Here is a 95,705-nt window from a genome sequence, read left to right as displayed (position 1 = left end):
CGCCGGACCTGAAACCGGCGACGCCCCTCGGCCGTGTCATCTCGGCCGCACGCGGCTCACGCCCCGCGCAGCACCGCCCCCGTGCGCTCGGCCGCCAGCGCGACCGCGGCGTCGCGCGCGGCGGACGCCTCGTCCACGGTCAGCGTCCGGTCGGCGGCGCGGAACCGCAGGGCGTACGCCAGGGACTTCCGCCCCTCGCCCAGCTGCTCGCCGGTGAACACGTCGAACAGCCGCACCGATTCGAGCAGTTCACCCGCGCCCTCGCCGAGCGCCCGCTCCACATCGGCGGCCGGTACGTCCTCGGCCACCACCAGCGCCACGTCCTGTGTGGCGACGGGGAAGGTCGAGATCCGCGGCGCCCGCAGCGCGCCCGTGCCCGCCCGCTCCACGAGATCCAGTTCCAGCTCCATGGCGCAGGTGCGCTCCGGCAGGCCGTACGCCTTGATGACGCGCGGGTGCACCTCACCGGCGTGGCCGACGAGAGTGCGCCCACCGTCCACCGTGGCGTACAGCGCCGCGCAGCGGCCCGGGTGCCACGGCGCGTGCTGATCGGCCTCGACCGTCAACTCGACGCCCGCCTCGGCGGCGACCGTACGGGCCGCCTCGACCGCGTCCGCCCAGTCGGTGGGACGGCCCGCGCCCCACCAGCCGGCCTGCTCACGCGCACCGGCGAGGACGACGGCCACGCGGCGCGGCTGCCGGGGCAGCGCGGCGTCGAGCGTCGCCAGTTCCTCGTCCGTGGGCCGCCGGTCGACGGGCAGCCGGGGCGGCACCTTCTCCTCGCCCGTGGGCCGGAAGACCAGGCCCGTCTCGTACAGCGCCAGATCGTGCGAGCCACGGCCGTCGTTACGGCGCAGCGCGCCGAAGAGACCCGGCAGCAGTGTCGTGCGCATCTCGGGCTCGGTGTCCGCGAGCGGGTTGACGAGCGTGACCGTACGGCGGCGGTCGTCGTCGGCGGGCAGCTGGAGCTGGTCGAGCTGCGCCGTACCGACGAACGGGTAGTTCAGCACCTCGACATAGCCCGCGCCCGCCAGCGCGCGGCCGACCCTGCGGCGCAGCCGCTGCCGCTCCGTGAGCCCGCGCCCGGCCGGCGGCCGGGGCAGCGTGGAGGGCAGATTCTCGTACCCCTCCAGCCGGATGACCTCTTCGGCGAGATCGTTGATCTCGCGCAGGTCGGAGCGCCAGCTCGGGACGGTGACGATCAGCTCGTCCTGTCCCTGGACGTCGCAGCCGACCTGCTGGAGCCTGCGGACGACGGTCTCCCTGCCGTACGCGAGACCGGCCACCCGGTCGGGGTGGTCGGCGGCCATCGTGATGGTGTGCGGCCCGGACGGGGCGACGACCTCGGTGACTCCGGCCTCCGCCGAGCCGCCCGCGAGCAGCACCAGCAGATCGACGGTCCGCTGCGCCGCGGCGGACGCGGCGTGCGGGTCGACACCGCGCTCGAAGCGCCTGGACGCCTCGGACGGCAGCTTGTGCCGGCGCGCGGTGCGGGCGATCGAGATCGGGTCGAAGTGCGCCGCCTCGATGACGACCTCGGTGGTGCCGCGCGCCGCGCGCTCGGCGGCGGACGAGGACAGCGGGCTCGCCGCGATCTCGCCGTCGGCGATCTCGGTGTCGGCGCCGCCCATCACTCCGGCGAGACCGATCGGCCCGCGGTCGTCGGTGATGACGAGGTCGGCCGCGTCCAGGACGCGCTTGACGCCGTCGAGCGTGGTCAGCTCCTCGCCCTGCTCGGCACGCCGGACACCGATCGCGCCGTCCACCCGGTTGCGGTCGTACGCGTGCAGCGGCTGGCCGATCTCCAGCATCACGTAGTTGGTGATGTCGACGGCCAGCGAGATCGGCCGCATCCCGGCCTTCTGCAGCCTGCGCTTGAGCCAGATCGGCGAGCGCGCCTCGGGGTCGAGCCCGGTGACCGTACGCGCGGTGAAGTGGTCGCAGCCGACGGGGTCGGCGATCTCCACGCGGTGGCCGTACGAGTTCGGCGCGGGCACGTCGAGCAGCGCCGGGTCGCGCAGCGGGAGCCCGTACGCGGTGGCGGTCTCACGGGCGACGCCGCGCATCGACAGGGCGTAGCCCCGGTCGGGCGTGACGGCGATGTCGAGGACCTCGTCGACGAGCTGGAGCAGCTCGATCGCGTCGGTGCCGACCTCGTACTCCGGCGGCAGGACGATGATGCCGCCGCTGCCGTCGTCACCCATGCCCAGCTCGCCGCTGGAGCAGATCATGCCGTGCGAGGTCCGGCCGTACGTCTTGCGGGCGGAGATCTCGAACCCGCCGGCCAGCACGGCGCCGGGCAGGACCACGACGACCTTGTCGCCGACGGCGAAGTTCCGCGCGCCGCAGATGACTTCCTGCGGCTCACCGGTGCCGTTGGCGTCGCCGACGTCGAGCGTGCAGAAGCGGATGGGCTTCTTGAACTCGGTCAGCTCCTCCACCGTGAGGACCTTGCCGACGACGAGGGGGCCCTTGAGGCCCGCGCCGAGTTGTTCGACCGTCTCGACCTCAAGACCGGCGGGGACGAGCTTGGCCTGCACGTCGCGGCCGGTCTCGGTGGCCGGCAGGTCGACGTACTCACGCAGCCAGGAAAGCGGGACGCGCATCAGATCTCCATCCCGAACGGCCGGGTGAACCGGACGTCACCCTCGACCATGTCTCGCATGTCCTCGACGTTGTGGCGGAACATCAGCATCCGCTCGATGCCGAACCCGAAGGCGAATCCGCTGTACTTCTCCGGGTCCACACCGCAGGCGACGAGCACCTTCGGGTTGACCATGCCGCAGCCGCCCAGCTCGATCCAGCCCTCGCTGCCGCAGGTGCGGCAGGGCCGGTCCGGGTTGCCGACGGACTCGCCGCGGCACACGTAACAGACCATGTCCATCTCGGCGGACGGCTCGGTGAAGGGGAAGAAGTTCGGCCGCAGCCGGGTCTTCATGCCCGCGCCGCCGAACAGCTCCTGGACCATGTGGTCGAGGGTGCCCTTGAGGTCGGCCATGGTGAGGCCCTCGTCCACGGCGAGCAGTTCGACCTGGTGGAAGACCGGGGTGTGGGTGGCGTCCAGCTCGTCCGTGCGGTAGACGCGTCCCGGACAGATGACATAGACGGGCGGCTCCCGGTCGAGCAGGGCGCGCGCCTGGACCGGTGAGGTGTGCGTACGCAGCACCACACCGGACTCGTCGCCCGACGTGCCGTCCGGGCCCTGGACGAAGAAGGTGTCCTGCATCTGGCGCGCCGGGTGGTCGGGCACGAAGTTCAGTGCGTCGAAGTTGAACCACTCCGCCTCGACCTCGGGGCCGTCCGCGACCGCGTAGCCCATGGCCGTGAAGATGTCCTCGATGCGCTCCGAGAGCGTGGTGAGCGGGTGCCGGGCGCCGGCGGGGGTGCGGTCGTAGGGCAGCGTGACGTCCACCGCCTCCTCGACCAGCACGCGCGTGTCACGCTCGGCCTCCAGCTCCACCTGCCGGGCGGCGAACGCCTTGTTCACGGCGCCGCGGGCCTGGCCGACGCGCTTGCCCGCCTCGGCCTTGGCCTGCGGCGGCAGCGCGCCGATCTCACGGTTGGCGAGCGAGAGCGGCGAGGTGCCACCGGCGTGCGCCGTCTTCGCGTGAGCGAGCGCGTCGAGGTCACCTGCGGCGGCGAAGGCGGCGAGCGCCTCGTCCCGCATGCGCTCGATCTCTGCCGGTTTCAGCGCCTCGACCTCGACTGGGTCGTACGACTTGTTGGGTGCGGACATCTCTTCCCGTACTTCCGGTTGACCGGGCAGGACCCGGGCGAAAACGACCCCGCTCGATGGCCGAGGACGCAAAGGTGCCAAGGGTCGAGTCTAAAGGCCGTGTGGAGTGAAGAAGCCCGTGGGCGGTCTCAGGCCAGATAGGCCGGGGCGCCGACGGGCAGGATAAATCGGAACTGGGCCCCGCCACCGGGTCCGCGGCCGACGGTGATCGTCCCGCCGTGCGCCTCGACGATGCCCTTGACGATATACAGGCCCAGGCCCGTGCCACCGCGCTTGCTCCCCCGCCAGAAGCGGGTGAAGACACGGCCCATCGACTCCTCGGGGATGCCGGGACCTTCGTCGCTCACGGTGACCGCCGTTCCTTTCGCACCGCCGTCCGCGTGCGTGTGCTCCGCGTGCCCGTGGTCGACATGCTTGACCTGGGCGGGTGCCACCTCGATGGTGACGGTTCCCTCGCCGTGGCGCACCGCGTTTTCCAGAAGGTTGCCGAGTATCTGGTCGATCTTGTCGGGGTCGGCCCACAGCGCGGGCAGCGGCTGCTGGATCCGTACGAGGAAACGGTCCGGGGACTGGCCGGACGCGGTGATGGACTGGATGTGGCGGCCGACGGCCGTGCCGATGTCGACCGGCTGGCGGCGCACTTCGAGACGGCCGGAGTCGATCCGGGAGATGTCGAGCAGTTCGGCGATCAGCCGGGTCACGCGGTTGGCGTCGGCGTCGACGGTCTCCAGCATGAGCTTCTTCTGGTCGTCGGTGAACCGTTCCCACTTGGCGAGCAGCGTCGCGGTGAAGCCCTTCACGGAGGTGAGCGGGGAGCGCAGTTCGTGCGCGACGGTCGCGATCAGCTCGGCGTGGCTGCGTTCGGTACGGCGGCGGGCCTCGGTGCCGCGGATGCTGATGACGAGCCTGCGTACGGGCCCCTGGGGGTACTCCCGCACATAGCGGGCGGAGACCAGGACCTCACGGCCGCCGGGCAGCAGCAGATTGCGCTCGGGCTGGCCGAAGCGGGTGAGGAGACCGCCGTACGGATCGGTGAGCGCCCACCAGCGGCGGCCTTCGAGGTCTTCGAGGGGCAGCGCACGCTCCAGCGGGCTGCCGACGGCCTCGGCGGCGGCGACGGCGGTGATCCGGGCGGCGGCGGCGTTGAAGCAGATCACGCGGCCCGTCTCGTCGGCGACGACGAGACCGTCGGGGAGGTCGTCGGGATCGATCCCGAAGTCCTGTCCAAGGTTCTGCCCGACACCCTGTCCGAGGTCCGGTGGTGTCTCTCCCACCGGGTCCCGGCCGAGGTCCGGTGCGCCGGTGTCGCCGGGATCAGGCCTGACGGGTCCCCGTCTGATGGCCGACCCGCTCGCCCCGACCGTCATGCCCGCATCCCACCTCTTCCGAAGAGCACAGTGGGCCCCCGACTTGCCCGTCACCCTACTAGCTCTCATCGCTCAAGGTGACTGCGCGGACCCCCTCAGCTCGCGGTGCGGACCCGCTGCGCCCGAGCCGAGGCGTAGAGACATACGGCCGCGGCGGTCGCCAGGTTCAGACTCTCCGCCCTGCCGTGGATCGGCACGCGTACGACGGCGTCCGCCAAGGCCCGGGTCTCGGCGGGCAGTCCCCATGCCTCGTTGCCGAAGATCCAGGCGGTCGGACCGCCCATGGTGCCCGCGTCCAGCTCGTCGTCGAGGTCGTCGTCGCCCGCGCCGTCGGCGGCCAGGATCCGGACGCCCGCCCCCCGCAGGCCCGCCACGGCCTCTTCGACGGGGACGCCGACGGCGACCGGCAGATGGAAGAGCGAACCGACCGACGCCCGGACCGACTTGGGGTTGTAGAGGTCGACGGACCCGTCGGTGAGGACGACGGCGTCGGCGCCCGCCGCGTCGGCGCAGCGCAGCACGGTGCCCGCGTTGCCGGGGTCGCGTACGTGCGCGAGGACGGCGACGAGGCGGGGGCGCGCCCGCAGGACGGACTCGAACGGCGAGTCCAGGAAGCGGCAGACGCCGAGCAGGCCCTGCGGGGTGACGGTCTGGGAGACGTCGGCGACGACGGCGGCGTCCGCGTAGTGCACCTGCGCGCCGGCGGCGCGGGCGGCGTCGACGATGTCGGCGTACCGCTCGGCGGCCTCGACGGTGGTGAACAACTCGATCAGCGTCGGGACACCGTCATCGCCCCAGTGCGCGACCGCTTCGCGTACGGCCTGCGGGCCCTCGGCGATGAACCGGCGTTCCTTGCCGCGGAAGGCCCGTCTGACGAGTCGCCGGGCGGCGGTGACACGCGGGGAACGCGGAGAGATCAGCTCGGGGGTGCCCATGGGCGGCGGCTCGCTTCTCGTGCGGACGTACGCGCGTACGCGCGCGTGGCGGGAGGTGGCGTACGTGCTCCGTGTACGGGGTGGAACGCGCCGGACCCGCAGGCGAGATGCCTGCGGGTCCGGCGGGAAGTGCTGCGGTCCGGGACCGGCGATCGACGACCGGTGATCCGTGACCGTGATCCGGCAGGGGATCAGGCAGCGGCCTTCGGGGCGTTGACGTCGCTCGGGAGCGCCTTCTGGGCGACCTCGACCAGCGCGGCGAACGCGTTGGCGTCGTTGACCGCGAGCTCGGCCAGGATCTTGCGGTCCACCTCGATGTTGGCGGCGTTGAGACCCTGGATGAGGCGGTTGTACGTCATGCCGTTCTGGCGGGCGGCGGCGTTGATCCGCTGGATCCACAGCCGGCGGAAGTCGCCCTTGCGCTTCTTGCGGTCGTTGTAGTTGTAGACCAGGGAGTGAGTGACCTGCTCCTTGGCCTTGCGGTACAGGCGTGAACGCTGGCCGCGGTAACCCTTGGCCTGCTCGAGAATCGCCCGGCGCTTCTTGTGGGCATTGACTGCCCGCTTGACGCGTGCCACTTGTTAACTCCTTGTAGCGGGGCTGGGTTCAGCGGGAGTAAGTCACCGCTCACCCGGCCCGGAAACGAATTGGGTCCCGGTCCTGGCGTCGCGCCCCCGTCACCGGGGGCCGCGACGTCACTTGCCGAGAAGCTTCTTGATCTTCTTGGCGTCGCCCGGGGCCAGCTCGACGACGCCGGACAGGCGTCGGGTCACTCGCGACGACTTGTGCTCGAGCAGGTGGCGCTTGCCGGCACGCTCACGCATCACCTTGCCGGAGCCGGTGATCTTGAAGCGCTTGCTGGCACCGCTGTGCGTCTTGTTCTTCGGCATAGCGCCGTTCTCTCCTCGTCAGTGGCGCTCCCGGCCGGTCGGACCGGCTCCTGGGAGCGTCAGTTCTCTATCTGGACTTTCCGGGCGGAACCCGGGGGAGCCTGGATGGCCACCCCGTGGGTCACGCGTCGGAGGACGATTCGGCCGGAGCCTCGGCTTCGGCTTCGGCGTGCGCACGAGCCTGCGTGGCGTCCGGGGACTCGTCCACGTGGTCGTCGGGCGCGTAACCCTGGCGCTCCGCCTTGCGGGCCGCCTGGGCCTCGCGGGCCTCTGCCATGGCTTCGGTCTTCTTCTTGTGCGGGCCCAGAACCATGATCATGTTCCGGCCGTCCTGCTTCGGGTTCGACTCGATGAAGCCGAGCTCCTCGACGTCCGAAGCGAGACGCTGGAGCAGCCTGAAGCCCAGTTCCGGGCGGGACTGCTCACGACCACGGAACATGATCGTGATCTTGACCTTGTCACCCTGCTTGAGGAACCGGACGACGTGACCCTTTTTGGTGTCGTAGTCATGCGGGTCGATCTTCGGCCGGAGCTTCATCTCCTTGATGACCGTGTGCGCCTGGTTCTTGCGCGCCTCACGGGCCTTCATGGCCGACTCGTACTTGAACTTCCCGTAATCCATGAGCTTGCACACGGGCGGACGGGCGGTCGCCGCGACCTCGACCAGGTCCAGGTCGTACTCCTGCGCGAGCTCCAGGGCCTTCGCAAGCGGCACGATGCCGACCTGCTCGCCGCTGGGGCCGACAAGGCGGACCTCGGGAACACGAATCCGGTCGTTAATGCGGGGCTCAGCGCTGATGGATCCTCCTCGGTAGCACCACACGACTGTCTGGCAGACAGCCGCGTAACGTCTGTTTCGGACCAACCGCGGGGAAGAGAAAAGCCCCGAACGGGACACAGGCAGGAGCTCCATAAATACCGGAACACCGCCGCGTCGAACCGCGGGGCGCGCATCGGGCGGCTCCATCGTCCGTACGGAACGATGGGCGCCACCTGACCGGTGACCCGCCACCCCGAGGGGCAGCCAGGTGGGAGAACGGAGCCTCCACTTGTGGGTCGGCCACACACGTGTCCGACCGGTCGTAACACAAGGTTAGCAGTACGGCGGGCATGGTGCTAACCGCCGGGCACACACCGGGTGCCCGTCAGGCGCACGCCCTGGTGCCCGTCACTCAGCGGTGACCGCGGCGGCGGCGGCCCGTACCCCGGGGCCTATCGTGTGCGGCATGAGCGACACGCCCTCCCCCCAGGACTCTTCCCCCGACTTCGACGCCATGACCCGCGACATCGCGGAGGTCCCGGCCGTCGAGGTGATCGTGACGGTCGCCGTGAACCTGATGAGCGCCGCCGCGGTGAAGCTCGGTCTCACGGAGGACGGCGACGCGCACAAGGACCTGGACGAGGCCCGCAAGCTCGTGCACGCGCTGGCCGGGCTGATGGACGCGAGCGCGACGGAGATCAGCTCCTTCCACGCGGCGCCGCTGCGCGACGGGCTGAAGTCGCTCCAACTGGCCTTCCGCGAGGCGTCGCTGGTCCCGGACGAGCCGGGCCAGGGCCCCGGCGAGAAGTACACGGGTCCGGTCTACGGCTGACCGTGTACGGGCCGGTCTACGGCTGATCGCGTACGGGCCGGTCCACGGGCCGGTCGCGTACGAACAGGGGCTCGCCCGGGAGTGAGGCACCGGCCGGCAGCAGTGCCAGGTCGAGACCGCGCACCAGGCGGGCCCTCAGCACGTCGTCCGCCGCCAGCGCGCCCGCGATCCGCCGGACCGCGTCCGCCGGGGCGGCGTCCGGGAGCAGCACGAGCGCGAGAGTGCCGTCGGCGTCACCCGGGCCGAGATGCGCCCTCAGTACAGAGGTCTCGGCGGCGACCACCTCTTTCACCGCCGCGACGACGGCGGGGTCGTCGAGCGGGTCGGTGCTGATGCGGCCCTCGGCGAGCGCGAACAGGGCCGGCCCGGTGAGTTCGTACGGCACGGGCCCCGCCAGATCGATGACCACCGTGTCCGCCTTCTCGTGCGCCGCCGCGCTCAGCGCCTGGTGCAGCGGTACGGCGACGGGACGCGCGGCCGGGTCCCAGCGGGCCAGCGAGGCGGTCGAGGTGAAGGCGGGCAGGGCACGCCGGCCGCCGGCCTGGAGCGTGGGGACGGCCATGTCGCTGTTCTTCTCGCGCCGCAGCCCGCGCTCGTCCTCCTCGGTCTCGCCGAGGACGGCGACGACGGGGACCAGTAGCCGGGCGCCCTTGAGGGCGGCGAGTACGCGCGGCTCGGCGGTCCGATCGCCGGACCAGGCGGCGAGGGCCTCCATGAGGACGGGGTCGGCGGTGCCGTCGTCGGTGGAGAAACCGGAATCGGGAATGTTCTTGAGAGCCACGGGTCGAGGGTAGTCGCGTGGTGTCGCCGCCCGGCGACGGAGGGCAGAATCGGCGGCGGACCGAGGGGGACACATCATGCGCGCTCCTGATGAGGCGCTCGTCGGGACGGTCGACGAGAACGTCACGTACGACGTCGCCGTACGCGACACGGCCACCGGCCGCACCACGGCGTACCGCCATGGACCGGAGCCCACCCACCCGACCGCCAGCGTCGTCAAGCTCGGCATCCTCGCCGCGCTGCTGCTGCGCACCCAGGACACGGGTCGCGAGCCGACCTCTCAAGAGCGTGTGTCGGCCGCCGACATGATCGAGCGCAGTGACAACGACGCCGCGACCGCGCTGCTGAAGGTGATCGGCGGCGCCGGGGAACTGGACGCGGCCCACCGGCGGCTCGGTCTGCGCGAGTCGGCGGCGGCGGAGAGCTGGGGCCTCACACGTACGACGGCGACGGATCAACTGACGCTGCTGGACGCCGTGTTCAGCGGCGGAGAGCGTGGAGAGACGCCTCTCGGCGAGCGGTCACGCGCCTTCATGGTGGACCTGATGACCCACGTGGTGCCGGACCAGGCGTGGGGCGTCTCGGCGGCGGGGAGCGCGCCCGCGCTCAAGAACGGCTGGATGCCGTTGAGCGCCACGGGGCTCTGGGTCGTCAACTCGGTCGGCCGCGTCACCGCGGCAGACCGCGACTACCTCGTGGCCGTCCTCTCGGGCGGGCATCCTACGAAGGACGCCGGAATCGCCCTGGTCGAGGCGGCGGCACGGGCCGCCGTCAGCGCCGCCGGCCGCGTCCGCTGAGCGGTCCGCCGCGCCAGAGCACCACCGCACCGGCCAGCAGCAGCGCGCCGAGGCCGCCCGCGAGCGGGGCGATCCAGGCGGCCGGCTCGGACTCCCCCGAGGCGTTGTCGGGGCCGCGGCCGAAGTACTGCTTCGTATAGCCGGTCGCCTTGTTCTTCTTGCTCTTCGGGTCGGCGGTGGCGGGGGCCGGCTTCCCGCCCGCCTCGATCGCGGCGGCCGGATCGACGATGCCGTAGCCGGTGGAGTCGTCGCGGCCGCTGTCCGGGGCGTCGCGCGTGGTGTCGGCCAGCAGCTTCTTGATCTGGACCGGGCCGAGGTCGGGGTGAGCGGCACGTACGAGGGCGACGGCGCCGGAGACGAAGGCGGCGGCGGCGCTGGTGCCCCAGCCTTCGTAGTAGCGGCGGTCGGGGTCCGCTATGACGACGTCGACACCGGGCGCGCTGACAGTGGCGTACCAGCGGCGGGTGGAGAACGCGGCGTGGGTGCCGTAGCGGTCGACGGCCGTCACGGCGATCACGCCGGGGTACGCGGCCGGATACGAGATGCGGTCGCCCTTCTCGCCGCCGTTGCCGGCCGACGCGACGACGGAGGCGCCCTTGGCCAGCGCGTACTGGACGGCCGCGTCCTCGCCGGGCTCCGGGTGGGCCGACTCGCTGTCGTCACCGAGGGAGAGGTTGATGACGTCGGCGCCGTTGTCGGCGGCCCAGCGGATGCCGTCGGCGAGTGAACCACCACGGGATTTACGGGCCTTGGACCGGTCCGGGTCGGTGCCTTCGAGGATCACGCGGACCGGCAGGATCTTCGCCTCGGGGGCGATCCCGAGGACACCGTCCTCGCGGCCGGGGCCGTGCCCACGGCCCGCGATGATGCCCGCCATGGCGGTGCCGTGCCGGGCCCAGGCCCGGTCGCCGCTCTTGGCGCCGAATCCGATGAGGTCCTTGCCGGTCAGGACCTGCCCGGCGAGGTCGGGGTGCGTGGGGTCGACGCCGGTGTCGAGCACGGCGACGGTGATGCCGTCGCCCTTGGTGGTGCGCCAGGCGTCGTCGGTGTGCATCGCTTCGAGGGCCCACTGCTGGGCGCGGATGACGTCCGCGTGGGCGGGCGTCGCGGGGACGGCGAGCAGGAAGGAGGCGGCGGCGAGGGTGGCGACGAAAGGGTGGCGACAGGACTGGAACAGTCGCGTCGTTCGTCCTGCCGGAGTCGATCGTGCTGCCGGTGTGGGTGTCGGAGGTGTCGTCATCCGGGGGGCTCCGTTGCCGTACTGACTGCTGTGCGCAGACCGCGCTCGACCTGGTCGGCGACGCCCTTGGCCTCATGACCGAGCCCGGACTGGGCGGCGGCCGTCTTCGCGCCGTCGGCGGTGGCCTTGTCGACCGGCTGGGGGTCGGGGACCCGGCGTCCGTCGGCGAAGCCGGAGACGGCGTAGACGACGACGGGCGCCTCGGTAAGGACGTTCACCGTCCAGCTCGCGCGCTGCCCGTCGCCGAAGTCGGCCGCGACGGTGCCCTTCACCGGGAAGGTGCGGGGCATCAGGTCGGTGCGCTCCGTGAGCTTCTCGTCGGTGAACCGGGCGCCCAGCGCCTTCATGGCCGCCGGTTCGGCCTCCGTGAAGACCATGCCGACGGTGATGACGCTGGTGTTGGTGGCATCCGTGTAGGTCGCCCGCAGGACCCGTTCGCAGCCGACCGTGCGCAGCGTCTTGAGGAGGAGCGGATCGAGGGCTCCGGCGCAGCCGCTGTCCGGCGCCACGGCGACCCTGGTCCAGGTCCGGTCTGCGCCGCCGGGACCCGCGCCGTCGCCCTTGAGGGTGGGCGGGAAGAAGGTGTCGACGGGGGTGCTGTGCCAGAGCGTACGGAGCGGTGCGTAGCCCGCGCCCGAGGCCGGGTCGGCGGACGAGTCGCCGGTCAGCCAAGTGCCGGTGACGGCGCCGCCGATCAGGCCGAGGCCCAGGACCACGCAGCCGATCGCGGCGGCTGTCCTGCCGGGGTGGCGGGCGGGTACGGGACGTAGCCGGGTGGTCGTCTCGGCGGGGGTCAGGGGAGGCTCGACCGGCCAGCGGTAGGGCGGCGGCGGGAGAGTCGGCCGGCCGCTGCCCGGGGGGCGGGTGAGGTCGACGGAGCCGACCGGCCTGCGCTGGGTCCGGGCCGGCGGCCCGTCCGGAAGCTGTGGGGTCTCGCGCGCGACCTTGTAGGCGGGGGGCGGCGGCGGGAGCGGGGTGGAGGTGCCCGTGGAGGCGGAGGCGGGCGCCGACGGCGGTGGTGTCGCGGGGGGCCGGGTGGGCCGGGGCGGGACCGCGCCGGCGGGCGGGGCCGGGGGTACGGGGCGCAGCCGCGCCGTGTCCTCGTCGGGGGGCACGGTGGATCGCGGGGCCGTTCGCCGTGCGGCGGGCGCACGCTGGGCGGGCGGTCGCTGTGGCGGCGGCCCGACGGGGCGCGGAGGTATGCCGGGCTTCCCGCCCGAGGTCCGGCCCGATATCCCGGTGGGCGCCGCGCCCGGCTGCGGGGCCGGGCGCCGGCCCGCGTTCGTACCGGGGGTGCTTCCGTTCGACGCCGGGCCCGGGTTTCGCGAGCCGTCGGCGGCGGATTCGGGCCGGGGCGCTTCGCCTGGGTCGGCGGGATCGGCGGCGGGCCGGGCGAGCGGGGGTCCCGACGGTGGCGGTGGGCCGGCGGGGCGGGGCGGTACGGGCGCGCGCCGCGCTTCGGTACTCATCCGCCCCCCTGTGATCACGGCCTTGTCCACGGCGGATCGCCGCCCGGGGCAGGCCCGTTCGTCGCCGCGTGGGCGTCACTCTACGGGCTGGAGAGCACCCCGCGGGGACAGCTCCGCAGGTCCGGGCGGATCTGACCAGAACATCCCCCTACCGTCGGGTAAGCCCGTCTGGCAAGCTCGGACGATGACTCCCCGCGCCGCCGACAGGGCCCGGTACGACCGGGCCACCGCTCATCTGGACGCCCCGCTCGCCGTGGTCGATCTCGACGCCTTCGACGCCAACGCGGACGATCTCGTCCGCCGTGCGGCGGGCAAACCGATCAGGGTCGCCAGCAAATCGGTGCGCTGCCGCGCGCTGTTGGAGCGGGTCCTGGCGCGCGACGGCTTCGCGGGCATCATGTCGTTCACCCTGGCCGAGTCGCTGTGGCTGGCGCGTGCGGGTTTCGACGACGTACTGCTCGCCTATCCGTCGGTGGACCGGGGCGCGTTCGCCGAACTCGCCGCCGATCCGAAGCTGGCCGCGGCCGTGACGGTGATGGTCGACGATCCGGCGCAGCTGGATCTCGTGGACCTCGCGCGGGCGGGCGGCACGGAGGAGATCCGGGTCTGTCTGGAGCTGGACACGGCGTTCCAGCTGTTCGGCGGGCGGGTGCGGATCGGGGCCCGGCGCTCGCCGCTGCGTGAGCCGGCCCAACTGGCCGAGCTGGCCAGGTCGATCGCCCGCCGGCCCGGTTTCCGGCTGGTGGGGCTGATGGCGTACGAGGGGCATGTCGCGGGTGTGGGCGACTCGGTCGCGGGCCGGCCGCTGCGCTCGCGCGCGGTGCGGCTGATGCAGTCCGCCGCGCGCAAGGAGCTGGTGGAGCGGCGCAGGGCCGTGGTGCGCGCGGTGCGGCTGGTGGCGCCGGAGCTGGAGTTCGTCAACGGCGGCGGCACGGGCAGTGTGCAGCACACGGCGGCCGAGGACTCGGTGACGGAGATCGCCGCCGGGTCGGGGCTGTATGTGCCACGGCTGTTCGACAACTACACGTCGTTCACGGGCCGTCCGGCCGCGCTGTTCGCGCAGCCGGTGGTGCGCAGGCCGGGTGTCGGCGTGGTGACCGTGCTCGGCGGCGGCTACCCGGCGTCGGGCGCGGCGGGCCGGGACCGGCTGCCGGAGCCGTATCTGCCGGAGGGGCTGCGGTACGACGCCCAGGAGGGCGCGGGCGAGGTGCAGACGCCGCTGCTGGGCTCCGCCGCCGACGATCTGCTGATCGGCGACCGGGTGTGGTTCCGGCACGCGAAGGCCGGGGAGCTGTGCGAGCGCTTCGACGAGTTGCTGCTGATCGAGGGCGACCGGGTGACGGCGACGGTGCCGACGTACCGGGGCGAGGGCCGTACGTACCTCTGAGGCGCCCTCTCAAGGCCAGGAGCGAACTCAGGAGGGGCCGATGGAGCTCCCGACGCCGCCGCCCGTCGTGTCGCCGATTCTGCGGATGCCCTGGGTGATCGTGTCCATGCCGCTGAGGGGCGGGCCCTTGGGCCCGGCGTCGAATCCGAACCGCACGATGATCAGTGATTCGGCGCCGATGGTCGAGGGGAAGGCCAGCGACTGGACGTAACCGCCGGGCCCGGAACCTGTCTTGACCTTCCAGCGCACCAGGTATCCGGTGCGTCCGGCGACGGTGGTGGCCGCGGACTTGACGACGGTGTGCGAGGTGACGCCTCCGTAGAGGTTGGTGCCGATGGAGTCCTCGTCGTACAGGGCGTCGGACGCGTCCTGGATGTCCTCCTTGGCGAGGGCTTCGGGGGTGGCCGCGTCGGTCTGCGTGGCGGTGAAGGACATGACCCGGCCCTGGTGGCAGAACCGGCTGGAGTGCCCGGGGCACTCGTAGTCCTCCACGGTCGTCATGGTGATCGACCGGTCGACGACGCTGTCCGACTTCTCCCAGCCGTCCGGGATGGGCAGGGTGATGCCGTTGAGCTGGTCGACGAGCACGGTGGGGTCGGCGCTCGGCTCGGCGCTGTCGTCCGACGGACCGGGAGCGGGCTCGCTGATGGTCGGGGCGGACCGGGGCACGGTCTTCGGCCCGTCGTCGCCGAGCAGGGTGACGCCGCCGGCGATCGCGACGACGAGGACGAGCCCTGCGACGGTGGCGGCGATCACCCGGCCACGACGGCCACTCGGGCCGCCGGGCGCCGACTGCGGCTGCTGGTACGGCTGTTGGTACCCCTGCTGGTACGACGGCGACTGCTGGTACGGGCCGGGCGGAACGGCCCCGCCGAGCGGCCGGGTGTGCGCGGTCCAGGCGTTCCCGTCCCACCAGCGCTCGGTGCCGGGGACGCCTTGGTCCGCGTACCAGCCGGGCGGGGTCGACATGCTCATCCCGCCACCCTATGGGCCGGGACGCGGACCTACAGCGGCGTCACGTACTCCCGGCACCGGCCTCAGCGGTACCGGATCACGTGCAGCGCGTGGACCCCTGTCGGGTCGAAGGACACGGGCTCCTCGGACGAGCCGTCGAACAACAGCACACCCGTCGCCGTGGTGAGCCCGTTGACCAGCCATCCCACGGCCTCGCGGCCCCGGCCGTCCGTGCGGCGGATCCAGATCAGGGCGCGCGCCCCGGTCGGGAACGACGACAGTTCGTCCACCGCCGACGACCAGACCTCATGGTCCGACGTCGACAGGACGGCCCCGAGTTCGGCGAGTGTCGGTTCGAACCACAGGGCGCGGCCGGGCGAGGGGGGCGGTGGGAACTTTCCGGTGCCGGGAAGCCCGCCGGTGTCCCAGTGGGCCAGCCAGTTCCAGGGGTCCGAGTTCGGGAGGCCGAACGGCTCGGCCGTGTCCTTGGGGACGACCAGCGTCGCGTCGAGCATGGTGTCCTGCCAGCGCCCCTCGCTCAGATGACGCCGTGTGTCGCAGGAGAAGACCCAACCCCGCCGGGTCTCGTCCCCCGCGGTCGGAGCGACCAGCTCGGCCTGACCTCCGTACGCGTTCTCCAGCCACAGCCGGGCCTTCGCGAGCGCCGAGTCGAAGTCGTGCGCCTCCCGCTCCCAGGGGTGACGCGGGGCCCTCAGCGCCTCGGGCAGGGCCCGAACGAAGACCAATTCGCGCACGTGGTCGGTGTCCAACTGCGCGAGGGACGACGTCAGGCTGTCGAGGAAGACGACCCGTCCTTTGTTGTTGTGCGCGTAGATGAGATTGCCGGTCGCTTCCAGCCCGCCGATCTCACGGCGCACCCACACCAGGCCCCGAGTGTCGGGCCCGGTCTCGGCGACCGCCTTGACGATCTCGTCCCAACTGTCCGAGCGCACCCGCTCGAACTCCGGGAAGTAGCGCCGGGTCAGCCTGCTCCACCAGCCCGGGGCCTCGTCCGACGCCTGCCAGGGCAGCGGGGCGGAAGGGCTTCCGTTGATCGCCGAGTGCAGGGCCACGACAGAGCCGCGCGCGTTGATCCTGCGCCCCTGGTCCTGGACCCGGGCGACCGCTGCCTCGTACGACGGGGCCGGCTCCAGGTCGACGAGCGGCGCGCTCGGCGCCGGATGGAAGGGTGAACTGCCGTCCTTGGGCACGACGGCCGAGGCGGCGAGCATCGGCGTGTGCGGGTATCCGGGCTGCTCCACGGTCCGGCAGGCCATGAGCCAGGCTGTGGCCGACTCGTGCACCGGGTGGGGTGCGGCCAGTTCGACAAGACCGCGGTAGGCCCGATCGAGCCAGGGCGCGGCCTGGTGTGCGGGGGAAATCATGCTGTCAGTGCCTCGCTGGGGGCCAGTCGCCTGCCGCGCGGAGAGCCATGTACTCGCTCACGGGGAGATGCGACGGAGGGAAATGGGCGGCGGATCCATCGTGGGGGACCACGACCACGGAGGTGAACGGGGCGTCTATGAAGGCCCCTGTTTCGATGTGTTCCTTGAAATCGAAGCGAACACTCCAGCCATCGGTGAATTCAATGGCCGTTTCCGGGAGCATCACCACGGAATCCGGCCTGTCCGGGTAAGCGGTATTCCTCAGAAATCTGGCAGCTGCCGCCACCGCTTCAGCCTTGGTTATCATCTATGAAGCTCCATTACGATACGGGATGTGCCCGATGGACGAGACATTTCTCTCCAGCATGCCCAGGGTCCCGCTCTGGCCGTCGAGGAAAGTTACACCGTGCGGAGTGTTCACGGCGTTGAATATGTGGGCCGAGCCGTCGGGGCGACTGACGTAGACAGCGCTTCTTGAGCCTTCCCCGCGTGCTTGGAGGTCACGGATTATGTCATCGTAGCTATCCACGAAGTCGTACTGGCCCGTGGCCCTGTCCTTAAGACCGAGCTGCTCCGGCGGAATGTGGGCGCCCGCCTGCTTCGGGGCCGCGCTGACCTCGATGCCGTCCAATCGGCGGTCCACGGTGACCGTGTTGTGGCTGCAGTTGTCCACGTAACCGGGATGCCCTGTCTTGTTGACGTCCCGCATCCACGGATACTCGGCATCCAGGAATTCCTGCGCCTTCTTCGGATCCACCGAGTCATAGTGAATTGCGTTCTCTTTCACCATGTCCGTGCTGCGCGCCAGGTCGCTCCAGTCCTTCGGTGCGGAACCGGCGGCTTCGTCCGCGTACTTCAGCCCGTTCGGCGGCGCCTTCGTCGCGGCGGACTCCAGGCCCTCCTTGATCCCGAGGCGCAGCCCACCGCGGGCAAGGCCGGCGCCCTTGGTGCCGACGAGTTCGGGGAGAAGACGGCCGACGAACTCGGAGGGGTCCTTCTTGAATCCGTCCACCGCGGCCTGGGCGGCCCGCTCAGGATGTGCCGCGGTGGACACCAGCCCGGCAAGAGTCATGTTGACGTTCTGGACGTACTCGGCGGGGTGGGTGAGGTTGTAGGCATCGAGGGGGTTGAGGCCGCGGGCGAAGTTGAGGAGCCCTGCGGTGCCTTTGAGAGCGCCGCCGACGACGTGGGTGAGTTCGGTGTTGAGCGCCTGGTAGCCGTCGAGGAGATTGTCGCCGAGCCGGTCCAGTGGCGGGGGCTCGGCGGGGGCGTGCGCCAGCGCCGCCTTGACCTTGCCACGTGCCGTGGCGGCAGCCTCGTTCCGCTGTTTGCGGGCTTCGGCGAGTTTCTCCCGCGCCGCCTTGATGTCGGCCTTGCCGGGGTCGCTGAAGGGCTCGGGCACCGGGCCGGGGTCCTGGTCGGCCTTGACCTTCGCGTTGTACGTGTCGATGCGCTGGTTGTACGTCTTCAGCGCCTCCTCGGAGGCAGCCTTGCCCTTCTTGTAGAGCGTGATCGCCTCCTTCGCCTGTCCCTGCGCCCACTTGACGGTGTCGGCGTACGCGTCCAGGGCACCCCCCGCGGTCTCGCAGGCGTCTGACGCCCGGAGCCACTTGGTGGGGTGCATCTCGAACTTCTTACGGAAGGCGTCACCGCCCTCGCCCCGCCAATGCGTGGAGTCAAGGCCGCGCATGCCCTGGCCCACCTTGTCGAAGGCGGCTTGGAAGTCCTTGAGGTGTTTCGCACTCGCGGAGATCTTGCCGGGGTTGCCGTGGATGAGTTCGTTGGCGTCCTCGGTCCGGCCGAGTTGCTGTTCGCCGGGGGTGGCGCCAAGATCGGAGGCGAGGATGTCGCCGACGTCCGTGACAACGTCGGCGGCGCCGTGATAGCCGAGGCCGTCGAGGCCGTCACCGATCTTGTTCGTGCCGTAGTCGACGCCCTCGCCGAGGATCTTCTTGCCCTCGTCGATACCGTCCTCGATAACGCCGAGACCGTCGTTGAGGCCGTCTTTGACATCGCCACCGAGGTCCTTGAGACCGTCGCCGATATCGCCGAGGACGCCCATCAGCCCTCACCTCCACCCTGCGGCTGTTGGGCGGCGGCGCGTGCCTCGGGGGACGGGCCGAAGGTGTCGTCCAGCATCCGGTTGTACTCGGCGTCCGTGACGCCGAAGTTGTCGCGCAGGTTCTCCGGGTTGAGACCCGCCGGCCCGACCATCCGGGAGGTCAGCACATCGCGGCCGGTGTCCTTCCAGCCCTGCTCGATGTTCTCCCCGGCCCGGTCCCACGATTCCTGGCTGTAGTCGACACCACCGAAGGCACCGGACTTGGTGATGTCGCCCCAGCCCTGCTGGGTGACTTCGTCCTCGGAGGCGTACGGATTGCCGATCGCGGCGTTCGTGACGACCTTGAAGGTGCCCTCGACGTACTGCTCGGTCTCATGGTACGTACCGGCCGACAGGCCCGTACGTACGGCGAACCCGTTGCCCTCCTGGACCAGCGAGCGCACGCCCCACTCCCAGCGCTCGCAGAACGACTTGAACTCCTCGGTGAGCCCTTCGTCGCCCAACTCCAGGCCGGACAGCTCGATTTCCCCGAAGCCACGTCCCATGCCGGCCTGGCCGACCATGCCCAGCTCTTTCAACTCGCTGAGCGCGTCGGTCAGGCCCTTGGCGATCAGATCCAGGCCCTGAGCCTTGAGATCCTGGCCGTCTCCGCTCATCGCACGTCCCACTCGTACTCGTACATGTCACCGTCGACCGCGGCCTCTTCGGGCACGATCCCCTTCACGGGCGGGAAGATCGCACCGTCCGATCCGTCCGCGCAGTCGAGCGCCACCCCGCACGGCACCCCAGCCGCAGGAACCGCCACGTCGAGCAGTCGGGCGCCGAGGATGGTCTGGTAGGTCCACTTGCGGCGGAACTCCCCGCGGGCCTGCGCGTATCGGGCGAGGGCCTGCTGGTCGGAGAAAGCGAGGATGAAGCGGATGCCGTTGAGGTCGGCGGTCATCAGTCCGCGCTCGTCGTCAGGTCCTGGCGCCTCGCCCAGCGGCACCAGGACCGGGGTTGCCCGGAACTCCTCCAGCAACGCCTCGAACTCCCGCCGCCGCTCGGCGACCAGAGGGTCCTCGGTCGACGCGGTGTCGTCCATTGGCGTCGGCGCCCGCGTCGGCTCTGCCGGAGGCACACCCGTCAAGTCCCCCGGATGTTCGTTCTTCCCCGCCGGTTCGACCATTTCCGCGTAGTCCGCGAGCCGCGACCTCGGGATGCCGGCCCGTGACTGTGCGTCTGCCCAGCCCCCGTCTTCAGTCATGATTCACATCATCACATCTGCAACCTGAGCCTCGCAACGCCCCTCAGCCACAGCTCAGTCATGGTCCCCAAGGCCCCAAAGCCCGATGGCAATGGGGCAGGTCCCCAACCGCCCTACAGCGGCGTCACGTACGCCCCGCCGATGCCGCCGTCCACCATGAAGTCCGTCGCGTTGACGAACGACGCGTCGTCGCTGGCGAGGAACGCGACCGCCGCGGCGATCTCCTCCGCCTCGGCGAACCGTCCGCCCGGGATGTGTACGAGCCGCCGCGCGGCACGCTCGGGGTCGCTCGCGAACAGTTCGCGCAGCAGGGGGGTGTTGACCGGGCCCGGGCAGAGGGCGTTGACCCGGATGCCCTCGCGGGCGAACTGCACGCCCAGCTCGCGGGACATGGCGAGCACGCCTCCTTTGGAGGCGGTGTACGAGATCTGGCTGGTGGCCGCGCCCATCGTCGCGACGAACGACGCCGTGTTGATGATCGAGCCGCGCCGCTGCTGCCGCATGTAGGGGATGACGGCCTTGCAACAGAGGTACACGGAGGTGAGGTTGACCTCCTGGACCCGGCGCCACGCGTCGAGGCCGGTGGTGAGGATCGAGTCGTCGTCCGGCGGCGAGATGCCCGCGTTGTTGAACGCGATGTCGACGCTGCCGTAGGTGTCGAACGCCTTCTTGAAGAGGGCGTCGACCTGTTCCGCGTCGGTGACGTCGACCCGGACGAAGATGCCGCCCACCTCGTCGGCCACCGCCTTGCCCGACGTCTCGTCGATGTCGCCGCAGACGACGTGCGCGCCTTCGGAGGCGAGGCGGCGCGCGGTGGCGAGACCGATGCCGCTGCCCGCGCCGGTGATGACGGCGGTGCGGCCGACCAGCCGGCGGCAGACGGGGGTCTCGGCGCTCTGGTTGATCTCGTCGGGCATGGGTCAGGCCTCCGTACTGATGAAGATGTTCTTGGTCTCGGTGAACGCGGTGAGTGCGTCGGGTCCCAGTTCACGCCCGATGCCGGACTGCTTGTAACCGCCGAACGGGGTCGAGTAGCGCACGCTGCTGTGGGAGTTGACGGACAGGTTGCCGGCGGCGACCGCGCGCGAGACGCGCAGCGCGCGGCCGAGGTCGCGGGTCCAGAGGGAGCCGGAGAGCCCGTACTCGGTGTCGTTGGCGAGGCGGATCGCGTCCTGTTCGTCGTCGAACGGGATCACGACGGCCACCGGGCCGAAGATCTCCTCGGTCACCGCGGGGTCGTCGGCGGCCACATCGGTGAGGACGGTCGGCGGGAACCAGAAGCCCGGCCCGTCGGGCGCGCTGCCCCGTACGGCCGCCCGGTCCTCGGGGACGTACCCGCGTACGCGCTCCAGTTGGGCGCGCGAGATCAGCGGACCCATCTGGGTCTTGTCGTCCGACGGGTCACCGACGACCACCGACCGGACGGCCGGGGCGAGGAGTTCGAGGAACCGGTCGTAGGCGGTGCGCTGGACGAGGATGCGGGTACGGGCGCAGCAGTCCTGTCCGGCGTTGTCGAGGAAGGCCATCGGGGCCTCGGCCGCCGCGCGCTCGATGTCGGCGTCGGCGAAGACGATGTTGGGGCTCTTGCCGCCGAGTTCGAGGGTCACGCGCTTCACGAGGCGCGCGCTCCTCGCCATGATCTCCTTGCCGACGCGGGTCGAGCCGGTGAAGACGATCTTCGCGACGCCCGGGTGCTCGACCAGTGCCTGACCGGCGATGTCCCCGGCGCCCGGCAGGACTTGGAACAGATGCTCGGGAAGGCCTGCTTCCAGGGCGAGTTCGGCCAGGCGCAGGGCGGTCAGCGGGGTGGTCTCGGCGGGCTTGAGGAGTACGGCGTTGCCTGCCGCCAGCGCCGGCGCGGTGCCCCAGGCGGCGATGGGCATGGGGAAGTTCCACGGGGCGATGACGCCGACGACGCCGAGCGGTTCGAGGAGGGTGATGTCGAGCCCGCCGGCGACCGGGATCTGACGGCCCGTCAGGCGCTCCACTCCCCCGGCGGCGTAGTCGAGGAGGTCGCGGACGTTGCCCGCCTCCCAGCGGGCGTTCCCGAGGGTGTGGCCTGCCTCCTTGACCTCCAGCCGGGCGAGTTCTTCCAGGTGGTCGTCGACCACGGCGGCGAAGCGGCGCAGCAGGCGCGCGCGGTCGGCGGGGGCGGCGGCGGCCCACCGGCGCTGGGCGCCGGCGGCCCGTACGACCGCCGTGTCGACCTCGGCGGCGCCGGTCGCCGGGACGGTGGCGACGACCTCCTCGGTCGCCGGGTTGAGGATCTGATGGGCGTGGGGCTGGTCGGGCACGTCTTTCTTCCTCACATGCGTTCGAAGGAGCGGCGCAGCTCCCAGTCGGTCACAGCGGCGTCGAAGGCGGCCAGTTCGACACGCGCCAGATTGAGGTAGTGGGCGACGACCTCGTCCCCGAAGGCGGCCTTGGCGATGGGGCTGTGCTCCCACAGGTCGGCGGCCTCGCGGAGGGTGGTGGGGACCTGCTCGTACGCGGAGGTGTAGGCGTTCCCGGTGCAGGCCTCGGGGAGTTCGAGCTGGTGCTCGATGCCGTACAGGCCCGCCGCGACCAGGCCCGCGACGGCCAGGTGGGGGTTGACGTCGCCGCCGGGCAGCCGGTTCTCGAAGCGCATGGAGCGGCCGTGGCCGACGACCCGCAGGGAACAGGTGCGGTTGTCGTTGCCCCACGCGACGGCGGTCGGGGCGAAGGAGCCGGGCGCGAAGCGCTTGTACGAGTTGATGTTGGGCGCGTACAGCACGGAGAAGTCCCGCAGCGCGGCGAGCTGACCGGCCAGGAAGTGACGCATCACCGGGGACATGCCGTTGGCGTCGTCGCCCGCCATGACGTTCGTGCCGGGCTCGTCGGCGGACTGGAGCGAGAGGTGGATGTGGCAGGAGTTGCCCTCGCGCTCGTTGTACTTCGCCATGAAGGTGAGCGAGACACCTTCTTGGGAGGCGATCTCCTTGGCGCCGGTCTTGTAGATGGCGTGCTGGTCACAGGTGAGCAGCGCCTCGTCGTAACGGAAGACGATCTCGTGCTGGCCCGGATTGCACTCGCCCTTGGCGGACTCGACGGTCAGACCGGCGGCGGTCATGTCGTTGCGGATCCGGCGCAGCAGGGGCTCGATACGACCGGTGCCGAGGATGGAGTAGTCGATGTTGTACTGGTTGGCGGGGGTGAGGCCGCGGTAGCCGCTGTCCCAGGCCTGCTCGAAGGTGTCCTTGAAGACGATGAACTCGAGTTCGGTGCCGACGTGCGCGGTGTAGCCGTGCTCGGCCAGGCGCTCCAGCTGGCGGCGCAGGATCTGGCGGGGCGCGGCGACGACCGGTGAGCCGTCGTTCCAGGCGAGGTCGGCGATGAGCATCGCCGTCCCCTCGTTCCAGGGGACACGGCGCAGAGTGGAGAAGTCGGGGTGCATGGCGAAGTCGCCGTAACCGCGGTCCCAGGAGGACATCGCGTAGCCATCGACGGTGTTCAGCTCGACATCGACGGCGAGGAGGTAGTTGCAGCCCTCGGTGCCGTGTTCGAGTACGTCCTCCAGGAAGAACTGCGCGGCGAAGCGCTTGCCCTGGAGTCTGCCCTGCATGTCGGGGAAGGCCAGGACCACGGTGTCGATCTCGCCGCTCGCCACCAGGGCGCGCAGCTCCTCGACGGAGAGCGGGGGTGTGCGGTCTGCCACGGGACAACTCCTCCATCGGCCAGCCGGGGACCTTAAGGTATTCCGGGAGACCATTGCTTGGGAAGGGGAAACGGCGACGTGGCGAAGAAGGATGTGGCGAAGAAGATCGAGCCCGCCGACCGGCTGACGCCCGTCCTGCGCCCCGTGCGGGCGGGCAACGGCTTCGAGGAGGCGCTGGAGCAGATCATGCAGGTGCTGCGCCTCGGTCTGGTGGCGGGCGGCGAACGGCTGCCCGCGGAGCGTGAGTTGGCGGAGCGGCTGCGGATCAGCCGGGTCACGCTGCGCGAAGTGCTGAAGGTCCTCACCGACCAGGGGCTGGTGGAGAGCCGGCGCGGGCGCTACGGCGGCACGTTCGTACGGCCCCGGCCCGACACCCCGCCACAGGGGGTCGAGGAGGAGCTGCGGCGCCGGGTCGCCGGGGTCGACATCGAGGACGTGCTGCGCTTCCGCGAGGTGCTGGAGGTCGGCGCGGCGGGCCTGTGCGCGGCGCACGGCCTGACCGAGGAGGGGACGGCCCGTCTGCGTACGGCGCTGGCGGCCACGCACGACGCCCCGCTGGGCGACTACCGCCGTCTCGACACGCTGCTGCATCTGACGCTGGCGGAGCTGTCGGGCTCGGCGCGGCTCACCGAGAGTTACGCGTCGGTGCGCGCGACGGTGAACGACCTGCTGGACTGCATTCCGCTGCTGGTACGGAACTTGGAGCACTCCCAGCAGCAGCACACAGCGCTGGTGGAGGCGGTCCTGGCGGGCGACGCGGACGCGGCGCGCGAGGTGATGCGCGAGCACTGCGGCGGGACGGCGGCGCTGTTGCGGGGATTTCTGGCCTGAGAGCGGGGTAGCGGGGGTGGTGGGGTTCCGTGAAGGGTGACGTGCGGGATTACGCGCGGAGTTACGTGCGGAGTTACGTGAGCCCGGACCGTCCCGGCCCTCCCGACCCTGAGGTCCGTAACAGTCGCTTAACGCACAGGGCTTGCGCGCGAGCGATTCCGGCCGCAATGGTGTGGCCTCACACCTTTACCCGTGGCAGGAAACCGAGGCAGGAGCGGCTCATGGCCGAAGGCACGGACTCCCGTATTCCACCAGCCGGCCCGTCGGACTCCGCCGACGACGCGGCCTATCTGAAGCGCCGTACGCTGAAGCGCGGCAGCGCCGGCTGGCTGCTGCTGACCGGTCTCGGCGTCGCGTACGTCGTCTCGGGGGACTTCTCCGGCTGGAACTTCGGGCTCGCCGAAGGCGGCTTCGGCGGGCTCGCCATCGCGACCCTCCTGATGGGCGCGATGTACGCCTGTCTCGTCTTCTCGCTCGCCGAACTGTCCGCGATCCTGCCCACGGCGGGCGGCGGTTACGGCTTCGCCCGCCGCGCGCTCGGCACCTGGGGCGGCTTCCTGACCGGCACGGCCATCCTCATCGAGTACATCCTGGCGCCGGCCGCGATCTCCATCTTCATCGGTGACTACGTCGAGTCGCTGAACCTCTTCGGCCTGGACGCGGGCTGGCCGGTCTATCTCGCCTGCTTCGCCATCTTCATCGGCATCCACCTCTGGGGCGTCGGCGAGGCGCTGCGCTTCAGCCTGGTCGTGACGGCCATCGCCGTCGCCGCGCTGCTGATCTTCGCGGTGGGCGCGTTCACCGAGTTCGACAGCAGCGGCCTGAACGACATCCCTGTCCAGGAGGACGCCTTCGGGTCCAACTCCTGGCTGCCGTACGGTCTGTTGGGTATCTGGGCCGCGTTCCCGTTCGGTATGTGGTTCTTCCTCGGCGTCGAGGGTGTGCCGCTGGCGGCCGAGGAGGCGAAGGACCCGGTGCGCTCGATGCCGCGGGCCCTGTCGATCTCCATGGGCATCCTCGCCCTGCTGGCGTTGATCACGTTCTTCGCCGCGACGGGGGCGCGCGGCTCCGCCGCCGTCATGGACGCCGGGAATCCGCTGGTCGTCGCGCTGCAGGGGGACGGCGAGCCCACGGCGCTCAGCCGGTTCGTCAACTACGCGGGGCTCGCCGGTCTGGTCGCGTCCTTCTTCTCCCTCATCTACGCCGGTTCCCGGCAGCTGTTCGCGCTCTCCCGCGCCGGTTATCTGCCCCGCTTCCTCTCGCTGACCAGCAGCCGCAAGGCGCCGTACCTCGGCCTGCTGATACCCGGCGCGATCGGCTTCGCCCTCGCCGCGGGCAGCGGCAACGGCAGCCGGATGCTGAACGTCGCGGTCTTCGGCGCCACCATCTCCTACGCCCTGATGGCCCTCTCGCACCTGGTGCTGCGGCGCCGCGAGCCCGGCCTGCACCGTCCGTACCGGACACCGGGCGGCATGCTGACCTCCGGCGTGGCGTTCGTGCTGGCCCTGTCGGCGCTGGTGGCGACGTTCCTGGTGGACAAGGACGCCGCGTTCATCGCGCTCGGCGTCTATGTCGTGGCTCTCGCCTACTTCGCCTTCTACAGTCGGCACCGGCTGGTGGCCGCCGCACCCGAGGAGGAGTTCGCCGCGCTCGCGGCGGCCGAGGCCGACCTGCAACGGGACTGAGACCCCGCACGACCGCACGACGGCGCCACCGCACCACCGCACAGCACAAGCACGGCACCAACGGAGGAACGTTCAGTGAAGCCGCTCATCGGCGTCAGCACGTATCTGGAGACGTCGGCCAAGTGGGGCGTCTGGGATCTGCCCGCCGCTCTGCTGCCCATGGGCTATCCCCGGCTCGTCCAGCGCGCGGGCGGCGTCGCCGCCATGCTCCCGCCGGACGAGTCGGCCACGGCCGCCTCGGTGGTCGCCCGGCTCGACGGACTGGTGATCGCCGGTGGTCCGGATGTGGAGCCCGTACGGTACGGGGCCGAGCCCGACCCCCGTACCGGCCCACCGGCCCGGGAGCGGGACGACTGGGAACTGGCCCTGATCGAGGCGGCATTGGCGTCCGGAACGCCACTGCTGGCGATCTGCCGGGGCATGCAGCTGCTGAACGTCGCCCTCGGGGGCACGCTCGTCCAGCATCTGGAGGGCCACACGGCCGCGACTCTCGGCGTCTTCGGCGAGCATCCGGTGAAGCCGGTCCCGGGCACACGCTACGGAACGGTCGTCCCGGAGGAATCGGACGTCCCGTCCTCCCACCACCAGGCGGTGGACCGCCTGGGCGAGGGCCTGATCGCCTCGGCGTACGCGACCGACGGAACGGTCGAGGCGGTGGAGCTGGTGGACGACCGGTGGGTGCTGGGGGTGCAGTGGCACCCGGAGATGGGGCAGGACGTGCGGGTGATGGCGGCACTGGTGCGGGAGGCGTCGCGGGTGCCCTCGGGCGCGGGCCCGGCCTGATCGGCAGGCCCTAGGGGGTGTCTTGCCGATCAGGCCGGGTCGGGGAGCGCCCGCCGCGACAGCGGCTGGTGTCGCGTTGGTGCGTACGCTCGCAAGGCGGAAGAGGGAGGCATGGCGGAGCCATGCCGGCCACGACAACGGAGGGGGCACCTCCCGTACTCCCCCTCGGGGGCTACGGGGGAGAGCGTGCGCGCCAGGGACCGCGAGCCCCGCAAGATCGACAAGACACCCCCTAGGCCGGTCCGGCGGATCTTCGGGGATCAGCTCGGCCCGCTGCGGAGCGGCTGGTGTCTCGTTGGTGCGGTGCATCGCAAGGCGGAGGATCGGCGTTGTGGATGGTCCGGCCCTGCGTGGCCGACTCCGACAACGACGCAAGGTGCCACCCGCCGCGGCAGCGGCTGGTGTCGCTGCGGCGTCCCGGGCCGCCCCCGAAGATCCGCCGGACAGGGCCTAGGCCGGGTCCTCCGGGCCGGAAGTGCGCGTCAGGGACAGCAGTTCGCGGGCCGGGCCGGTCGGGCGGTGGCCCGTCGGCCAGACCGCGCGGAGTTCGCGGCGCAGTTCGATTCCCGGCACCTCCACCTCCAGAAGGCGGCGGGCCGCCAGCTCCTCCCCCACGGCCAGTTCGCTGAGCACCGACGGGCCCGCGCCGCTCAGCACCGCCGCCTTGACCGCCGTCGTCGAGGACAGTTCGAGCAGCGGTTCGGCGAGACCTCCGTAGGAGGCGAGTGCCGCGTCGAGCACCTGGCGGGTGCCCGAGCCCTCCTCACGGAGGATCAGCGGGGTGGCCGCCAGTTCGGCGGGCGTCAGCGCCGTACGCCGTCCGCTCCACGCGTGGGCCGGCGCCACCACGACCACCAGTCGGTCGCGGCCGATCACCGTGCCGTCCAGCCCGCCGGGCACAGCCAGGCCCTCCACGAACCCGAGGTCCGCCTCGCCGCCGAGCAGCCGCGCGGCCACGGCGCCCGAGTTGCCGGCCAGGAGCGAGACGGCCGTGTCCGGTCGGGCCGTGCGCAGCGCGATGAGCCAGCCGGGCAGCAGATACTCCGCGATGGTCATGCTCGCGGCGACCCGCAGCCGCGAGTCGCGCCGGTCGCGCAGCGCCTGCGCGCCCGCGTCGAACGCCTCCGCCGACTCCATGATCCGCCGCGCCCAGTCGGTGACGAGCGCGCCCGCCTCGGTAAGCCGGGAGCCGCTCGGCGACCGGTCGAAGAGGCTCACGCCGAGCTGCCGTTCGACGGACCGTATCCGGCTGCTCGCCGCCGGCTGGCTGATACCCAGCTCACGGGCGGCCCCGCCCATGCTGCCGTGCCGGGCGACGGCGATGAGCAGCTCCAGCGCGCCCAGCTCGGGCACCCGGTGGGCGAGGGTCACAAGAGGCTCATCAGTCATACATGCAGGTTATGGCCTCATAGCATCAAGGGGCCTGGTGGGGAGCCCGCGGAGCGAGGAGGGTGCGAGCATGCCCACCCTCGCCCCGGACACCCCGGCCGCCCCGACGTTCCCGATGAAGCCGCTCGCGCCGGCCCGCCCCAGGCGCTACCCGGCCCTGCGCCACGTCGGGCCCAACTGGTACGCGAGCGTGATGGGCACCGCGATCGTCGCGAGCGCGGGCGCCGCACTCCCCTGGGGCCCGGCTCTCGCCCCCGTATCACGCGCCTTCTCCGTCGCCGTCTGGGCACTGTCGGCGGTGATGCTCCTGATCGTGCTGGTCGCCCGCGCCGGGCACTGGATCCACCACCGCGACCAGGCGCGCGCCCACATACTCGACCCCGCCGTGGCGCCCTTCTACGGATGTCCGGCGATGGCGCTGCTCGCGGTCGGCGGCGCCACGCTCACCGTGGGCCGGCAGGTGATCGGCGAGAGCGCGGCCGTGGCCGTGGACGCCGTGCTCTTCACCGTCGGCACGCTCGTCGGCCTGGCCGCAGCCGTGGGCATCCCGTATCTGATGGTGGTACGGCACCGAGTGCGGGCCGCCGACGCGTCCCCGGTGTGGCTGCTGCCGGTCGTGGCGCCCATGGTGTCGGCGGCCCTCGGCCCGGCGCTGATCCCGTATCTGCCCGCCGGGCAGTGGCGCGAGGCGCTGCTGTTCGCCTGTATCGCCCTGTTCGGACTGAGCCTGCTCGCCACCCTCACCCTGCTGCCGCTGATCTTCGGCAGGCTCATGCTGGTCGGTCCGCTGCCCGTCACCCTGACGCCCGCGCTCTTCCTCGTACTCGGCCCGCTCGGGCAGTCCACGACGGCCGCCGGCCACTTCGCAGAGGCCGCGCCCTCCAGCATCACCGGCCTCTCCGGCCTGGACACGTTCGCCGTCCTGTACGGCGTCCCGGTGCTGGGCTTCGCCCTGCTGTGGCTGGCCCTGGCGGTCGCGACGGCGGTGCGCGCGATACGGCGCGGAATGCCGTTCTCGATGACGTGGTGGGCCTTCACCTTCCCCATCGGCACCTGCGTGACCGGCGCCGCCGGGCTGGCCCGCGCCACGGACCTGGTCGCCTTCTCGTGGCTCGCGTTCGGTCTGTTCGCCCTGCTGACAGCCGCCTGGGCGGTCGCCTGGACCCGTACCGTCCATGGCCTGGTCAGCGGAGCGCTGCCCGCAGCGCCGCCGGCGCCTCGGCCAGTGACGGCCCGTACCAGGTGAGCAGGCGCCCGTCGACCAGCGCGGCCGGCAGTCCGGGAAAGGCCTCCGGGCCGTCGTCGGCGGTGAAGCGGTACGGCTCGTCGGGCAGGACGACCAGGTCGGCGCCCGAGGCCCGCAGTTCGTCGAGCGGGATGCGCGGGTAGCGCTCCGCGCGGTCGCCGTAGACGTTGTGCACGCCGAGCCTGGCGAGCAGATCGCCGGCGAAGGTGTCCCGGCCGAGCACCATCCACGGCCTGCGCCAGATCGGTACGACCGCCCGGCGCCCGTCTCCGTACGGAGGCGGGGCGGGCACCGCCGCCCAGGCGTCACGCGCCTCGTCGAGCCAGCGCGGCACCGCGAGCCCGCAGCCCGTCACGAGCATCCGCTCCAGTTCGGCGAACGCCTGGTCGAGGTCGCGCACCTCGGTGACCAGGACCTCGATGCCCGCCGCGCGCAGCGCGGCCAGATCCGGCTCGCGGTTCTCCTCCTCGTTGGCAACGACGAGGTCGGGGCGCAGCGCGGTGATCGCGGCGATGTCGGGATTCTTGGTGCCGCCCACGCGTACGACGTCGAGGCCCGCGGGGTGGCTGCACCAGTCGGTGGCGCCCACCAGCAGTCCGGGCGCGGTGACCGCGACGGCCTCGGTGAGCGAGGGGACGAGCGAGACGATCCGCACGGCGCGGCCCGCCGCTCAGCGCCGGGTGTCGAACGTCGCGTCGATGTGTTCCGCGACGGCGACGACGAGGATGCGGGTACCGGGGTCGGTGGCGCGCCAGCGGTGCCTGACCCCGCCGGACAGATACAGGGTGTCGCCGCGCTCCAGGCGGTACGCGCGGCCTTCGGCCTCGACCTCCACCGACCCGTCGGCGATGTACATGACCTCGTCGTTGCGGTGCTGGTACTCGCGCCCGGTGTCCAGCTCGCCGGTGTACTCCTTGGCGTGCAGCTGGTGTCCGCCACGGGCCACCCTGCGGACGCCCGTACCGCCGCTGTCGTCGGCCCGTACGACGTCGACCGTGCGTGCGGAGTCGGCCGCGGCGTGCAGCGCGGCGATGGTGGTGTCCAGGGCGCCGGCCACCCGCTCCAGCGAGCGCGGGCTGGGCCGGGCGCGTTCGTTCTCGATCTGGCTGAGGAAGGGTACGGACAGTCCGCTGCGGTCGGCGACGGCCGCCAGCGTCAGCCCGAGGGACCTGCGCCGCCTGCGGACGGCGGCGCCCACCCTGAGCGCTTCCTTGTCGTCCATGTCTGGGCTCCCTCCGGCCGGATCGTCATCTTCTCAGAGTTGACGGCCGCGCACGGGCGGTCCGCACCACCCGCGGCCGATCCGTCTCGATCCGGTTACCGGCCCGTAGGGCCACAGCTTCCAATCTACGCGAGCGGGGTCCGACGCGAGCGGGGTCCACCGGTGCGGAAAAGGCGGGCACCGCCGCTCGCGGTACCCGCCTCTCGCCTTCCGCCGCCGCCTACCGCGTACCGCTCACGGCACTGCTCACGGCACCACTCACCGCACTGCTCACTGCGGAGCGATCTGATCGGCGATGCCCGGATTCTTCTCCATCCAGGCCTGCACCGCCTCTTCCTCATGTCCCGTGCCGCGCTTCTGGATCTCGTTCTCCAGGCCGGCGAGCTGTTGCTCGCTCAACTTGAAGTCCTTGAACCACTCGGTCAGCTGCGGATAGTTCTTGGGGAAGTCCTTGTTGCCCACCGTCCGGATCTGGTCGCCCTCGCCGAAGGCCTTCAGCGGGTCCTTCAGCTTGGTCAGCTTGTACTCGTTGTAGGCCCAGTGCGGCGTCCACAGCATGACCGCGATGGGCTCCTTCTTGGCGTACGCCCGCTCCAGCTCGGCCAGCATGCCGGGCGTCGAGCTGTCGACGACCTTGTAGGCGCCGTCCAGGCCGTAGCCCGGCAGGACCGTGTTCTTGAGGATGTTCATGGTCTCGGTGCCGGGCTCGATGCCGACGATCCGGCCCTTGAACTCGTCCTCACGGCCCTTCAGATCCGCCAGCGAGTCGACGCCCTTCACATAGGAGGGCACGGCGATCTCCAGGGACGTCGGCCCGTACCAGGAGCCGAGGTCGGAGAGTTTGTCGCCGTACTTGTCCCAGTACTTCTTCTGCGTGTTGGGCAGCCAGCCGTCGAACTGGACGTCGATCTGCCCCCGGGACATCGCCGTGTACATCGGACCGACCTCGAACTGCTTGAGGTTCATCTTGTAGCCCCGGTCCTCCAGCACCGCCTTCCACAGATACGTGGCCGCGATGTCCTCCTCCCAGGGGAACCAGGCCACCTCGATGGGCCGTTCACGCTCGTCCTTGCCGTTCGCGCCCTTGCTGACGCCGCCGACCGGGGTCCACTTGTCGGCCACTCCCGGGTTGTCCTTCAGCCAGGCGCGTACGGCCTCCTGCTCCTTGCCCTTGCCCGCGCCCTGGATCTCCGCCTCAAGACTGGTGAGCTGTTTCTCGGTCATCTTGAAGTTCTTGAGCCACTTGGCGACGCTCGGGTTCTCGGCGGAGAAGCCCTTGCGGGCGAGCGTGTGCACACCGTCGCCCGTGCCCCAGGTGCCCTTGGGGTCCTTGAGCTTCTTCAGGTCGTAGGTGTTGTACGCCCAGTGCGGGGACCAGAGCGTGACGACGACCGGTTCCTTCTTCTCGTACGCGCGCTTCAGCTCGGCCAGCATGCCGGGCGTGGAGCCGTCGACGACCTTGTACTCGCCTTCGAGGCCGTACTCCTTGAGGACCTTGTCCTTGAGAATGCCCATCTCGCCCGCGCTGGGCTCGATGCCGATGATCCGGCCCTTGAACTGGCCGGCCTTGCCCTTGAGATCAGCCAACGAGTCGACACCCTTGACGTAACTGGGCACGGACAGCTCCAGGGACGTCTCGTCGTACCAGGAGCCCATGTCCTCCAGCTTGTCCTGGTACTTGTCCCAGTAGGTGGCGTGGGTGGTCGGCAGCCAGGAGTCGGTCTGGATGTCGATCTGGCCGTTGGCCTGGCCGGTGTAGAGCGCCCCCGCCTCGTACTGGGTGGCCTCGACCTCGTAACCGCGCTGCTCCAGCAGCTCCTTCCAGAGGAAGGTGGAGGCGATGCCCTCGTCCCAGGGGATGTAGCCCATGCTGATCTTCTTGCCCTGGCCGACGTCGCCGTCGGCGGCGACCGTCGCGGACTTGTCGCCGCCGAAGATGCTCATGCCGCCCGCGACGAGCGCGAGAACGACCACACCGACCACCGCGACCGAGGGGCGCGGCCGGTGGTCCGAGATCTTCAACGAACCGCGCATCGCCTGCGCCTTGGCCAGCGCGCGGCGGCCCAGCGGTGAGACCTGCCGGCCCAGCGCGCCGGTCAGCCGGTCGAGATACATCGCCAGGATGACGATGGAGACGCCCGCCTCGAAGCCGAGGCCGATGTCGACGTTGCCGATGGCGCGGTAGACGGCGCCACCGAGGCCGCCGCCGCCGACCATGCCCGCGATGACGACCATGGACAGGCCCAGCATGATCACCTGGTTGATGCCGGCCATGATCGTCGGGAGCGCGAGCGGAAGCTGCACGCGCAGCAGGGTGTTGCGCGGGCTGGTGCCGAACGCCTCGGCGGCCTCGACCAGTTCGGCGTCGACCTGCCGGATGCCCAGCTCCGTCATACGGACGCCGGGCGGCAGGGCGAAGATGATCGTGGCGATGATGCCGGGGACCACGCCGACGCCGAAGAAGATGATGCCGGGGATCAGATAGACCATCGCGGGCATCGTCTGCATGAAGTCGAGCACGGGCCGGATGACGGCGCTGACGGTCGCCGAGCGCGACGCCCAGACGCCGAGCGGCACCGCGATGACCAGGATGACGATCGTCGCGACGAGCACCAGCGAGAGCGTCGACATCGCGAGTTCCCACAGCTCGATCGAGTCGATGAGCGCGAAACCGACGAAGGCGAGCACGGCCGCGAGCAGACCGCGCAGCCACCAGGCGAGCACGGCCAGGATGCCGGCGAGGAGGAGCGGTTCGGGACCGTTGAGCACCGCGTCGACCGCGTCGTACATGCCGGTGACGAGTGAGCTGATGGCGTCGAACAGCCAGGAGAGATGGCGCTGGAGGAAGTCGACCGCGCTGTCGACCCACTCGCCGAGCGGGAGCCTAGGCACTGGCCGCCTCCTTGCCGACGGACAGCGTTTCCGGGCCGCCGTCGGCCACGGGCGCCGACGCGCTCGCGGGCGCTTCGGCGGGCGTCATCGGCTCGCCGAGTACGGCGAGCAGCCTGGCGCGCGGTACGACTCCGACGAGCCGCCCCTCCTCGTCGACGACGGCGACGGGGACCGAGCTGGTCGAGCAGGGGGTGAACAGCTCGATGATCGGGGTGCTCGCGGAGACGGTGGCGGGCGCCGCCGCGAGCACGTCCTTGTCGGTACGCAGTTCCTTGCCGTCGTCCGTACGGCTGCCATGGGCGGTGTCGGCGTCCGCCATGATCGCGCCGGCGGTCAGGACACGTGAGCGGTCGACGTCCTGGGTGAAGGAGGCGACGTACTCGTTGGCCGGGGTGACGAGGATGTCCTCGGCGGTGCCCAGCTGGACGATCTCGCCGTCACGCATCACGGCGATCCGGTCGCCCAGCCGCATGGCCTCGTTGAGGTCGTGGGTGATGAAGACGATGGTCTTCTTCAGCCGCTTCTGGAGTTCCAGGAGCTGGTCCTGCATGTCACGGCGGATCAGCGGGTCGAGCGCGCTGAACGACTCGTCCATGAGCAGCAGGTCCGCGTCGGTGGCGAGCGCGCGGGCCAGCCCGACACGCTGCTGCATACCGCCGGACAGCTCGTCGGGCCAGGCCTTCTCCCAGCCGGCCAGGCCCGCGAGTTCGAGCGCCTGCGTGGCGCGTCTGTTCCGCTCGGCGCGAGGGACGCCCTGGACCTCCAGGCCGTATCCCGCGTTCTCCAGCACGCTGCGGTGCGGGAAGAGCGCGAAGTGCTGGAAGACCATGCTGATCTTGGTCGAACGCACGGTGCGCAGCTCGGCCGCGCTCAGGGCGGTCAGATCCTGGCCGTCGAAGAGCACGCGCCCGGCCGTCGGTTCCAGCAGTCCGTTGAGCATGCGCAGCAAGGTGGACTTGCCGGATCCGGAGAGTCCCATCACGACGAATATCTGACCGGGATCGACGGAGAACGAGGCATCGATCACCGCTGCGGTCGTACCGTCGGCGCGCAACTCGTCGCGGTCCGTGCCGCTTTCGAGCTTTCTCACCGCTTCTTCGGGTCGTGCGCCGAATACCTTGTACAGGTGTTCCGCCTGCAGCCTGGACACATATACCTCACGCCGTCGAAATGAGAAACGGCCCGCCACCCCCGCCGGCGGGCCGTGGAGCGGTACGGGGTCGGCCCGCGTGGCCGGTCGACGGTCCCTGAAGAGTCCGCGCCCGGGTCTGCTCCGCATGCGCGTCTGCCCTGGCCCATGAGAACCAAACGCTTATGTGGTCCACACCACTCGACGGCACTGCCGCGCAGGTCAGAGGGGATCGAGCGGTGTCGGGGAGTCACCGTCCCGCCGCTGTCAGTGGGATACGGCATCATCGGGGTGTGACGCGACGCCTGATGCTCCTCGACACCGCTTCCCTCTACTTCCGGGCCTATTTCGGGGTCCCCGACTCGGTGCGCGCCCCCGACGGCACGCCCGTCAACGCGGTCCGGGGCCTGCTCGACTTCATCACCCGGCTCGTCCAGGACCATCACCCGCACGATCTCGTGGCCTGCTGGGACGCCGACTGGCGGCCGCAGTGGCGGGTGGATCTGATCCCGTCGTACAAGGCGCATCGCGTGGCGGTTCCGAAGCCGGAGGGGCCGGACGAGGAGGAGACGCCGGACACGCTCGCGCCGCAGGTGCCGATCATCGAGGCCGTGCTGGACGCGCTGGGGATCGCGCGGGTCGGCGTCGCGGGGTACGAGGCGGACGACGTGATCGGCACCCTCACCGGCGCCGCGTCCGGCCCGGTGGACATCATCACGGGCGACCGCGACCTCTACCAGCTGGTGGACGACGCCCGCCAGGTGCGGGTGCTGTATCCGCTCAAGGGGGTCGGCTCGCTCCAGGTGACGGACGAGGCGTGGCTGCGCGAGAAGTACGGGGTCGACGGGTCCGGCTATGTGGATCTGGCGCTGCTGCGCGGCGATCCGAGCGACGGGCTCCCCGGTGTGCCCGGGATCGGCGAGAAGACGGCGGCCAAGCTGCTCGACGCGTATGGGGATCTGGCCGGGATCATGGCGGCGGTCGATGATCCGCGGTCCGGCCTCACGCCCTCGCAGCGCAAGCGGCTGGACGAGGCCAGGGCCTATGTGGCGGTCGCGCCGACGGTGGTGCGGGTCGCCGGGGATGTTCCGCTGCCGGACTTCGACCCGGCGCTGCCCGCCGAGCCGCTCGACCCGGAGACGCTGGACGCGCTGGCGGCGCGCTGGGGTCTGAACAACGCGCTGCACCGGCTGCTCACCACGCTCGGGAAGTGACGGCGGGTTCCGCGGATCACGCCCCGAACGGCGGCGGAGTGTTAACTTAGGTATACCTAAGCACCGCGCGATCGCAGAGCCGCGGTCGCGTGCCGCAACAGTCAGGGGAAACGCCGTGGCAGCACAGCAGGCCCGCAAGTCACCGAAGGTCCACGAGGCACGGGTGGTGCGCAGCCAGCGCATCACGCCGCACATGGTGCGCCTGGTTCTCGGCGGCGACGGACCCGCCGGGCTCGAAGCGGGCGAGTTCACCGACCATTACGTCAAGTTGCTCTTCGCCCCCGAGGGCGTCAGCTATCCCGAGCCGTTCGACATGGACCGCGTCCGCGAGGACTTCCCCCGCGAGCAGTGGCCCGCGACCCGTACGTACACGGTGCGCGAGTGGAACCGGGCCGCCGGGGAGATCACGATCGACTTCGTGGTGCACGGCGACGAGGGTCTGGCGGGGCTTTGGGCTGCCGCCGCGCGGCCCGGCGACACGGTGCTGTTCCTGGGCCCCGGCGGGTCGTACGCCCCCGACCCGGCGGCCGACTGGCATCTGTTCGTCGGCGACGAGAGCGCGCTGCCCGCGATCGCCGCGTCCGTCGAGCAGGCTCCCGAGGACGCCAGGATCTACGTGTTCGTCGAGGTCGAAGGGGCTGACGAGGAGCAGAAGATCGCCGCCCCCGCCGACGCCGAGGTGGTCTGGCTGCACCGCGGCAGCCGTCCGGTCGGCGAGGCGCTGGTCGCCGCCGTACGGGCGCTGGACTTCCCCGCCGGTAACGTGCACGCCTTCGTGCACGGCGAGGCCGGTTTCGTGAAGGAGCTGCGCCGCCATCTGCGGCACGACCGGCAGATCCCGCGTGAGCGGCTGTCGATCTCGGGCTACTGGCGGCTGGGCCAGAGCGACGAGGCGTGGCGGGCGGTCAAGCGCGAGTGGAACGAGCAGGTGGAGCGCGAGCAGGAGGACGGCTCGACGGCCTGACCTCCGGCACCTGAACTCCGGCACCTGTCCTCGGTTCGCCGGGCGGACCGAAGCCCGCCCGGCGACCGAGAACAACGTCACGGCGGTAGGCCGCCGTGACCGGCCTAGACGGACTTCTGGTACGACCGGAACGTCCGGGTCGAGAGCCAGACCGCGACGACCGCGAGCACCAGCAGCGGTCCCCCGCGACTCAGCACGTCACCCCAGTCGGGATCGGCCGCCATCGCCGAACGCCCGGCAACCATGGCCCAGTTGACCGGGTTGAAGTCCGCGATGTTCGCCATCCAGGACGGCATCTGGGCGGGCGCCATGAAGGCCGACGAGAGGAAGGTCAGCGGCAGCAGCAGGAAGGTGTTGATGCCGATGATCGACTCCCGCTGGCGTACCAGCATGCCCATCGCGTTGGACAGCGCCCCGAAGACCGTGCCGAGCAGGATCGCGCAGCCGAGCAGGACGAGCAGTCCGCCCGCACCGCCCGGATAGTCGGCGCCGCCGAGCTTCCCGAGCAGCAGGATGATCACGGACTGTACGGCGGTGCTGATCCCGTTCTGCACGACGTTGGCGTTCATCAGCGCGCTGCGACTGACCGGCGTGGTCAGGAAGCGGTTCAGCGTCCCGCGTTCGATCTCCTCCAAGGTGCCCATCCCGGCCCACATGCTGGAGCCGAGCGCGCTCATCACCACGATGCCGGGGATCAGATAGTCCAGGTAGGACGTGGTGCCGAAGCCGCCGAGCTGGACGACCTTCTTGAAGAGGTTGCCGAAGAGGAACAGCCAGATCACCGGCTGGACCAGCTGGATCACCAGGAAGATGGGCTGCCGCAGGAGCGCCATGAACTGACGCTGCGTCATGTACCAGGTCTGGGCGAGGGTGTTGGTGCTCATCGGGCGCCTCCGGCGGCGAGTGCGGGGACATCGGACCCGTCGGTGGGCAACTGGGCGTCCGCCTCGGCGAAGCGGCGTCCGGCGTAGCGCAGATAGACGTCGTCGAGGGAGGGGCGGGCCACGGTCGCGGCGGCGACGGCCGCCCCGGACCGCTCCAGCGCGGCGAGCAGCGCGGGTACGGCGGCCGCGCCGTCGTCGGCCCGGACGCTGACCCTGCGGCCGTCGACCTGTACGTCACGCACACCGGGCAGCAGGTCGAGCGCCCCGGCCAGCACCGTACGGTCGCCGTCGGCGCGCAGCTCCATGTGGACGGCGTCGCCGTGCAGTTCACCCTTCAGCTCGTCCGGGGTGCCCTCGACCACGACCCGGCCGCGGTCGACGATGGCGATGCGCTCGGCGAGCCGGTCGGCCTCCTCCAGATAGTGCGTGGTCAGCAGGATCGTCAGACCCTCGTCACCGGCGAGCCTGGCTATCTCGTCCCACATGGCCGTACGCGCCTCCGGGTCGAGACCGGTGGTCGGCTCGTCCAGGAACAGCACGTCGGGCCGGTGCACCAGGCCGAGTGCCACGTCGAGACGGCGCTGCATGCCGCCCGAGTAGCCCCTGACGGGGCGCTTCGCCGCGTCGCTGAGGGCGAAGCGGTCCAGCAACGCGTCGACCCGGGTGGCCAGTTCGGCGCCCTTGAGGCCGTAGAGCCGGCCCTGGAGCACCAGATTCTCGCGGCCGGTCGCCATGGGGTCGGCGCCGGAGCGCTGGGCGACGACGCCGATCGAGCGGCGCACCCGGTCGGGGTGGCGCAGGATGTCGTGCCCGGCGACGGTGGCCGTACCGCTGTCGGGGCGGGCCAGGGTGGTGAGGATCTTGACGGTCGTCGACTTGCCGGCGCCGTTGGGCCCCAGCAGTCCGAGGACCGTGCCGGCCTCGACGGTGAGGGACATCCCGGCGAGCGCGGTGACATCGCCCGGGTAGGTCTTGACGAGATCGCGCGCCTCCACGGCGGGCGTGCCGCTACCGCGGCCGGAGGGACGATCGGCAGTGCGGTCGGTACTGGGGTCGGTACTGCGGTCGGTACTGCGGTCGGTCATGACAGAGCTCTCCTGTGGTGAACGGTTCCGAGCAGGCCGAACCGATCAGCGTGAAGAGCGCCGGGCTATCCTTGGTGTGCCGCACCTCGATGGCCGGAGCGCTTTCACGAGCGGTCTGGTCTGGGGTTCGTAACCCTGGCGGGGCTGCGTCAACAGCGCCGCCAGGGACTCTCTCTCGTCTCTCTTCTCCAGCACCCGCCTCAGTTCTTCAGCGGGTCTTCGCCCTCCAGTTCCTGCCACTCGTCGGGCATGACCCCGCTCGCGTGGAGCTGCCGCCAGCCGTCGAGGCCGGTGAGTGATCCGTCGGCGATCTCCCGCAGAAAGCCGCGGATCCAGTCGGCCTGGGCCGCCATCATGTGCAGTTGATACTCCGTCTCTACGACGAAGAGCCGCGGAAGCGTCCGGCCGAGCTGGGTCAGGACGGCACTGATGGCCGCGTGCTGGATGTCCAGCTGCCGGACCCGCTCCTCCAGGAGGACCACGACCTCCTCCACCGGCAGGACCGCGATCAGCGAGAGCGCCGTCTCGAAGAGCGGGTATTCACGCGCCGGTACGGCCACGAGATCGGCCATCCAGTCGAGCATCTCCTCGTGTCCGGCCTCGGTGAGGCCGTAGAGGGTGCGCTCGGGACGGTTGCCCTTCCGCTGGACGGCGGCGACCTCCACGTAACCGTGCTTCTCCAGGTTCTGGACCACGGTGTAGAGGGAGCCGAAGTTGATCTTGACGCTGTTCTCCTTGCCGCGCTGCCGCAGCGTCTGGGAGATCTCGTACGGATGCATGGGCCGCTCCGAGAGGAGCGCCATCACGGCGAGCGCCAGCGGATTGCTGAGTTTGCGTCGCTTGGCTCCCATACCCGCCCCTCTTCAGCATTACCCTGATCCGAATACTCGGCCACGAACATATCGCGAGGTACATCGCCCGTCAACCGCGTTATATCGCGAATTTGCCCGGCCATGACACGATCGGGAGGGAGGGTCGGCCCGGTGGGGACGGAGACCGGACCAATCCGTCGCGGACGCGGCTCCGAACAAGCAGGTGAAACCGTCCGCCGTGCCGGACGGCACGCCCGCCCGCACCGTGGAGGAACAGCCGCGTGAAACAAGCCGTACATATCGGCGGTCCCGCTTCTGCCGGGCCCGACCTGCAGGAATTGCTGGGCGAGGTGGCCCGGGGCGACCAGGAGGCGTTCGCCCGTGTGTACGACATGGTCTGCGGGCCCGTACTCGGGCTCGTCCGCTCCGTCCTGCGCGATCCCGCCCAGTCTGAGGAGGTGACCCAGGAGGTCCTCCTGGAGGTCTGGCGCAGCGCACCGCGCTTCCAGGCGTCCCGGGGCAGCGGCATGACCTGGGTACTGACCCTCGCGCACCGGCGCGCGGTGGACCGGGTCCGCTCGGCCCAGGCGTCCAGCGACCGCGAGCACCGGGCGGCGCTGCTGGACCGGACACCGGCCTTCGACGAGGTGACGGAACAGGTCGAGTCCCGGCTGGAGCGTGAACAGGTACGGCGCTGTGTACGTACCCTCACCGAACTCCAGCGCCAGTCGGTCACACTGGCGTACTACCAGGGGCTCGCGTACCGGGAAGTGGCCGAACTGCTCGCCGTGCCGCTCGGCACGGTCAAGACACGACTGCGCGACGGACTGATCCGGCTGCGCGACTGCCTGGGGGTGAGCGCATGAGCAGCACAGCCGAACTGCACACGTTGACCGGCGCCTACGCGCTGCACGCCTTGGCGCCCGACGAGCGCGCCGAGTTCGAGAGGCATCTGGAGGTGTGCCCGGCCTGCGCCCAGGAGGTACGCGAACTGGCCGCCACCACCACGCGGTTGGGGCTGGCCGTGGCCGTGACGCCACCGCCCGAACTCAAGCGGCAGGTGCTGCGGCGGATCGCCACCGAGCGCCAGGAACCGCCCAAGGTCACGCGGGAGTCCCGCGGCACGGCCGCCAAGGGGCGCGCGCTGTCGCGCTTCGCGCTGGCGGCCTGCCTCGCCGCCGCGGCCGGCTTCGGCGGAGTCGCCGTGTGGCAGCACCAGGAGGCCCAGGACGCCCGCGCGCAGGCGTCGGCCTCGCAACAGCGGTCCGAGGCACTGGCCGCCGTGCTCGCGGCGCCCGACGCCAAGATCCGTACGGGCGGGCTGACCGACGGGGCGACCGGCACGGTCGTCGTGTCGCGCGCACAGGACAAGGCGGCGTTCATCGCCTCGGGCATGGCGAAACCGCCCAGCGGCAAGGTGTACCAGCTCTGGTTCAACGACGACGGCACGATGCGGGACGCGGGGCTGATGGACCCCTCCGCGACGTCGGACTCGGTGCTGATGGCCGGTTCCGTCGGGGCGGCGTCGGGCATGGGCATCACCGTCGAACCGGCGGGCGGCTCACCGCAGCCGACCTCCGACCCGGTGGCGCTGATGAACTTCCCGACCTGACCGACCTGATCGACCTGATCGACGGAAGCGACAGATTCGACCGACGGCCCGCACCCGATGACGAGGGTGCGGGCCGTCGGCGTCGGTCGGCGGTGCGTCAGCCCGCCTTACGAGGCGGCAGCGGAAAGAACCCACTCGTACGGGCGGCATACGCGGCGAAGCCCGGCCGACCTGCCATGTGCCGCTCCAGCAGCCGCTTCCCGCTGCCGTTGATCAGCAGGAAGCTCATCACGAGCGGGCTGACCAGGGTCGCCGCCGCGACGACCGGGTCGTCGCAGACGATCAGGAACAGGCCCCACCAGACACAGAAGTCACCGAAGTAGTTCGGGTGCCGGGTCCAGCTCCACAGGCCGCGGTCCATGATCCGGCCCTTGTTCGCCGGATCGGCCTTGAACCGGGCGAGCTGGGCGTCGCCGACCGACTCGAAGACCAGGCCGACGAGCCAGACGGCGCAGCCGGCGAACGCGACCGGACCGAGACCGCCGGGGATGTACTGCGCTGCCTGCACGGGCAGCGACACCAGCACGACCAGCAGCCCTTGCAGCAGATACACCATGCGCAGCGCGTACAGATTCCGGTTCCCCGGCGCCTTGGCGAGCATCGCCTCGTACCGCGCGTCCTCGCCGTGTCCCCGCCCGCGCCGGGCGATATGGACGGCCAGCCGCAGCCCCCACACGGCGGTCAGCACGGTCACCAGCAGCCGGCGGGTGTCGTCGCCCTCCCCCGCCGACACCGCGTAGCCGACCACGGCGACGACCGCGAACGCGATCCCCCAGGCGATGTCGACGATCCGGTGCAGGCCCTTGCCGACGGCGATCGCGAAGGTCACGAGCATGACGACCAGCGCGGCGAGGGCCGCGAGGCCGACGCCCTGGCCGAACGCGCCCCACGGATATCCGTTCACCGTGTCCCGCCCTCTCCGTACCAGTGCCGCGGGGTGGGCGGCATGTCACTGCGCCCCCGCACCGACGGACGTACGGCCAGGATCTGGTCCACGCCCATCCGGCCCTCCTCGAACGCCAGGGCACTGCCCACCAGATACAGCCGCCAGACACGCGCGGTCTCCTCGCCCACGAGCGTGCCGAACTCCGCCCAGCGCTCCTCCAGGGTGCGGTGCCAGGCGCGGATCGTCCGTGGGTAGTGCTCGCGCATCGACTCCGCGGCCCGCACCTCAAGACCAGCCCCCTCCAGCAGCGAGACGGTGTCGCCGAGCGGGCGCATATGCATGTCGGGGGCGATGTACGACTCGATGAACGCACCGCCGCCGGGCGCCACCGCACCCCGCGACATCTGCTGCACCAGGACTCGTCCTCCGGGCCGCAGCATCCGGTGGAGCGTGGCGGTGAAGCCGGGGTACTCGGCGTCGCCGACGTGCTCGCCCATCTCGATGGTCGACACCGCGTCGTACGAACCGGCCTCGATGTCCCGGTAGTCCGACAGCCGCACCTCCACCAGCTCCGACAGGCCACGGGCCGTCACCTGTTCGCGTACGTACCGCGCCTGCTCGGCCGCCAGCGTCACGGCGGTGACGCGGGTCCTGTACGTCTCGGCGGCGTACAGGGTGAGAGATCCCCAGCCGCACCCGATGTCCAGCAGTGTCGAGCCGGGCCCGAGCCCGAGCTTGCGGCAGACCAGGTCCAGTTTGTCGCGCTGGGCGTCGGCGGGGCCGTAGACGGTCCTGCCCTCGGTCTCGTCCTTCGTCCAGTAGCCGCAGGAGTACGCCATGGTCTCGTCGAGCAGCAGGGCGTAGAAATCGTTGGAGAGGTCGTAGTGATGGCTGATCGCGGCCCGGTCCCGTGCCTTGCTGTGCGGCGCGCCGCCGAGTCTTGCCCGGGAGGCGGGGACGGGCGGGCGCGGTCCGAGCGCGCCGAGCCGCAGCATGGTGCCGACGGCGCGGGCCCGGTCGGCGAGGGTGAGTTCCGGCGGGCGCGCCCCGCGCTCACGCGCCGCGCCCCAGACGGTGCGCAGCCCGTCGGTGAGATCGCCGTCGATGTCGAGATCGCCGGTGATGTACGCCTGGGCCAGGCCCAGTTCGTCGGGCTGCCAGACCAGTCGGCGCAGGGCACGGCGCGAGCGGAGAACGACCACCGGGGCGCCCTCGGGGCCGGCGGTGCTGCCGTCCCAGGCGCGCAACCGCACCGGCAGCCGGGCACCGAGGATCCGTTCGGCGAGTGGGAGAAGCCGGTGGGCTGCTCCGGTGCGGGTGCCGGTGCCGGTGCGTGGCCGGGGGACGCGGGCGGGCCGGGTGGCTGTCATCGGGGCGTTCCTTCCCTGTCGAGCACCAGTTGCTGCACATCGAGATAGCCGGAGCGGAACCCGGCCTCGGAGTAGGCGAGATAGAAGGTCCACATACGCCGGAACGTCGCGTCGAACCCCAACGCCTCCACCTCCGCCTCCCGTTCGAGGAACCGCTCCCGCCACAGCCGGAGCGTCTGCGCGTAGTGCGGCCCGAATCCGTCCCGCTCGACGATCCGCAACGACGTGTGCGAGGCGGTCAGTTGCTCCATCACCTCGACCGAGGGTGTCAGTCCGCCGGGGAAGATGTACTTGCCGATCCAGGTGTGGGTGGTGCGTGATGCCAACAGCCGGTCGTGCGGCATGGTGATCGCCTGGAGCGCGATGCGGCCGCCGGGCGCCAGCAGCCTGTCCAGCGTGGTGAAGTACTCCGGCCAGAACTCCTCCCCCACCGCCTCGATCATCTCGACGCTGACGACGGCGTCGTAGGTGCCCTGCACCTGCCGGTAGTCCCGCAGCTGTACCGTCACCCGGTCCGTCAGGCCGGCCGCCTCGATCCGCCTCTCGGCGAGGGCCAGCTGCTCCTGGGAGAGCGTCACGGTGACGACCCGCGCGCCGCGTGCGGCCGCCCGTATGGCCAACTCGCCCCAGCCGGTGCCGATTTCGAGCAGCCGCGTGCCGGGGCCGACCCGCGCCTCGTCGAGGAGCCGGTCGATCTTGCGGTGCTGCGCGGCGGGCAGCAGTGACGCGTCGGCGGGGAAGCTCCGGAAGAGGGCCGATGAGTACGAGAGGGTCTCGTCCAGGAAGAGCGAGAACAGCTCGTTCGACAGGTCGTAGTGGTGACTGATGTTGTCGCGCGAGCCCTCAGGGGTGTTGCGCTGCGCGTCGGGCCGCTGCAACGCCCAGACCCGGCGCAGCCGTTGGAGCGGGGCGGGAACGAGGACGGCCGCGTTCTCGGCGAGGACGGTCAGGACGGCGACGAGGTCGTCGGCCTCCCACTCGCCCGCCATGTACGACTCGCCGAAGCCGATCAGGCCGGTGGCACCGATCCGCCGGAAGAACGCGGCCGGCTCGTGCACGACCATCAGCGGTTCGCCGACGCCAAGCGTCTCGCTCTTCCCCAGCCTGACGCGTAGCGCCGGCCGGGCCAGCGCGCGCCGGACCACACGTTCGGCGACTGCCGTACGCAGCCAGGAGGCCCGCGGCGGCCGGGCCACGTCCGGCCAGCGCCGCGCGTCGACGGCGGTCACCGCCGACGGAGCCGTGAACGTCGGGGACTCGGGCGAGGCCGACGACGGGGACGGCGACGGCGACGGCGGGGACACGAACACGCTCATTTCACACCCTCCTGGGGGCGGTGTCGGGGACGGGGGCGCACGGGAAGACCGCGCAGATAGAGACGGATGCCGTGATAGCGGATACCTGCGGAGACGACGGCCGTGGACACCGGGTGGCGCGACGCGGCCCGCAGCAGGGCCCACGGGGTGGCCGCCCGCCGGGCGCCTCGTACGGTCGCGGTGAACGGCCGTCCCCCGTCACGTTCCAGATGGACCGTCAGCTTCAGTCGCTCCCCCGGCTCGGGCAGCCGCATCCGGTAACCGCCGTCGACGGGGAAGAACGGCGAGACGTACAGCTCCTTGTCCACCCAGAAGGTGTTCTCCTCGCCGTCCGCGCACTCGTCGCCGGACCGCAGCAGATAGCAGTGCCGCTCTCCGTACGTGTTGTGCACCTCGGCCACGACACACAGCGGCTCGCCGCCGGGCGCGTGGCACCAGTAGAGGGTCAGCGGGTTGAAGACATGGCCGAGGACCCGGGCGTGGGCGAGCATCGCCACCCGTCCGCCGCCCAGTTCCACGCCGCGCGACGCGAGATACGTCTCCAGTCCGGCGCGGATCGTCGGCGACCTGCCGCCGAAGTGGTCACGTGCGTCGAAACGGGCCAGCGGACGCAGCACGCGGGGCAGCCGGGGCGGACGGTCCGGGTCGATCAGCCACATGTAGGTCCGCAGCCGCAGGGCGTAACGGCTGGGCGCGGTCCGCACATGTGTGACGACGCACGGGTAGAGCGCGGGAACGGCGCCGGGGCCGGCGGTCCCGGGAGCCCCGGTGCTCACCACGTCACCCCCAGCGCGGCGGCGGCGTCGACACCCGAACGGCAGCCGTCCTCGTGGAATCCCCACCCGTGGTACGCCCCCGCGTACGCCGTGACCGGCCCGCTCAGCGCGGGGAGCCGACGTTGCGCGGCCACCGACTCCGGTGTGTAGACGGGGTGTTCGTACGTCATCCGGGCGAGCACCCGGTCCTCGTCGACGCGGTCGGCGCCGTTGAGGGACACCACGAAGTTCTCGGGGGCGTCGATGCGTTGCAGCCTGTTCATGTCGTAACTGACCCTCACCCGGCCGGCGTCCGCCGCGCAGGACGGCATGGTCAGGTTCCAGGAGGCACGGGCGCCCCGGCTGCGCGGCAGCACGCTCGTGTCGGTGTGCAGCAAGGTGGCGTTGCGCGAGTAGCGGAAGGCGCCGAGCACCTGGCGTTCGTCGTCGGTCGGGTCGGCGAGCAGCCGCAGGGCCTGGTCGGGGTGGACGGCGATGACGACCGAGTCGTAACGCCGGGTGGCGCCGTCGGCCGTGGTGAGCTCCACACCGCGCGGGTCGCGCCGGACGGACCGGACCGGAGCCGCCGTGTGGACGGCGTCGAGCTGCTTGCCGACGCGTTCGACGTACTCGCGCGAGCCGCCGCTGACGGTGCGCCACACCGGTGAGCCGGTCACCGACAGCAGGCCGTGGTGGTCCAGGAAGCGGAAGAGGTAGCGGGCCGGGTAGCGCAGGGCCGTTCCGGCGTCGCAGGACCAGACGGCCGAGACGAGCGGGGTCAGGAAGTGGGCGACGAAGTACGGCGAGAAGCCGCCGTCCGCGACGAAGCGCGCCAGGGTCATGGAGTCATCGGCACCGGCCGCGGTCCTGTCCGCACCGTGCGCGGTCCCCTCGGCGAGCAGCCGCCGCGCCCGCCGGTGGAAGGCGGGCACTTCGGTGAGCATCCGCAGATACCGCCCGCGCAGCACCTGACCGGGGCGCGGGAACAGGCCGGCGAGTCCCCGGGCGCCGGCGTACTCCAGCCCGCAGCCGTCGCACCGTACGGACATGCTCATCTCCGACTCCTGGGTGGCCACGCCCAGTTCCCGGAACAGCCGCAGCAGCAGCGGATACGTGCGTTCGTTGTGGACGATGAACCCGGAGTCGACGCGGTGCGTCCGGCCGTCGGACGACGCGAGGTCATGCGTGTGGGCATGGCCGCCGAGGCGGGTCTCCGCCTCGTACAGCGACACCTCGTACGAGCGCGTCAGTACGTACGCGGCGGTGAGGCCGGCCACTCCGCCGCCCACGACCGCCGTACGCGGGCGTTCGCGCACCCCACTCATACAGCTCCCTCCGGTCCGGCTTCGGGCAGAGCCCCTCGTGGAGGATTCGAGCCACAGCGGCCGACGGATTGGTGTCGGGAGCGATCTTTCTGCCACCGGTCCTACTTTTAATTCCTTCGGGTGACAGACCAATCCGCCTTGCATCTCGCACCGAATGGCCGGTGTGAGCGAAGATCAGAAAGATCCGACGAGCGGGGCCGGCCATGTGCCGCGTGGCGTACGAGTGGTGCGCGGCGCCCTGGCCGCGCTCGGCGGGTTGATCGCCGGGCTCGCGGCGCTCTGCGTCGCCGAGCTGGTTTCGGCGGCCGTACGGCCCGAAGCGGGTCCCGTCACCGCGGTGGGCGGCGCGGTCATCGACCGCACACCGGCACCGGTGAAGGACTTCGCCGTCCGGAATTTCGGGAACGACGACAAGCTGGTCCTGCAACTGGGCATCCTGGCCCTCCTGGCGCTCTTCGCCATGGCGGTCGGAGTGGCCTCGCTGCGGTACCGGAAGGTCGGCTCGGCGGCGGTCCTGGTCTTCGGCGCGATCGGGGCACTGGCGGCGGTGGAGCGGCCCGACGGCCGCGTCTCCGACGCCCTGCCCTCGATCGTGGGCGGTCTGGTGGCCGGCGGAGTGCTGTATCTGCTGGCCGGCCGGCTCGTCTCCCGTCCGTCCCCCGATGGGGATCCGGGGACGGACGGGACCAGCACGCGAGCGGCGGAGACCGGCGACACCGGAGACACCGGGGACACCGACGGATCGGCCGGCGCGAACCCCGGCACCTTCGACCGGCGCGGATTCGTCATCGCCGCGACCGCCGCCGCGGCGGCATCGGCCGGAGCGGGCCTCGTCGGACGGCGTCTCAACGCCTCGGGGGCGGCCGAGGCCGCCGCCTCACGCCGGACGATCGTCCTGCCCGCCCCGTCCTCACCGGCCCCGCCGATACCGGCGGGCTCGGATCTGAAGCTACGCGGCCTGAGTTCCTTCACCACGTCCAACAAGGACTTCTACCGGGTGGACACCGCCCTGGTCGTGCCCCGTGTGGACGCCGACAGCTGGCGTCTGCGCATCCACGGCAAGGGCGTCCCCCGGCCGCTCACCCTCAGCTTCCGGGATCTCCTCCGACGGAGGCTGATCGAGCGGGACATCACGCTGACCTGTGTCTCCAACGAGGTCGGCGGCCCGTACGTCGGCAACGCCCGCTGGATCGGCGTCCCCCTGGCCGATCTGCTGCGTGAGGCCGGTGTGAAACCGCCGTCGAAGGGCGGTCCCGCCGACCAGTTGGTGTCCCGCTCCGTGGACGGCATGACCATCGGCACCCCCGTCGACGCGGTCATGGACGGCCGCGACGCGATGCTCGCGGTCGGTATGAACGGCGAACCCCTGCCGTTCGACCACGGCTTCCCGGTCCGCATGGTCGTCCCCGGCCTGTACGGATACGTGTCGGCGTGCAAGTGGCTGGAAGACCTCGAACTGACCACGTTCGCGGACTACGACGCGTACTGGGTCAAGCGCTCCTGGTCCCGCGAGGCGCCCATCAAGACCCAGTCGCGGATCGACACGCCGCGCCCGTTCGCCTCGCCGAAGGCGGGCAGGGTGCCCGTCGCCGGCGTGGCGTGGGCGCAGCACCGCGGTATCGAGCGGGTCGAGGTACGCGTGGACGGCGGGGACTGGAACCCGGCCAAGCTCGCCGCCCAGGACACCGAGGACACCTGGCGCCAGTGGATGTGGGAGTGGCCCGCCACCTCCGGCAGCCACACGCTCGAAGTCCGTGCGACGGACCGGGACGGCGACACCCAGACGGACAAGCGCGTGGGGACGGTACCCGACGGCGCGACCGGCTGGCACTCGGTGGTGGTCGCCGTCGACTGAGTCCGCTCCGCCGAATACCGCACGACACCCCTTGTCAACCGCACCACCTTCCAAGGAGATTCACATGAAGATCACCCGTTTCCAGCGTGTCGCCGTCACCGTTGTCGCCGCTGTCGCCCTTCCGCTGACGCTCACCTCCTGTTCCAGCGACGACAAGGACACCAAGTCGGAGTCCTCGTCCGCCGCCGAGGAGACCGCGGCCTCGGAGGACACGGCCGACGACGCCGCGGGCGACACCGCGGACGCGCCGTTCGGCCCGGCCTGCGCCTCGGTGCCGAAGACCGGCCCCGGCAGCTTCGACGGCATGGGCCAGGCGCCCGTGGCGACCGCCGCGTCCAACAACCCGGAGCTGTCCACCCTGGTCACCGCGGTGAAGAAGGCCGGCCTGGTCGACACCCTCAACACCGCTGAGAACATCACGGTGTTCGCGCCCACCAACGCCGCCTTCGCCAAGATCCCGAAGGCCGACCTGGACGCGGTCCTCGCGGACAAGGCCATGCTCACCAAGATCCTCACGTACCACGTCGTGGGCGAGAAGCTGGCCAAGGAGCAGCTGGCGAGCGGCACGTACGACACCCTCCAGAAGAGCACGCTGACCACGGCGGGCTCCGGCGACGAATACAAGGTGAACGACTCGGCCAGTGTTGTCTGCGGCGACGTCCCCACGGCCAACGCCACGGTGCACATCATCGACACGGTGCTGATGCCGAAGTAGTCCCGCGCTCAAGGGGGTTGTCGGGTCTCCTTATCCTGGCCGGATGACCCCCTTGGATCGGCCGGCCCCCACGGGCGGAACGGCTCGAACGAATCGGGTGCTCGGAGCGGTCGTCGGCTCAGCCGTCGGCGACGCGCTCGGAGCACCTTTCGAGTTCGGCCCCGCCGGGGTCTTCACCGCCCGCTTCCCGGACGGCGTGGGCGAGATGTGCGGAGGCGGCGGCTGGGATCCGGGCGAGGCCACGGACGACACACAGATGGCGGTGCTGATCGGTGAGTCGCTGCTGGAACGCGGCGGCCTCGAACTGCCCGACATCTTCGACCGGTTCCGGCGCTGGGCCGCGGCCGACCCCAAGGACATCGGGCTCCAGACGGAACAGGTCCTGCTGAGCGGCGACCCCTGGGATCTCGCGGCGCCCCTCCACTTCCAGTACTCCGGACGGGCCGCCGGCAACGGCTCGTTGATGCGCGCGGCCACCCCCGCCGTGCACTTCGCCGCCGCGGGCCGCGACGCCACCATGGCGGCCGCCCGCCGGATCGCGGCGCTCACCCACGGCGACTCGGCGGCCTGGGAGGGCACGGCCGTGCTGCACGAGCTGATCCGGGTGGCACTGGACGGCGGTGATCCGGTGGCCGCCGTGCCCGGCGTGCTCCCTGACGTACGCGAGGACCACCGTCCGCGCTGGGCGACCGTGCTCGACCCCGGCTGGCACCCGGACGAGGCGACGGAGTTCAACGGCGCGGTGTGGCCGTGTCTGGGCTCGGCGCTCTGGGCGCTGCGGACGACCGGCTCGTTCGAGGCTTCGCTGGGGGCGGCGATCGATCTGGGCGGCGACACGGACACGGTCGCGGCGGTCACCGGCGCGCTCGCGGGCGCCGTGTACGGCTTCGCCGCGATCCCCCGGCGCTGGACGGACCCGCTCCATGTGCCGCTGCCCGGTTACGGCGACCGCGTGCTGCGTACGCCGGAACTGGTCCGGCTCGCCGGGCGGTTGGCGGCCTGACGTCCGTGGTCCCCGCATGACGGAGGGCCCGGACAGCGGATGTCCGGGCCCCGCATCGGCGCGACGGTGCGCGAGTCGGTGTCAGCAGGTGCGTCCGACGTACCACGCGTCGCTGACCTTGCTGGTCGAGCCGAGCCAGGTGACGCCGGGGCCCACACACTGCTCGTAGTTCCAGCCCGACACCTCGACCTCGATGACGATGCGCGAGCCGTCGTTGGTGCAGTGGTTGTAGTACGAGTCGCTGGACGACGCGTAGTAGCCGCAGGGCGTCGCGGCGGCCGACGGGGCGGCGGTCGCCGCCGTGGACATTCCCAGGACCATGGCGACGGCGCCGACGAGGGCGGGGAGGGACTGACGAACGCGCATGCGGCTACTCCTTGTTGAGGGCGTGGAACCCGGCACCGGAATCGGTGCGCACGGAGAGCATCCCATCAACTACCCTGTGTAGCCGCTTCATTCACCCGCACGTGGCCGTCAGATCACTGAACTGGACGACTCCCCGGGCGACTCACGCCCCCGCCGTCACCCTCACCCCACCGAGGTGTACGCCACCACCCCGCGCAGTACCCCGTCGACCGCCTTGCGTGCGTTCTTCGCGACCGTGCTGTTCTCGCGGGGCGCCGCCGCGGCGATCTGTCCGAGGACGTCGATCACCTGCTTGCACCAGCGGACGAAGTCGCCCGCCGGCATCTCGGCGTCACGCAGCACCTCGTCGAGCCCCTTGCCCGACGCCCACATGTGCACGGCCCAGGCGAAGCCGAGGTCGGGCTCGCGCTGGCCGACCCCCTCCGCCTGGTTGATCTTGAAGTCCTCCTCCAGCGCGTCGAGGCGGCCCCAGATGCGGACCATCTCGCCGAGGGCGGCCTTCGATGCGCCGCTGGGAAGCCGGGGCGCCACCGCGTCGTCCGACTGGCGCGCCTCGAAGACCAACGCCGAGGCGCACGCGGCCAGTTCCGCCGGGGAGAGTCCTTCCCACACGCCTTCGCGCAGGCACTCGCTGGCGAGGAGGTCCAGCTCGCCGTAGAGCCGGGCGAGCCGCTTGCCGTTGCCCGTGACCTCGTCGCCGCGCAGATAGTCCATCTCCGTGAGGAGGGCGACGATCTGGTCGAAGGTGCGGGCGATGGTGTTCGTACGGCCCTCGATCCGCCGCTCCAGCTGCCGGGTGTCCCGCTGCAGCCGGTGGTAGCGCTCGGCCCAGCGCGCGTGGTCCTCGCGCTCGTCGCAGCCGTGGCACGGGTGCGCGCGCAACTCCGAACGCAGCCGGGCGATCTCACGGTCGTCGGCGGCCGGCGCGCGCCCCTTGCGGTGCCGCTCCGGCACGACATGACCGGCCTTCGTGCGCAGCGCGGACGCCAGGTCGCGGCGCGACTGCGGCGAGCGCTGGTTGAAGCTCTTGGGGATCCGCATCCGGTCCAGCGCCTCGACAGGCACCGGGAAGTCCATCGACGCGAGCCGCTTGACCTGCCGCTCGGCGGTCAGGACCAGCGGCCTCGGGCCGTCGTGATACTCCACGCCCCGGTGTCCGTTAGCCCGCCCGGCCGGCAGTCCGGGGTCGAGCACCAGCGCGAGACCGGCGAACTTGCCGGTCGGGACATGGATGACATCGCCCGGCTTGAGCTTCTCCAGCGAGGACGCGGCGGCGGCCCGCCGCTGCACGGCGCCCTGCTTGGCCAGCTCCGTCTCGCGGTCCTTGAGGTCGCGGCGCAGCCGCGCGTACTCCTCGAAGTCCCCCAAGTGGCAGGTCATGCCCGCCCGGTAGCCCTCCATCCCCTCTTCGTTCTTCTGGACCTGCCGGGAGATCCCGACGACCGACTTGTCCGCCTGGAACTGGGCGAACGAGGTCTCCAGCAGCTCGCGCGAGCGGTGCCGGCCGAACTGCTGCACCAGATTGACCGCCATGTTGTACGACGGCCGGAAGCTGGAGCGCAGCGGGTACGTGCGCGTGCCCGCCAGGCCGGCGAGCGCGCCCGGGTCCATGCCGCGCTGCCACAGGACCACCGCGTGGCCCTCGACGTCGATGCCGCGCCGGCCGGCCCGGCCGGTCAGCTGGGTGTACTCACCGGGCGTGATGTCGGCGTGCTGCTCGCCGTTCCACTTGACGAGCTTCTCCAGGACGACGGACCTGGCGGGCATGTTGATGCCGAGCGCCAGGGTCTCCGTGGCGAACACGGCCTTGACCAGGCCCCGTACGAACAGCTCCTCGACGACTTCCTTGAACGTCGGGAGCATGCCGGCGTGGTGGGCGGCGATGCCGCGCTCCAGGCCCTCCAGCCATTCGTAATACCCCAGGACATGCAGGTCCTCGGTGGGGATGGAGGCGGTGCGCGCCTCCACGATCTCGCGGACCCTGGCCCGCCGGGCGTCGTCGTTGAGCCGCAGCCCGGCGTACATGCACTGCTGTACGGCGGCCTCGCAGCCGGCCCGGCTGAAGATGAAGGTGATGGCGGGCAGCAGGTCCTCGGCGTCGAGCCGCTCGATGACCTCGGGCCTGCCCGGCGTCCAGATCCGGCCGCGCTGTCTGCGCTCGCGCTCCCGGTCGGCCTCGCGGACCATCTTGCCGCGCCGGCGGTCCTTCGGGTTGTACGTCTTCTGATTCTCCATGCGGGCCAGCCGGGAGAGATCCGGGTTGACCTCGCGGCGGGCCCCGCCACGGCCTCCGTGGTCGGTGCTCTCCTCGAAGAGGTCGTACATCCGGCGGCCCGCGAAGACGTGCTGCCACAGCGGTACGGGGCGGTGCTCGGAGACGATCACCTCGGTGCTGCCACGGACGGTGTCCAGCCAGTCACCGAACTCCTCGGCGTTGGAGACCGTCGCCGACAGGGACACCAGGGTCACGGACTCGGGGAGGTGGATGATCACCTCTTCCCAGACGGCGCCCCGGAAGCGGTCGGAGAGGTAGTGCACCTCGTCCATCACGACATAGCCGAGGCCGGTCAGCGACTGCGAGCCCGCGTAGAGCATGTTGCGCAGGACCTCGGTGGTCATGACGACCACCGGAGCATCGGAATTGACGCTGTTGTCGCCGGTCAGCAGCCCGACCTTGTCCGCGCCGTAGCGTTTCGCCAGATCCGCGTACTTCTGGTTGGACAGTGCCTTGATGGGCGTGGTGTAGAAGCATTTACGGCCCTCGGCGAGGGCCAGGTGCACGGCGAACTCACCGACGATCGTCTTGCCGGAACCGGTGGGCGCCGCGACCAGCACGCCCTTGCCCGACTCCAGGGCCTGGCAGGCCTCGATCTGGAACGGATCGAGGCCGAAGTCGTACATCTCGCGGAACGGCGCGAGTGCGGTGGCCTGCTCGGCTGCGCGGATCCGAGCTGCGGCGTAACGCTCGGCCGGTGTGAGGTCCTCTGTCATCTTGCTCACGAGCCTACCCGTCCCCTCTGACAGTCAGGCGATCTTTATCGGCGAGCTGGCGGGGCCCCGTCAGGGGCCGGGGGCGAGCACCCGTACGGCCCCGGCGACGCACTCCGCGGTCAGGGGCAGCGGGCCGAGCGACTCCCCGTCGGCGTAGCCGGTGAGGCCGGGGGCGGCGAGGGTGATCTTCGCGGTGCGGTGGACGGTGACCTTGGGGTGGCCGAGGTGGGTGCCCCGGTAGACGCGCGGAAAGACCTTCAGGAGCGTGGCGCGGCTGCAGTCGCCGACGACGGTCACGTCGAAGAGACCGTCGTCCATGGCGGCGTCCGCGCAGATCCGCATGCCGCCTCCGTAGGAGGGGCCGTTGCCGACGGCGACCAGGGTCGCCTCGATCTCCCGTTCGGTGCCGTCGTCCAGGGTCATGCGGTACGGGACGGGCCTGAAGGCGGCCAGTTCGGCCACCATGGCCAGGTCGTACTTGAAGCGGCCGTTCGGCCAACGCATGCGGTTGCCGCGGTCGTTGACGCGTGAGTCGAAGCCGGAGGCGAGGACGGTCCCGAACCAGCGGCCGGCGACCCGCCCCAGGTCCAGCTCCCGGATCCCGGCGTTCTTGAGCGCGTCGGCCGCGATCCGGCCGGCCGCCGCGGGGTCGCGGACCGGCAGGCCCAGTGCCCGGCCGAAGTCGTTGCCGGTGCCGACCGCGACGACGCCGAGCGGAGTGTCCGTACCGGCCACGGCCTGGAGGGCGAGGGACACCAGACCGTCCCCGCCGACGGCGATCAGCGCGCCGGTGCCCGCCGCGACGGCCTCACGTGCGCGCCGCAGCGCGTCGTCGGCGTCGGAGCCGAGCACCGTACGGACGGAGTACCCCGCGTCCCTGAGCGCGCGGGCGGCCGGCTGCGCGGCACGCGCGCCCCTGCCGCGCCCGGCGGTGGGATTGACGAACAGACTGATCTCACTGGTCACAGGTCGGCCCGGTCAGGTCAGGTGACGTCGTCGTAGCCGTTCACACGGGCCGTACGGTTGCTGTCCGCCTGCTCCGGCAGCGCGGCCACCGTGGAGACCGGCTCGACGGCGCCGACGCTCTCCGGCGTGTGGTCCAGATCGGACGCCTCGTCGTCGTCCAGCTCGGCGTCGGGGTTGTTGCGGCGCCTGCGCCGGTCGTTGATGAGCGAGAAGCCGACCGCGCCGAAGTACAGGACGACGATCGGTCCGGCCAGCGCGAGCATGCCGACGGGGTCGGTCGTCGGGGTGACGACGGCGCCGAAGACGAAGACCCCCATGACGACACCGCGCCACCATCCGACCATCCGGCGGCCGGTGACGACGCCCGTCATGTTGAGCATGACCAGGACGAGGGGCAGCTCGAAGGCGAGTCCGAAGACCAGCACCATGCGGGTCGTGAAGTCGATGACCTCTTCGAGGGAGAGGATGTTGGACGAACCGGTCGGCGTCAGGGCGAGCAGCACCTTGAGGCTGATCGGCAGAATGATGTACGCGAGGTAGGCACCGGCCGCGAAGAGGGGCACGGCGGTGGCGACGAAACCGTAGGTGTACTTCTTCTCGCTCTTGTGCAGACCGGGGGCGATGAAGGCCCAGAGCTGGTAGAGCCAGACCGGGCTGGCCCCGATGACGCCGGCCGTGAGGCTGACGCGGATCGTGGTGGTGAACGGCGCGGTGATCGTGTTGAAGGAGACGATGGCGCAGTTGCCGCCGTCGCTCTCCTGGAAGCCTTCGTTGCACGCGGGCACGGTCTCGGCGAAGAACGTCATGATCGGCTCGCTGTAGATCGCGGCCACGATCGACACGACGATGATCGCGAGGATCCCTTTCGACAGCCGGTTGCGCAGCTCACGAAGATGCTCCACGAGCGGCATGCGCCCCTCGGGATCCTTCTCTTCTGTGCGGGCAGACTTGGGCAACCCACGTCCTCATCTCGTGCGGCAGGCCGTCACCGTGCCCGGTGCGTGCATCGGCCCAGGGGTCGGATCAGCGCTTGGTCGAGTCGGTGGGCTCGGCGACGGGCCGCGAGCTGGTGACATCGCCGGGCGCGGCCTGGATGGTCCGGGGCGCGGGCTGGTCCGAGTCGGCGGAGGCGGTCGGCGGGTCCGTCGGAGCCGTGCCGCTCTTGCTGTCGTCCGACTTCATCGCCTTGGCCTCGCTCTTGAGGATGCGCGCCGACTTGCCGAGCGAACGGGCCATGTCGGGAAGCTTCTTGGCACCGAAGAGCAGGATGATGACGACGAGAATAAGGATGATCTCGGTGGGGCCGAGCCTACCCATAGCATTACCTTCTTCACCGAGGCGACAGAGTCTGGGACGTCGATCGGACAGCTGTCCGACCGTCGTGCTGGCAGCGATCGTAACCCGCAGGGGTAAACGTGGGGCAATGCCTGTGCGTACTCCCTGCGACGGCCCCCGCCTCCAGTCCGAGACCGCTTCGTCAGCCTACCGCCCGAACTGGCGATGGAGGGAGGGTGCATTCATTTATCGGATGGCGTCGCCGGTCTTCGCGAGATGGGTGGCGGCCAGCTCCAGCTCCTCCGCCGCCTGGTTGATCCGCCGCGTGGTGGAGGCGACCTGATGGCCGAGGCGCTGGGCCTCGACGAAGACCCGGACCGCGAGGACGCCGAGAACGGCGAGCCCGCAGAACCCCAGGGCGATGGCGAGCATGGGCCAGAACATACGAGGAGCCTTCTCTCCTGGTGCGTCGCACCTAGTGCGTCGAATGCAGGCGCAGCGTCCGCACGCCGCCGCCGGTGAGCAGTTCGACGATGCGTTCACCGGCGGGTTTGCGCACCGCCGTCTCGCACTCGGGGCAGGTGAACGAGTAGAACGTCGTACGGCGGCTGGCGCCGATCGCGAGCCGCAGCGCGCCGGCCGAGAGCTCGAAGCGGGCCCGGCACTCGGGGCAGGCGGCCCGGAAGAGGATCGGCACCATGGATGCCGGCGCCGAGAAACCACCCATCATGGACATATCCCCCAAATCCCCTAGTTCTGTTGGTGCGAGGCGTCGGAGTCGTACGCCGCCAGCGCCTCACGGGCCGCCCGCCGCGCGCTCTCCGCGAGATCCCCCGGGGACGCGATACGCCCGTCCCCGCCCAGCCGCAGCGCGAGCCGCCGCAGCGAGGCCGGCGCCGGCGTACGCAGCGTGATCCGCAGCCCGCCGTCGGGCAACTCCTCCGCGCTGTCGTGCGGGTAGTACTCGGCGACCCAACGACCGCCGGGGCCGACATCGACCACCACCTCGGGATCGTCGGCCGACGGCTGCACCAGCCCCTCCGACAGGTCGCGCAGCTCCAGCTCCGGAGGCGCGGCCGGCTCGTCGAGCAGCTTGATCTCGGCGACCCGGTCGAGCCGGAACGTACGCCGCGCCTCGGAGAGCCGGCACCAGGCCTCCATGTACGTGTGGCCCACCGCGAACAGCCTGATCGGATCGACCTCGCGCTCGGTCAGCTCGTCCCGCGCCGGGGAGTAGTAGCGCAGCCAGAGCCGCCGCCGCTCCGAGATCGCCCGGTCCACGTCGGCGAAGACACCGCCCTCCGACTCGAAGGTGACCGACAGCCGGGAACTGGCACCCGCCGCCTCCCCGGCGGCGGCCTCCAGCTTCGCGGTGGCACGCAGCAGGGCCTGCCGGTCGCTCTCCCGCAGCCCCGGCAGGGTGGCGACGGCGCGCGCGGCCACCAGCAGCGCGGTGGCCTCGTCGGCGGCCAGCCGCAGCGGCTCGGCGACGTCGTCCGGGTTGTGCCACCAGATGCGGTCGCCGTCGGTGTCGATGTCGAGGAGGTCGCCACCGCGGAAACTCGTCCCGCACATGGGCAGGACGTCCAGGTCGGAGATCAACTCGTCCTCGGTGATACCGAAGGCACGCGCGACGTCCTGCACGTGCGCGCCGGGGCGCTCCCGCAGATACGTCACCAGCGAGAGCATCCGGCGGGTCTGGTCGATGGCGTTGGCTGCCATGGTGTGTACGAGTCCCCTCAGGCCTTGGCCACGGCGCGCAGCCGGTCCACGACGTCGGCCCGCAGGTCCGCGGGCTCCAGCACGACCACGTCGGGGCCGAACTCCACCAGCCAGGCGTCCAGGCCATGGCCGTACGGGATCTCCAACTCGTCCCAGCCGTCGCCCAGTTCCCGCGACGACACCGCCCGGGCACGCAGCGGATACCCGCTCTCGGAACGCAGCCGGATCAGGGCCGACCGCGTCGCCGTCTCACCGGCCCAGCTCTCGACCGTCTCCCGCACGGTGACCACATCGGGTACGGGCGCGGTGAACTCCCCCGTCCGGGAACGGACCCGGCCACTGATCCGGGAGAGCCGGAACACCCGCTCGGCCCGCCGCTCCCGGTCCCAGCCGGCCAGATACCAGTGGCCGCGCCAGCACTCCAGCGTCCACGGCTCCACCTGGCGCTGCTCGGGCTTGGCGGCGTTGGCCTTGCGGTAGTCGAAGACGACGGGCCTGCGGTCACGGCAGGCGAGCATCAGCGGCTCGAACGCGGCCTCGTGGACGGGGATACGCGGTTCGAGGGCGCTGTGGTGCACCTCGTACGAATCCTCCGCCTCCGGCATGCCCGCGGCCCGCAGCTTCTGGAGCGCGCCGCTGGCGGCGCCCGCGAGACGCGCCTGCTGCCAGACCTTGGCGGCCAGTCCGAGCGCGGCGGCCTCCTCGGCGTCCAGCGTGATGGCGGGGAGGCGGTTGCTGTCCCGGCGGGCCAGATAGCCGGTCTCGCCGTCCAGATTCTCCACCGTCTCGATGACCAGGCCGAGTTCGCGCAGATCGTCCTTGTCGCGCTCGAACATCCGGTTGAAGGAGTCGTCGGACCCGGCTTCCAGATACGCCTCGATGGACTCGCGCAACTCGCGCTTGCTGAGCGGGCGCCGGGTGCCGAGCAGGCACAGCGCGAGATTCATCAACCGCTCGGCCTTGGCAATGGCCATCGACGCCCTACACCTCATCTGATAGTGCCGCATCCGCGCGTCGACCGTACCGCCCGGGAGTCCCACGGTAAAAGCCGAGGGCCCACGCCGGACAGCATGGGCCCTCGGTGTGTCCGTTTGTGACCGGACAGGGTCGTCGATCAGACAGCGACCAGATCGCAGACGAAGATCAGCGTCTCGCCGGGCGCGATGGCACCGCCACCCGCGCCACGCTCGCCGTAGGCGAGGTGCGAGGGAATCGTCAGCTGACGACGGCCGCCGACCTTCATGCCCTGGACACCCTGGTCCCAACCGGAGATGACCCTTCCGGCACCGAGCTCGAACTGCAGCGGCGTACCGCGGTTCCAGGAGGCGTCGAATTCCTCACCGGTGGAGAAGGCCACGCCCACGTAGTGGACGGAGACGGTGTCGCCCGCCTTGGCGACGGCACCCTCGCCCTCCCAGATGTCCTTGATCTCCAGGTCGGCCGGCGGCTCGCCACCCGGGAAGTCGATCTCGGGCTTCTCGATGCTCACTGAACTGCTCCTCTAAATGATGAACGGGGCAACCGGGACAGTGTTACACCTTCGCCAGGATGTCCACGGCGAACACCAGAGTGGAGTTCTTCGGGATGCCCTCCTGCTCCTTGTCACCGAACGCGTCGGCCGGCGGGATCACGACCAGCACACGGCTGCCGACCTTCTTGCCCACGACGCCGTCCTTCAGACCCTTGAGGGTGAGCTGCGGCAGCGGGAACGTGACGGTCTTCCCGTTCTTGTACGTGCTGTCGAAGGTCTTGGCGTCCTTCCACAGCAGCGCTTCGTAGTTCAGCACGACCGAGTCGGTGGCCTTGACGACCTCGCCCTTGCTCTCCAGCACATAGTTGGAGACGAGCTTCTTCGGCGGGTCCGTCTTCGGGATCGTGACCTTGGGTGCCTTGCCGTCGGCGTTGACCCCGACCTTGGGCAGGTCGATGTTGTCCTGCGCTACCTCGGTGCCCTTGGCGGTGGTCGGGACCTGGGTCGCCTTCAGGACGTCCACGACGAAGACGAGGGTGGAGTTGGGCTTGATGTCGCCCTGGCCCTGCGCGCCGTAACCGAGGTCCGGCGGGATGACCAGCTCGACACGGCTGCCGACCTTCTGGCCCTCCAGACCCTTGTCCCAGCCCTGGATGACCATGCCGGCGCCGAGCGTCAGGTCGAAGGGGGCCTTGCGGTCGAAGCTGTTGTCGAAGGGCTTGGTCGAGTCCCACGACTGGCCCAGGTAGTTGACCTGGATCGCATCGCCCTTCTTGACCTTCGCGCCGTCACCCTCACTGATGACGTCGGTCTGCAGTTCCTTCGGCGGAGTCCCCTCACCCTTCCCGAGGGTCGGCTTCTCACCGAACTTGGCACCCGCTGTGATCTCGGGAAAACCGTTCTTGGACGAGGTGGAGTCGGAGCCTCCGTCGTCACCGCACGCCGCCAGTGACAGCAGCAGTAGGGGGATGACGACGAGGCCGGCAAGTCGGCGCACGAATTCCTCAGATCTCAGACGGAAGGTTTGGGTCCCCGACACTCTAGGGCGTGGCAAGGGCCCCGCACGAGGAACGTACGGGGCCCGAGTCGTGTTCCGGGACGACGGATGCCGTCCTTCGGCGGTCACATACCGGCGATCAGCTTTTCGACCCGGTCGTCCACGGAGCGGAACGGGTCCTTGCACAGCACGGTGCGCTGCGCCTGGTCGTTGAGCTTGAGATGGACCCAGTCGACGGTGAAGTCCCGCCGCTGCTCCTGGGCACGGCGGATGAAGTCTCCGCGCAGCCGGGCCCTGGTGGTCTGCGGGGGCACGGACTTGCCCTCGAAGATCTTCATGTCGTTGCAGATCCGGGCCGCCTGGCCGCGCTTCTCCAGCAGGTAGTAGAGCCCGCGGCGGCGGTGGATGTCGTGGTAGGCGAGGTCTATCTGGGCGACCCGGGGGTGGGACATGGTCATGTTGTGCTTGGCCCGGTAGCGCTCGATCAGCTTGTACTTCATGACCCAGTCGATCTCGGTACCGATCCGGTCCAGGTCCTCGGCCTCGATGGCGTCGAGCGTACGGCCCCACAGCTCCAGGACCTGCTCCACGGTGCCGGTGCGGATGCCCCGGCGGTCGACGAAGTCCACGGCCTTCTCGTAGTACTCCCGCTGGACCTCGATGGCGGACGCCTCGCGCCCGTTGGCCAGACGCACCTTGCGCTGACCGGTGATGTCGTGGCTGACCTCGCGGATCGCCCGGATCGGGTTCTCCAGGGTGAGGTCACGCATGACCGTGCCCGCCTCGATCATGCGCAGCACGAGATCCGTGGCGCCGACCTTGAGGAGCATGGTCGTCTCGGACATGTTCGAGTCACCGACGATGACATGCAGCCGGCGGTAGCGCTCCGCGTCGGCGTGCGGTTCGTCACGGGTGTTGATGATGGGACGGGAACGGGTGGTCGCGGAGCTGACACCCTCCCAGATGTGCTCGGCACGCTGACTGACGCAGTAGACCGCGCCACGCGGAGTCTGCAGCACCTTGCCGGCGCCGCAGAGCAGCTGCCGGGTGACGAGGAACGGGATGAGGATGTCCGCGAGCCGGGAGAATTCCCCGTGGCGGGCGACGAGATAATTCTCGTGGCAGCCGTAGGAGTTTCCCGCCGAATCGGTGTTGTTCTTGAACAGATAGACGTCGCCCGCGATTCCCTCCTCGTGCAGGCGGCGTTCGGCGTCGACGAGCAGGCCTTCGAGAATGCGCTCGCCCGCCTTGTCGTGCGTGACCAGTTCGGTCACGTTGTCGCATTCGGGTGTCGCGTATTCCGGATGCGATCCCACGTCGAGGTAGAGGCGGGCGCCGTTCCGCAGGAAGACGTTGCTGCTGCGGCCCCATGACACAACACGGCGGAAGAGGTAGCGCGCCACTTCGTCAGGTGACAGCCGGCGCTGTCCCCTGAAGGTGCACGTGACGCCGTACTCGTTCTCCAGCCCGAAAATGCGGCGGTCCATGTCTGAACATTACGCCTGATGGCCTGAGCTGAAACCGTGTTGGGCCGCACCGTTGCGATCATTTTCGTATCCGGCTTCCCCGGTCGGGTCGCCGTCGGCCACTTCGACGGGAGCCGCGAGGACCTTCCGGGTGGCCAGCAGAACCAGCAGCGCGGCGACACCGCCCGCCCCCGCGACGCCGAAGCTCGTCGATGTGCCGGCCAGTTCGACGGCCGGTCCCGCCACTCCCGTACCGAAGGCGGCGCCGACGCCGAAGGTGGTGACGAGCCAGGAGAACGCCTCCGTGACGGTGCCGCGCGGGGCGTGCCGGTCGACCACGATGAAGGCACAGGCCAGTGCGGGCGCCAGGAAGACCCCGGAGAGGGCGGCGAGCGCGGTCATGGCCACGACACCGGGGGTGAGCATCAGGGGGAGATAGCCGGCGGCGAGCAGGCCGGTGATCCAGAGCAGCCTGCGTTCGGGGGTGCCGGTCCACTGCCGGGCCCCGTACACGAGGCCGCCCACCAGCGCGCCGAGACCGAGGGCGGCCATCAGCCAGCCGTACACGGACTCACGGCCCTGGTCGTCGGCGTACGCGACGCCCGCGACGGTGATGGAGCCGAGCGCCAGGCCGATGAAGAGGAAGGCGGCGAGAAGCGCGAGAAGTCCGGGTGAGCGCAGGGCACCGAGCCAGTGCGCCTCCCGGGGCGCCGAGCGCCAGGCGCGCGACGGCTTCGAGAGCACGACGGTGAGCGCGCCGAGCACGCCGATGGCGTTGATGACCAGGAGGGCGGCGCCCGGGGACCAGAGCGCGACGAGGAGGGTGACGAACAGCGGACCGGCCGTGAACATCACCTCCTGTGCCACGGCGTCCATGGCGTACGCGCGGTGGACCCGCTCCTCCCGGCCGAGCACGCTGGGCCACAGGGCCCGCAGGCCGCCTTCGAGCGGCGGGGTGAACAGGCCGGCGACGACCACCCCCACGAAGGCGAGAGGCAGCGGATCGATCCCGGTGACGGCGAGGAAGACCATGCCGAGGGCGGAGACGACGGCGGCGGGGAGCTGGACGCGCGGCTGGCCCACCAGGTCCACGGCGCGGCCGAGCAGCGGCTGGCCGATCGCGGTGGAGAGCCCGTAGACGGCCGCCAGGACGCCCGCGAGGGTGTAGCTGCCGCCCGCGTCGCGGGTGAACAGGACGATCGCGATATGACCGGTGGCACTGGGCAGCCGCCCGACGAGCGTGCCGGTGAGCAGTCGCGCGGCGTGCGGTGCCTTGAGAATGTCCACATAGCCTGCGGCCATGACTCCCCCTCGTCTCGCCCGGTTCACCCGGCACAAGCAAGTTTTACGTATAACTTCCGGGGTCATACGTACCATGTGCGCAGCCCACGGGTCCACCGGCTTGCGGGTCACACATCCGGGCGCCCCTGCCCGCGGCAGTCGGCACGGAGGACGAGAACGATGGCAGAGCCGCCCGGCACGGCCGCCCGGCCCACGAGGCCGACCAGCAGGGACGTGGCACACGCCGCCGGGGTGTCGCAGGCCACCGTGTCCCTCGTCCTCGGCGACAAGTGGCGCGGCCGGGTCTCCGAGCGCACGGCCGGGCTCGTCCGGGACACCGCGCGCGACCTCGGCTACCGGCCGAATCTCGCCGCCCGCAGTCTCCGCCTCGGCCGGACCAGGACCGCGCTGCTGGTGGTGCCCGCGCTCACCCACGAGTTCTTCGCCCGCGTCTACACGGGCGCCGCGTCCGTGGCCGCCGAGCACGGCTTCGGGGTGGTCCTCTATCCCTCACCGGACGGCACCGGACCCGCCAAGGACCCGTTCGCGTCCGCGCGGGCGGCGCTGGACGGAGTGATCGCCTCGTCCATCGCGGCCGAGGCGCTCGCCGCGATCCGGGGTACCGATCTGCCACTGGTCATGCTCGACAGCGACCCCGCCGGGTCCGGCGCCGCCGCGCACGTGAACCTCGACATCGCCGACGCCATGCGGCAGGTGACGGACCATCTGCTCGGCCTCGGCCACCGCCGGATCACCCACCTCGCCTCGGCCGTGACCTCCTGGACGTTCACCGTGCGCGCCGACACGCTGGCCGAGGCGGTACGTGGCGTGCCCGGGGCACTCGTACGCACCGTGCCGTCGGCCCTGGAGGTGCACGCCGCGCGGGAGGCGGCCGAGCGGGCGCTCAACGGCCCGGGGCCGCGGCCCACCGCGCTGATCTGCGACAGCGACGTGCTGGCGGCGGGCGCCGTCAAGGCCGTACGGAAACTCGGTCTGCGGGTGCCGGACGACGTCTCCGTCACGGGCTTCGACGACCTGGCCCTCGCGACGGCCGTGGAGCCGGAACTGACCACGGTGCGGCTGCCCGCCGAACAGGTCGGCGAGCACGGGATGTCGGCGCTGCTGGCCATCCTCGACGGACGCGAGCCCGAGAACACCGTGCTGCCCGTCTCACTGGTGATCCGCGGCTCGACCGCTCCCCCGCCGGGCCCCTGACGGACCGGTGCCCCGGACCGCACGGGCGGTTCGGGGCACCGGAAGAACCGCGCCGCTCACTCCTCCGCGTCGCCGGACTCCTCCGACTCCTCGGTGTCCGACGGAGCGTCCGTCGGCGTGGACGCCGCGCCGTCCGCCTCCAGCAGGCGGGCGAGCTGACGGCCGACGACACGCTTGAACTTGCGCTGCTGCGGCCGGGTACGGTCCAGGACCGCCACCTCCAGCCGCTCGGCGGGGATCTCCCGCTCACTCCCGTTCGTGTCCCGGGACAGGGCCTGCACGGCCAGCTTCAGCGCCTCGGCGAGGGACATCCCGTCACGGTGCTGCTGATCCAGGAACGTGCTGATCTGCTCGGAGTTGCCACCCACGGCCACCGAGCCGTGCTCGTCCACGATCGAACCGTCGTGCGGCAGCCGGTAGATCTGGTCCCCGTCGGCTGTCGGACCCACCTCGGCGACGACCAGCTCCACCTCGTACGGCTTCTCACCGGCGCTGGAGAAGATCGTGCCCAGCGTCTGCGCGTAGACGTTGGCGAGCCCACGGGCCGTCACATCGTCGCGGTCGTAGGTGTATCCGCGCAGATCCGCGTAGCGGACGCCACCGATGCGCAGATTCTCGTACTCGTTGTACTTACCGGCGGCGGCGAAACCGATCCGGTCGTAGATCTCGCTGAACTTGTGCAGCGCGCGGGACGGGTTCTCACCGACGAAGACGATGCCGTCGGCGTACTGCAGCACAACCAGGCTGCGACCGCGGGCGATGCCCTTGCGGGCGTACTCCGCCCGGTCGGCCATGGCCTGCTGGGGTGAGACATAGAACGGCGTCGACACCGGCTATCCGTCCCTTCCTGTCAGTGACATGTCTATTCGGCGGAGGCCGGGCGTCAGAGCAGCTCGGCGCGCGGGCCGTCGGGCTGTTCCAGCCGGCGCTCGATGATCGAACGGGCGACCTGCGAGGACTCCTCGTCGGTGACCCTGCGGAAGCCCTCGTCGCTCATGATGTTGACGATGGGATAGATCTTGCGGGCCACGTCCGGCCCGCCGGTGGCCGAGTCGTCGTCCGCCGCGTCGTACAGCGCCTGGATGACGAGCGTGATGGCCTGTTCCTCCGTCAGCCCCTCCCGGAAGAGCTTCTTCATCGCGCCGCGCGCGAAGAGCGAGCCCGATCCGGTGGACGCGTACCCGTGCTCCTCCGAACGGCCGCCGGTGACGTCGTAGGAGAAGATGCGGCCCTTCCCGCGGTCCACGTCCCAGCCGGCGAAGAGCGGGACGACGGCCAGGCCCTGCATGGCCATGGCGAGATTGCTGCGGATCATGGTGGAGAGCCGGTTGGCCTTGCCCTCGAAGGAGAGCTGCGCGCCTTCGACCTTCTCGAAGTGCTCCAGCTCCAACTGGAAGAGCTTGACCATCTCCACGGCGAGACCCGCCGTGCCCGCGATACCCACGGCCGAGTACTCGTCGGCCGGGAAGACCTTCTCGATGTCGCGCTGCGCGATCATGTTGCCCATGGTGGCCCGCCGGTCACCGGCGAGGATGACCCCGCCGTCGAAGGTCACGGCCACGATCGTCGTCCCGTGCGGCGCCTCGATCGCACCCTGGACGGGCGGCAGCACCCGGTTGCCGGGCAGGATCTCCGGCGAGTGGACGGACAGGAAGTCCATGAACGAGGCGGACCCGGGCGTCAGGAAGGCAGCCGGTAGACGCCCGGTGCTACGAGTGTTGGCTTCCACGCGTTTCCCTCCAGGTATGCGATGGCACGGCGCAGGGTGTCGGGATCATCCCCCAACTTGCCAATGGCCGAATTGCAGTTGAAGCACAGTACGCCTCGGACCCTACCCGTCTCATGGCAGTGATCCACATGCGCGGCGGGGGCAGATAGGCAGATGACACAGATGCCCATCTGCGACGAGATCATCTCGTCGCGTTGGGCTTCGGTGATGCCGTACTGCCGCTTCAGGTGGCCCGCGCGGCCTTGAACAGCCCGGCAGGATTTGCACCGCGTGGACAATCCGTCCGATGCGCTTGAGTTCCGGTGCCACCCGCTGTGGGGTTTGACTTCGCCGCAAACCCGGCACAGCTTGTGGCCGGAAGGTACATCCACCTTCTCGCGAACGATCTTGCCTTCAGCCTCCCGGCGGCGCCGGTAGTGCATGGCGCTGTACTCCGCCACACACTCCCGACACCGCGTTTGGAGGCCGTCTCGCCTATTTCTGTCCGCCGCGAAGGAGTTGAGCCGCAGAATGCGGAGGAAACCCGCACACTGCTTCCCTTCGGACGAATCGCCCATTCTTCACTCTCCGCCTTTTTGCACGAAGGAGCGCACGAAGTCCTCGGCATTTTCCTCGAGTACGTCGTCGATCTCGTCCAGCACGGAGTCCACGTCGTCCGACAGCTTCTCCTGGCGCTCCTGGAGGTCCTCGGACTGCTGTACGTCCTCGGTCTGCTCCTCGGCGTCCTCCGTGGAACGCGTCGCCTTCTGCTGCCCGCCGCCGGTGTCCTTGGTCGCCATATCCCTCACCCCGCTCGGTTCGCCCCGCTCGATGTGACCTTCAAGATCCGACCCTACAAGCAGGCTCGGACATCGGCCCCGCAGTTCGTACAACGTCCGGGGGCCACCTCCATGATTCCCGGACCGGGGCCATTTCAGCCGCCCGAGAGCACCCGGACCAGGTCCTCGGCCGTGCGGCACCGGTCCAGGAGCGCTTTGACGTGGTTGCGCGTGCCCCGGAGAGGTTCCAGGGTCGGTACCCGCTGGAGCGAGTCCCGGCCCGGCAGGTCGAAGATGACCGAGTCCCAGGAGGCCGCGGCCACGTCGTCCGCGTACTGCTCCAGACAGCGGCCCCGGAAATAGGCGCGGGTGTCCTCAGGAGGCTTCGTCTCGGCCCGTTCGACGTCCGGTTCGTCCAGGAGCCTGCTCATCTTGCCGCGGGCCACCAGACGGTTGTACAGGCCCTTCTCGGGGCGCACGTCCGCGTACTGGAGGTCCACCAGGTGCAGCCGTGCCGCGTCCCACTCCAGGCCGTCCCGGCGGCGGTAGCCCTCCAGGATCTCCTTCTTGGTGACCCAGTCGAGTTCGCCCGACAGGCTCATCGGGTCGTTCTCCAGCCGGTTGAGCGTGTCCTCCCAACGGCCCAGTACGTCCCTGGTCTGCTCGTCGGCGTCGGAGCCGTAACGCTCCTCGACGTATTTGCGCGCCAGTTCGAAATACTCCATCTGGAGCTGCACAGCGGTGAGTGTCCGTCCGCTGCGGAGCGTGATCAGACGACCCAGGGACGGGTCGTGCGACACCTGGTGGAGCGTGCGTACGGGCTGGTCCACGGCCAGGTCGACATTGATGAACCCGTCCTCGATCATGGACAGGACCAGCGATGTCGTCCCGAGCTTGAGATAGGTGGAGATCTCCGAGAGATTCGCGTCGCCGATGATCACATGGAGCCTGCGGTACTTCTCGGCGTCCGAGTGCGGCTCGTCCCTGGTGTTGATGATGGGCCGTTTGAGGGTGGTCTCCAGACCGACCTCGACCTCGAAATAGTCGGCGCGCTGGCTGATCTGGAAGCCGTGCTCGTGGCCGTCCTGGCCGATGCCCACCCGGCCGGCGCCGGTGACGACCTGCCGCGAGACGAAGAACGGCGTCAGGTGCCGCACGATGTCCGAGAAGGGGGTCTCCCGCTTCATCAGGTAGTTCTCGTGCGTGCCGTACGAGGCGCCCTTGTTGTCGGTGTTGTTCTTGTAGAGCAGGATCGGCTGGGCGCCGGGAAGCTGTCCGGCGCGCTCGGCGGCCTCGGCCATGATGCGCTCGCCGGCCTTGTCCCACAGGACGGCGTCACGCGGGTTGGTGATTTCCGGAGAGCTGTATTCCGGGTGCGCGTGGTCGACGTACAGCCGCGCGCCGTTGGTGAGGATCACATTGGCCAGCCCGATGTCCTCGTCGGTGAGCTGGCTGGACTCGGCGGCCTCGCGGGCGAGGTCGAAGCCTCGTGCGTCCCGCAGCGGGTTCTCCTCCTCGAAGTCCCAGCGGGCGCGGCGCGCCCGGTGCATCGCCGCCGCGTAGGCGTTGACGATCTGGGACGAGGTGAGCATGGCATTGGCGTTCGGTTGGCCGGGGACGGAGATCCCGTACTCCGTCTCGATGCCCATTACTCGCCGTACGGTCATGCGGCCCTCCTTGCCCGGCGGCGCTCCCCTTCGGGAACGTCGCTCAAGTACCGCTGTCTCTCCGGTGCGTGTGCGGTGCCCGTCCCCGCACTGCGCGACGCGGCGGTACCGATGAGCCTAGAACGCCTTTGCACTGGCGGGGAGATCGTTTCCGTCATTGGCCTGGTGTCGTGAAAGGTACGGGGAAAGCAACCGGCTGCGGATGCCCGTCCGGACATCCGCAGCCGGTCTGTGCCTTACAGGTACTGCCCGGTGTTCGCCACCGTGTCGATGGAGCGTCCGGTGTCGGCGCCTTGCTTTCCGGTCACCAGGGTGCGGATGAAGACGATCCGCTCGCCCTTCTTGCCGGAGATACGGGCCCAGTCGTCCGGGTTGGTGGTGTTGGGCAGGTCCTCGTTCTCCTTGAACTCGTCCACGCAGGCCTGGAGGAGATGGGCGACGCGGAGTCCTCGCTGGTTCTCGTCGAGGAAGTCCTTGATCGCCATCTTCTTGGCCCGGTCGACGATGTTCTGGATCATCGCGCCGGAGTTGAAGTCCTTGAAGTACAGAACTTCCTTGTCGCCGTTGGCGTACGTGACCTCGAGGAAGCGGTTCTCCTCGGACTCGGTGTACATCCGCTCGACGACCGACTGGATCATGCCCTGGACCGTGGACTCGGGCGAGCCCTTGTGCTCGGACAGGTCGTCCTCGTGCAGGGGCAGCGAGGAGCGCAGGTACTTCGCGAAGATGTCCTTGGCCGCCTCCGCGTCCGGACGCTCGATCTTGATCTTCACGTCGAGCCGGCCGGGGCGCAGGATCGCGGGGTCGATCATGTCCTCGCGGTTGGAGGCGCCGATGACGATGACGTTCTCCAGGCCCTCCACACCGTCGATCTCGGCGAGCAGCTGCGGGACGATGGTGTTCTCCACGTCCGAGCTGACACCGGATCCCCGGGTGCGGAAGAGGGATTCCATCTCGTCGAAGAAGACAATGACGGGAGTGCCTTCGCTGGCCTTCTCACGGGCACGCTGGAAGACCAGGCGGATGTGCCGCTCGGTCTCGCCGACGTACTTGTTGAGAAGCTCGGGGCCCTTGATGTTGAGGAAGTAGCTCTTCCCCGCGGGCCGGCCGCTGACCTCGGCGACCTTTTTGGCAAGGGAGTTGGCCACGGCCTTGGCGATGAGTGTCTTGCCGCAGCCGGGCGGACCGTAGAGCAGGATGCCCTTCGGCGGGCGCAGTTCGTGTTCCTTGAAGAGGTCCGGGTAGAGGTACGGAAGTTCGACCGCGTCCCGGATCATCTCGATCTGGCCGCCGAGACCGCCGATCTTGCTGTAGTCGACGTCCGGTACCTCTTCGAGGACGAGTTCTTCGACCTCGCTCTTGGGAACCACTTCGTAGACGTAGCCGGAGCGGGGTTCGAGCAGAAGGGCGTCGCCGGCGCGGATGGTGATGTCCAGCAGCGGCTCGGCGAGCCGCACCACCCGTTCCTCGTCGGTGTGCCCCACGACCAGGGCGCGTTCGCCGTCCTCAAGGATCTCCTTGAGGGTGACGATGTCCCCGGCCCGCTCGAACTCCATGGCCTCGACCACGTTGAGGGCCTCGTTGAGCATGACTTCCTGGCCGCGTCGGAGCTCTTCGAGCTCGACGCCGGGGCTGACGTTCACCCGGAGCTTGCGGCCCCCGGTGAAGATGTCCGCCGTACCGTCCTCGTTCGCATGCAGAAAGACGCCGAAGCCGGCCGGCGGCTGTGCGAGCCGGTCGACCTCTTCCTTGAGGGCCACGATCTGGTCGCGGGCCTCACGCAGCGTATTGGCGAGCCGCTCATTCTGCGCGGACACACCTGCCAGGTTCGTCTGCAGTTCGACGATCCGCTCTTCGAGAATCCTCGTATGACGCGGAGAGTCGGCGAGCTTACGTCGCAGGACGGCGATTTCCTGCTCGAGATAGGCAACCTGGCCGGCCGGGTCTTCAGACCCTCGTCCGGGCCGGATGCCGCGGTTGATGTCGTCGTCGTGGGCTGCCACGGTCCTCACCTCCTCCAAGGGGAGCTGGACGCTTCCTGACCCTACCTGGGTAGGTGGTGATTAAAACCCCTAGATCACAAAGACTGTCGGGGCGTGTCCGATCTTCACCCTTGCGCTCTCCCTCACGCCAGGGGAATACCCACCGTTCAACATCGGAAAGCGGCCGGTTGTATCGTCGAAGTGTTCAACACCCGTCAGGGCTGGCGTGACTTGCCCGAGATTGCCTCACCCCACGCAAGAAACGGCAGGAGATATGACCGTGCAGCAGCAGGCTCCGACCGACGCAGTCACCGAGGGCGGCGAGCCGCTCGAGGTCTGGATCGACCAGGACCTCTGCACCGGCGACGGGATCTGCGCCCAGTACGCGCCCGACGTCTTCGAGCTGGACATCGACGGCCTCGCCTATGTGAAGAGCGCCGACGACGAACTTCTGCAGTCCCCCGGCGCGACCACGCGCGTGCCGCTGACGATCCTCAAGGACGTCGTCGACTCGGCCAAGGAGTGCCCGGGTGACTGCATTCATGTGCGGCGCGTTTCGGACAATGTCGAGGTGTACGGCCCCGACGCGGAGTGAGCGTGCCGACGGGCCGGTGACTCGGGGGTTACGCCGGTGGCGCACCCGGGAGCGAGGTCACCCGGTGTGATCGGTTCAGACGCTCTGTGACTCGTTCTGGGCGCTCCGTACGAAGGCGCCGTTCTTCCACTGCCAGCTCAGGCTCTGCTCCTCGTCGGGGCAGCAGCCCGGCACGTCCGGTCCCGAGTACCCGAGGAGCCGTGCGCGGACGAGGCCGTCGCGTATCTCCAGGTCGGCGACGCTCTGCCGGTCGGCCGGGTCGACCAGGGTGGCCACGATGCGGGGTGCTCCGGCGTCCTTGGTCCCTGTGAGTACGTACACACCGTTCGGCGGGGTGCCGGAGCCGGCGTCGCAGCGGGCGGCGGCCACGGTCTCGGGGCGGCCGTCGCCGTCGAGGTCTCCGGTGGCTTTCTTCGTGACCAGCGTTTTCGCGCCACCGCATTCGAGTGGGAAGTCCACGGCGGCGGTGTCGGGCGCGGGCAGGGGTGCCGCGTTCGGGGCGGTGCGTCCGACGGGTCCTGAGCCTGACTGGTTGGCCGTGGCGGCGTCGGGCTGGAGCAGGCCGGCGGCGGCGACCACGGCGGCCATCGCGGTGGCCGTGGCGAGCCAGTGCACGGGACGCGGGCGGGTGTGCGCGAGGTCCGGGACGTCGGAGATCTGCACGCGGTGTCTCCTGTGAAGGCAGTGCCGGTGGGGGTGGCGTGAATCGTGCCACACGTCACAGTGCGGCGGAACAGCGGGGTCCGTAAGGCCAACGTAAAGACGCCGCCGCCGAGTTCGCGTCGGACGGACGTGAACTCGGTGGCGGCGCTGACGTGTTGTGGCCGTCGGTGCGATCCGGGCCCGCGGGGCCGGGCGGTGACGCCGGCTCAGCTTCGGGAGCCGCTGCCGCTTCCCGGGCCGTCGTAGTCGTCGCCGTACGCGCCCTTGGAGGGGCGGCGGCGGCGCAGGGGCGGCTCGACGCCGTCGGCGAGGCGACGGGCGGTGATCAGGAAGCCCGTGTGGCCGATCATGCGGTGGTCCGGGCGTACGGCGAGTCCCTCGACGTGCCAGTTGCGGACCATCGACTCCCAGGCGGCGGGCTCGTTGAACGAGCCGTGCTCCCGGATCGTCTCGACGGTGCGGGCGAGCTGGGTGGTGGTGGCGACGTACGCGCAGAGGATGCCGCCGGGTACGAGGGCCTTCGACACCGGTTCGACGCACTCCCACGGTGCGAGCATGTCGAGGATGACCCGGTCGACCTCGGTGTCGCTGAGGTTGTCCTGGAGGTCGCCGACGGTGAGCTGCCAGGCGGGGTGCGGACCGCCGAAGTAGCGCTCCACGTTCTGCTGGGCGATGTCGGCGAAGTCCTGCCGGCGCTCGTAGGAGTGCAGCATGCCCTGATCGCCGATGGCGCGCAGCAGGAAGCTGCTGAGCGAGCCCGATCCCACTCCGGCTTCGACGATGCGGGCGCCGGGGAAGATGTCGGCGAAGGCCAGGATCTGGCCCGCGTCCTTGGGGTAGACCACGGCGGCGCCGCGGGGCATGGACAGGACGTAGTCGGGGAGCAGGGGGCGCAGCGCGAGGTAGGCGACGTTTCCCGTGGTGCGGACAACACTGCCCTCGGGAGCACCGATCAGCTCGTCGTGGGGGAAGGAACCCTTGTGGGTGTGGAAATTCTTCCCCGCTTCGAGCGTGAAGGTGTAGTGGCGTCCCTTGGGGTCGGTGAGCTGGACCTGGTCCCCGACCTTGAAGGGGCCGCGACGACGGGCGGCACCGGTCGGTTCGGACATGCGGTCAGACTACCTGCTCCATTTGAGGCTCCCTCACCTGGCTTGGGGGCGCCTCATTTGGCGTCGGGCCTGGCCATGGCGGCGACGAAGGCCCGTTCGACGTCGGCGGTGGACAGGACTCCGTAGATCTCGCCGGTCTCCTCGACCACCAGGTACTCGGTGGCGGGGTTGGCCCTGAGGCGGTCGAGGAGGGCTTCTCCGGCGAGTTCGGCGGGGACCTTCATGCCGTCGGTGAGGTCGTGGGCGAGGCCGCTCACGGCGACCCAGGGGCGGCGGTGGGTGGGGACGCCGACGATGGCGGCCTCGCGGACGAGCGCGGTCGGTTCGCCCTGTCCGTCGACGACGACGAGTGCGCGGGCTCCGGCCTCGTTGGCGCGGCGCAGTGCCTCGGAGAGGGGGGTGGCCGATTCGACGGGGACGGCTCGCCGGGTGAGGGCGCGGGCGCGCAGATCGGGCAGGTGTTCGCGCAGCCGGGCCATCCGCAGGCTGTTGCCGGCGCCGGTCCAGATGATCGCGGCGAGGATGGCGGCGAGGAGCGCGTCGGTGACGGTCTCCACGCCGCCGATGTCCTGGGTGGAGTTGCCGAGGGCGCCGGTGTGGGTGAGGAGCGGCAGGCCGATGAGGACGGCGACGGCGAGGGCCCGGCCGACCCAGGCGGCGGCGACCGTGCCGGCCATGGGCTTGCCGGTGATCTTCCAGACGACGGCGCGGAGCATCCGGCCGCCGTCCAGCGGCAGGCCGGGCAGGAAGTTGAAGGCGGCGACGATGAGGTTGGAGATCATCAGCCCGGCGAGCAGGACGCCGGGGACGGTGCCGGGCTCGACGGCCGCCATCGTGAGGTAGAAGAAGCCCGCGAGGACGAGGGAGAGCAGGGGGCCGACGAAGGCGAGCATGAACTCGCGGCCCGGGGTCTCGGACTCCTTCTCGATCTCGGAGACGCCGCCGAAGAACTGGAGCTGGATACGGCGCACCGGCAGTTTGTAGTGCAGCGCGACGACCGTGTGGGCCAGTTCGTGGACGAGTACGGAGGCGTAGAAGGCGACGGCGAAGAAGAGCGCGACGAGGTAGCGGAATCCACCGAGCTCGGGCAGCACGCGGTCGAGCTGGCCGCCGAAGACCCAGGTGATGAGCGCGGCCACCAGGAACCAGCTGGGGGCGACGTACACGGGCACGCCGAAGGGACGGCCCATCAGAATCCCGCCGCCGGGGTCTTCGGGCCGCTTCCGCTTGCCGCCGGGGGGCGCGTCCTCAGGACCGGACCGCGGCCTCCTGCTCTCGCCGCTCTCGTCGTCCTTTTTCACGTCTTCCCTTCGTTGCGGCGCCGTGGCTCGCTCGATGATGCTGTGTGCGAGGGTCTTGCGTCGATGGTATTCCGCTCGCTGTCAGTGGCGGGCCGTAGGGTCTGCGTCATGAGTACGAGTCAGCAGCCCACTTCGCTGTCACCGTCGCGTGCGAGCGACTTCATGCAGTGCCCTCTGCTGTACCGGTTCCGGGTGATCGACAAGCTGCCGGAGAAGCCGAGCGAGGCGGCGACGCGCGGGACGCTGGTGCACGCGGTGCTGGAGAGGCTGTTCGACGACCCCGCTGTCGAGCGTACGGCGCCGCGGGCGAGGTCGATGGTTCCCGGGCAGTGGGACCGGCTGTTGGAGTCGAGGCCGGAGCTGGGGGAGCTGTTCGCGGGGGACGAGGGCGGTGAGCGGCTGACGCGCTGGCTGTCGGAGGCGGAGGGGCTGGTCGAGCGGTGGTTCTCGCTGGAGGATCCGACGCGTCTCGAGCCGGCCGAGCGTGAGCTGTTCGTGGAGACGGAGCTGGAGTCGGGGCTGCGGCTGCGCGGGGTGATCGACCGGGTGGATGTGGCGCCGTCGGGCGAGGTGCGGATCGTCGACTACAAGACGGGCAAGGCGCCGCGGCCGGAGTACGCGGAGGGGGCGCTGTTCCAGATGAAGTTCTACGCCCTGGTGATCTGGCGGCTGAAGCGGGTGGTGCCGCGGCGGCTCCAGCTGGTCTATCTGGGCAGTGGCGACGTCATGACGTACGACCCGGTGGAGGCCGACCTGGAGCGGATCGAGCGCAAGCTGCTGGCGCTGTGGGACGCGATCAGGCAGGCGACGGAGACGGGCGACTGGCGGCCCCGGCCGACGAAGCTGTGCGGCTGGTGCGACCACCAGGCGGTGTGTCCGGAGTTCGGCGGGACGCCGCCGGTGTATCCGCTGACGGTGCCGCCGGCGCAGGGCGCGGAGCCGGTTCCCGTCGCGGAGGCGGTCGTGTCCGTGGAGCCCGCTCAGGGGGTTTAGCGAGGGCGGCGCGTGCCCGCCGCCGTCGTGGCCGGACACTCAAGGCAGAATGGACCGGGATCAGTCCCATCGAAGGAGTTCCCGTGGCGATCCGCGTCCTACTGGTCGATGACCAGCCACTGTTGCGCACCGGCTTCCGGATGATCCTGGAGGCCGAGCAGGACATCGCGGTCGTCGGCGAGGCCGGGGACGGCCTCCAGGCCATCGACCAGGTCCGGGCGCTCCAGCCCGACGTCGTGCTGATGGACATCCGTATGCCGCGCATGGACGGGGTCGAGGCGACCCGCCAGATCACCGGTCCCGGCAAGGACGGCCCGGCGAAGGTGCTGGTGCTGACCACCTTCGACCTGGACGAGTACGTGGTGGAGGCGCTGCGTGCCGGGGCCAGCGGCTTTCTGCTCAAGGACGCGCCCGCGAACGAGTTGGTGCAGGCGATCCGGGTGGTGGCCGCCGGTGAGGCGATGCTGGCGCCGAGCATCACCCGCAGGCTTCTCGACAAGTACGCGGACCATCTGCCGTCGGGTGACGAGCAGGTGCCGGACACCCTGCACACACTGACGGAGCGCGAGGTCGAGGTGCTCAAGCTGGTGGCGCGCGGACTGTCCAACGCGGAGATCGCGGCGGACCTCTTCGTCAGCGAGACCACGGTCAAGACGCATGTGGGTCATGTGCTCACGAAGCTGAGCCTGCGCGACCGCGTGCAGGCGGCCGTGTACGCGTACGAGAGTGGTCTGGTGCGCCCCGGCGCCCAGTGAGGCCGACACGGCCCGACAGTGTGTACGAGAGAGGTCCCCGGCATCGATGTGATGCCGGGGACCTCTCTCGTACAGGTTGTGTGTGCGGCTGGTCAGACGGCGCTGCCGGTGCCCAGCTCCCAGAGCAGCAGTTCGCCCGAGGGGTTGAGGGCCCACTCGACGCCGGAGATGTCGTCGGCGGCTGCGACGTACTGCTTGCCCTGCCAGAGGGGCAGCACCGGCACGTCCTCGGCGACGATGTCCTGCATCTGCGCGAAGGCCTTGGCTGCGGCGCTGCGCTCGGCCTCGCTGCGCGACTCGGGGATCAGGCTCCCGATGATCTCCTTGTTGGCGTACGGCGCGTTGAGGAAGTTGTCCTTGTCGAGGAACGGCGCGATGTAGTTGTCCGGGTCGGGGAAGTCGGGGAACCAGCCCATGCCGTAGACGGCGTAGTCACCGCGCGTCTGGGCGGGCCGGAACTTCGACCACTCGGTGCCCTTTGTGTCGACCTGGAAGAGGCCGCTGGAGTTGAGCTGCTTCTGGAGCGTCTCGAACTCCTTGGCCGTGGCCTCGCCGTAGTGGTCGGTGGTGTAGTTCAGGGTGAACTTCACCGGCGTCTCGACACCGGCGTCGTCGAGGAGCTTTTCGGCCTCGGCCCGGTTGGGCTCGCCGTACTTGTTGAAGAACGAGTTGGTGTGCGCCGTGACGGTCGCCGGGATGAGCGAGTAGAGCGGCTCGGCGGTGGAGCCGTACACCTCGGAGGCGATCTGGCCGCGGTCCACGAGGGAGGCGACGGCCTGGCGTACGGCCTTCTCCTTCACCGCGGGCTCGTCGGTGTCGAAGCCGAGATAGCGGATCTCCAGTCCTGGCATCTCGGTGAGTTCGACGCTGTCCTTGGGCTTCGCGGACATCTCCTCGATCTGACCGGGCGACATGGTGCGGGCCATGACGTCGATCTCGCCGGAGTCGAGCGCCTTGCCCATGGCGGCGGCGTCGGGGTACGAGCGCAGCTCGACCTTGGTGTTGCGGAGCTTGAGGTCGCCCTTGTACGAGTCGTTCTTGGTGAAGACGGCCTTGACGATCCGGTCGTCCTTCACCTCGGCCTTGAAGTTGTACGGCCCCGTGCCGTTCACGTCGAAGCCGTCGCGGAGCTTCTTGCCGTCGTACGACTCGGGGTCGACGATGCCGGCGATGGGCGTCGAGAGCTTGTACGGGAACGTGGCGTCGGGGGTCTTGAGGTGGAAGATGATCTCGGAGTCGCTGGGCGTCTCGATCGTGTCGATGTTCGTGAGCAGGCCCACCGCGCCGGCCTCGGAGTTGATGTCGAGCACGCGCTCGATGGAGAACTTCACGTCCTCCGAGGTGACGTCGGCGCCGCCGGAGAACTTCAGCCCGTCGCGCAGCCCGCAGCGGTAGCTCTCGTTCTGGTTGTCGGAGAACCGGCAGTTGGACGCGGCCTCGGGGACCGGGGCGCCGCCGCCGCGCGGGATGTGCATCAGTGTCTGCAGGGACTGGCGCAGGATGTTCCAGGAGCCGGTGTCGTACGCGAACGCCGGGTCGAAGGGCGCCGGCGACTCCTTGGTGGCGGTGAACTGGTCAGTCGTGCCCACGACGATGGCGTCACCACTGCCGGACGAGCCGTCCGAGCCGCCGCAGGCGGCGAGCACCGGGGCGAGCAGACCGGCCACCACGGGCAGCACGAGACTCTTGCGCTTCATCCTGGACGTACTCCCTCATCCGAACACCCTGCGATACAACGGTGGTTGAGAATTTCGCGACGTGATTGACCGTCGGAACACACCGTTGAGGCGGCGAACGTGTGGCGAAGTTCTCGCGATGAGGTTAGTCGGCAGGTGCGGATCTTATGAACCGGGCCTACTTCGGGCGTAATCGCAAAGTGATCAGCAATTCCCGTGAAGCGGTATCGGCCCGCCAGAATGATTCGCACATCAGGCCATAAATATGGACACATGGGCGCCCGATTCGGCGCGGCGAACGGGCGGGCCTTGAGTGCGGAACGGGCTCGGTCACCCTCGGCGACTGCGCGGAGAGTGACAAAGGTCACGCGCATTTACCGCCGACCGTCACGATCACGGCCTAAATGATCAACGAACGGCCCCAGTAAGCGCTTACCGCATATGCCTGCCGACTTTCGATAATTTCAGGGGCCACGCTCTGTATAGCAATCAGTGCTTGTGCGTCATCAGACCACGCAGGAATACCAGGTCGACCTCTTCGAGAGAGTTCACGATCACCCGTCCCGCGGCGGCGGCGATGGGCGCGACGGACGGTACGGCCACCACCCGGCACCCCGCGGCCTCGGCGGACGCGACGCCGGTCGCCGTGTCCTCGATGACGGCGCATCTGGACGGGGCGGCGCTCAGCCCGCTCGCGGCCAGCAGATAGGGGTCGGGGTGCGGCTTGGTGTTCAGCACCTCGTCCCCGGCCACGGTGAGGCCGAAGTGGTGGTGTCCGACGGACTCCAGCACGCGGTCGATGATGCGCCGGTGGGACGCGGAGACCAGGGCCGTGGGAACGCCGTGGTGGGCCAGCTCGGCGAGGAGCCTGGCGGCTCCCGGCATCAGCGGCACGTCGGACCCGATGCGCTCCTCGAAACGGTCGTTGAGCAGCACGGTCAGCTCGGCGAGGGTGATGTCGGCGCCGGTGGCCTCGATGAGATAGCCGGCGCTCCTGGTCATCGGCCCGCCGACGACCACGTCGCGCCAGGCGTCGTCCAGGGCGTGGCCGAGGTCCTTGAAGACCGCGACCTCCGTGTCCCACCAGAAGCCCTCGGTGTCGACCAGGGTGCCGTCCATGTCGAGCAGAACGGCCTGAAGGGCTGATCCTTCGGCCGTACGGGTCATGGACGCGGGAACCGTACTGGTCATCCGGCACACCTCCGAGAGGGACGAGAAGGCCGGTCGCCTTGTCCGACGGGAAAACCCGTCGGGTCCGGAAACCGGCCTGCACTGGACCGACCAGTGTACGACTCGTCCACGCAAAGCGCGCGGTCAGCGCCTTATCGGGCGTTGAAGTACTTCGCCTCCGGGTGGTGGATGACGATGGCGTCGGTGGACTGCTCGGGGTGGAGCTGGAACTCCTCGGAGAGTTCGACACCGATCCGGCCGGGCTCCAGGAGGTCGGCGATCTTCGCGCGGTCCTCCAGGTTGGGGCAGGCGCCGTAACCGAGCGAGAAACGCGCGCCCCGGTACTTCAGGGCGAACATGTCCTCGACCTCGGACGGGTCCTCGCCCGCGAAGCCGAGTTCGGAGCGGACGCGGGCGTGCCAGTACTCGGCGAGGGCTTCGGCGAGCTGGACGGAGAGGCCGTGGAGTTCGAGGTAGTCGCGGTAGGCGTTCTTCTCGAAGAGTTCGGCGGTCGCGCCGCCGATCTTCGATCCGACCGTGACGACCTGCAGACCGACGACGTCGGTCTCGCCGGACTCCTCGGGGCGGAAGAAGTCCGCCAGGCAGAGCCGCCGGCCCCGGCGCTGGCGGGGGAAGGTGAAGCGGGTCCGCTCCGAGCCGTCCTCACCGAGCAGGATCAGGTCGTCGCCCTTGGAGACACAGGGGAAGTAGCCGTAGACCACGGCGGCCTCCAGGAGGTTCTGGGTCTGGAGCTTCTCCAGCCAGCCCCGCAGATGCGGCCGGCCCTCCGACTCCACCAGCTCCTCGTACGTCGGCCCGCCCTTGCGGGCCTCCTTCAGCCCCCACTGCCCCTTGAACAACGCACCCTCGTCCAGCCACGACGCGTACTCCTTGAGCTGGATGCCCTTGATCACGCGGGTGCCCCAGAACGGCGGCTCCGGAACGGGGTTGGTGACCGACACGTCGGAGCGGGCCGCGCCCTCCTCGGGGCGCTCCTCGATGACGGCCGTGGCGGCGGGCTTGACGCGGCGCTGCTTCAGCTCCGGCAGTACGGCTCCGGGGACGCCGCGCTTGATACCGATCAGCGCGTCCATCAGCCGCAGCCCCTCGAAGGCGTCGCGCGCGTAGCGGACCTCGCCCTCGTAGATCTCGTGCAGGTCCTGCTCCACATAGGCGCGGGTGAGGGCCGCGCCGCCGAGGATGACCGGGAAGTCGGCGGCCATCTTGCGCTGGTTCAGCTCCTGAAGGTTCTCCTTCATGATCACCGTCGACTTCACCAGCAGCCCCGACATCCCGATCACATCCGCCCGGTGCTCCTCGGCGGCTTCGAGGATCGCGGAGACGGGCTGCTTGATACCGAGGTTGACCACGGTGTAGCCGTTGTTGGAGAGGATGATGTCGACGAGGTTCTTGCCGATGTCGTGGACATCGCCCCGCACGGTGGCCAGGACGATGGTGCCCTTGCCGTCGTCGTCGGTCTTCTCCATGTGCGGCTCCAGGAACGCCACCGCCGTCTTCATGACCTCCGCGGACTGGAGCACGAACGGCAGCTGCATCTGACCGGAGCCGAACAGCTCACCGACGACCTTCATGCCGTTCAGCAGGGTGTCGTTGACGATCGCCAGCGCGGGGCGGGTCTCCAGGGCCGCGGTGAGGTCGTCCTCCAGGCCCTTCTTCTCACCGTCGATGATGCGCCGCTCAAGACGCTCGTCCAGCGGCAGCGCCAGCAGCTCCTCGGCGCGGCCGTCCTTCATCGACTTGGTGTTGACGCCCTCGAACAGCTCCATCAGCTTCTGGAGGGGGTCGTAGCCTTCTTCGCGCCGGTCGTAGATCAGGTCGAGTGCCGTCTTGACCTGCTCCTCGTCCAGCCGGGCGATCGGCAGGATCTTCGACGCGTGCACGATCGCGGAGTCGAGTCCGGCCTTCACACACTCGTCCAGGAACACCGAGTTGAGGACGATGCGCGCGGCGGGGTTGAGGCCGAAGGAGATGTTCGACAGGCCGAGCGTGGTCTGTACGTCGGGGTGGCGCTGCTTCAGCTGCCGGATCGCCTCGATCGTCGCGATCCCGTCCTTCCGCGACTCCTCCTGGCCCGTGCAGATGGTGAAGGTCAGGGTGTCGATGAGGATGTCCGACTCGTGAACCCCCCAGTTGCCCGTCAGGTCCGCGATCAGCCGCTCGGCGATGGCGACCTTGTGCTCGGGAGTACGGGCCTGACCCTCCTCGTCGATGGTGAGAGCGATCAGCGCCGCACCGTGCTCCACGGCCAGCTCGGTCACCTTCGTGAACCGTGACTCCGGGCCGTCGCCGTCCTCGTAGTTGACGGAGTTGATGACCGCACGCCCGCCCAGCTTCTCCAACCCGGCCCGCAGGACGGGGAGTTCGGTGGAGTCCAGCACGATGGGGAGGGTGGAGGCGGTGGCGAAGCGGCCGGCCAGCTCCGCCATGTCGGCGACGCCGTCACGGCCGACGTAGTCGACACAGAGGTCCAGCAGATGCGCGCCCTCGCGGATCTGGCCCCGCGCCATCTCGACGCAGTCGTCCCAGCGGCCTTCCAGCATCGCCTCGCGGAACTTCTTCGACCCGTTGGCGTTGGTCCGCTCCCCGATCGCCAGATACGACGTGTCCTGGCGGAACGGCACGCTCTGGTACAACGACGCGGCCCCCGGCTCGGGCTGCGGCACCCGCTCCGTCACGGCCGCACCCCGCACCCGCTCCACCACCTGGCGCAGATGTTCCGGAGTCGTACCGCAGCAGCCGCCGACCAACGACAACCCGTAGTCGCGTACGAAACTCTCCTGCGCGTCGGCGAGTTCACCCGCGGACAGCGGATAGTGCGCCCCGTCCTTGCCGAGGACGGGCAGCCCGGCGTTCGGCATGCAGGAGATGGGGATACGGGAGTGGCGGGCCAGATAGCGCAGGTGCTCGCTCATCTCCGCCGGGCCCGTGGCGCAGTTCAGACCGATCATGTCGATCCCCAACGGCTCCAGCGCCGTCAGCGCCGCACCGATCTCCGACCCCAGCAACATCGTCCCCGTCGTCTCGACGGTCACCGAGCAGATGATCGGCAGCTTCGTGCCCGTGGCGTCGAGAGCCCGGCGGGCGCCGAGGATCGCGGCCTTCGTCTGGAGGAGGTCCTGTGTCGTCTCCACCAGCAGCGCGTCCGCGCCGCCGGCGATCATGCCCTCGGCGTTGCGCTGATAGGCGTCGCGCAGCGTCACATAGTCCACGTGCCCGAGCGTCGGCAGCTTCGTGCCCGGCCCCATCGAGCCGAGCACCCACCGCTGCTGCCCCGTCGACGCCGTGAACTCGTCCGCGACCTCGCGGGCGATACGGGCTCCCGCCTCCGACAGCTCGAAGACGCGCTCGGGAATGTCGTACTCGGCCAGCGCCGCGAAGTTCGTACCGAAGGTGTTCGTCTCCACGCAGTCGACACCGACGGCGAAGTACTCCTCATGGACCGAGCGCACGATGTCCGGGCGGGTCACATTGAGGATCTCGTTGCAGCCTTCCAGGTCCTGGAAGTCCTCCATGGTCGGGTCCTGCGCCTGGAGCATGGTGCCCATCGCCCCGTCGGCCACCACCACACGGGTGGCGAGCGCCTCGCGCAGCGCTTCGATTCGGGTCCGGCTGTCGGCGGAAATGCTGGAGGACGGGGCCATGAAAATACTCCCGGGGATGCGACGGCTGTCGGCTTTGCGCCTTCCGGTGGAAGGGGCACCCGGCCAGGGTAGCGGTGCCCGGCTCCGCACGGCGTTGTGTTTCACGGGGCGGACTTCTCCGCCCTCTGCGGCCGGGAGGAATTGGTCGTCCGTAACGGCGAGTCGGCATGGACCGATAATGTTCAGCATTGTCGAACGACTGCGTAACGGAGGTCCGGCCGATGGCGAAGAGTATCCAGTCTCTCCAGCGCGCGGCGGCGGTACTGCGGCTCCTCGCGGGCGGCGAGCGCAGGCTCGGCCTGTCCGACATCTCCTCCTCGCTCGGTCTGGCCAAGGGCACGGCCCACGGCATTCTGCGCACCCTCCAGGAGGAGGGCTTCGTGGAGCAGGACGCCGCCTCCGGCCGCTATCAGCTGGGGGCCGAGCTGCTGCGGCTCGGCAACAGCTATCTGGACGTCCACGAACTGCGGTCCCGCGCCCTGGTGTGGACGGACGATCTGGCGCGGTCCAGCGGCGAGAGTGTCCATCTGGGGGTGCTGCACCTGGAGGGCGTCCTGATCGTGCACCACGTCTTCCGGCCGGACGACAGCCGGCAGGTCCTCGAAGTGGGCGCGATGCAGCCGCTGCACTCCACGGCCCTGGGGAAGGTGCTCGCGGCGTACGACCCGGTGGCCCGTGGTGAGGCCGTCAGAGGCACCCGCGAGCGGCTCACTTCGCGCACCGTCACCGATCTGGAGCAATTCGAGGCGATTCTTGAACTGACCAGGGCTCGGGGGTGGGCGACGGACGTCGAGGAGACCTGGGACGGGGTGGCCGCGGTGGCCGCGCCGATCCACGACAGGCGCCGAATGCCGGTGGGAGCCATCGCTCTCACCGGCGCGGTGGAACGGCTGTGCGAGGACGGCGAGGTCCGTCCGGAGCTGATCACGGCGGTGCGCGAATGTGCCCGTTCGGTGTCCAGGGATGTCGGCGCCGGGCGGTTCTGAGCCGCATGGCCGATGATCTGAGGAGAACAAGGTTCCGGCTACGGAGCCCTTGACGACGCCTCTCGCACGGGATGACACTGCCGTTCAACGGTCGGCATTGTCGAACACTGATCGACGGGTCATCCTGTGTGCACGACAACGCCAAGGGCCGGCAATGCCCTCATCTGAGGGCGCGGACCGTCGGTGCGAGCCGCCGGTCCGCCTTCCCCTGGACGAAGGAGTCTTCGGGTGTCTCACTTCGACATCTTCATCGGCGAGACCGTGGGTACCGCGCTTCTGCTGCTGCTCGGTGGCGGCGTGGTCGCGGGCGTCGTCCTCAAGCGCTCGAAATCGCACGCCGCGGGCTGGGTCGCCATCAGCTTCGGGTGGGGCTTCGCCGTGCTCACCGGCGCCTATCTCGCCGCGGGCGTCTCCGGCGCGCACCTGAACCCCGCGGTCACCCTCGGTCTGGCGATCTCGGGCACGACCAAGTGGGGCGACCTCCCCCTCTACTGGGCCAGCCAGATGCTCGGCGCCATCATCGGCGCCTTCCTCGTCTGGGTGTCGTACATGGGGCAGTTCAAGGCCCATCTGACCGACCCGGAGATCCTTGCGCAGCAGCCGTCGATCGAAGGTCTGGTCGACCAGAAGACGGCGCCGAAGGCGGGCCCGGTCCTCGGTATCTTCTCGACGGGCCCGGAGATCCGGCACTACGTGCAGAACGTGCTCACCGAGATCATCGCCACCTTCGTCCTGGTGATCGCGATCCTCACCCAGGGACTGAACGACGCGGGCAACGGCCTGGGCATCCTCGGCGTGCTGATCACCGCACTGGTCGTCGCCGGCATCGGTTTCTCGCTCGGTGGCCCCACCGGTTACGCCATCAACCCGGCGCGTGACCTCGGCCCCCGTATCGTCCACCAGCTGCTGCCGCTGCCCAACAAGGGCGGCTCCGACTGGACGTACGCCTGGGTCCCCGTCGTCGCCCCGCTGATCGGCGGCGCGGCCGCGGCCGGTCTCTACAACTGGGCCTTCAAGTAAGCCTCCGGCCCCCGCCTTCCTCCGCCCTCCGCACCGAGCAGGAGCAGACACCGTGAGTGACGCACAGAGCACCGGGACTTCCTCCCACGGAACGGGACCGTTCATCGCGGCCATCGACCAGGGCACGACGTCCAGCCGTTGCATCGTCTTCGACGTCGACGGGCGCATCGTCGCCGTCGACCAGAAGGAACACCAGCAGATCTTCCCCAAGCCGGGCTGGGTCGAACACGACGCCAAGGAGATCTGGACCAACGTCCAGGAAGTCGTGGCGAACGCCATCGAGAAGGCCGGCATCACCAAGGCCGACGTGCTGGCGATCGGGATCACCAACCAGCGCGAGACCACCATGCTCTGGGACAAGAAGACGGGTGAGCCCGTCCACAACGCCATCGTCTGGCAGGACACCCGCACCAGCGGGCTCGTGAGGGAACTGGGCCGCAACGTCGGCCAGGACCGGTTCCGCCGGGACACCGGACTGCCGCTGGCGACCTACTTCGCCGGACCGAAGGCCCGCTGGCTGCTGGACAACGTCGACGGCCTGCGCGAGCGCGCCGAGAGCGGCGACATCCTCTTCGGCACCATGGATTCCTGGGTGATCTGGAATCTGACCGGCGGCGTCGACGGCGGCGTGCACGTCACCGACGTCACCAACGCCTCCCGCACGATGCTGATGCGCCTCGACACGCTCCAGTGGGACCCGAAGATCTGCAACTCGATCGGCGTCCCGATGGCCATGCTGCCGGAGATCCGCTCCTCGTCCGAGGTGTACGGGGCGGCCAAGGGCGGACCGCTGGACGGGATCCCGGTCGCCTCGGCGCTCGGTGACCAGCAGGCGGCCCTGTTCGGCCAGTGCTGTTTCGCCGAGGGTGAGGCCAAGTCGACGTACGGCACCGGCACGTTCATGCTGATGAACACCGCCCACAAGCCCATCAACTCCTACAACGGGCTGCTGACCACGGTCGGTTACCGCATCGGGGACCAGCCCGCGGTGTACGCGCTGGAGGGCTCCATCGCCGTCACCGGCGCCCTCGTGCAGTGGATGCGCGACCAGATGGGGCTGATCAAGACCGCGCCCGAGATCGAGACGCTGGCCTCCTCGGTGGAGGACAACGGCGGCGCGTACTTCGTGCCGGCCTTCTCCGGGCTGTTCGCTCCCCACTGGGACTCGGCCGCCCGCGGCGTGATCGCCGGTCTCACCGGCTACGTCACCAAGGCGCACATCGCCCGCGCGGTGCTGGAGGCCACGGCCTGGCAGACCCGTGAGATCAGCGACGCGATGACCAAGGACTCCAAGGTGGAGCTGACGTCCCTCAAGGTCGACGGCGGCATGACCGCCAACAACCTGCTGATGCAGACGCTCTCCAACGTCCTGGACGCCCCCGTCGTACGGCCGATGGTCGCCGAGACCACCTGTCTGGGCGCCGCCTACGCCGCCGGGCTCGCGGTCGGCTTCTGGCCGGACACCGACGCCCTGCGGGCCAACTGGCGCCGCGCCGCCGAGTGGACGCCGGACATGGACGCCGCGAAGCGCGACCGCGAGTACAAGAACTGGCTCAAGGCCGTGGACCGCACCAAGGCCTGGGTGGACGACGACGACGAGAGCTGACCCGAGCGTTTCGTCCGAGCAAGGAGACACCATGACCACCCTTCACAGCGGTCCCGCCCTGGGCACGCATCCGGCCGGCGGCTCCCTCCCGAGCCGTGCCGAGACCCGGGAGCAGCTGTCCCGCGCCACCTACGACCTGCTGGTCATCGGTGGCGGCATCCTGGGCATCTCCACCGCCTGGCACGCCTCCCAGTCGGGACTGCGGGTGGCCCTGGTGGACGGTGGCGACTTCGCGGGCGCCACCTCCTCCGCCTCCTCCAAGCTGCTCCACGGCGGTCTGCGCTATCTGCAGACCGGTGAGGTGAAGCTGGTCGCCGAGAACCACTTCGAGCGCCGCGCGGTCTCCCGCCGCGTGGCGCCGCATCTGGCGAACCCGCTCACCTTCTATCTGCCCGTCTACAAGAACGGGCCGCACAGCGCGGCCAAGCTGGGCGCCGGTGTCTTCGCGTACTCGGCGCTGTCCGCCTTCGGCGACGGCGTCGGTCATCTGCTGAGCCCGGCCAAGGCGCGGCGCGCGGTGCCGGAGCTGCGGACGGACAATCTGCGGGCCGTGGCCGTGTACGGCGACGACCAGATGAACGACGCGCGGATGGCCGTCATGACGGTCCGCGCGGCCGTCGAGTCGGGCGCCGCCGTCCTCAACCACGCCGAGGTGACCGGACTGCGGTTCACCGGCGGGCGGGTGACGGGCGCCGACCTCAAGGACGGTATGGACGGTACGGAGTTCGGGGTCGACGCCCGGCTCGTACTGAACGCCACCGGTCCCTGGGTCGACCATCTGCGCAAGCTGGAGGACCCGAGGTCCGAGCCGTCCATCCGGCTCTCCAAGGGCGCGCACCTCGTACTGAAGCGCACCGCCCCGTGGAACGCGGCGCTCGCGACGCCGATCGACAAGTACCGCATCACCTTCGCCCTCCCCTGGGAGGACATGCTGCTGCTCGGCACGACGGACGAGGTGTACGAGGGCGACCCGGCGGATGTGGCGGTCAACGACGCGGACATCCACCAGATCCTGGACGAGGCGTCGCTGTCCGTGCGGGACCAGCAGCTCTCACGTGACCTGATCACCTACTCGTTCGCCGGTCTGCGGGTACTGCCCGGCGGTCCCGGTGACACGTCAACCGCCAAGCGGGAGACGGTCGTCACCGAGGGCAGCGGCGGCATGCTGTCGGTGGCGGGCGGCAAGTGGACGACGTTCCGCCACATCGGCCGCACCGTGCTGGACAAGCTGGAGACCCTGCCGGGCCGGCCGCTCGGCTCCGACATCGAGCCCACGTCGCGGCTGCCGAAGATGCTGCCGCTGCCCGGTATCGCCAATCCGCACGCGGTGGAGCACCGGCTGCTGATCGACGGCGGCGCGCACGGCGACGGCATGGCCCGCGACACCGCCCACCATCTGGCCCGGCACTACGGGTCGTTGGCGTTCGACATCGCGCGCCTGGCGTACGAGCGGCCCGAGCTGGGCGAGCGGATCCACCCGGACGCCCCGGAGATCTGGGCGCAGGTCGTGTACGCGCGCGACCACGAGTGGGCGGAGACCGCGGACGACGTGCTGCGGCGCCGTACGACGCTGACGATCCGGGGGCTCGCCACGGACGCGGTCCGGGCCCGGGTCGAGGAACTGCTGGCCAAGCGGCACGACTGACGCCACGGACAACTGGCCGTGTTCACGCCTCGAATCAAGTTCCGAAACGGCGCCGGGGTCGGACGCACCGCCCCCGGCGCCGCCGATCTTGGAGAACTCCGGTGGAACGGGGCGCCGGGCGCGCGCGGAGACGCATAATGGAGGCCGATACATCGGATGTATGGAGGTCGCCCATGGCTGTCACCGACGAGGCCATCGAGAAGATCAAGGGAATGATCGTCTCGGGCGCGCTGCGCCCGGGGGACCGCCTTCCCAAGGAGAGCGAGCTCGCCGCCGAACTGGGCCTGTCGCGCAACTCGCTGCGCGAGGCGGTACGCGCCCTGTCGCTGATCCGCATTCTGGACGTACGGCAGGGTGACGGCACGTACGTCACCAGCCTCGATCCGCAACTGCTCCTCGAAGCGCTGAGTTTCGTCGTCGACTTCCACCGGGACGACACGGTGCTGGAGTTCCTGGCGGTACGGCGGATCCTGGAACCGGCCGCGACGGCGATGGCCGCCTCCCGGATCAAGGACTCCGAACTGGACGTGCTGGGCGAGCAGTTGGACGCGCTCGGGGCGGATCCCTCGGTGGAGGAGCTGGTGGCCTCGGACCTGGAGTTCCACCGGGGCATCGTGCAGGCGTCGGGCAACTCGGTGCTCTGCTCGCTGCTCGACGGGCTGTCGGGGCCGACCACCCGGGCCCGGGTCTGGCGTGGGCTGACCCAGGAGGACGCGGTCAGCCGCACCCTGCACGAGCACCGGGCGATCCTGGCCGCGCTGCGCGACCGGGACGCGGAGGCGGCCAGGTCGTGGGCGACGGTGCATGTCGCGAGTGTGGAGCAGTGGCTGCGTTCGACCCTCTGACGGGGCACGGACACGAAAAGCGGGCCTCCCGGGAGCTGAATCCGTCCCGGGAGGCCCGTGTCCGTGGTGGTGCGCGCGGTCGTCAGTCCTGCTTCTCACCGCTGGCGAACCGCGAGATGACCAGGGCGACGATGATGATCGCGCCGTTCAGGAACTGGTTCCAGAGCGCGGGCACCCCGCCCAGCGTCATCACGTTCACCACCAGCTGGAGCGTCAGCACACCGGTCAGCGCGCCGAAGAGCGTGCCGCGCCCGCCCTTGAGGCTGATGCCGCCGATCACGGCGGCGGCGAAGACCTGGAAGATCCAGCCGTTGCCCTGGGTGGCGGCGACGGAGCCGTAGTGGCCGGTGTAGAGGACGCCGGCGAAGGCGGCGAGGACGCCGCCGATGGCCAGCACGATCCAGGTGATCCGGTCGACCCGGATACCGGCGGCGCGTGCCGCCTCCGGATTGCCGCCGATGGCGTACAGCGAGCGCCCGTGCCGCAGCCAGGCGAGCGACGCGCCGCCGACGGCGAACAGCGCCAGACAGATCCAGACGGCGGCGGGCGCGCCCAGCCAGTCGGTCTTGCCGAGGTACCGGAAGGACTCCGGGACATCGGTGATCGACTTGCCCTCGGTGATGCCGATCTGGAGACCGCGCAGCATGGTGAGCATGCCGAGCGTCGCGATGAACCCGTTGACGCGCAGCTTCAGGATCAGGAAGCCGTTGATCACCCCGACGATCAGTCCGACCAGCAGACACACCGGGATGGCCGACCACTCGGGCAGCACCCCGAGACCGGCGAACCGGCCGCCCTCCTCCGGCAGCACCATCCACATGGCGATCACCGGCGCGATGCCGATGGTCGACTCCAGCGACAGGTCCATCCGGCCGCAGATGAGGATCAGCGCCTGGCCGAGGACCAGCAGGCTCAGTTCGGACGACTGCTGGACGACGCTGATGAGGTTGTTGGAGGTGAGGAAGACCGGCGAGACGATGAAGCCGATCACCATCAGTACGAGGATCACCGGCACGAGCGAGAAGTCGCTCCACCTGATGAGCTTCAGCCGGCTCAGCGGATGGTCGTCGGCGCGCTCCTTGTCGAGCACCGGAGGTCGTATCGTCTCGGTCATCAGCTCTCCCCCACACCTTCCATGGCGGCGACCAGTTCCCGGTCGGTCCACCCGCTCCCGAACGTTGCCACCACTCGCCCGTGGAACAGGGCCAGTACGCGGTCACAGACCCGCAGATCATCCAGCTCGTCCGAGATGATCACGGCGGCGTTTCCTTCGTCGGCCACCCGGCGCACGACGCCGAGCAGCGAGTCCTTCGACTTGACGTCGACGCCCGCCGTGGGGCGCAGGGCCACCAGCACACTGGGCGCGCGGGCCAGTGCCCTGGCGACGACCACCTTCTGCTGGTTGCCGCCGGACAGGCCCGAGACCGGCTGCTCGGGACCCGTCGTCTTGATGTCCAGCGAGGCGATCATGGACCGGGCGAACTCCCTGGTACGGGAGGGCAGTACGGTCCCCCACGGGCCGAGCTGGTCGGCGACCGTGAGCGTGGCGTTCTCGGCGACGCTGCGGTTCAGTACGAGTCCCTGGAGGTGCCGGTCCTCGGGGATGTAGCCGATCCCGGCGTCCAGCGAGTGCGGGACACTGCCCGGTCGCACCGTCCGGTCGCGTACCGCGATCCGGCCCGCCGTCGCCTTCCGCATGCCGGCCAGGGTCTCGCCCAGCGCGGTGTTGCCGCTGGCCGCGGCCCCGGCGATGCCGAGGACCTCACCGGGGCGCACTTCGAGGTCGAGCGGTTCGAACTCGCCCTCCAGGGTGAGCCCCTCGGTGGTCAGTACGGGCTCCACCGTCCGGTCCGGCTCCACCGCGTTCGCGGCGTGCCAGGCCGCGGCCGAGCCGGCCGCGTCACCCGTCATGGCCGTCACGAGGTCCGCCTTGGCCAGTTCGGCGACCGGCGCGGTCAGCACATGGCGGGCGTCGCGGTAGACGGTGACGGTGCTGCACAGCTCGTACACCTCCTGGAGGTGGTGCGAGATGAAGAGGAACGCCACCCCCTGGCTCTGGAGGTCACGGAGCTTCTCGAAGAGGCTGTCGATGCCGCGGGCGTCGAGCTGGGCCGTGGGCTCGTCGAGGATGATCAGCCGGGCGCCGAACGACAGGGCGCGCGCGATCTCCACGAACTGCCGCTGCTCGACGGCGAGATCCTTGGCCCTGGCGTTCGGGTCGACGCTGACGCCGTACTCGGCGAGCAGTTCCTCGGCCCGGGTCCGGAGCCGGCGCCAGCTGATGAGGCGGCCGCCGGCCCCGGAACGGCCCTTGTCCAGGCCGTAGTTGTTGAGGAACAGATTCTCGGCGACGGTCAGGTCGGGCACGACCATCGACTTCTGGTAGACGCAGGCGACCTTGGACTGCCAGGCCGAGATGTCGCCGAAGGCGGGCGCCGGCTCGCCGCCGAAGCTCACCTTGCCCGCGTCGGCCTCGTGCAGTCCGGTGAGGACGCTGACGAGGGTGGACTTGCCGGCGCCGTTGCGCCCGACGAGTGCGTGGGACTCGCCGGGCGCGACGGTCAGCCGGACACCGTCGAGCGCCACGGTGGGACCGAAGCGCTTGACGATGCCCTCCGCGTGGACGGCGGGGACCGCCGCTGCCGGCGCTCCGGCCGCAGGTGCCTGGTGGTCCATGACTAGCTCTTCTTCTCCAGCTGGTTGGCCCACAGCGCCTTGTCGTCCACGTTCTCCTTGGTCACCAGGGGCGCGGGCAGCTGGTCCTCGTAGCCGTTGGGGATCTTGATGATGTTGGAGTCGTGGTCGGTCGGACCCTCCTTCGGGGTCTTCCCGGCCAGCGCCTCCTTCGCGTAGTACAGGGCGTACTTGGCGTACAGGTCGGCCGGCTGCGAGATCGTGGCGTCGATCTTGCCCTCGCGGATCGCGTCCAGCTCCTCCGGGATGCCGTCGTTGGAGATGATCGTGATGTGGCCCTTCTCCCCCGGCGCCTTGAGGAGCTTCTTCTGCTCCAGGAGGGCGAGCGTCGGCTGCAGGAAGACGCCGCCGGCCTGCATGTAGATGCCGTTGAGGTCCGGGTGTGCGGCGAGGGTGGACTGGAGCTTGGCGGACGCCACCTCGCCCTTCCACTCGGTGGCCAGCTCGAACACCTGGATGTCCGGGAACTTCTCGTCCATGCAGCTCTTGAACGCCTCCGAACGGTCACGGCCGTTGATGGAGGCGAGGTCGCCCTGGAACTCGGCGACCTTGCCCTTGCCGCCCAGCTGCTTGCCGAGGTAGTCGCAGGCCTTCTCGCCGTACGCGCGGTTGTCGGCCCGCACGACCATGTAGATGTCGCCCTTGTCGGGGCGGGTGTCCACGCTGACGACGGGGATCTTCTTCTCGTTCAGGTCGGCCAGCGTCTCGGCTATCGCGCCGGTGTCCTGCGGGGCCATGACCACGGCCTTGGCGCCCTGGTCGGTGAACGCCTGGACGTTGGAGACGACCTTGCCGATGTCGTTCTGCGAGTTGGTCAGCGGCAGCGCGTCGACCCCCTCGTCCTTGATGCCGGACTCGATGTACTGCTGGTAGGAGTTCCAGAAGTCGCTGTCACTGCGCGGCAGGTCGATGCCGACCTTGCCGCCGCCTTCGGCGTCCCCGCTGTCCGAGTCACGGTTGCAGCCCGCGAGGGCCGTGACCGCGAGCAGCGCGGCGCAGGCCGCGGCGCTCGTACGCAGTGCGGTGCGTGGGGATCGCCCCACAGGGTGTCGCAGCATGGATTGTCCGTCCTTGGGTGAGTGTCGGCTCAGGCTCACAGGCTCAGGGGGTGGCGGGACGCAGGCGAAGGCCCTGCATTCCTCCGTCTACCGCGAGTGCCGTGCCCGTGACGGCGGCTGCGGAGGGGCTGGCGAGATAGGCGACCGCCGCGGCGACCTCGTCCGCGCCGACCAGCCGTCCCGTGGGCTGGCGCGCTTCGAGGGCGGCGCGTTCGGCCGCCGGGTCGGGTGCCTGGTCGAGCAGGCGGCCGACCCAGGGGGTGTCCGCGGTGCCGGGGTTGACGCAGTTGACGCGGATGCCTTCGCGTACGTGGTCGGCGGCCATCGCGAGGGTCAGCGACTGCACCGCGCCCTTGCTGGCGCTGTACAGGGCGCGTTGCGGCAGCCCCGCCGTTGCGGCGATGGAGCAGGTGTGGGTGATCGAGACGTGGCCGGGCCGGTCGGCGGCGGCGCGTCGCAGATGGGGCAGGGCGTGGCGCGCGGTGCGGACCATGCCGAGGACGTTGATGTCGAGGACCCGCAGCCATTCGGCGTCGTCGTTGTCGGCGACCGTGCCGACGGCGCCGATCCCGGCGTTGGAGACGACGGTGTGCAGGGCGCCGAACTCGGCCGCCGCCGCGTCGACCGCCGCGCGGACGGCGGCGTCGTCGGTGACGTCGGCCTTGAGCGCCAGGGTGCCCTCGGGGGCCGAGGCGATCTCGCGGTCGAGTACGGCGACGCGCGCGCCGCGCGCGAGCAGCAGGGTCGCGACGGCCGCGCCGATGCCGGAGGCGCCGCCGGTGACGAGGGCGTTCAGGCCCGCGAAGTCTCCTGTGTCCTGTGCCGCTGTCATGAGCTGATCTCCTCGGTGGTGCGGCGGGCCTGCCAGACGGGCCCTTCGGGGTAGCGGTGCGCGGCGATCGACTCCGGGCGCATCCGCGCGGAGAAGCCCGGGGCGCCCGGCGCGACGTACCGGCCCGAGTCGATCACCGCGGGGTCGGTGAAGTGCTCGTGGAGGTGGTCGACGTACTCGATCACGCGGTCCTCCAGGGTGCCCGAGACGGCAACGTAGTCGAACATCGCCAGATGTTGGACCAGTTCGCACAGGCCGACTCCGCCGGCGTGCGGGCAGACCGGTTTGCCGTACTTGGCGGCGAGGAGCAGGATCGCCAGGTTCTCGTTGACGCCGGCGACGCGTGCCGCGTCGATCTGGACGAAGTCGACGGCCTCGGCCTGAAGCAGCTGCTTGAACACGACACGGTTGGCGACGTGTTCGCCGGTGGCGACCTTCACCGGCTGGCCGGCCCGGACGGCGGCGTGGCCGAGGATGTCGTCGGGGCTGGTGGGCTCCTCGATCCAGTGCGGCTCGTGCGGGGCCAGCGCGGTCATCCAGCGGATCGCCTCGGACACGTCCCAGCGCTGGTTGGCGTCGACGGCGATCCGGATGTCGGGTCCGACCGCCGCGCGGGCCAGCTTCATCCGCCGTACGTCGTCCTCCAGGTCGCCGCCCACCTTGAGCTTGATCTGCTCGAAGCCGTCGGCGACGGCCTGTTCGGCGAGGGTGACCAGCTTGGTGTCGGAGTAGCCGAGCCAGCCGGGCGAGGTGGTGTACGCGGGGTAGCCCTCGGCGCGCAGCCGGGCGGCGCGCTCGGCGCGGCCGGGCTCGGCGGCGCGCAGGATGTCCAGCGCCTCGGCCGGGGTGAGGGCGTCGGTGAGATAGCGGAAGTCGACGAGGGAGACCAGCTCCTCGGGCGTCATTCCGGCCAGGAACTCCCAGACGGGCAGGCCCGCGGTCTTGGCCGCGAGGTCCCAGGCCGCGTTGATGACCGCGCCCGCGGCCATGTGCATGACGCCCTTCTCCGGGCCGAGCCAGCGCAGTTGCGAGTCATGGGTCAACTCGATGTGGAGCGCGGCGAGATCAGCCGCGGTACGTGGTGCCGGGCGGCCGACCACGTACGGGCGCAGGGCCTCGATGGCGGCGGCGAGTACGTCGTTGCCCCGGCCTATGGTGAAGCAGAAACCGTGGCCCTCGGCGCCGTCGTCGGTGCGCAGGACCACGTAAGCCGCGGAGTAGTCGGGGTCCGGGTTCATGGCGTCCGAGCCGTCGAGCTGTTCCGAGGTGGGGAAGCGGATGTCGGATACCCCGAACTCTGTGACGGTCTGGCTCACTGCACGCCCCCTGAGAAGAACATCGGACCTCTTCGGTCATCCGATGTATAGCGTCGTTGACGGGTAAACGTCCAGTGGCGGAACGAAATTTACGGTCACAGCTCGGATGAATTCTCCGATTCCCGGATCGGCACCCCCCACCATGCCCAGCGACGTGGAAGTTCACCCGCGCATGCACGGGGGCTGCGGGCGGGTAGCTGAGAAGCCGTAAGGTTGGTCCGTACGTTCAGAGAACACTTCGGAAGGAGGCCTGGGTGATCGAGCTCGAGGGGGTACCCGAGCTGATCGACCCGGTCATGGTGGCCGCGTTCGAGGGCTGGAACGACGCAGGCGACGCCGCTTCCACGGCGGTCGGGCATCTGGACCGGGAGTGGAAGGGCGAGGTGTTCGCGGCGCTGGACGCCGAGGACTACTACGACTTCCAGGTCAACCGGCCCACGGTCTGGCTGGACGGCGGAGCACGGAAGATCGTCTGGCCCACGACCCGGCTCTCGGTGGTCCGGGTCGGCGGGGAGAAACCTCGTGACCTGGTGCTGGTCCGCGGCATCGAACCGTCCATGCGCTGGCGCTCCTTCTGCAACGAGATCCTGGGCTTCGCCCATGAGCTGGGCGTGGAGATGGTGGTGATCCTGGGCGCGCTGCTCGGCGACACCCCGCACACGCGCCCGGTGCCGGTGAGCGGCGTGACCTCGGACGCGGACCTGGCCAGGACGATGGACCTGGAGGAGACGCGGTACGAGGGCCCGACCGGCATCGTCGGCATCCTTCAGGAGGCGTGCACGCACGCGGGGGTGCCCGCGGTGAGCCTGTGGGCCGCCGTACCGCACTACGTCTCGCAGCCGCCCAACCCGAAGGCGACGCTGGCCCTGCTGAACCGGCTGGAGGATCTGATCGGGCTGCGGATCCCGCTGGGCGAACTGGCGGAGGACGCGCGGGCGTGGCAGCTCGGGGTGGACCAACTGGCCGCCGAGGACAGCGAGGTGGCGGAGTACGTCCAGTCGCTGGAGGAGGCGCGGGACACGGCGGAGCTGCCCGAGGCGTCGGGCGAGGCCATCGCGCGGGAGTTCGAGCGGTATCTGCGCCGGCGTGACGGCGGTCCCGGTCAGGCGCCCGGCGGGCACGCGACGGAGAGCGGCGAGGGCTCGGGAACGTATCTGCGCGACACGTCGGGTCCGGGTTCGGGTCCGGGGCGCGGCAGACCGCCGCGGGCGCCGCGACCGGGGCCTGATCCGAGCGTGGAGCCCGAGTCCGGGTCGGGGCCGAGCGCGGGACCGGACCGGGAGCCGGGGGCGGGCAGCGGGGACGACGAGGATTCCTCGGACGACTGAGCCCGACCGCGTACGACCGCCTACGACTCAGCAGTTGCTACGGAAACGACGGACGGGCCGCACTGTGCGGCCCCTG

Annotated in this window: 86 protein-coding genes; 24 read left to right on the top strand and 62 right to left on the bottom strand. The window is 70.2% G+C overall.

What is annotated here, in order from left to right; all coding sequences use genetic code 11:
• Positions 1-56: 56 nt before the first annotated feature.
• From pheT to infC, 7 genes are all read right to left on the bottom strand, one after another.
• Positions 57-2,606 carry a phenylalanine--tRNA ligase subunit beta gene (gene pheT, locus ACFT9I_RS21550; protein WP_382566455.1) on the bottom strand — a complete coding sequence of 850 codons (2,550 nt, stop codon included), beginning with the start codon at positions 2,604-2,606 and terminating at the stop codon, positions 57-59.
• Positions 2,606-3,736 carry a phenylalanine--tRNA ligase subunit alpha gene (gene pheS / locus ACFT9I_RS21545; RefSeq protein WP_382566453.1) on the bottom strand — a complete coding sequence of 377 codons (1,131 nt, stop codon included), beginning with the start codon at positions 3,734-3,736 and terminating at the stop codon, positions 2,606-2,608. Before pheS ends, pheT begins: the two co-directional genes overlap by 1 nt.
• Before the next feature lie 128 nt (positions 3,737-3,864).
• Complete coding sequence (locus tag ACFT9I_RS21540; RefSeq protein ID WP_382566452.1) at positions 3,865-5,103, bottom strand: sensor histidine kinase; 1,239 nt, start codon at positions 5,101-5,103, stop codon at positions 3,865-3,867.
• Positions 5,104-5,198: 95 nt separating this feature from the next.
• Complete coding sequence (locus ACFT9I_RS21535; protein WP_382566451.1) at positions 5,199-6,038, bottom strand: TrmH family RNA methyltransferase; 840 nt, start codon at positions 6,036-6,038, stop codon at positions 5,199-5,201.
• A gap of 191 nt (positions 6,039-6,229) precedes the next feature.
• Entirely contained in the window at positions 6,230-6,616 is a 387-nt protein-coding gene (gene rplT, locus ACFT9I_RS21530; RefSeq protein WP_023542860.1) for a 50S ribosomal protein L20, read from the bottom strand.
• Positions 6,617-6,733: 117 nt separating this feature from the next.
• A complete protein-coding gene (gene rpmI / locus ACFT9I_RS21525) occupies positions 6,734-6,928 on the bottom strand; it encodes a 50S ribosomal protein L35 (RefSeq protein ID WP_354604684.1) in 195 nt (64 codons plus the stop codon).
• Between the two features lie 121 nt (positions 6,929-7,049).
• Complete coding sequence (gene infC, locus ACFT9I_RS21520) at positions 7,050-7,751, bottom strand: translation initiation factor IF-3 (protein ID WP_382566463.1); 702 nt, start codon at positions 7,749-7,751, stop codon at positions 7,050-7,052.
• 403 nt (positions 7,752-8,154) lie between these two features.
• On the opposite strand from infC, the gene ACFT9I_RS21515 reads away from it, so the two are divergent.
• On the top strand, positions 8,155-8,520 hold the full coding sequence (locus ACFT9I_RS21515) for a DUF1844 domain-containing protein (RefSeq protein ID WP_381931531.1): 366 nt from the start codon (positions 8,155-8,157) through the stop codon (positions 8,518-8,520).
• A gap of 16 nt (positions 8,521-8,536) precedes the next feature.
• Here ACFT9I_RS21515 and ACFT9I_RS21510 read toward each other — a convergent pair whose 3' ends face one another.
• Positions 8,537-9,301, bottom strand: a complete 765-nt coding sequence (locus ACFT9I_RS21510; protein WP_382566447.1) for an SseB family protein — start codon at positions 9,299-9,301, stop codon at positions 8,537-8,539.
• A gap of 76 nt (positions 9,302-9,377) precedes the next feature.
• On the opposite strand from ACFT9I_RS21510, the gene ACFT9I_RS21505 reads away from it, so the two are divergent.
• Positions 9,378-10,097 (top strand): serine hydrolase, encoded by a 720-nt coding sequence (locus ACFT9I_RS21505; protein WP_382566444.1) that lies wholly within the window; start codon positions 9,378-9,380, stop codon positions 10,095-10,097.
• Here the strand turns inward: ACFT9I_RS21505 and mycP are convergent.
• Positions 10,072-11,337 (bottom strand): type VII secretion-associated serine protease mycosin, encoded by a 1,266-nt coding sequence (gene mycP, locus ACFT9I_RS21500; protein ID WP_382566442.1) that lies wholly within the window; start codon positions 11,335-11,337, stop codon positions 10,072-10,074. The two genes, ACFT9I_RS21505 and mycP, sit on opposite strands and share 26 nt — an antisense overlap.
• Positions 11,334-12,806, bottom strand: a complete 1,473-nt coding sequence (locus ACFT9I_RS21495) for a hypothetical protein (RefSeq protein WP_382566440.1) — start codon at positions 12,804-12,806, stop codon at positions 11,334-11,336. The genes mycP and ACFT9I_RS21495 overlap by 4 nt, the downstream gene beginning before the upstream one ends.
• 184 nt (positions 12,807-12,990) lie before the next feature.
• Between ACFT9I_RS21495 and ACFT9I_RS21490 the strand changes: the two genes are divergently transcribed.
• A complete protein-coding gene (locus ACFT9I_RS21490; RefSeq protein WP_382566439.1) occupies positions 12,991-14,193 on the top strand; it encodes an amino acid deaminase/aldolase in 1,203 nt (400 codons plus the stop codon).
• Positions 14,194-14,220: 27 nt separating this feature from the next.
• Here ACFT9I_RS21490 and ACFT9I_RS21485 read toward each other — a convergent pair whose 3' ends face one another.
• The 9 genes from ACFT9I_RS21485 to ACFT9I_RS21445 form a co-directional block, all read right to left on the bottom strand.
• Positions 14,221-15,168 (bottom strand): DUF2510 domain-containing protein, encoded by a 948-nt coding sequence (locus tag ACFT9I_RS21485; protein ID WP_382566437.1) that lies wholly within the window; start codon positions 15,166-15,168, stop codon positions 14,221-14,223.
• Between the two features lie 62 nt (positions 15,169-15,230).
• Entirely contained in the window at positions 15,231-16,532 is a 1,302-nt protein-coding gene (locus tag ACFT9I_RS21480) for a YrhB domain-containing protein (protein ID WP_382566434.1), read from the bottom strand.
• A gap of 4 nt (positions 16,533-16,536) precedes the next feature.
• Entirely contained in the window at positions 16,537-16,839 is a 303-nt protein-coding gene (locus ACFT9I_RS21475; protein ID WP_382566432.1) for a YrhB domain-containing protein, read from the bottom strand.
• Positions 16,840-18,594 carry a putative T7SS-secreted protein gene (locus tag ACFT9I_RS21470; RefSeq protein ID WP_382566430.1) on the bottom strand — a complete coding sequence of 585 codons (1,755 nt, stop codon included), beginning with the start codon at positions 18,592-18,594 and terminating at the stop codon, positions 16,840-16,842.
• The gene (locus tag ACFT9I_RS21465; RefSeq protein WP_382566428.1) at positions 18,594-19,250 is read right to left on the bottom strand and encodes a hypothetical protein; all 657 of its coding nucleotides are present in this window, start codon (positions 19,248-19,250) and stop codon (positions 18,594-18,596) included. Before ACFT9I_RS21465 ends, ACFT9I_RS21470 begins: the two co-directional genes overlap by 1 nt.
• Entirely contained in the window at positions 19,247-19,840 is a 594-nt protein-coding gene (locus ACFT9I_RS21460) for a hypothetical protein (protein WP_382566426.1), read from the bottom strand. Before ACFT9I_RS21460 ends, ACFT9I_RS21465 begins: the two co-directional genes overlap by 4 nt.
• Before the next feature lie 113 nt (positions 19,841-19,953).
• Entirely contained in the window at positions 19,954-20,757 is an 804-nt protein-coding gene (locus tag ACFT9I_RS21455) for a 3-oxoacyl-ACP reductase (RefSeq protein ID WP_382566425.1), read from the bottom strand.
• A 3-nt stretch (positions 20,758-20,760) separates the two neighbouring features.
• Entirely contained in the window at positions 20,761-22,134 is a 1,374-nt protein-coding gene (locus ACFT9I_RS21450) for an aldehyde dehydrogenase family protein (protein ID WP_382566423.1), read from the bottom strand.
• 11 nt (positions 22,135-22,145) lie between these two features.
• Positions 22,146-23,516, bottom strand: coding sequence for a glutamine synthetase family protein (locus ACFT9I_RS21445; protein ID WP_382566421.1), 1,371 nt, complete (start codon positions 23,514-23,516; stop codon positions 22,146-22,148).
• A 93-nt stretch (positions 23,517-23,609) separates the two neighbouring features.
• Between ACFT9I_RS21445 and ACFT9I_RS21440 the strand changes: the two genes are divergently transcribed.
• From ACFT9I_RS21440 to ACFT9I_RS21430, 3 genes are all read left to right on the top strand, one after another.
• Positions 23,610-24,347, top strand: coding sequence for a FadR/GntR family transcriptional regulator (locus tag ACFT9I_RS21440; protein WP_382566462.1), 738 nt, complete (start codon positions 23,610-23,612; stop codon positions 24,345-24,347).
• Positions 24,348-24,568: 221 nt separating this feature from the next.
• Complete coding sequence (gene eat / locus ACFT9I_RS21435) at positions 24,569-26,032, top strand: ethanolamine permease (RefSeq protein WP_382566419.1); 1,464 nt, start codon at positions 24,569-24,571, stop codon at positions 26,030-26,032.
• A 75-nt stretch (positions 26,033-26,107) separates the two neighbouring features.
• Positions 26,108-26,815, top strand: a complete 708-nt coding sequence (locus ACFT9I_RS21430; RefSeq protein ID WP_382566418.1) for a gamma-glutamyl-gamma-aminobutyrate hydrolase family protein — start codon at positions 26,108-26,110, stop codon at positions 26,813-26,815.
• A 450-nt stretch (positions 26,816-27,265) separates the two neighbouring features.
• Here ACFT9I_RS21430 and ACFT9I_RS21425 read toward each other — a convergent pair whose 3' ends face one another.
• Positions 27,266-28,204, bottom strand: coding sequence for a LysR family transcriptional regulator (locus ACFT9I_RS21425; protein WP_382566417.1), 939 nt, complete (start codon positions 28,202-28,204; stop codon positions 27,266-27,268).
• 70 nt (positions 28,205-28,274) lie between these two features.
• On the opposite strand from ACFT9I_RS21425, the gene ACFT9I_RS21420 reads away from it, so the two are divergent.
• On the top strand, positions 28,275-29,450 hold the full coding sequence (locus ACFT9I_RS21420) for a TDT family transporter (protein ID WP_382566415.1): 1,176 nt from the start codon (positions 28,275-28,277) through the stop codon (positions 29,448-29,450).
• On the opposite strand, the gene ACFT9I_RS21415 is transcribed toward ACFT9I_RS21420, so the two are convergent.
• From ACFT9I_RS21415 to ACFT9I_RS21400, 4 genes are all read right to left on the bottom strand, one after another.
• Positions 29,389-30,105 (bottom strand): helical backbone metal receptor, encoded by a 717-nt coding sequence (locus ACFT9I_RS21415; RefSeq protein WP_382566413.1) that lies wholly within the window; start codon positions 30,103-30,105, stop codon positions 29,389-29,391. The genes ACFT9I_RS21420 and ACFT9I_RS21415 overlap by 62 nt on opposite strands.
• A 15-nt stretch (positions 30,106-30,120) precedes the next feature.
• Positions 30,121-30,672: a helix-turn-helix domain-containing protein gene (locus tag ACFT9I_RS21410; RefSeq protein ID WP_382566411.1), complete on the bottom strand. Its 552-nt coding sequence runs from the start codon at positions 30,670-30,672 to the stop codon at positions 30,121-30,123.
• A 270-nt stretch (positions 30,673-30,942) separates the two neighbouring features.
• Positions 30,943-33,564 (bottom strand): ABC transporter permease/substrate binding protein, encoded by a 2,622-nt coding sequence (locus ACFT9I_RS21405; RefSeq protein WP_382566409.1) that lies wholly within the window; start codon positions 33,562-33,564, stop codon positions 30,943-30,945.
• Positions 33,557-34,714 carry a glycine betaine/L-proline ABC transporter ATP-binding protein gene (locus ACFT9I_RS21400; protein ID WP_382566407.1) on the bottom strand — a complete coding sequence of 386 codons (1,158 nt, stop codon included), beginning with the start codon at positions 34,712-34,714 and terminating at the stop codon, positions 33,557-33,559. Before ACFT9I_RS21400 ends, ACFT9I_RS21405 begins: the two co-directional genes overlap by 8 nt.
• A gap of 287 nt (positions 34,715-35,001) precedes the next feature.
• On the opposite strand from ACFT9I_RS21400, the gene ACFT9I_RS21395 reads away from it, so the two are divergent.
• The gene (locus ACFT9I_RS21395) at positions 35,002-35,907 is read left to right on the top strand and encodes a 5'-3' exonuclease H3TH domain-containing protein (RefSeq protein WP_382566459.1); all 906 of its coding nucleotides are present in this window, start codon (positions 35,002-35,004) and stop codon (positions 35,905-35,907) included.
• 115 nt (positions 35,908-36,022) lie between these two features.
• Complete coding sequence (locus tag ACFT9I_RS21390; RefSeq protein ID WP_382566406.1) at positions 36,023-36,871, top strand: siderophore-interacting protein; 849 nt, start codon at positions 36,023-36,025, stop codon at positions 36,869-36,871.
• A 104-nt stretch (positions 36,872-36,975) separates the two neighbouring features.
• On the opposite strand, the gene ACFT9I_RS21385 is transcribed toward ACFT9I_RS21390, so the two are convergent.
• The 3 genes from ACFT9I_RS21385 to ACFT9I_RS21375 form a co-directional block, all read right to left on the bottom strand.
• On the bottom strand, positions 36,976-37,755 hold the full coding sequence (locus ACFT9I_RS21385) for an ABC transporter permease (protein WP_382566404.1): 780 nt from the start codon (positions 37,753-37,755) through the stop codon (positions 36,976-36,978).
• Positions 37,752-38,840 (bottom strand): ATP-binding cassette domain-containing protein, encoded by a 1,089-nt coding sequence (locus ACFT9I_RS21380; protein WP_382566402.1) that lies wholly within the window; start codon positions 38,838-38,840, stop codon positions 37,752-37,754. Before ACFT9I_RS21380 ends, ACFT9I_RS21385 begins: the two co-directional genes overlap by 4 nt.
• Positions 38,841-39,040: 200 nt before the next feature.
• Positions 39,041-39,691, bottom strand: a complete 651-nt coding sequence (locus ACFT9I_RS21375; protein WP_382566400.1) for a PadR family transcriptional regulator — start codon at positions 39,689-39,691, stop codon at positions 39,041-39,043.
• A gap of 242 nt (positions 39,692-39,933) precedes the next feature.
• On the opposite strand from ACFT9I_RS21375, the gene ACFT9I_RS21370 reads away from it, so the two are divergent.
• Together ACFT9I_RS21370 and ACFT9I_RS21365 are read left to right on the top strand one after the other, a co-directional pair.
• Positions 39,934-40,518 (top strand): sigma-70 family RNA polymerase sigma factor, encoded by a 585-nt coding sequence (locus ACFT9I_RS21370; RefSeq protein WP_382566399.1) that lies wholly within the window; start codon positions 39,934-39,936, stop codon positions 40,516-40,518.
• Entirely contained in the window at positions 40,515-41,264 is a 750-nt protein-coding gene (locus tag ACFT9I_RS21365; RefSeq protein ID WP_382566397.1) for an anti-sigma factor domain-containing protein, read from the top strand. Before ACFT9I_RS21370 ends, ACFT9I_RS21365 begins: the two co-directional genes overlap by 4 nt.
• A 97-nt stretch (positions 41,265-41,361) precedes the next feature.
• On the opposite strand, the gene ACFT9I_RS21360 is transcribed toward ACFT9I_RS21365, so the two are convergent.
• From ACFT9I_RS21360 to ACFT9I_RS21340, 5 genes are read right to left on the bottom strand one after another with little or no spacing between them, the layout of a single operon-like run.
• Positions 41,362-42,168: a DUF1295 domain-containing protein gene (locus tag ACFT9I_RS21360; RefSeq protein ID WP_382566395.1), complete on the bottom strand. Its 807-nt coding sequence runs from the start codon at positions 42,166-42,168 to the stop codon at positions 41,362-41,364.
• Positions 42,165-43,520, bottom strand: a complete 1,356-nt coding sequence (locus ACFT9I_RS21355) for a class I SAM-dependent methyltransferase (protein WP_382566393.1) — start codon at positions 43,518-43,520, stop codon at positions 42,165-42,167. The genes ACFT9I_RS21360 and ACFT9I_RS21355 overlap by 4 nt, the downstream gene beginning before the upstream one ends.
• Entirely contained in the window at positions 43,517-44,836 is a 1,320-nt protein-coding gene (locus tag ACFT9I_RS21350) for a class I SAM-dependent methyltransferase (RefSeq protein WP_382566392.1), read from the bottom strand. Before ACFT9I_RS21350 ends, ACFT9I_RS21355 begins: the two co-directional genes overlap by 4 nt.
• Entirely contained in the window at positions 44,833-45,612 is a 780-nt protein-coding gene (locus ACFT9I_RS21345; protein WP_382566390.1) for a DUF1365 domain-containing protein, read from the bottom strand. The genes ACFT9I_RS21350 and ACFT9I_RS21345 overlap by 4 nt, the downstream gene beginning before the upstream one ends.
• Entirely contained in the window at positions 45,609-46,916 is a 1,308-nt protein-coding gene (locus tag ACFT9I_RS21340; RefSeq protein ID WP_382566388.1) for an NAD(P)/FAD-dependent oxidoreductase, read from the bottom strand. The genes ACFT9I_RS21345 and ACFT9I_RS21340 overlap by 4 nt, the downstream gene beginning before the upstream one ends.
• 226 nt (positions 46,917-47,142) lie before the next feature.
• Here ACFT9I_RS21340 and ACFT9I_RS21335 point away from each other — a divergent pair, with 226 nt between their 5' ends.
• The 3 genes from ACFT9I_RS21335 (at position 47,143) to ACFT9I_RS21325 (ending at position 50,489) form a co-directional block, all read left to right on the top strand.
• Positions 47,143-48,771: a molybdopterin-dependent oxidoreductase gene (locus tag ACFT9I_RS21335; protein ID WP_382566458.1), complete on the top strand. Its 1,629-nt coding sequence runs from the start codon at positions 47,143-47,145 to the stop codon at positions 48,769-48,771.
• Between the two features lie 64 nt (positions 48,772-48,835).
• On the top strand, positions 48,836-49,486 hold the full coding sequence (locus ACFT9I_RS21330; protein WP_382566386.1) for a fasciclin domain-containing protein: 651 nt from the start codon (positions 48,836-48,838) through the stop codon (positions 49,484-49,486).
• Between the two features lie 43 nt (positions 49,487-49,529).
• A complete protein-coding gene (locus ACFT9I_RS21325; protein WP_382566384.1) occupies positions 49,530-50,489 on the top strand; it encodes an ADP-ribosylglycohydrolase family protein in 960 nt (319 codons plus the stop codon).
• A gap of 81 nt (positions 50,490-50,570) precedes the next feature.
• On the opposite strand, the gene ACFT9I_RS21320 is transcribed toward ACFT9I_RS21325, so the two are convergent.
• The 13 genes from ACFT9I_RS21320 to ACFT9I_RS21260 all read right to left on the bottom strand — a co-directional run bounded on the left by ACFT9I_RS21320 (position 50,571) and on the right by ACFT9I_RS21260 (position 63,045).
• A complete protein-coding gene (locus tag ACFT9I_RS21320) occupies positions 50,571-50,855 on the bottom strand; it encodes a DUF6355 family natural product biosynthesis protein (RefSeq protein ID WP_382566383.1) in 285 nt (94 codons plus the stop codon).
• Positions 50,856-51,017: 162 nt separating this feature from the next.
• A complete protein-coding gene (locus tag ACFT9I_RS21315) occupies positions 51,018-53,846 on the bottom strand; it encodes a DEAD/DEAH box helicase (protein ID WP_382566457.1) in 2,829 nt (942 codons plus the stop codon).
• A gap of 69 nt (positions 53,847-53,915) precedes the next feature.
• A complete protein-coding gene (locus tag ACFT9I_RS21310; protein WP_382566381.1) occupies positions 53,916-54,812 on the bottom strand; it encodes a diacylglycerol kinase in 897 nt (298 codons plus the stop codon).
• Between the two features lie 17 nt (positions 54,813-54,829).
• Entirely contained in the window at positions 54,830-55,723 is an 894-nt protein-coding gene (gene tatC / locus ACFT9I_RS21305) for a twin-arginine translocase subunit TatC (protein WP_382566379.1), read from the bottom strand.
• Between the two features lie 112 nt (positions 55,724-55,835).
• On the bottom strand, positions 55,836-56,129 hold the full coding sequence (gene tatA / locus ACFT9I_RS21300) for a Sec-independent protein translocase subunit TatA (protein WP_382566377.1): 294 nt from the start codon (positions 56,127-56,129) through the stop codon (positions 55,836-55,838).
• 204 nt (positions 56,130-56,333) lie between these two features.
• Positions 56,334-56,531: a hypothetical protein gene (locus tag ACFT9I_RS21295; protein ID WP_382566375.1), complete on the bottom strand. Its 198-nt coding sequence runs from the start codon at positions 56,529-56,531 to the stop codon at positions 56,334-56,336.
• Between the two features lie 31 nt (positions 56,532-56,562).
• Positions 56,563-56,823 carry a hypothetical protein gene (locus tag ACFT9I_RS21290; protein ID WP_382566373.1) on the bottom strand — a complete coding sequence of 87 codons (261 nt, stop codon included), beginning with the start codon at positions 56,821-56,823 and terminating at the stop codon, positions 56,563-56,565.
• A 14-nt stretch (positions 56,824-56,837) separates the two neighbouring features.
• Positions 56,838-57,809 (bottom strand): helix-turn-helix transcriptional regulator, encoded by a 972-nt coding sequence (locus ACFT9I_RS21285; protein WP_382566372.1) that lies wholly within the window; start codon positions 57,807-57,809, stop codon positions 56,838-56,840.
• A gap of 17 nt (positions 57,810-57,826) precedes the next feature.
• Entirely contained in the window at positions 57,827-58,783 is a 957-nt protein-coding gene (locus tag ACFT9I_RS21280; protein WP_382566370.1) for a helix-turn-helix transcriptional regulator, read from the bottom strand.
• Positions 58,784-58,923: 140 nt separating this feature from the next.
• Positions 58,924-59,298 (bottom strand): FKBP-type peptidyl-prolyl cis-trans isomerase, encoded by a 375-nt coding sequence (locus ACFT9I_RS21275; protein ID WP_382566367.1) that lies wholly within the window; start codon positions 59,296-59,298, stop codon positions 58,924-58,926.
• Positions 59,299-59,341: 43 nt separating this feature from the next.
• The gene (locus tag ACFT9I_RS21270; protein ID WP_382566366.1) at positions 59,342-60,277 is read right to left on the bottom strand and encodes an FKBP-type peptidyl-prolyl cis-trans isomerase; all 936 of its coding nucleotides are present in this window, start codon (positions 60,275-60,277) and stop codon (positions 59,342-59,344) included.
• Positions 60,278-60,402: 125 nt separating this feature from the next.
• Positions 60,403-61,764, bottom strand: coding sequence for a Pup--protein ligase (gene pafA, locus ACFT9I_RS21265; RefSeq protein WP_354603294.1), 1,362 nt, complete (start codon positions 61,762-61,764; stop codon positions 60,403-60,405).
• A 9-nt stretch (positions 61,765-61,773) separates the two neighbouring features.
• A complete protein-coding gene (locus ACFT9I_RS21260) occupies positions 61,774-63,045 on the bottom strand; it encodes an MFS transporter (RefSeq protein WP_382566364.1) in 1,272 nt (423 codons plus the stop codon).
• Positions 63,046-63,204: 159 nt separating this feature from the next.
• Here ACFT9I_RS21260 and ACFT9I_RS21255 point away from each other — a divergent pair, with 159 nt between their 5' ends.
• Positions 63,205-64,239 carry a LacI family DNA-binding transcriptional regulator gene (locus ACFT9I_RS21255; RefSeq protein WP_382566362.1) on the top strand — a complete coding sequence of 345 codons (1,035 nt, stop codon included), beginning with the start codon at positions 63,205-63,207 and terminating at the stop codon, positions 64,237-64,239.
• A 56-nt stretch (positions 64,240-64,295) separates the two neighbouring features.
• Here ACFT9I_RS21255 and prcA read toward each other — a convergent pair whose 3' ends face one another.
• The 6 genes from prcA to arc all read right to left on the bottom strand — a co-directional run bounded on the left by prcA (position 64,296) and on the right by arc (position 70,396).
• Positions 64,296-65,069 (bottom strand): proteasome subunit alpha, encoded by a 774-nt coding sequence (gene prcA, locus ACFT9I_RS21250; protein ID WP_382566360.1) that lies wholly within the window; start codon positions 65,067-65,069, stop codon positions 64,296-64,298.
• Between the two features lie 53 nt (positions 65,070-65,122).
• Positions 65,123-65,968: a proteasome subunit beta gene (gene prcB / locus ACFT9I_RS21245; protein ID WP_382566359.1), complete on the bottom strand. Its 846-nt coding sequence runs from the start codon at positions 65,966-65,968 to the stop codon at positions 65,123-65,125.
• Positions 65,920-66,525 (bottom strand): endonuclease VII domain-containing protein, encoded by a 606-nt coding sequence (locus ACFT9I_RS21240; RefSeq protein ID WP_382566358.1) that lies wholly within the window; start codon positions 66,523-66,525, stop codon positions 65,920-65,922. Before ACFT9I_RS21240 ends, prcB begins: the two co-directional genes overlap by 49 nt.
• Positions 66,526-66,528: 3 nt before the next feature.
• Positions 66,529-66,747 (bottom strand): ubiquitin-like protein Pup, encoded by a 219-nt coding sequence (locus ACFT9I_RS21235; protein ID WP_382566357.1) that lies wholly within the window; start codon positions 66,745-66,747, stop codon positions 66,529-66,531.
• Positions 66,748-66,881: 134 nt separating this feature from the next.
• Positions 66,882-68,393, bottom strand: coding sequence for a depupylase/deamidase Dop (gene dop, locus ACFT9I_RS21230; RefSeq protein ID WP_382566355.1), 1,512 nt, complete (start codon positions 68,391-68,393; stop codon positions 66,882-66,884).
• Between the two features lie 236 nt (positions 68,394-68,629).
• Complete coding sequence (gene arc / locus ACFT9I_RS21225; protein ID WP_078078160.1) at positions 68,630-70,396, bottom strand: proteasome ATPase; 1,767 nt, start codon at positions 70,394-70,396, stop codon at positions 68,630-68,632.
• Between the two features lie 253 nt (positions 70,397-70,649).
• Here arc and ACFT9I_RS21220 point away from each other — a divergent pair, with 253 nt between their 5' ends.
• Entirely contained in the window at positions 70,650-70,970 is a 321-nt protein-coding gene (locus ACFT9I_RS21220) for a ferredoxin (protein ID WP_382566352.1), read from the top strand.
• A 75-nt stretch (positions 70,971-71,045) separates the two neighbouring features.
• Here ACFT9I_RS21220 and ACFT9I_RS21215 read toward each other — a convergent pair whose 3' ends face one another.
• From ACFT9I_RS21215 to ACFT9I_RS21205, 3 genes are all read right to left on the bottom strand, one after another.
• Positions 71,046-71,633 carry a hypothetical protein gene (locus ACFT9I_RS21215; protein WP_382566351.1) on the bottom strand — a complete coding sequence of 196 codons (588 nt, stop codon included), beginning with the start codon at positions 71,631-71,633 and terminating at the stop codon, positions 71,046-71,048.
• A gap of 206 nt (positions 71,634-71,839) precedes the next feature.
• Positions 71,840-72,742 (bottom strand): tRNA (adenine-N1)-methyltransferase, encoded by a 903-nt coding sequence (locus ACFT9I_RS21210; RefSeq protein WP_382566349.1) that lies wholly within the window; start codon positions 72,740-72,742, stop codon positions 71,840-71,842.
• A 53-nt stretch (positions 72,743-72,795) separates the two neighbouring features.
• Positions 72,796-74,043: a site-2 protease family protein gene (locus ACFT9I_RS21205; protein ID WP_382566347.1), complete on the bottom strand. Its 1,248-nt coding sequence runs from the start codon at positions 74,041-74,043 to the stop codon at positions 72,796-72,798.
• Between the two features lie 108 nt (positions 74,044-74,151).
• Here ACFT9I_RS21205 and ACFT9I_RS21200 point away from each other — a divergent pair, with 108 nt between their 5' ends.
• Together ACFT9I_RS21200 and ACFT9I_RS21195 are read left to right on the top strand one after the other, a co-directional pair.
• Positions 74,152-75,036, top strand: a complete 885-nt coding sequence (locus ACFT9I_RS21200) for a RecB family exonuclease (RefSeq protein ID WP_382566345.1) — start codon at positions 74,152-74,154, stop codon at positions 75,034-75,036.
• Between the two features lie 83 nt (positions 75,037-75,119).
• The gene (locus tag ACFT9I_RS21195) at positions 75,120-75,791 is read left to right on the top strand and encodes a response regulator transcription factor (protein ID WP_023542799.1); all 672 of its coding nucleotides are present in this window, start codon (positions 75,120-75,122) and stop codon (positions 75,789-75,791) included.
• Between the two features lie 92 nt (positions 75,792-75,883).
• Here ACFT9I_RS21195 and ACFT9I_RS21190 read toward each other — a convergent pair whose 3' ends face one another.
• The 3 genes from ACFT9I_RS21190 to metH all read right to left on the bottom strand — a co-directional run bounded on the left by ACFT9I_RS21190 (position 75,884) and on the right by metH (position 82,299).
• The gene (locus tag ACFT9I_RS21190; RefSeq protein ID WP_382566344.1) at positions 75,884-77,488 is read right to left on the bottom strand and encodes an ABC transporter substrate-binding protein; all 1,605 of its coding nucleotides are present in this window, start codon (positions 77,486-77,488) and stop codon (positions 75,884-75,886) included.
• Positions 77,489-77,956: 468 nt separating this feature from the next.
• A complete protein-coding gene (locus ACFT9I_RS21185) occupies positions 77,957-78,658 on the bottom strand; it encodes an HAD family hydrolase (RefSeq protein WP_382566342.1) in 702 nt (233 codons plus the stop codon).
• Positions 78,659-78,789: 131 nt separating this feature from the next.
• The gene (metH, locus tag ACFT9I_RS21180) at positions 78,790-82,299 is read right to left on the bottom strand and encodes a methionine synthase (RefSeq protein WP_382566340.1); all 3,510 of its coding nucleotides are present in this window, start codon (positions 82,297-82,299) and stop codon (positions 78,790-78,792) included.
• A gap of 221 nt (positions 82,300-82,520) precedes the next feature.
• Here metH and ACFT9I_RS21175 point away from each other — a divergent pair, with 221 nt between their 5' ends.
• The 5 genes from ACFT9I_RS21175 (at position 82,521) to ACFT9I_RS21155 (ending at position 88,401) form a co-directional block, all read left to right on the top strand.
• Positions 82,521-83,285, top strand: coding sequence for an IclR family transcriptional regulator (locus ACFT9I_RS21175; RefSeq protein ID WP_382566338.1), 765 nt, complete (start codon positions 82,521-82,523; stop codon positions 83,283-83,285).
• A 228-nt stretch (positions 83,286-83,513) separates the two neighbouring features.
• Positions 83,514-84,305 (top strand): MIP/aquaporin family protein, encoded by a 792-nt coding sequence (locus ACFT9I_RS21170; RefSeq protein ID WP_382566336.1) that lies wholly within the window; start codon positions 83,514-83,516, stop codon positions 84,303-84,305.
• Between the two features lie 52 nt (positions 84,306-84,357).
• Entirely contained in the window at positions 84,358-85,911 is a 1,554-nt protein-coding gene (glpK, locus tag ACFT9I_RS21165; RefSeq protein ID WP_382566335.1) for a glycerol kinase GlpK, read from the top strand.
• A gap of 31 nt (positions 85,912-85,942) precedes the next feature.
• Positions 85,943-87,556, top strand: a complete 1,614-nt coding sequence (locus tag ACFT9I_RS21160; protein ID WP_382566333.1) for an FAD-dependent oxidoreductase — start codon at positions 85,943-85,945, stop codon at positions 87,554-87,556.
• 173 nt (positions 87,557-87,729) lie between these two features.
• The gene (locus ACFT9I_RS21155; protein ID WP_382566331.1) at positions 87,730-88,401 is read left to right on the top strand and encodes a FadR/GntR family transcriptional regulator; all 672 of its coding nucleotides are present in this window, start codon (positions 87,730-87,732) and stop codon (positions 88,399-88,401) included.
• An 82-nt stretch (positions 88,402-88,483) separates the two neighbouring features.
• Here ACFT9I_RS21155 and ACFT9I_RS21150 read toward each other — a convergent pair whose 3' ends face one another.
• The 5 genes from ACFT9I_RS21150 to ACFT9I_RS21130 are packed head-to-tail and all read right to left on the bottom strand — an operon-like array spanning position 88,484 to position 94,301.
• Entirely contained in the window at positions 88,484-89,515 is a 1,032-nt protein-coding gene (locus ACFT9I_RS21150; protein ID WP_382566329.1) for an ABC transporter permease, read from the bottom strand.
• On the bottom strand, positions 89,515-91,077 hold the full coding sequence (locus ACFT9I_RS21145; RefSeq protein ID WP_382566327.1) for a sugar ABC transporter ATP-binding protein: 1,563 nt from the start codon (positions 91,075-91,077) through the stop codon (positions 89,515-89,517). The genes ACFT9I_RS21150 and ACFT9I_RS21145 overlap by 1 nt, the downstream gene beginning before the upstream one ends.
• A 2-nt stretch (positions 91,078-91,079) precedes the next feature.
• Positions 91,080-92,153 carry a sugar ABC transporter substrate-binding protein gene (locus ACFT9I_RS21140; protein WP_382566326.1) on the bottom strand — a complete coding sequence of 358 codons (1,074 nt, stop codon included), beginning with the start codon at positions 92,151-92,153 and terminating at the stop codon, positions 91,080-91,082.
• 43 nt (positions 92,154-92,196) lie between these two features.
• Positions 92,197-92,985: an SDR family NAD(P)-dependent oxidoreductase gene (locus ACFT9I_RS21135; RefSeq protein ID WP_382566324.1), complete on the bottom strand. Its 789-nt coding sequence runs from the start codon at positions 92,983-92,985 to the stop codon at positions 92,197-92,199.
• A complete protein-coding gene (locus ACFT9I_RS21130) occupies positions 92,982-94,301 on the bottom strand; it encodes an enolase C-terminal domain-like protein (protein WP_382566323.1) in 1,320 nt (439 codons plus the stop codon). Before ACFT9I_RS21130 ends, ACFT9I_RS21135 begins: the two co-directional genes overlap by 4 nt.
• Before the next feature lie 254 nt (positions 94,302-94,555).
• Between ACFT9I_RS21130 and ACFT9I_RS21125 the strand changes: the two genes are divergently transcribed.
• A complete protein-coding gene (locus ACFT9I_RS21125; RefSeq protein ID WP_382566321.1) occupies positions 94,556-95,629 on the top strand; it encodes a PAC2 family protein in 1,074 nt (357 codons plus the stop codon).
• Positions 95,630-95,705: the final 76 nt, after the last annotated feature.

Origin of the sequence: Streptomyces sp. NPDC057137 (genome assembly GCF_042670825.1) — a bacterium.
In the GTDB taxonomy this organism is placed as follows: domain Bacteria; phylum Actinomycetota; class Actinomycetes; order Streptomycetales; family Streptomycetaceae; genus Streptomyces.
Note: the sequence above shows the minus strand (reverse complement) of the source record. Positions and strands in the feature narration are given on the sequence as shown.

Bases quoted from the DNA above. Each gene is read 5' to 3' on its own strand.
- ACFT9I_RS21200 (WP_382566345.1), top strand. From the start codon at position 74,152: ATGAGTACGAGTCAGCAGCCCACTTCGCTGTCACCGTCGCGTGCGAGC.
- ACFT9I_RS21480 (WP_382566434.1), bottom strand. From the start codon at position 16,532: ATGATTTCCCCCGCACACCAGGCCGCGCCCTGGCTCGATCGGGCCTAC.
- ACFT9I_RS21295 (WP_382566375.1), bottom strand. From the start codon at position 56,531: ATGTTCTGGCCCATGCTCGCCATCGCCCTGGGGTTCTGCGGGCTCGCC.
- ACFT9I_RS21425 (WP_382566417.1), bottom strand. From the start codon at position 28,204: ATGACTGATGAGCCTCTTGTGACCCTCGCCCACCGGGTGCCCGAGCTG.
- ACFT9I_RS21220 (WP_382566352.1), top strand. From the start codon at position 70,650: ATGACCGTGCAGCAGCAGGCTCCGACCGACGCAGTCACCGAGGGCGGC.
- eat (WP_382566419.1), top strand. From the start codon at position 24,569: ATGGCCGAAGGCACGGACTCCCGTATTCCACCAGCCGGCCCGTCGGAC.
- ACFT9I_RS21175 (WP_382566338.1), top strand. From the start codon at position 82,521: ATGGCGAAGAGTATCCAGTCTCTCCAGCGCGCGGCGGCGGTACTGCGG.
- ACFT9I_RS21325 (WP_382566384.1), top strand. From the start codon at position 49,530: ATGACCCCCTTGGATCGGCCGGCCCCCACGGGCGGAACGGCTCGAACG.
- ACFT9I_RS21240 (WP_382566358.1), bottom strand. From the start codon at position 66,525: ATGGGCGATTCGTCCGAAGGGAAGCAGTGTGCGGGTTTCCTCCGCATT.
- ACFT9I_RS21350 (WP_382566392.1), bottom strand. From the start codon at position 44,836: ATGAGCGTGTTCGTGTCCCCGCCGTCGCCGTCGCCGTCCCCGTCGTCG.
- ACFT9I_RS21535 (WP_382566451.1), bottom strand. From the start codon at position 6,038: ATGGGCACCCCCGAGCTGATCTCTCCGCGTTCCCCGCGTGTCACCGCC.
- ACFT9I_RS21210 (WP_382566349.1), bottom strand. From the start codon at position 72,742: ATGTCCGAACCGACCGGTGCCGCCCGTCGTCGCGGCCCCTTCAAGGTC.
- ACFT9I_RS21465 (WP_382566428.1), bottom strand. From the start codon at position 19,250: ATGAGCGGAGACGGCCAGGATCTCAAGGCTCAGGGCCTGGATCTGATC.
- ACFT9I_RS21155 (WP_382566331.1), top strand. From the start codon at position 87,730: ATGGCTGTCACCGACGAGGCCATCGAGAAGATCAAGGGAATGATCGTC.
- tatC (WP_382566379.1), bottom strand. From the start codon at position 55,723: ATGCCGCTCGTGGAGCATCTTCGTGAGCTGCGCAACCGGCTGTCGAAA.
- ACFT9I_RS21285 (WP_382566372.1), bottom strand. From the start codon at position 57,809: ATGGCAGCCAACGCCATCGACCAGACCCGCCGGATGCTCTCGCTGGTG.
- ACFT9I_RS21395 (WP_382566459.1), top strand. From the start codon at position 35,002: ATGCTCCTCGACACCGCTTCCCTCTACTTCCGGGCCTATTTCGGGGTC.
- ACFT9I_RS21340 (WP_382566388.1), bottom strand. From the start codon at position 46,916: ATGAGTGGGGTGCGCGAACGCCCGCGTACGGCGGTCGTGGGCGGCGGA.
- ACFT9I_RS21260 (WP_382566364.1), bottom strand. From the start codon at position 63,045: ATGGCCGCAGGCTATGTGGACATTCTCAAGGCACCGCACGCCGCGCGA.
- mycP (WP_382566442.1), bottom strand. From the start codon at position 11,337: ATGACGACACCTCCGACACCCACACCGGCAGCACGATCGACTCCGGCA.
- pafA (WP_354603294.1), bottom strand. From the start codon at position 61,764: ATGGACCGCCGCATTTTCGGGCTGGAGAACGAGTACGGCGTCACGTGC.
- ACFT9I_RS21290 (WP_382566373.1), bottom strand. From the start codon at position 56,823: ATGTCCATGATGGGTGGTTTCTCGGCGCCGGCATCCATGGTGCCGATC.
- ACFT9I_RS21490 (WP_382566439.1), top strand. From the start codon at position 12,991: ATGACTCCCCGCGCCGCCGACAGGGCCCGGTACGACCGGGCCACCGCT.
- ACFT9I_RS21420 (WP_382566415.1), top strand. From the start codon at position 28,275: ATGCCCACCCTCGCCCCGGACACCCCGGCCGCCCCGACGTTCCCGATG.
- ACFT9I_RS21355 (WP_382566393.1), bottom strand. From the start codon at position 43,520: ATGACAGCCACCCGGCCCGCCCGCGTCCCCCGGCCACGCACCGGCACC.
- ACFT9I_RS21315 (WP_382566457.1), bottom strand. From the start codon at position 53,846: ATGACAGAGGACCTCACACCGGCCGAGCGTTACGCCGCAGCTCGGATC.
- metH (WP_382566340.1), bottom strand. From the start codon at position 82,299: ATGGCCCCGTCCTCCAGCATTTCCGCCGACAGCCGGACCCGAATCGAA.
- ACFT9I_RS21385 (WP_382566404.1), bottom strand. From the start codon at position 37,755: ATGAGCACCAACACCCTCGCCCAGACCTGGTACATGACGCAGCGTCAG.
- ACFT9I_RS21280 (WP_382566370.1), bottom strand. From the start codon at position 58,783: ATGGCCATTGCCAAGGCCGAGCGGTTGATGAATCTCGCGCTGTGCCTG.
- ACFT9I_RS21330 (WP_382566386.1), top strand. From the start codon at position 48,836: ATGAAGATCACCCGTTTCCAGCGTGTCGCCGTCACCGTTGTCGCCGCT.
- ACFT9I_RS21540 (WP_382566452.1), bottom strand. From the start codon at position 5,103: ATGACGGTCGGGGCGAGCGGGTCGGCCATCAGACGGGGACCCGTCAGG.
- ACFT9I_RS21455 (WP_382566425.1), bottom strand. From the start codon at position 20,757: ATGCCCGACGAGATCAACCAGAGCGCCGAGACCCCCGTCTGCCGCCGG.
- ACFT9I_RS21255 (WP_382566362.1), top strand. From the start codon at position 63,205: ATGGCAGAGCCGCCCGGCACGGCCGCCCGGCCCACGAGGCCGACCAGC.
- dop (WP_382566355.1), bottom strand. From the start codon at position 68,393: ATGACCGTACGGCGAGTAATGGGCATCGAGACGGAGTACGGGATCTCC.
- ACFT9I_RS21150 (WP_382566329.1), bottom strand. From the start codon at position 89,515: ATGACCGAGACGATACGACCTCCGGTGCTCGACAAGGAGCGCGCCGAC.
- pheS (WP_382566453.1), bottom strand. From the start codon at position 3,736: ATGTCCGCACCCAACAAGTCGTACGACCCAGTCGAGGTCGAGGCGCTG.
- ACFT9I_RS21365 (WP_382566397.1), top strand. From the start codon at position 40,515: ATGAGCAGCACAGCCGAACTGCACACGTTGACCGGCGCCTACGCGCTG.
- ACFT9I_RS21475 (WP_382566432.1), bottom strand. From the start codon at position 16,839: ATGATAACCAAGGCTGAAGCGGTGGCGGCAGCTGCCAGATTTCTGAGG.
- ACFT9I_RS21145 (WP_382566327.1), bottom strand. From the start codon at position 91,077: ATGGACCACCAGGCACCTGCGGCCGGAGCGCCGGCAGCGGCGGTCCCC.
- pheT (WP_382566455.1), bottom strand. From the start codon at position 2,606: ATGCGCGTCCCGCTTTCCTGGCTGCGTGAGTACGTCGACCTGCCGGCC.
- ACFT9I_RS21380 (WP_382566402.1), bottom strand. From the start codon at position 38,840: ATGACCGACCGCAGTACCGACCGCAGTACCGACCCCAGTACCGACCGC.
- tatA (WP_382566377.1), bottom strand. From the start codon at position 56,129: ATGGGTAGGCTCGGCCCCACCGAGATCATCCTTATTCTCGTCGTCATC.
- ACFT9I_RS21160 (WP_382566333.1), top strand. From the start codon at position 85,943: ATGACCACCCTTCACAGCGGTCCCGCCCTGGGCACGCATCCGGCCGGC.
- ACFT9I_RS21140 (WP_382566326.1), bottom strand. From the start codon at position 92,153: ATGCTGCGACACCCTGTGGGGCGATCCCCACGCACCGCACTGCGTACG.
- ACFT9I_RS21190 (WP_382566344.1), bottom strand. From the start codon at position 77,488: ATGAAGCGCAAGAGTCTCGTGCTGCCCGTGGTGGCCGGTCTGCTCGCC.
- ACFT9I_RS21495 (WP_382566440.1), bottom strand. From the start codon at position 12,806: ATGAGTACCGAAGCGCGGCGCGCGCCCGTACCGCCCCGCCCCGCCGGC.
- ACFT9I_RS21410 (WP_382566411.1), bottom strand. From the start codon at position 30,672: ATGGACGACAAGGAAGCGCTCAGGGTGGGCGCCGCCGTCCGCAGGCGG.
- ACFT9I_RS21375 (WP_382566400.1), bottom strand. From the start codon at position 39,691: ATGGGAGCCAAGCGACGCAAACTCAGCAATCCGCTGGCGCTCGCCGTG.
- ACFT9I_RS21485 (WP_382566437.1), bottom strand. From the start codon at position 15,168: ATGAGCATGTCGACCCCGCCCGGCTGGTACGCGGACCAAGGCGTCCCC.
- rpmI (WP_354604684.1), bottom strand. From the start codon at position 6,928: ATGCCGAAGAACAAGACGCACAGCGGTGCCAGCAAGCGCTTCAAGATC.
- ACFT9I_RS21135 (WP_382566324.1), bottom strand. From the start codon at position 92,985: ATGACAGCGGCACAGGACACAGGAGACTTCGCGGGCCTGAACGCCCTC.
- ACFT9I_RS21460 (WP_382566426.1), bottom strand. From the start codon at position 19,840: ATGACTGAAGACGGGGGCTGGGCAGACGCACAGTCACGGGCCGGCATC.
- ACFT9I_RS21505 (WP_382566444.1), top strand. From the start codon at position 9,378: ATGCGCGCTCCTGATGAGGCGCTCGTCGGGACGGTCGACGAGAACGTC.
- ACFT9I_RS21470 (WP_382566430.1), bottom strand. From the start codon at position 18,594: ATGGGCGTCCTCGGCGATATCGGCGACGGTCTCAAGGACCTCGGTGGC.
- ACFT9I_RS21320 (WP_382566383.1), bottom strand. From the start codon at position 50,855: ATGCGCGTTCGTCAGTCCCTCCCCGCCCTCGTCGGCGCCGTCGCCATG.
- ACFT9I_RS21185 (WP_382566342.1), bottom strand. From the start codon at position 78,658: ATGACCAGTACGGTTCCCGCGTCCATGACCCGTACGGCCGAAGGATCA.
- ACFT9I_RS21515 (WP_381931531.1), top strand. From the start codon at position 8,155: ATGAGCGACACGCCCTCCCCCCAGGACTCTTCCCCCGACTTCGACGCC.
- ACFT9I_RS21235 (WP_382566357.1), bottom strand. From the start codon at position 66,747: ATGGCGACCAAGGACACCGGCGGCGGGCAGCAGAAGGCGACGCGTTCC.